We start from the raw sequence: 83,130 nt of genomic DNA, 5'->3' as shown, positions 1-83,130 counted from the left end.
TCATGGGGTTACTCCTTTGCGCTTTCAGCGCTCAATTTGATAAAGATTCGCACCTCTATCAAACCGGGTAACCCCGCTTTTCGCAAGGCCCTACTGTCCGATTAAATCTGAACTACTACATCTCATACTGATATTTCTAATTTTGACCTCTACTTTTGCCCATCCCCCAGAATTGTCGGGTCGCTGAATTATGGTAGCATGGCAATAAGATCATTCCTCGCATATACACGGTTCTTCCTCAGTATTGCAACAAAATCCATTCTTATGGTACACCCCACGACCATCCACACCTTCTTTACACCAGCACCATGTTGCTCCGCCGTCCTTGCATTCCCTGCGATTAGAGGCTCTGGCAAAAGCTGCCATGGATTTGGGGTAACTCCGAGGAACCATCAGCATTCCCATTAAAACGCCCACCAGAACTGAGTAACCGATTGATCTACCAGGGCGGTGTTGCACATAGTCCTTGGAATGCTTAAGGACATTGTCGAGTTGCGCACGCGGACGGGCAAGTATATTTTTTGCTTCTCCTTCTATAGAGGCAATTTTGTTCATAAATTCGTTTATTTTTTCGTTTAAATTGCCATTAGATAAACTTTTATTTTTACATTTATAAATTAAGTTATCGAGATCAGATCTGAGATCGCGAAGTTCTTTCTGCTCCATTGTTTCTGTTCGGTTGCTAGTCATTACCGTACGAGCTAGATCGGCTTGGTTTACTATAGAAGTATTGGTTTTCATGACTTTCTCCTTTAATTTGCGGGCAAAAGAATGTTGGTACAGCCCTAATAGTTCAGTATGTTCGCTGTCACACACAGACCAAAAATTGGCAAGGTTTAATTATTGATTCGTGTCATCCCTCAAAGATTTCGAATTCTTGATCAAAAATGGGAATACTACGACTTAGAACTGCTGTAAGATCTTTTAAAAATTTAAGGTAAGTCGCACAAAAAACGTGCGAGCCGGGATGAACGGCGGTATGCTTACTTCGTTGACTTGAAAATTGGTATTCCTGAAAAAGAAATGCTGATCCAGAAGGTTTCTGCCCTCTAAAGTGACAATACCTCTGCGTCTAGGGAATCGGTAACCAAGGACTGCGTCGAGCAGGACAAAACTGTCATCTACTCTAGTCAATCTAGAGGTCTCCTCCTCCGATTCCTCCCAACGTTCCAACTCTTGCCGAACGTATGTAGTAGTGAAGGTTGCTAATATTCCCGAAGGATGGAAATAATTCAGACTAAACGGTGTTCTTAATGTTTCGATATGTGCAGCTTCGGGGGATTGTTCAACGCGGGTAAACTTCTCAAACCAAGACTCCGCTCTAACAGCCCAGTATGGGTGTGGTAACCAGTAAAGGTAGGTGGTGTAAAGTCGCTCGTGTTGCTTCTCCACCTGATTTAGAGTATTTTGATTAGTGAAGCTTGGAACCTCCAGGTCACGTTTTGATAGCTCAAGGCCGCCATACAAGTTTTTTCCAATACGCGCATCCAAGCCTATGCCCATACGTCGAGCCTTCGTCCCATTGACGTCATCGAAAAGCTGGTTAAATCCAGCGATTTGAGTTGGTTCGAGGGTTTGATTGGCGATTAGAAACGATTTGACGGTTTCAAACCATGCAAGTCGAAGGCGCAAACCTGGAGTGATGTTCCATTGAGCTCCCAATTTTGGGTTAAATTTACTGACTTCAAACCCGACATTATCTCTAAATGAGTCATAACTCAAACCTAACGTTCCACTCAAATTCGGAAGAGCGGTAACGTTTATATACGCGTACCCAATGTTTCGCTCTGTCGGAAAATCCGGCATAGGCGGATTACAGAGTTCTTGGTTGAAAGGCGTTTTTCCGTCTATTCGAGTTGTAGGACATTCCACCCCACGGCTGGGGCGATAGTCAGTATGTCTTTGTTGAGTGACTTGGAACTGGTAGGTCCCAGCACCGGCTACCACATTAAAACGGTTATCTCGTAACAGATACTGAGCTTCAACTTGATATCCCTCATCTTTCGTTTTATCTTCTACAGTGGTGACCCTCCCAGGAAAGAGTAGGTCCGTTCTGCGGTCAGTATACATCGCTGAAGCTATCAGATCCTGCTGGGGCGACAACGAGAAGCGCGCTCCCAAACGTGCCGTATCCTGCTTTAACTCTTTCCGATTATTTCGATCAAACGGCCGGTCAAATTCAAGCAAGATGTCTCCCTGCTGAGTCTCCCGGGTTCGCACCTCCGCCTGTATGTTAAACCTGGGCGTTACTGCGTACTGGAAGAAAGCATTGTAGATGTTGTGCTTCTGATCGTTGTTTTCGCGAAAGCCTTTAGTGTTATAGTGGAATTGGCCAACGCTAACTGAAGCACGGCCATAGAGCGCCGAAAACACAGCTTCGTCCCCTATCGTGCTGTGGCTGCCAAGAATGCCAGATGCTACGAACTGGGGCTTGTTACGCTCAACCAATGGCGCGAACTCGTTAAAACCGGCTACTGCCGGGCCCGTGCTCGTGATGATATTAAGGTCGGCTACGGTAAGGTGAGGCTGAACGGGGTTGACGTTGATCGGTTGCAGGAGTTGGGCCTGAAGCAACTCACTTGCACGGGCAATCTCGTGCCGGGGAACATTACGATAAGCATCCGAAAGAAAGCGGTGCGAGGAATGGTTGCCCGGATCAAAACTCAAAGATTTTGCGGTTTCCATTAGCGCCCGCTTCTCGAACCCCAGATTATCGTAGATTCGCGCCAGACTGGAACCGCGGGCTGCCTGATCCCGATCCAGCAGCAGTTTTGAGCGGTACACAGCCCGGTTGTCATTGAGATTAATGGACTTCTGCAAGTCCCAGAGCGCTTCCACTGGCCGATTCTGAGTCTGTTTCTGGATTGCGTCATAAAACCAGGGCGTGGGGTCATTAGGATCGAGCGCTTTGGCCATATCGAATTGCGATTCGGCCAGGTTGTAGCGTTTCTCCTCGAAATATGCTTTGCCCAGATAGCTTCGGATCAGCGAGTTCATGGGATCGAGCGCCGCGGCAATCTCCATTTCCATACGCCCGGCTTCAACATCGCCCTCGCGCAGTTTCGCCAAGCCAATGCCGAGCCTCGGCATGGGGTCAGCCGAGTCGAGTTCGATGCCTCTGGCGAAAGCTGCTTTCGCTGCCTTGGTATCGATGCGGGTTAAATGAGCGAAGCCCAGCACGGTCTGTGTCTTCGAGAGATTGGGATTGAGGTCGACCGCGCGCTCTGCGGCTTCCAAAGCCTTGTCCAGATACCCAGTCGACATGTGCAGTTCCGACAGCCGTGCCCAGATAAGCGCGTTCTGGGGGTCAAACCCCGCAGCTTTTTGAACGCTCTCAAGCGCTGCCTCGATCTGGAAGTGCGCCTGCTGCGCGTAGGACAGCGCGAGCCGGGCAGTGGATGATTCCTGATCCAGTTCGACTGCCCTGGTCGCCAGGACCAGGGCCTGATCCTTGTCATCCTGCACGACGGCAATGATTGCCTGAAGAGCATAGGCGTCGCTGTTTCCCGGCTCCAGTTCGAGTACCTGCCCGATATCCACCTGCGCTTCATCGACACGGCCAACCGAGAGTAAAAGTCCTGCCCTATAAGTTAAAAAGTGGGGGGAATGTAAAGTTTCTGGCACCTCACCGAGTGCAGTCAGCGCTTCAGGCAGCTTGCCTTGCCTATAGAGTGCAAGCGAAGCGCGCAAGGCTGACTGCGCTGGTTCATCGGGCAGCTTCTCATCCAGACGGTAGCTGATAATGGTGGGGTAATACAGGGTCCATTGAACCGCATCAACTGGACGCAGGACTTCTTCCTTGCGAGGCGCCTCACCTTGAACCACGCTTGCCGCTTCGTTGCTGACGAGGCTGATGCTTCCCTGCTCGTTGCTCGCCGATACCGTGCCTTCATAAATTACGAGTTTGGCGCTACCCTCATCGGTGCCGATAAAGAATTCCGTTCCTTCAATATCAGCTGTGATAAGGCGTGTTTTAACCCTGAAGGGCTTGGGCGTGCGCGTAATGACAAAGAGATTGCCGGTAACCAGTTCCACCAGTGCGGCCCTATCCCGGGCAGGGGCAGCCAGTGTGAGGACAGTTTTCTGATCGAGCCGCAAGGTGCTCTCGTTGCTAAGCCGTAACGCGGCGCGGCTATTCTCTGGAACACGGACTGTATCACCAGGGCAAAGGGCAACATTCAACTTTGCCGGTTGCCAGTTGGCTTCCTTAACCCGACGCAGTTCTACAGCGCCTTGCACGGAAACCATGAGCGCGCTGCTCGGCGTGCAGAGCTCAGCTGCGTGGACGTCTAGGGCCAGGGCGGAAACCGCCACGACTGCGACCCGAAGGGCGGCCGTCATGGGTTTCCAGTTGTGCTGCGATCTTTGTGAATGCATACAATAAAATTCCATGCTTCTTCTTTTGCCGCAGCGAGTTGGATAAAAGGTTTCTTACATGACAGTAAATTTCTCTACGTAGCTATTTTGGAAAAACACGTATCCCCGTATTCAGCCAATCCTGACTTCAACTGAAGCAAGAAAAATGCCATCTTTGCCAAGTGGAATAAATCTCTTATTACCAGTAACTTGAATGATTCACCTTCGCTAAAACGGGTCACGTTTTGCACCTTAATATCAATGTTACAAACACGCAGGAAACCCTTTTAATGCTTTAAATCCTGTACCTGCGTGCATGGGTAAGAAATGACCCCTACCGGGTAAAAATTGCCCCATGTGCTAACCCTGCGTCGCGCGAATTTCTAGGTCCGGATGATAAGCTGGTGACCGGAATGGACGCGTTTAAGGAACTCGTAGACGCCATGCTGCAAGAGAAGCAGTCTTCGTGGCGAAGACACGACAAAAGCTGGGCCTTGATCAGTGCCAGGCGGGAGAGATTTTCGGCGGTGGCGTCAACGCTTTTTCTCGTTATGAGAGCGGAAAAGTGAGAACGCCCGTGTCAGTCATGCAGCTGCTTACGCTGCTCGACCGGCACCCCGAGCTGTTTGAGGAAATCAGGCAAAGGAGATATCGGATCGGGAGGACCCCACGAATTCCGTGAGGAGGCATCCGAAAAGCCAGATATGGTCACATCGTAAGTAATTCACGTTTTCTGCTAAACCGTGAATTACTCGTCGCTGCCAACCCGGCCATATCTGGATGGGTAACTAAGGAGAAAGTGTGGGTGTTCAGATTCAGAATGAGTAGCTCAAAGCGCTAAGGATCGAGAGGGGAACCTGAAGACAGGAGAATCAGTGTTCTACAAAGACTTTGCTTTTATTCATACTATGCTTTTTTAGCAATTTCCCAAACGCGCGACGATCTTTTCCGACAAGGCTCGCAGCTTTTGTGACGTTACCCTGCGCTCTGACCATGGCTTCGGCGAGGTAATACTGTTCAAAAGTTGCTATGGCGCGATTTTTGGCCTCGGTGAAGCTCAAGCCGTTCAACTCGGGGAGGCGGCGGTCAAATCCCGATCGCCGTTCGACTTCGGTGGGCGCGAGCGATGCGATATTTATGACAGATTCGTCGGCGAGAAGATACTCGCGATAGATCAGATTTTCCAGTTCCCGTATATTCCCCGGCCAACTGTATTTATCAAACCATGCGATAGTATTCGGATGTAAAGTTTTGTTGCCACGGTTAAAACGCGCGGAGCATTCGCGCAGGAAGTAATCTGCCAACAGAGCCGCGTCACCTTGGCGCTCACGGAGTGGCGGCAGGGTGAGGTACATGATTTTGAGGCGAAACAGAAGATCGAGCCGGAATTCGCCTTTCTCGGCCAGTTGCCCTAAGTTTCTGTTACTGGCGATGATTATTCTCACGTTTGCAGAGCGCGCCGTCCCGCTTCCCAGCGGAAAGTACTGCTGATCCTGAAAGAATCGGAGCAGGGCAACTTGCGCTTTGGGAGATAACGCATCCACTTCATCCAGGAAGAGCGTGCCGGACTGCGCGTGCGCAATCAGACCTGGGCGTTTCGACTGCGCCCCGGTGTAGGCGCCCCGTTCGTGTCCGAACAGTTCGTTTTCAACGAGGGTGTCCGGGATGGCGCCGCAATTTATCGGCACAAACGGGCCGTCTCGCCTCGTGCTGCTGCCGTGAATTGCCCGTGCGGCCAGTTCTTTTCCTGTGCCTGTTTCGCCTTCGATAAGAACAGGTGCGTCGCAACCTGCAATTTTCTCAATGAGCTGGGTAACTTTTGCGAAGGCAGGGGATTGTCCAATCATGTTCTCTGCACCTGGGAGCGGGAAGATTAATCAATTCTTACGTAAGGGATTCAAAAAAGCCGTGTGGAACTCATCTTTCTGCATGGCTCGTGGTATAAGTATTAAAGGACAAGATTAAATACGCCGGTAGCTGTAAAATCTTACAGGTTAAAGGTACCCAGTCAGTCCGGTGCTTCCTCGCAGCGTTTCCATCGTATTTCCATTGCCAATCATTGCTAATTTTCACGGCTTAACACATATTCACGTGCCCGCCTTCGTTTGATCCATCAATTCAGCTACTTCCTGTAATACCAATGCAAAATTTCTTCGCACTCATCCCGGCGGCAGGTTCAGGCTCGCGCATGGGCGACCAGATGCCCAAGCAATACTTGCCCCTGGCAGGAAAACCCATGATCCGTCATGCGCTGGCAACGTTGTGCAACTCGCCGCGGCTTTCCCGAGTCTTTGTTGTGCTGTCTCCGGGAGATGGAGAGTGGGCGCGCCATGACTGGTCAGAATTTTCAAACAAGCTGTCGATGCTCGAATGCGGGGGAGCTACACGGGCCGAAACCGTACTGAATGGTTTAAAGGCAGCGCAGGAAGAGACGGCGATCGAGGATGATGACTGGGTGCTGGTTCATGATGCTGCACGGCCTTGTTTAGGAGGAAAGCTCCTGGATAAACTGATGGATGAACTGGAAGAGGACGAAGTGGGCGGATTGCTTGCGGTTCCGGTTGCAGACACCTTGAAGCGAAGCGATCCCACTTGCCGGGTTGAACGTACAGAACCGAGGGAAAGTCTTTGGCAGGCCCAAACACCGCAGATGTTCCGGTACCGGACCCTGGTGAACGCTCTGAGCAGGGCCGGAGGTGTAGCCATGACGGACGATGCAGGCGCGATCGAAGCACTGGGTCTGCGCCCAAAACTGGTTCTGAGCGATGCGCGCAACCTGAAAGTTACTTATCCTCAGGATCTCGCACTGGCGGAGTTGATACTGAAAAATCTGTAAATGGCAGTGAAGTGGTGACGGTTGCGGCTTATTAGCCAGTTGTAGTAGTAGATCCAGCCATCGGTGAACAAGATTCGGGCAAAGCCCGACCTGCTACTTCTAGCATCTGTAGAGGGATGGAGGTCGCAAGCTGTAACCCATCATTGAATAATAGGATGATTGCACTTCGCTCCACCCATCCTGCAGCTGAGCAATTTTTATCATAGTAGGTCAGGCTCTGCCTGACGAGTCACGCAAAGCACCGATTACTGTTTCTCATATTTTTCCCGGAATTAAACAAGAAGAGGTGATAGTGGACGGATTCAGAATCGGGCAGGGTTTTGATGTACACCAGCTGGTCGAGGGTCGTAAGCTTATTATCGGCGGAGTGACCATTCCCTACGAGAAAGGTTTGCTGGGGCATTCCGACGCGGATGTACTGCTGCATGCAATATGTGATGCGGTACTGGGAGCTGCGGCATTGGGTGACATCGGCAGGCATTTTTCTGATACTGATCCGCGTTACAGGAATATTGACAGCCGCGTGCTACTGCGGAACGTGGGCAACCTCCTTGCGGAACGCGGGTACAGGGTGGTGAATGTCGATGCCACTATCCTCGCACAGGCGCCTAAAATGGCGGCTCATATACCTTCCATGATCGGAAATATTGCGCAGGACCTGAGCATGCAGCCCGGAGATGTCAACGTCAAGGCCAAGACCGCTGAACGTCTTGGTCCGGTAGGGCGAGGCGAGGGAATAGAGGCGGAAGCGGTATGCCTGATTACCCGAATAAATCAAGCGAATGACTGAGCGAAAAACAATCGGGACGTAAATTGAGTGGAAAGTGACGGGCGGGTGAGCGGGTAGATGAATGGTGACAGATGGCTGAAGAGACCAGGCTTGTCAGGCAAAAAGCAGTACGCCTGTTTTTTGCGATATGGCCCGACAGGGAAGCCTGCATGCAGCTGGTACGGCTGACCGGACGATTAGCATCGTTTTGCGAGGGGCGGAGAACAAAAACGGACAACATTCACCTCACATTGGTTTTCGTAGGGGAGGTGGATGCAGGCCAAATGGCTGCTTTATACAAGGCAGCGGATGAAATCAAGGATTCCGGGGTGCGCGCTTTCGATCTGATTATCGAAAGAATCTGCATGTGGAAGCGCAAGAATATCGTTTATGCGGAAATCAGCGAGATTCCCCAGCCGCTCATCGATCTGGTCGAAGCTTTGCAGAGCAGACTTTCATTGGCGGGATTTTCATTGGAGGAGCGACCTTACAAGCCCCATATCACGCTCATGAGGAATGCATCCTGTAAAACGCTGCCTGAGCTGGCAGAACCGATGGTGTGGCGGGCGCGGGAGTGGGTATTGGTTAAATCGGACCGGACCAGCGACGGTTCGGTTTATACGCCAATCGGTCGCTGGTCTCTGGAAGGATGATCAAACCCTCCTAATAACTGAATATCAAAGATAAATGCAGCTCTCCAGTTGTTTTACCAGGTTTCTTTCATTGGCCCTGGTGTAATCCTTTTCAAAAGTATCGCTTACGAGGTTGCGCACCTGGCTTCCAAGATTGCTATTGATGAGACCGATAAATGGCGCCGATACAACCAGGATCAGGCGTTGATAACTGTTGGTTTTGCGCCCATTCTCCAGTTCCCGGGCTAGCTGCGAGGCGAAAGTCCATGCCTCATGCTGCTTTGGATCGGTGGCAGGTATGTAGGAGCCGCGACCATTCCCGTTACTTCTGTTATGTCCCGGGCGATCGGTAACCAGGTCCACCCGCTTCTCCCTGCTGGCGTCATGCCGGAATTCCCTGAGCTTCTGTAATCCTTTTCTTGGTCCGTAGTTTGCGTAAAGATATGCTGCGCTTGCGTTTGCAACCAGAATCCACGTGATGCTCATGACTCCTCCGTGCGATTAGTGATAAAGTTAAACGAACTGGAGTGTTGCTCAACAATAGACAATGATTTCTCCGCCGAAGTTTCCATACGGGTTGTCATTGTACTGACATTATGCTCGATATTTCTTCGACTTGGCCTTGAAAATTCTCGCTTTCGATACATCCAGCGAATATTGTTCTGTTGCGCTGTTGCTGGAGCGTGACATCCTTGGTGAGGAGGTTCTTGCGGGACAGCGCCACTCCGAACTCGTTTTGCCGATGGTGAGTCGAATACTGGATGAAAGCGGACTGACGCTGGCACAACTGGACGGCATCGCTTTCGGCTCGGGTCCCGGATCCTTCACCGGGTTGCGTATTGCCTGCGGAATAGCGCAGGGACTGGCTTTCGGGGCGGGACTGCCAGTGATCGGAATAGGTACATTGGAAGCATTGGCACAGCAAGCTGGTGGAACACAGGTCATCACCGCGCTGGATGCGCGCATGCACGAGATCTATCATGCTGCTTACAGGAAAGTGCTGGACGAATGGCAAGCCGTGAGCGAGCCCATACTCTGCCTGCCGCAAAATGCGCCTCCGGTGCAGGAGCAGGACTGGACAGGTTGCGGCAGCGGGTTCGATATGTATCCCACAGTGCTGCGCAAACGTTACGAAGGCTACCTCAATCACATCATCAGCGGCGTCCGGTCGGATGCGCGTGCAATGGCGCAACTGGCTGCACCCCGATTCGCGAGGGGACAGGGGCTCGATCCGGCTGATGCCGCTCCGCTCTATATTCGAAACAAGGTGGCCCTGAAGGAAAAGGAGCGATGAGTGCCCAATTGCAGGAAGCGCCCCGAATAAGGCGAATGGTGCCCTCAGACCTCGAAGCGGTAGTGACGATTGAGAGGGAGGTTTTTCTTTTTCCGTGGACTCAGGGCAATTTCAGCGATTCGCTCGACGCAGGCTATCATTGCCGGGTATTGGAGCAGGATGGGCATATTTTTGGATATGGCGTAATGACAATCGGGGCAGAAGAAGCGCATTTGCTGACGCTCAGTATTGCCCCGGAATCGCAAGGAAAGGGTTGGGGTGAAAAATTGCTGCGCCATTTCATCGGGATTGCAAGGGAGCAGCTGGCGCTCACCATGTTTCTGGATGTGCGCGAATCCAACCATGCTGCTGCCCGGCTGTATGAACGTCTCGGATTCAGGCAGATCGGGAAGCGCAAGGATTATTATCCCGCAATGGGCGGGCGCGAAGACTCGCTGGTGATGGAACTGGTGTTGTGATCAGCAACGATAGAAAACGGGTCAGACGCGGCGAGATACTCAAAGAGTTGGGATTGGCGCCGGTATGGCGCGTCAGGGAGCGTACCGAAGACGAAAGCCCAGCTAGGGCGCCAGAATCGGATCAGGTGATGGTAGCGTCGGCTGTTGCGTATCCCGAATTCGAAGAACAGGTAGAACAGGTTTGTGTGCCTTCTGCTGACGCGACAGAGGATGTAGCAGAGAAGCGCCGGGCGACGATTCTGCGGATGGACTGGGATCAGCTTAAAGAGAGTGTGGAAGGCTGTGTGGCCTGCCGGCTATGCAATTCACGTACGCGCACCGTGTTTGGCGTGGGGGATCCGGATGCTGACTGGCTTTACGTGGGTGAAGGACCGGGCGCGCAGGAGGATGCCCTCGGTGAACCCTTCGTGGGGCAGGCAGGCAAGCTGCTGGATAACATGCTGATGGCCATTGGTTTAAATCGAGGTCGTGATGTTTTTATAGCCAACATCGTAAAGTGTCGCCCGCCTGGCAATCGCGAGCCTTCGGACGACGAAGCGCAATGTTGCGAGCCGTACCTCGCGCGGCAAATCGAGTTGATTAAGCCGAAGCTGATTGTCGCGCTTGGCAAAACCGCCGCCAGGAATCTGCTCAATACCGATGCAAGCATAGGCAGTCTGCGTGGCAGATTGCATCAGCATAAAGGTATTCCGGTGATCGTTACCTATCACCCGGCTTATCTGCTGCGCACGCTGGTTGCCAAAGCAAAGGCATGGGAGGACCTCTGTTTCGCCCAAAGCACCATGCAGGCCTTGAAGGCCTCGGAATAAATCCGCGTTTGGGAACAGCAGGCGATACAGTCTCCTGGCATTACTCCTTGGGGGGGCGTTGTGATTCCATATTTGCAGAGGAGTCCATTTTTTGCTTGAAAAGTAGCGCGCGGAGAGCTTCATTTGCGGCTTTGGCCGCCTCCGGGTCGGAATCATCCAGGTGACGGCGAAGCTTCCCTTCGGATTCCGCCGCACCGATGTCCCCCAGCATCGTTAAAACCAGCGGCATGTTTCTGCGGTTTTCCAGCTCGTGCTCCAAAAGAGGGATTGCCTTGCGGCCGCTCTGCACGAGGAACATCCCGGCCAAAGTCCTCACATTTTCGTTTAGCGAACTTAACCCCTCGATCAGCCTCTGTCCGCTGGCGCTCGTACCAAACAGTTTCCAGACCATGTTTGCGCGGTACAAGTCGGCTGCTTTGAGGAGCCATTGCGAGCTTTCCCCCTTGCCATTCAGTGATCCTTCAGATTTTCGTTGGGACGTCATACCGTATCCATATATCCGGCTCGTGAGGTGCGGAATGGTCGAACCAGACAGGTAATACATTTTCTATGATATCCGGATGGGTGAATCGCTGCCCGCCGCGATCCGCCAGAATCACCAGATCCAGTCGCACCCGCACCGATACCACGCGGTTTACGTGTCCGAAGTTGGGCCAGTACTTGTGGGGATGTACTGGACAGGCGAGAAGAACCATTCTGCCGATATCGATTGCCTGGTTTGCCAGCAGGACGACGTTGGCTCCATGGCTATGGGCAAAAAAATCCGGTGATTTAAGTCCCTTGCCTTGCACCCATGCCGTCAGCGTAAGCGCTGCCAAGGCGCGGGCTTGGTCGCTGTATCCGCCGGACCATTCAAATCGGTCCGATCCTGAATAAACGGAGGGGTCTACGGATTGCAGAATATAAGTGTGAAAGTCTCCCCCCGGCTGCCACCAGCTAGCTGTTCTCGCCCAGGTGCCATGGATAATGAGGCTGGTGTGAGCAGGCTCGCCTTCTCCCCCGTAGTCGGTATTTTGTAAAAGGGGCACCAGCGCGGGGTGTTCCGGCAGTATGCGCGCCAGTGCGGTGGCGGCCACATCCCGTATCAATAGTTCCTTGCTTGCTGTGCCTCGGGCAAGAATGGACACAAGGCGCTCCATGTCGCCTTGAAAAGTGGGGTGAGGTATGAAGAATCCGTCAACAGCGTCCAGATACGAGACGGCAGCTGCGACCCGCACCAACTCATCGGAATGATGCAATGAGACCGCTAGAAGCCTGAGAAGCGACTGCGCGTCACGGATCTCGAAAAATTGGACAGTATATTTCGTTTGCAGCTCGGAGATTGGTTTGGCATAAATCGGTTGGCCGATGAGAGTACCGCTTATCGTTCCGGGGGAGAGTGCGTTTTCCTTTTCAATCTCATTGATGAGCTCAGTGAGCAGCAGATTTTCGGGTGACACTTCTATGCCCATCTTTGCCACATCTGGTGGGATGCCGAGCGATTCGAGGTCTTCAGGTGGAACGCTTTCAGGATCCGGCGGGCGTTTCCTGTAGCGAGCCAGGATATGCGTTGGCTTAAACAGTATGCCTGCATAGAGCAGAAAGGCGGCCTGCGATTGGGCAGCAATGTCATTATCCATGCTGAAAGCATCTGGTATTCGGAGCGGCTTATCGACAACTGTGGAATAAGGCATGGTTTCTCCTTCGGGCAGGTGGTTTTTTGTTACACCTATTCGATCACATCGCTTTTAATTCTAGGACAGCCTGCCTCGTTATGCTTCATTCAGGGAAAGCGGTTCGGCGGGGCAGAGTGCCCAATGATGTGGGATGAAAATGACTTCCGCGCGGGAATGATAACGAACTCGTCTCTCGAACTCATTCGATTAGTCCCTCTTGAAATCCGCGCACTCGTCCTTATTTCTTTCCTTATTCATGAGTTCGCCTATACTTATCCATATCGGCATTTTTCCAGGAAGATTTTCATGAACAACGTGCTGCGGTCTCTGATATTGCTTCTGGTGCTCAGCCTGAGTGGTTGTGGATACAATACCTTGCAGTCTACGGATGAGCAGATCAAGGCAAGCTGGGGTGAAGTGCTGAACCAGTATCAACGCCGTGCTGACCTCATCCCCAATCTGGTGAATGTTGTAAAAGGTTTTGCTGCTCAGGAGAAAGAAGTGCTGCTGGGCGTAACCAACGCGCGTTCCAGGGTGGGCAGCATCCAGGCCACGCCCGAGCTTTTCAATGACCCGGAGGCATTTGCGAAGTTTCAGAGTGCCCAAGGGGAATTGTCGAGTGCTCTGTCGCGTTTGCTGGTTGTAGTGGAGAAATACCCGGAACTGAAATCAAATGCCAACTTCCGGGAATTGCAGGCGCAACTGGAAGGCACGGAGAATCGTATTGCCGTGGCCCGTAACCGTTACATCAAGGCGGTTCAGGAATACAACATCGTAGTGCGCTCCTTCCCCACCAACCTTACCGCGATGGTGTTCGGCTACAAGGTGAAGCCCAGCCTCACGGTTGATGACGAGAAAGCGATTTCAACCGCGCCCAAGGTGGATTTCAGCAAGCCCTAGGCGGAAGAGGCGTTTGCTGATCTTGGAGCTTGAAATTGGACTCCACCCATCCTACTCGCGACACCAGCCGGAAATGGCAAGGGCTTACATATGATTCATGCCGGGAAAAAAATCCTCGTATTCATCGCTCTGCTTATTTCAGCCTCCCTGTCGATGGCGGATGCCGCGATTCCGCCTCTCAAAGCCCGTGTTACCGATCTTACCGGTACACTTTCTACAAACGAAGCTACCCAACTTGAGCAGAAGCTCGCCGCATTTGAAGCCAGGAAAGGCAGCCAGGTTGCCGTATTGATCGTTCCCACCACCCAGCCTGAAACCATCGAACAGTATTCAATTCGGGTAGTGGATGCCTGGAAGCTGGGACGCAAGGGTATTGATGACGGTGTTCTGCTGCTGGTTGCAAAGCAGGATAGAACTGTGCGCGTGGAAGTGGGCTATGGTCTGGAGGGCGTGCTTCCGGACGCCGTGGCGAAGCGGATAACCGACGAGATCATCGTGCCGGAATTCAGACAGGGCCGATTTGCGTCAGGCATAAATGCCGGTGTCGATCGAATAATAGGGGTAGTCGAAGGAGAGTCCTTACCGCCACCTCCCGCCCGTTCCGCACACGGCGGCGATTCTTCTGCTGCCGCCGATATTCTGGTGAATAATATTATTTTTGTCTTTATCCTGCTCTTCATTGCGGCCAAGGTATTTCAGTCCATTTTCGGCCGCTTTCTCGGTGCGACGCTGATGAGCGCAGTGGCAGCCATTATCGTCTGGCTGGTATTTGCTTCGATATTACTTGCCTTGATCGCCGCTGCCTTTGCGTTTTTCATCAGCCTGTTCGGCCACGCCGGCAGCGGAATTTACAGAGGAGGGCGCGGCTGGCCGGGTGGCTTTGGTGGTTATGGAGGATGGGGTGGCAGGGGCGGTCCCGGCGGCTTCGGCGGTGGCGGGGGTTTCGGCGGAGGCGGGGGCGGCTTCGGTGGCGGCGGCGCCTCAGGGAGATGGTAGATGGATTTCACGCGAGTACTGCGGCATCTTTTTACAGGACCATTGGCGGTGCGCAAGGCATTTCCCGCTACGGCCCTTACCGCTATCGAACATGCGATCGCACAGTCGGAATTCGGTCATCGGGGAGAAATCCGCTTTGCAGTGGAGGCGGCACTGGATATGCTGCCTCTGGTGAGAGCAACATCGGCACATGATCGGGCTATCGAAGTATTTTCACAGTTGCGCGTGTGGGATACCGAGCATAACAACGGTGTCCTGATTTACCTGCTTCTGGCCGATCACAATGTCGAAATCGTTGCTGACCGGGGCATCGACGCGAAGGTCGGCCATGAAAAGTGGGAAACCATCTGCCGTGAAATGGAAACCCATTTCAGTCAGGGGAAGTTTGAATCCGGGGTCATCAGTGGAATCCAGTCAGTAGGTTGTCATTTGCAGGAGCATTTCCCGGTCGGGCGGGAAAGTGGGGAAAATGAACTGTCCAACAGACCAGTTATCCTGTAGGCATTACGGCCGATAATTCCACAATAGCCTTCGATGTACCCCTAAATTCCCCTAGATTCACTCAGTGCCCCTTGTGTGCGCCAATGAGATGAAGAGAATCCTCGATGCTCTGGTTGTGCAGGTGCCACTGGCGTATCACCGCCATGATCACGGCTACGAACAGGCCGAACAGAATAATCACCGTATACACATGCACGTCAAAGCTCACCAGCAACGCATACAGTCCCAGCATAGTGAGAATACTCAGATTCTCGTTGAAATTCTGGACAGCAATAGAGTGACCGGCGCCCATCAGGATGTGGCCGCGGTGTTGCAGCAGTGCATTCATTGGCACGACAAAAAATCCGGCAAGTCCGCCAATCAGCATGAGAAGCGGAATCGCAATCCACAACTCGCGGGCAAAAATCATTGCCATTACCACAATGCCCATGGCAATGCCCAGAGGAATCACCTTCACGGATTGCCGGAGTGACACTATTCGTGCTGCAAGGACTGCGCCTATGGCAATGCCGACGGCGACTACGCCCTGGAGTTGCGCCGCCTTGCTCAAGGGATAACCGAGGGCAACATCTGCCCATTTCAGCACGATGAATTGCAGCGTTGCACCCGCGCCCCAGAAAAGGGTCGTTACCGCCAGTGAAATCTGCCCCAGCTTGTCTGCCCACAGTAGCCTCATGCAGTGGCCGAATTCATGCACGAGAAACATTGGATTTTTCCTGAGAATGCGGTGATCGACTCCCGTGTTGGGGATATAAAGATTGAAGATGGCAGCAGCAGTATAAAATATGGCGATGAGCAGTATGCTTGCTTCCGGTACAGTGTCCACGCCGGTATCGATCAGGGGAAAATCGAACGACAGCAGGACAGCGGAGATGGCTGGCGAGATCAGCAAGCCGCCCAACACTGTGCCCAGTATGATGGAGGCCACGGTCAAGCCTTCGATCCAGCCATTGGCGATGACGAGTTTTTCGGGCGGCAGCAGTTCAGTCAGTATCCCGTATTTTGCGGGGGAATAGGCGGCCGCGCCAAGCCCGACTACCGCGTAGGCGGCAAGCGCGAAGTACTGGTGCATGGCCAGGAAAAGCAGGCTGCAGCCCACAATCTTGATCGCATTGCTGATGAACATGACGCGGCCCTTGGCCATGGAATCCGCGAAGGCTCCGACGAAAGGCGCGAGGATCACGTAAAAGAGAACAAACACAAACTTGAGCATCGGGGTGAGATAAGCGGGTGCGTGCAACTCCACCAAAAGGGCAATGGCAACAACCAATAGCGCATTGTCGGCTAGCGAAGAAAAAAACTGGGCCGCCATAATGGTATAAAATCCGCGTTTCAAGCGTTTTCTCCTAGAACTTGACCTTCTTTTTAACGATGAGGCGTGGCATTATACAACGGTCGTCGGACCCTCTCCTGATGGAAAATTTCAAACCTTTGATGCTGCCCAAAAAAATACCTGGTCTGGAGCACTCATAACAACTCTCGTTCCCGCAAAATCCCTTCAAAGAAAATCTTCAAGAAAAACTTCCGGATATCCCTGAATTACCATGTCGCGTCCCATTCAAGCGTTGATTGATCCCGCCGCGCTCGAGCACAACCTGGCTATCGTTCGTCGGCATGCGCCGCGTTCACGCGTGATGGCGGTCATCAAGGCGGATGCATACGGTCACGGGTTGTTGCGCGCTGCCGAGGCCCTGGCGGAGGCAGAAGGATTTGCCCTGCTCGAACTGGATGCTGCCGTGCGTTTAAGAGAGGCGGGCTATCGCCAGACGATCCTGTTGCTAGAAGGTTTTTTCGACGTAGACGAACTGCGCTGGATCGAGCAATGCCATTTAAGTACCGTGGTGCATCACCCTGAGCAGCTTGCCATGCTGGAGGCGGTTCGACGGCGTGCAACGCTGGATGTATTTCTGAAGCTCAATAGCGGCATGAACCGGCTCGGATTTACACCCCAGGAATTTCCCGCTGCGCTGGAGCGCCTCAAGGCGAATCCCGCGGTGCGGCAAATCACCCTCATGACCCATTTTGCATGTGCCGACGAATCGGATAGAAACGACAGCATCACAGCGCAACTGCAATGTTTCAACCTGGCTTCGGGAGGGAGAAATATGCCTCGTTCGCTCGCGAATTCTGCCGCCATTCTTCGTTTTCCCGAAGCACATGCTGACTGGGTGCGTCCCGGCATCATGCTTTATGGTTCCTCACCGCTTGCTCACACAACCGCAGAGCAACTGGGTTTGCAACCCGCCATGACTGTATCGAGCAGAATTATCTCCGTGCAAACACTCAGGCCAAGCGACGGCGCGGGTTACGGGTACGCTTTCCGGGCTGACCGATCGATGCGAGTGGGCATTGTTGCAGGGGGCTATGCTGATGGCTATCCCCGCCATGCTCCTACCGGTACCCCGGTGCTTGTAAAGGGAAGACGAACACGGGTTGTGGGACGCATCTCCATGGACATGCTGCATGTGGACCTGAGCGAGATCGAAGATGCGGGCGTAGGCAGCGCGGTAACGCTATGGGGGAGGGGCATGCCGGTTGATGAGGTTGCGCAGGCCGCTGGTACACTGGGCTATGAACTGTTGTGCGCGATCGCGCCGAGAATGCAAAGGGTAACGTAAGCAGGAAGCACTTTGGAAGCGCATTGTCGGGCGGAGCCCGACAATGCGATCGTCGAGCAATGGATCTACTCCATCCCATTCGCGCGTTTGCAGACAGATAGCTCAAAGATGCTTTCAGACACAAAAAAGGCAGCCTTGGCTGCCTTTTTTGTACTCCGGAGCGATGCGCTGCCGGGTAAAGGGAATGGGAGAATAAAGCTTATGGGAAGAAGCTTACTCGACTTTCGCCTTCGAGCGCAGATCGTTGACCGAGGCCGCAAACTGACGCTGCAACACGCGCTGGGCCAGGTTTTGTTTTATTTCCTCGAATGGGGGAATTTTCAGGGGTCGCACATCATCCAGACGGATCACATGCCAACCGAAGGGGGTTTTTACCGGCTGATCGGTGAGTTGGCCCTTGCGCAGCTTGGTCAAAGCCTCGGCAAAAGGTTGAACATAGCTTGCAGCCGGGCTCCAGTCCAGTTCGCCACCCTTGCTCTTGCTGCCCGTATCCAGGGATTTTTCCTCGGCAAGTTTGTCAAACTTTGTGCCTTTTTTTAACTTGGCGATAATGTCTTTGGCTTCTTCTTCTGTAGCCACCAGAATATGATGCGCCTTGTATTCCTTATCCCCCATCTGCGTCTTTACCGTTTCATATTCCTTATGCAGCTCTTCGTCGCTTACCGGGTGGTTCTTTATGTAATCGATCTGGTACGCTCTGACCATCGCTGTCTGGCGAGCCATGTCGAGCTGGGTGACAAAGTCAGGATCCCTGTCCAGTCCCTTCTTCTTCGCTTCCTGGGCGATTACCTCTTCAGTGATGAGATCCTCGCGCAAAGCTTTCCTCGCCTCCGGCGTATCCGGCTGCCCCTGGCCAGCGCGCGCCTTCATTATGAATTCGAGGCGCGATTGAGGAATCGGCGTACCGTTCACCTTTGCCATGGTTGAGCCGGTCTGGGCCTGAACGGCCGTCGCGGCGATCACTCCGGAGATACCCAGTGCCGCAAGTCGAGTAAATTTCATAAAATGCATGAAGGTTCCTTCTCAGTGGATCGAATCAAATTCCTCGGGAGTATACGCTTTTACACTTAAGGCGTGAATATTCTTGTGCATCATCTCGCGCAGGGCATCGTAAACCAGCCGGTGCCGCGCCAGGGCCGACTTGCTGATGAATTGATGTGAGACGATGGTAAGTAAATAGTGGCCACCCCCTGCTTTGGCGCCTTTATGTCCCGCATGGCGTGCGCTTTCGTCCGCAATCCGGATTACTGTAGGCTCCAGAGCAGCGAGCTTCTGCTTCATCAATTCGATAGTGTTCATCCGGCCTCTGGTGAGGTTATGCCGGTAAAACCTTCTTGAATGGCTTCACCATCACTTTTGCATAGACGCCCGAAATGGCGTAGGGATCCGCTTCCGCCCAAGCCTGGGCTGCTTCGAGCGACTCGAATTCGGCTACGATCAGGCTCCCGGAAAATCCTGCCGGCCCGGGATCGGGGCTGTCAATCGCGGGATATGGACCGGCTAAAACAAGGCGCCCGTCTTCCTGCAACGCTTTGAGGCGTTCGAGATGCGCAGGACGCACCGCCATTCTCTTTTCAAGACTGTCGGGCACATCCTCGCCACTTATTGCATATAGCATCATGCCTCTTTATCCTCGTCAGTCACCATGTATTTCCCCAGCATCAATCCCTGCAATACGACAAAAACCAGTATGAAGCCCATAAAGCCGAACAGCTTGAAGTCAACCCAGGTTTCAGTAGAGAAATTGAAGGCGACATAGAGGTTGGCGGCGCCCATAAATGCAAAAAACGCTGCCCAGCTCGCGTTCACCCGGACCCAAACCGCTTCCGGCAGGGTGAGCTGTTCTTTCATCATCGTCCGGATAAAATTTTTCTTGAAAACCGTCTGGGCTATCAACAGTGCGGCCGCGAACAGCCAGTAGAGCACGGATGGTTTCCATTTGATGAATGTTTCATCCTGCAGAATAAGTGTTGCGCTGCCGAAGACGACTATGAGAACCAGACTGACCCACAGCATGGTATCGACTTTGCCATGGCGGAACCATACCCAGCCGATCTGCACAAAAGTGGCGCCAATCGCTACAGCAGTGGCGGCATAGATGCCATAAATCTTGAAAGTGATGAAAAACAGGATTACCGGAAAGAGATCAAAAAGAAATTTCATCGCGATGGAGTTTGAGCGGACACAGTTATTTGAGAGTGCGGGGCGCAATTGGCAAAGCGCATTGCGTCCCATTTACTTCCCTTGCTGCCCGTTTATTCAGTCTTCGAAGCATCTCGATCGAGTTTGAGGGAAGCGGAATTGATGCAGTAGCGCAGTCCGGTCGGAGCAGGGCCATCCTCGAATAGGTGACCGAGGTGCGCGTCACAGCGGGCGCACAACACTTCTACCCGCCGCATGAAATGGCTGTTATCTTCCTGGTTGACGACATTTTCCGATCGGGCAGGCTGCCAGAAAGAAGGCCATCCCGTACCGGAATCGAATTTGGTCTCCGAGTCAAACAAGGGAGCGCCGCAGCAGGCGCAACGATACACGCCCTGATCGTGGCAGTTCCAGTATTCCCCTGTGAACGCCCGCTCTGTCCCTTTTTCGCGGCATACATGATACTGCTGCGGGGTCAGCTGGTTTTTCCATTCCTGCTCGGATTTGACAAGCTTGTCGCTCATGATTCCTCTTCCGGAAAAAATTGATGCTCCTGAATAAGATGATGAACACTCTCAATGCAGATGTATGGGCGCTACTTCACCTTCTTCCGGGAATTCTGCATGCACGATTTCGCCATCCGCATTGGGAAACAGCGGTCCCCCGCATTCTTCGCAGTACTCCATAAGAAAATGCTCTTGCAGCAGAATGGTTTGTGTCACTCCGCATTCCCGCAGCGCTGCCTCGATCTGAGCGACGCTATCTGTATTTTCATCCTCATCCCCTACCAGTCCCCAGATGATGCCGTAGAGCACGTTATCCCGATCCTTGAGGGTGAAGCCAATGCGATATTCCTCCAGCCACTGATCATAGAAAGGCGCGATCACTGCACGCAACCTGTCTGGGGAAATACTCAGAGTGGTTTCCAGAAAATCAACCGTGGCACGCACCGAATAGGGGCGAGCTAGGCGGTCCGCCGCGCGCCATGCTGAAAAGAAGCCATCCGGCATCAGCAGTTCAAACGCACAGCCCTGGAATAGCGGCAGCAGCACTGCGGTACCGTGAGTCTGCCATGCGTGCAGTATCTGCTCTTTGGAGAACTGGAGGGTGGAAACGTTGCTGCCCTTGTGCTCGCCCGCGTCCCCCTGCTGCCAGCGGAACATGGGTTTTCCCTGAGGGACTGCGACCCCGCCGAGGAGATAGCGGGTATCAGAAAGAAACCGTCCCGTTTCAGCAAGCTGCTGTGGGTTCATATGCAAATCGCGTTGTCCTGTCACCGCTGCCGACCAGAGTTTGCGAGCCAGTTCATGTGTAAGATGATAGCCTCTTGGCAATTGATCGGGGCTGAAAAGACAATCTGCAAGCGCAAGCCGGGCATCGTCCGCCAACACCTGCACCTGCAACTGCCCGCGAAGTTCGGAAAGCACGGATTCTGCCATTGGTCCCGAGGGAATCGAAAAACGTGACCAGGTGAGCACCGGTACAGCAAACATTAAAACGTCGTAAGTGTGATCCCCTCGCGTGAATATGCTGCATTCTATTGCAGCTTCGATGGCATACATGAATTCACTGTAGCCTCCAGGATCAGCATCATAAAGCTGATCCAGCGCAGCTTCGAGATTCTGATCGTCCCCCGTACGCAGTTGGGCATGTATTTTTGCCGCAAGGCGATTCTCCCAGAAGGCGTCTTCTACGCGACTGCCGGAGGTGGCAAGTCCCGCTGCCAGGCGCACAAGCTCCTGAACCATGCGCGCAGACTTGGTGCGATGAGGGACGCGAAGTTTTTTCATCAAATTGGCGTCCTAGATGGTTAAAGGATTATTTTAACCTAAATCCTGAATTCCCTGATATTTTGAAGCACTTACTGAGTCGGCGAGCAAGCAGTACAAGCTCATATCGGATCAGATGGTCCGGCAGACAGCAAAGCATGGCATAAAGCAGGCTGCGAAGCATAGCCGGAGGCAGGCGAGTACAGTATTCTTCTCCGTCAGGGAATCGCCTCCTACGCCCTCCTGTGCCCTTTCCGGCCCCCTCCGCAGGGTTGCGGAGGGGGTCACTCGCCATCATCAGTTCCGATACGCTTCCTCAAAACCTTTCACGAACAGGCCCCCACGGAAGGAAGGGACACAAGGTCGCGTCACAGCTACAAGCTCCGGATGCCGGATTGCAATTGCAAAACAGTGTGCATCCCGGTCCGAGATCTATCGTTCGCATCATTTGCGGAATCACCGTTGTGCCATTCATGGAACCCTGCCTGCTCTTGAAATAATTCCCGGTTGTTTTGTAAACTGATGACTCCGCGCTAAATCCTGGTATGTTCATGATTTATCTCCTTTCAACCAGTGCAGCGATATTTCCTAAAGCTCCCCCAATACCGCATGAATTGCCCGTATGGCACCATGTTCCGATCTACAGATACAGATGTCGGTTGCAGCATCACAGTCGCATGTCCATTCCTGCAGCTTTATGCGTTGAGGGATAATTGATCCCTCAACCCGATGCATTGGCCCGGGCAACCGCCGAGCGATAGTATTTGTGCGCCGAAGCGAGGCCTCAGCAGTAAATCCTGGCATATTCATTTCACACCTCCTTCTTTGGAAAATCAACGTTCATAATACGGAGAGATCTTGGTGACGAGGAAAGGAAACTCCTCGGTCACGTCCACGCGCACAAAGTACTTATCGGTAAAATCGGTGTTGCGGTTGGTATAGGAGAAAATGACCTCGACGATGTTGCGTCCGCTGCTTAAAGCGGAGGGGCGCACTTCCACGCCCGTCAGGGAATGATCTTCCGCGAACTCTTCCGCCGCCTTGGCATAAATGGCGGGATAGCGCATGGCAAGGTAGTTCAACGCCCGATGTTCATCCGTAGCGCCTGCGTTATCGGTCATGTGCATGATCCGGTCAAACAACTCCCCGGCAGCGGGATCGAATCGCTCCTTGGCCATTTTCTCCGGTTTCGGGATTGCCTTGATCAATTCATTTCGCCCAAAGGAATAGATCTGATCGAATACCACTACCGGCACCATCAGCCCGTTACACATCTCCGGCGGAGCAATGGGACCGCGCATTCCGATGACCACATCGATATCCTGGGGGGCAGGAGCGGGCCGGATGGCATCAATCAACATACCGACATCAGCAGGATCGCGTGGAACCAGAAGATAGGTTTCCAGTCCCTGTACCGTCAGCACCCAGCATAGTTGCCGCACCAGATACCGGTTCTGCCGCTGGGACAGGACTTCATGGAAGGCCTGCTGATCGGTTTTGCCAGCGGTTTCCGCACGCCCGGTAGCCTGCGCAAATTCTTTTTCCACACTCAGATTAGGAAAGCGCGCCTCCACTCGTCCTATGGCATAAACAAAGGCATTCATGCCGCCATTCGCATTCATGCCTTCGGTTCTACCCGGACTTTGGCTCATGCGAGCTCCGTTACAACCGCAGCCTCCTCCCATCTGGGGAGAGACCATTGCGTTCGAGGCCGAATCAGGCCTTGCCTGAATCGGTTGGCCTGTTGGGCTTTCGACAGGCTCTGCCATCGCAGTTTGTTCGTTCATATTGCTCCTCCCTTAACTTGATAGTGCCAACAGCGTTAAAAAGCTGAAAATCTCCTCTAAAATGACACTTAATTCTCTTATCATGCTCTTACTTCCGGCTGCGGGGTGTAAAAGCGAGCCAGCGATTGAGGGCAGCCGTCCGCCGTTCGCAGCCTCCGCAAGGTTTCATTCGAAAATAAGTGGTGGCGCGCTTGATCGCATCACCGAGCCCGATCTCCTCATCAGTAATGAAACCGGGCAGGCGCACGCGGTGAGCGGCCTGCTTGCCTATATCTGCAACGCTTTCACGTTTAACCGGGTTTTTATCGCTTCCGCCATTTGTATTTCTTTCGCTCCCGTTCCTGCGACCCGGATTTACGTTGATATCATTTTCAGTCATGCTGTTTGTCTCCTCGTATTTACCGCAGACAGTATCTGCCAGGCCGACTCGGCATCCAGCAGGGGTGGAACCACCGAACCCCGCCGCGGGTGATGGAGTTGCATGTGACCGCCTCCGGTTCCCATCATGGTTGCTTGCCGAAAGTTTTGAGGTTGGCGCATGAGGGCGAGCTTGATCTGGGTCGCCGTGGCATCAGGAAACTGTGACCACAGCAGCGCAATGGCGCCGGTGACAAAAGGCACAGCTACACTTGTACCGCCCATAGTGAGGGTTCGTCCCTCAGCGCCAAGGCCGGTGATGTTGTCGCCGGGCGCGCTCAACCCGCGCGTTCCGATCGTGCTGCCGAGATTGGACTCGTTGATCGGATAGCCACGCAAATCGCAAGCCACGACCGGAATAACCCAGCGATGGCGAGTAATGACCGAACTGCCCAGCATGCCCTGGTTGCCTGCTGCAGCAGCAATCAGTACACCGCGGCTCAGCGCCTGGTTGAATGCTTCATCCAGCAGCTTCTCTTCTCTCGTCGAGGGCTGTGCCAAGGCCAGGCTCAGGTTGATAACGCGCGCACCCGCATTGATGCAGTCACAAATCGCCGCTGCCAGTTCTTGCGGAGTGGCACTGGGCATGTGCTCGCGTCCAGCGGTACTTTCACTGAAAATCGGGCGGATAAGGAGCGTACAGTCGGGACAAATGGCAGGCGCAGGAGAAGTGTGCCTGGCCGCGAGGATGCCGGCGATGAAGGTTCCATGCAGGCAGGCGCTGCTATTGGTCCTGGTACAGCTCGCCCCGTTATTTCCGGATATCTCCTGAAGATGTCCGTTTGCCAGATCCGCATGACTGATGGCGACAGGGCCGTCGATGAGTCCGATCCTGATATCGGGACTGCCGCTGGTACGCTGCATCAACCCGGTGAGCTTGACGAGTTCGGTAGGGCGCAACACTTTCTCCTGAATCTAAAGTTATAACCTTCCACGCAGGGCGAAGACAGCTTGAGCCAGGAAAGTACTCACCCACTCTCGCCTGTTTTATGTTTAGCACACCTCATGCCGCAAGCAAGCTCAACCAGATCCCTAAATGCGGGCAGGTTTAGCAGGAATAAAGACCGGGGAAATTTTTATCCGAAGTGGAAGCGAGAAGGGGATTTGGCGGTCTATTGATCCACCCAGAAAATACTATGAATCTCGTCATTCCGGGTCTGATCTGGAATCCAGCAAACCGGAATCCAGCCCAGACCCGTAATGGCATGCTTTGAATGTCACTGGATACCGGCTTCAGCCGGTATGACGTTTGTACTGTTTGCTCGCCGACTCAATAAAAACAGCGACTGCAAACAAGATTCGACAGGTGACAGCGGCTGGATGTTACCCGCACCGGGTACTCGCAGCCATTTGGATCCAAAAATATGGAAACTGCCAGCATTATCTCAAGTTGTCCCTGCGGGATCGGGCACATCTCTTCCGTGGGCGAGATGGTACAGCACCGGTAGTACCAGCAGTGTCAGGGCCGTGGATGACAGAATTCCTCCAATGACCACCGTTGCCAGCGGCCGCTGCACTTCCGCCCCGATACTTGTAGCCAAGGCCATGGGAACAAACCCGAGGGCAGCCACCAGGGCTGTCATCAATACCGGGCGCAATCTCGCGAGTGCTCCTTCCTTGATGGCATCTTCCAGTGACCGGCCTTGCGCGCGCAAGTCCCGTATGAATGACAGCATCACGAGGCCGTTCAGCACGGCGACACCAGACAGAGCAATGAACCCGACCGCGGCGGAAATGGACAGGGGGATGCCCCGCAACCACAATGCCACTATACCGCCACTGAAGGCAAAGGGAACCCCCGTGAACATCAACCACCCGTCCCGAAAATTGCCGAACATGGCATAAAGCAGCATCAGGATCAGCCCAAGCGCCAGGGGAATGGCTATTTGCAACCGCTTCGCCGCAGAAACCAGTTGCTCGAACTGTCCACCCCAGGTAAGCCAATATCCGGAAGGAACGGGCACTTGCTCCACCACCCGTGCTTCCGCTTCTTCGACAAAGGAACCAAGATCCCTACCTCGTACATTTGCGGTAACGACAGCCCGGCGCTTGCCGTTTTCCCGGCTCACCTGGTTGAGTCCCTGGAGAACTTTGATATCGGCGACTTCGCCGAGGGTAACGTAGGTCATGCCGACGGGCGCTTGGGCTTGCGGATTTCCGGTTGGTGTCTGGTTTTGCGGATTCCCGGTTGCCGATCCTCTCACTGGAATTCCGACGGGCAATCGCCGGAGTGCATCCGGATCAGTCCGCAACTGTTCCGGTAGCCGCACCTGCAGCTCGAAGCGGCGATCGCCCTCGAAAATGGTTCCGGCGTTTTTTCCACCAATGGCAACCGCTACTGCATCCTGGATATCCGCGACATTCAATCCGTAACGGGCAAGCTTTACACGGTCAGGCTGAACGGTCAGCACCGGCAAGCCGGTAAGTTGCTCGATTTTTACATCCGCCGCGCCGGGAACGGTTTTGAGTAGATGCTCGACCTGGTCTGCCACCCTGAACAGCGTCTCCATGTCATCACCGAATACCTTTACCGCGACGTCCGCTCGCACACCGGACAACAACTCATTGAATCGCATCTGGATGGGCTGGGTGAATTCATAATTGTTGCCCGGTATCTGGCCTACCGCTTGCTCCAGTGCAGCGATAAGATCTGCCTTCGTGGAATATTGTTTCCGCCATTGCGACTGGGGTTTCAGCATGACGAAGATGTCCGCCACGTTCGGCGGCATGGGATCGGTTGCAATTTCGGCAGTTCCGATCTTGGTGAAAACACGGTCCACCTCGGGAAATGCCTTGATTGATTCCTCCAGTTCATGTTGCATCTCGATGGCCGTGGTCAGGCTGGTGCCGGGGATGCGGATTGCGTGCAGCGCGATATCGCCCTCATTGAGGCTGGGTACGAACTCCGTCCCCATTTTTGTGGTCAGCAGGCCGCTCAACACAACAATCACAACGGCGGTGGTAACGGTGAGGCCCTGGTTCCTCATTACGGCGTCGAGAACCGGCAGGTAGGCTTTCTTCGCCCACGCAACCACCGCGCTTTCCTTTTCTGTCACTTTTCCCGTCAGAAAGAGTGCAATCGCCGCCGGGACAAACGTTATGGAAAGAATCATCGCACCTAGCAGGGCAGTTAATACCGTGTAGGCCATTGGGTGGAACATTTTCCCTTCCACCCCTGAAAGTGTGAAGACCGGAAGATAAACCACCATGATGATGAGCTCGCCATAGATGAGCACACGCCGCGCTTCCCTGGTCGCGTCGAATACCACTGCAAGACGCTCGTTCAATGAGAGTTCCCGCCCGAGCCGTGCCTGCTCATGAGCCAGCCGCCGCATGCTGTTTTCCACGATGACGATCGCGCCGTCCACGATGAGGCCGAAATCGAGCGCCCCCAGGCTCATCAGATTGGCGCTGACCTCATTGGCTACCATTCCGGTAAAGGTGAACAGCATCGAGAGTGGAATCACGAGCGAAGTGATGACGGCCGCACGCAGGTTGCCAAGGAAAAGGAACAGCACGACGATGACCAGTATCGCGCCTTCGAGCAGGTTGGTGGCAACAGTCCTGATCGTCTTGTCCACGAGCGTTGTCCGATCATAGACGGCGATCGCCTCGACACCTTTCGGCAGATTCCGGTTGATTTCGGCAAGTTTTTCTGCGACGGCCTGGGAAACGACACGGCTATTTTCCCCGATCAGCATGTGGGCGGTGCCGATGACAGTCTCCTGCCCATTTTGCGTCGCGGCCCCCGTGCGCAATTCCCGTCCTATCAGGACATCGGCCACATCCTTGATGCGTATGGGAATCCCCAACCGGGATCCAAGGGTGATGTTCCCGATCTCTTTCAGGTTTGCCACCTGTCCCGGCACTCGCACCAAGTACTGTTCGCCGCTTTTCTCGATATATCCGGCGCCGACATTGAGGTTATTGACGCGCAATGCGACGATGACGTCATTCAGTGTCAATCCGAAAGAGATCAGCTTTTCGGGGTAGGGCGCGACATGGAATTGCTTGACGAAACCCCCGACGGCGTTTACTTCCGTGACGCCCGGTACCATGCGCAGCTGCGGGCGGATGATCCAATCCTGGATTTCCCGCAGGTCGGTGATGCTGTATGGCGACCCGTCAGGCTTTTGCGCACCCTCTCTTGCATTGACGGACCACATGAAAATCTCGCCCAGGCCGGTTGAGATCGGTCCCATGGTCGTTTCCACATCAATCGGTAAACGCTCTTTGGCTTCCTGCAGCCTCTGGTCGATCAACTGGCGGGCGAGGTAGATATCCGTGCCGTCCTCAAAAATAACCGTAACCTGCGAGAGGCCGTAGCGGGAAAGCGAACGGGTGTACGCGAGATTGGGGAGTCCCGCCATGATCATCTCGATCGGGAAAGTGACGCGTTGTTCAACCTCGATCGGGGTATACCCGGTTGCCCGTGTATTGATCTGTACCTGCACGTTGGTTATGTCGGGCACGGCGTCGATGGGGAGCTTCTGGTAGCTATGGATTCCCACGACCCCCATCGTCAGCACGGCCATCAGGACCAGCACGCGTCGCTGAATGGAGAGTTCGAGGATGCGCTCAATCATGATGCCGGTGAAACTGATCTATTTGATCAAGAGGGATGGAACCCTTACGTGACCTGCCTGACCCGGATCTAGTGTTCATGGGTAGCCCCCGATTTACCCAGCTCGGCTTTGATCGCAAAGCTGTTGCCTGCCGCGTATTGCTCTCCTGCCTGCAAGCCATCGAGAACCTCGATCATCTTGCCGTCGCTACGCCCCAGTTCCAGCGGCCGCGCTTCGAAATATTCACCATAACGCCCGAATACTACAGTCGAGTCATGAAGTGTCTGGAGCGCGTCGGCAGATACGGCAACAGGTACGGGAATTTCTGCAGCCACCATTTCGGCAGTTACGAACATCCCGGGGCGCCATTTTCCCTCCCTGTTTTGCAGGGCGAGCCGCGCCGTGGCGGTACGGGTCTGGCCGCCGATCAGCGTGGTGATGTAGATAACAACGCCTTCCCCCTCTACATCCGACGCCGTTGCCCTGACGGTTGCCTTTTGCCCAACCTTGACTACATCCAGATCTTTTGGATAAACCGTGATGCCGGCCCACACCGTCGAAACATCGGCAATAACAAAAATATGTTCATCTTCCTTCAGCGTCTGGCCGAGGGCGACAGTCTTGTCGATGATTAGCCCGGATATCGGTGCCCGGACTTCGTAGCGGGCCAGATTGCCGGAAGAAGCCGCTTCCGGCTGTACGCCAAGCGACTGCAGCTTGACCGCAGCCAGGTCCAGTGCAATCTCCGCCTCATTCAGCAGTTCCTGGGCGACGAGGTAGTCCTGCTTGGCGGAGATTTTTTCTTCCCAGAGCTGCCGTTCGCGCTTGTAGGTGGTCTGCGCCAGCGCCAGCCGTTTCCTGGCTACCCGATACTGACTACGCAGTTCTGCCAGCATCTGGCTCTCTATCACCACAAGAATCTCTCCTTTCTGCACCTGCTGGCCGTGGTGGCGCTTCACGGCTGTGACTATTCCCGGCAGGCGGGGTACCACCTGCACGATGGTATGCTCGTTGAAGATGATCTCGCCAGGCAGCTTGAGCATGGGTTTGATGATGGCAGGTCCCGCGGTGCGTATTTCGATGCCGGCGCCTTTCAGCATCTCGTCCGGCATTTCCACCCTGGCCTCGACCTGGTTGTATTCCCAATGGATTGTCTTGCCTTTCCATTGAACGGCAATCACGGCATCAAATGAATGAGGTTCTTTTACTATCTGATCGCTCACCAGGTAATCAGCCTCAGGCGTGAATTTGAATACCTGCGCGGGCGCCCCAAGGCGCGACAGCGTCATGGTGACCTTGGCGGCGGTAGGCGGGAGGGGCTTGCTCTTTTCATATAGATAGAGCCTGAAGCGTGGCGGCACGTTAGCCTCAAAAATAGTTACCTCCAGGCCAAAGCCGTCTGTTCCATCTCCGCTAAAAAGCTTTCCGCCTTTTGGCCCCTCCTGATAGTTCGATGATGCCTTGCCTTCGACCGCAGGTGCTTCATGAGTAGGATAGGCTGCGGAATCCCCGGAGATGGATTGCGAAATCTTGTCGGAGCTGAGTATCAACCCGCCAAGTGCAATTCCTATGGCGATTACGGCAATGATCGGAAACAGTCTCTTCCTGTTATTCACTTCTACTCCTTATCATCCGTAAAATCGGTATAGGCCGGTTCATCGGTGCCCTGTCTGGCAACGCCATCAAGAGGTGCCGCAATCAAACGTTCGATTTCATTGACAAGGCGATGGTAATTGGCGAGCGCACGCACATACAAAACCTGGTTCTGAAACAGGGTGCGCTGTGCGTCGAGCACTTCAAGAAAGCCGAATTTGCCGAGTTCATAACCCTTGTTCGTCACATCGAAAGCACTTCGGGCCGCAGGCAATATCTCCCCGCGCAATATCGATATCTCGTTCTCGGCTGCGGCCAACGATTCGTAGGCCTGTACCAGCTCTGCCTTGAGGAGCAAGTCTGTCGCGGCTTGTTCATCTTGTGCCTTATCCAGGCGTTGATGGGCTTCCCGCAGATTTCCCTGGTTCCGGTCGAATAATTGCAGCGGCATGGAGACGCCTACGACTGCAGTCGTTCCCCCTGATTCCCAATGCTTGATCATGCCGCCCATAAGGGTGATATCGGGAATGCGGCGGGATTGCTCCACTTCGAGCAGCGCCTTGCGATGTTCTATGCCTTTTCTGGCACGATCCGCCATGGGATTCGATAAGACTCGCTCGGTCAATGAGGCTAAACCAGGCAGGACGACCATCGATTCCAGGGCTCCCAGCACCTGCCCAAACTCCGGGGTAGTGTCGCCCCATAGCAGTGCGAGGCGTTTGCGCGCCGCCGCCAGTTCCCGTTGCGCCTGTCCCAGAGCAATTCGTGTAGTGAAAAACGCTACTCCCACTTTAGTCTCTTCTATGGGCGGCACTTTTCCCGCCTGCACCCGGCGCTTGACAGTATCCACCACCTGCTGAGCCAGCCGCTGGCTCTCTTCGGCCAGCCGCAACTGCTCCTGCCCCGCCAGCACCTCTGTAAATACGTTCGCTACCCGTGCGACGAGTTCGAGCCGTTTGGTTTCGAAGTCCTTGCCTGCCAGTGCTTGGCCGAGCGACGCAGCATTTACCCGCGCTGCGCGTTTTCCTCCCAGTTCGATCAATTGACTGATGTGAATGATCAAATCCTGCTGCTCGACATTTTGCTTGATGGCTCTTTGTCCGTTTCCAGCTCCCATGTTTCCGGCATTGTCGACGTTCACCGACAACTGAGGGTTGCGCAACAACCCGGCCTGCAACGTAACCCCCTCCAGGGCGCGCATCTCCTTATCGAAGGAGGCCAGTTCGGGGCTGCGCTGAAGTGTGAGTCGCACGGCATCCCGCAGGGTGAGATTGCTCTTGACTCCAGGGCCAGCAGCATCGGGAAAGCGCGCGTTCTCAACAGCGCGGATGCCCGTAAAAGAGCCGTCAGCACCTGCTGACGGTAAGCAGGTCATCGCAAGGACAAGCATGGCTCCCACGCGCACACACTGTCTGGTGATGAACAACACATGGAAGTTCATGAAGATTTCTCCGCGAGTAATCAAGGGAAACGCATAACTGTAGCTGATACATAAATAGCGGTTTCGCCTGGCCTTCGTCCCCCGTTTGCCCTGAGCCCTTCGGCAGGCTCAAGGCATCACTGAGCCAGATCGAAAGGTCGAAGCTGTTCAGGATCCGCGCTTCAAGGGTTCAGGGGTCGAACAGGGGCTGAGCGGAGGTCGAACGGATGCGCAAGACAGCCTTATCGGGGAATCGGCCGTTCTCGGGTTAAACAAGTACCCGGAACAGTTGCCCGAGGGTGCAGGGGTGCAATATAGAAACCATTTACCCTGTGAAAGGCTTGCCGGATAAACCGGAAGGCGCTTGCGTTAATTCAGGCTGTTAATTCAGGCTAACAGGTCTCGAGTTTGGACCAATGTCACGCTCGGACTGCCCGGCGGCCTGGCTTAAGAGATTCTGCGGGGAGGGTGAAGAGGTGAATCGGGGATGGATTCGGGGATAGTGACGGTAACGAATCCTGTTATGACCTCCTCAGCAGTGGAAGCTGCCACCATGAGGGGTGCTGTCAGGAAAAAGGGCTGATATTGCCCGGCGGCATGCAGGCACAGATGGGTCGCGGCATCCAGATGACCTTTGTCGTCATTCAGGGCATGCTGATGGGCTTCGAGGTGAGCCATCGGATCCAGGGATAGAAGGTGATGAGCATGATCAAGCTCATGCGCAAAGACTTCCCCATTAAATGCCCAGCTCAAGGCGTTTGTCATCATGCTGAAGAACAGCATGAGCATGACGAAATGGATACGGTGCCTGGGCATGATTCTGTTCATGGCATAAGAAAAACGGGAAAAGGAATTCTATACCCTTGAAGCCGGTAGTGCCAATGTTTGTTTCGTTTCGCGCACCTGATTCGGCTGTAGTCCCATACTGCTTCTTCCAGCAATAAAATTCTGCTCCACAATCCAATCTTTCTTCTCATTGTGCTCATACCTTTCCTTGACATTCTCTGCTCATGAACTAGGTTTAATAACACAAAATAAAATGATGGTGTCGAACACAGCTATGCATTGGATGATAAAAAAACAAACAGCGCCAGGGGTATCGTTGAGCGGAGATCAGAACTAGAACTGTATGGTGTCCTGTTCGCTAGAACCAGAAAAATTCTACGAATATCAAAATTCTATGGATATCAAATATAGGAGCAAACCGCCATGCCACTTATCGCCCCCGACTACAACACCGCCTTTACCCGCGATGTTCTCGGACGTTACGACTGCAATACCTTTGACGAAGTGCTCGTTACCATAGATCCAAACACCCGTGCCGCTGCCGGATTGCCTGGCCGAGGCGATCTTCGGCCGTTTGATTTCATCATAATTGGCGGGGGTACATTTGGGGCGGCTATTGCTGAACATCTGTGGTTCCGAAGCACTCAGCGCAGTGAGCGTATTCTCGTGCTCGAGGCTGGTCCTTTCCTCCTACCGGAACACGTGCAGAATCTACCAATGCTCGGCCTCGATACCGCTGGCGCCCGCAAGGATCATTCGCTGCAAGGCGAAGTCTGGGGCCTTGCCTGGAATTCAAGTGATCCTTTCGGTTTTCCTGGGCTTGCTTACTGCCTGGGCGGACGCTCGATTTACTGGGGTGGCTGGTCGCCCCGATTGCTTGACGCAGAAATGCCAAAAGACGTTTGGCCAAAAGGTGTGCTCGACGATTTAACGGCAAAGGTTCTGCCAGATGGCCGAAAGGGTTATTTCCGGCAATCAAGCGATCAGATCGGCGTCACAGAGACGAATGATTTCATTTTTGGCGATCTACACCGAGCGATGCGGCAGCAACTGTTCGGAGGTCTCTCCTCGATCCCTGATGTATATGATCTTGCGTTGCTGCCCGACCATCCCGCAGTCTATTATGGCAACACTCCAGTAACAATCGACGAGCTGGCCAAGCTGCTTGGCATCGATAAATTGCCAAGTCCGCCGCCTTCTATCCAGAAGCTCCGCGATGAAGCAAAACTTGAAGCACCGTTGGCCGTGCAGGGACAAGTGGGCCACGCCGGGTTTTTTCCGTTTAACAAATTCAGCGCTGTTCCGCTGCTCATGAAGGCAGCCCGGGAGGCGGCAACCCAAACCCCATTCGATGGAGTAATAAATCGGCTTGATGACGTAAAAAAACGGCTAATGGTCGTGGAACGCTGCCACGTCACGCAACTCAACACTGTCAATACCGAAGGGGGGCGACGCGTGAGCGAGATCGTTACCGAGCGGGGAGTGCTGCCTGTTTCCCCGGACAGCAAAGTTATCATTGCTCTCGGCACAATCGAGAGCGCTCGCCTCGCGCTAACTTCCTTTGGGACGGATGGAAAAATCGGCAGGAATCTGATAGCCCATTTACGCTCGAATGTCGATTTTCGAGTTCCCCGCGCGGCACTGGCAGCGCTGCCGCCGGCAGTGAAAGCCCTCGAAGCGTCGGCGCTTTTTGTAAAAGGCCGACATGAGTTCAAGAAGGCCGATGGTTCCTCAGATGGCTTTGCGCACTTTCATTTCCAGATTACTGCGTCAGGTCTAGGTGCCAGCGGGGCCAATTCTGAAGCTGAGCTGTTTAAGAAAATCCCGGATATTGACCTGTTCGATGCACACAAGAATGCGACTGACACGCATGTCGTCATTACGATTCGCGGCATCGGTGAGATGGGGCCCAAGAACGACAGTGACTTCGGTAGCTCGGTTACGCTTGATCTTGATCCACAACAAAAAGACGAATTTCAGGCACGGCGAGCATTTGTGACCCTCCAGCCCAACTCTCGCGACTACGAACTGTGGGATGCGATGGATAAGGCGTCGGATGAGGTCGCGAAAGTCTTTGCCAACGGTCAGAAAATCGATGTCATCAAGAACGGAAATGTGATTGTGACGAATATTGATGCGAGTTCACTTGCAACGGTTCTGCCATATAAATTCTCTGATCAGGCCGGTCGCGGCCGCCGCGATGGCCTGGGCACGACACATCATGAAGCCGGAACGTTGCGAATGGGAGAGGATCCGAACAAATCGGTGACCGATCCCGATTGCCGTTTTCATAATGTGACAAACACTTATGTCGCTGGACCCGCACTCTTTCCTACCATCGGTTCACCAAACCCGATGCTCACAGGCATTGCCCTGGTCCGCCGGCTAGGAGATCACTTGATGCCGGAACCGCCGCTCGTGGTATCGGAACCAGGTTTCAGGTATCTATTTGACGGGAGCGATGCGCAGTTCGTGAATTGGGAGATGGCTGGAGGAGGCTCGTTCTCCCGGTTTGGTCGCACGATAATTGCCCAGCAGAATGAAAAAGGCATGGGCTTGCTCTTCTACAAGCCAAAACCCTTTGAGGATTTCACGCTGCGCCTCGATTTTCTTCTTCCTCACCCGCGAGGCAATGACAACGATAACTCGGGTGTCTTCGTTCGGTTCCGCGATCCGCGCCTGCCTGATCCTGCTCCCGATCCGGTTGATCCCGCAGACAATGCCGCTTTCGTTGCGGTTCATACTGGGTTTGAAATCCAGATCGATGAAGAAGCACGTGGTGATAAGCGTTTCGGCGAGCCGGATGGTTCATTTTTTGCGAGAACCGGGGCAATTTATAAAATCAAGTCATTGGGGACCGGCGAAGGACAGCAGAATTACCAAAACAACATCTCCCTTGCGGCACGACAATGGCATCACTACGAAATCGAGGTAAAAAAGCAGGATTACGTGGTTCGGCTCAACGGTCAAGAGGTAACCCGGTTTAAGCGTAGCCTCTCCGATACTGCTAGAGGGAATCCACCCAGCGTTGATCCCAATTCAGGGTATATTGGGCTGCAAACACATACAGGCAACGTAGCTTTTGCAAATGTTCGGATCAATGCATAGAGCAGAGAACTCTATCATTTCGAAGGTTTAAAAGTTCTGTCGGTTGGTTTGGTTGCTGGAGCAAGCGGAAAAAGGAGTTTTCAATGTTCCATCAGTAAAGCTCCGACTGAATTCCCTTGATTTGGCTATTGGGTCTTCTTCGCCGCTTTTTATACCGTCAATGACGCCACATGTTGGGATAACAGCTTTACTCTCCATTGTTCCTTTCGTGAAACGCGAACAGAAATTGTGATTGTAAAATTGAGCCGGAAGCGGGCGGTTGGCCGAAGGCCGTTGACAAGGAGAGTTCAACTGCAACGGCTATTCCCTCGGAAATGGGAATAAAGGCAGCGGCACCTGAAACAATTATCCTCGATCCAGCGGAACATTCACGTGCCTGAAGGACACCAGCAACGCCAGATCATATGCAATCTTCAAAGCTCCACAAGCAATTAAGGGAGCGCTCAGAAGCCCACCGGCCAGCAAGGCACCAGCCAAGCTTGGACTCAGGATTGAGGCGAGGCTGCGGGGTACGGTAGTGAAGCTCGCGGCGGCAGCGCGCTCCGGGGGCGTAACTGCAGCCATCACGTATGTAGTCCGTGTGGGCACATCCATCTGAGATAATGCACTTCGTACCAACAATAGCGTCAGCGCGATTTCTACGTTTGGAGCAATCGCCGCAAAAATGAGACACACGTTCGCAGGGATGTGAGTGAAGACCATCGTGTTAAGCAACCCGATCTTGCGCGCAACTACCGGTGCAGCGAGTTGCGATCCGGCTGATAGAAGCCCTGTGCAGAAGAAGAAGGTTCCTGCCTCTCCCGTTGAGAGTCCAAAGCGCTCAAAAAGCCAGAGTGTGAGTAGCGAATTCACCACCAGTCCACCGGCAAATGCATCAACGCTGAACAACATCGCAAGCTTGAAAACGATACTGCGTGACGGACCCAGCGGCGCTGGTAGTGGCCTGGTAGAGATGTCGCCCGCTGGCAGAGTCCGATAGAGCAGCCAAACCAATCCGCCGAGCAGGCCATATAGCACGAACATTGTGCGCAAACCATCAATCAATGGTAGCCCTGCCCATTGCATCAGCCAGGAGGGGATGCCCGCGGCCAAGGCGCCTACAGCCGCGCTTAGCGAACCAGTAAGCGTGTAACGGGCAAACAGAGTGGTGCGTAGGTTGCCCGTTGCCGCCTGTGCCAGACGAGCATGCTCCAGCGGCAAAAACATGCTCACATCGCCCGAACTCGGATTAAGGGTTCCAACAAATGCGACAACGAGGAGTGGCCAAAATGAAGAGACGCTCGCGAAAGCAAGGCCGGTAGCTGTCATTAACAGGGCAGCAAGCAGCAACAGCCGGCGGCTTGACCATCGGTGGCCGATTACCCCGATCGCCAATGTCGCCAGGGCCGATCCTGCGAGGGTGGCCGTACTTAAATAACCTACGTCCAGCTGGCCAAATCCCAGCGCCAGGAGGTACGCAGGCAGAAGCACGACGACATAACCGTCTGCAAAACCACGCAACGCACGAGCGATCAGTAGTGGAGAAGCAGTTTCGGCTACTCCTACAGGCATGAGCAAGCGGGCAAGCGTGCCGATCCGGCCTGTTTCCGCCGACTTAACCTTCTCTACCTGATCCACGGGCACAAGCCTCCCAGGATTGTGTCACCAGGACTATTCTGGATGGTCAGCTTGTTTATTCAATGCGCTCCTGATGGTTTTGGCCAGGTCCTTCGCATCCCCTTTGCCCCAGTAGTGCATGAATAAATAGTGTGGCTTCTCATGCGTCATGTGTTGATGAATTGCTACAATATTTATGCCGCCTGCTCGCATTGTTCTCAAGACAGTCTGCATTTCATCGGCAAGCATGGCGAAATCTCCATCCACCACCGCCTCGCTATCCGTACCTGCAAACGCCGCCCAGGTGTTTATACCCATTTCTTTTCCCACCGGCACCCCATGCATAGTGGCGGGGCGGCCGATGACAACTTTAAACATGCCATCTTTTGAGCTTCCTTTCATTCCCAGGATTTGTTCCAGAGGCTGAGGGGAAATCTTGTTCTCCTGCGGGATTGTCCTGGGAAACTGCGAAGAGGGTACAGGGTGGGCCGCACGGATTGCAGCGACTTTGTCATAGATCTTTTTAACGCCAGCTGCAAGCTTGGCAGAGCTCCCAATGCCACCGATGTGCATGAAATACACCTTGGGTTCATCAAAGAAAAAATGATTGTGCAAGCCAGTCACTTCCAGTCCCGCCTCGAAAGCCGCGCTTATCACCGGATTGACCTCGTCCTCGAACAGCACGGTGTCGCCCATCATTACAACTTGGCCGTTCTGTGCAGGAGCAAAAGCAGCCCATGAGCCTAAGCCCATGAAAGGTGGCATTGGCCATTTGTCTACTTGTATTTTTACATCTGTGCGGGGTTTGGAAACTTTGAAAACATTTTCTTCTTTTGAGTAGGTTCCTTTGAGCCCTGTCAATCGCTCGATTTCGGCTGTATTCATATTGCCGGAAGCGGCATGCGCTGTTGTCACGAACAGCAGTACCGCGATAGCGAGAGCGAGGAGGCGCAGAGAGGGAACAAAAGAGGGCAGGGCAAGGAAAGGCATAACTATCTCCTTAAGCAATAATGGTGGCAGGTCATGATCAACGTATGTATGTTTGGCTGATTGTTCCAGGCAGTATCAGTTCAAGCATCAAGCCAGCCTTCGCGCTCCCAGGCAAACACTGAATTGTTCACTTTGATTGCGGAACACCACTGCTATATATGCAATATGCTCTACACTTTTTGTAATGTATAAACATCAATATAGATTCCCTTTATGAGTTCCGCAACTACACAATGGCTTCTACTGATTATCAGCCTGCCTACAAATAGCGCAACGGCGCGCATGCGCATCTGGCGGGCGCTGAAATCCCTTGGCTGCGGTTTTTTGCGCGATGGAAGGCTTCGTAGCCGAAGCCAGCGGTTTCGAAGCTGTACTGGCTGGCGTGCGTCAACGCGCAAAGGATGATGACGAGTTGCTAAGTGAGTTCAGCCTTGTTCTTGATGCGCTGTATACGCATTTTTCAAATGATTCACAGTCTTCAGAGATACAGGAATAGGAGAAATGATGACCTCGGCGGTGTCCAGCTAGCTTTGACCAGAGTTTTTCAGAATGGAGAGTTATAGGCGCCTGAATCAATGCATTGACTGCTTGGGGCGTTCTCATTCAGTGGTCATGCCAATGGTGCGCATCAGGATAGTGGGGATGTGAGTGTGCCAGAGGCTTATGGCGATGCCTGTGAGTATGGGCGCCGGTTACAACTTCCGAATGTGCATGCTGGTGGTGGTCGTCATGTATATGCTCATGTTCGTGCTCCAATTCCTCGTGTGTATGCCAGTGCTCGTGTCGCTCGGTCAGATGCAGCCATACGCCGACAGCCATCAACAGCGCTGCTACCACGAACTGAATGGATAGCGATTCTCCCACTAGGGGAATGGCCAGCAGAGCCCCTAAGAATGGTGCTATCGAGAAATATGCGCCTGTACGCGCCGTGCCGAGGTGGCGTAACGCCACTACGAACAACACGAGGCTAAGGCCATAACTGAAAAAGCCCAGGGTGCCGGCAGCCAGCAGAACAAATGGTTGTGGCAGCGTTATGCCCAGCAACCAGGCGATCATAATATTTGTGCCGCCGGCCGTAAGTCCTTTTATCATGGCAATAAATGTGGCGTCTGCCAGAGCCACTTTACGCGTAAGGTTGTTGTCAATTGCCCATCCAAGGCATGCACCGACAATGGCGAGCGCGGGGAGCATTGACTCGAAACTGGCATCGCTTGACCACGTCAGCACTACAGTACCCAGCACGATCAGGATCATGCCGCTGGCAATACGGCGGTCGAAGCTCTCGCGGAACACGAACCAGGCGAGCAATACAGTCAGGACTCCTTCGGCATTCAATAGGAGTGCTGCACTCGAAGCGGGCATGCGAGATAAGCCCCACATTAACAGCACGGGTGCAGTCACACCGCCTGCCAGAATAGCGCAAGCCAGCCATTTGGTTTCCCCATGGCTCAAATGCACTGGGAGAGCTTTTCTAATCAGCCGCAACAGCGCAAGGCCGAGCCCTGAACCGAGATACAACAGTCCGGCTGATAGCCATGGGTTCACCGGGCCGAGCAAAAGTTTGACGACGGGAGTGCCGGTCCCGAACAGAAGTGCAGCCGCCAATGCACTCGGTACTCCTGCGTTATACGGTATGCTCATGCCGTAGCAAGCTTATATCAATGGACTCGTCGAATATGAAGAATCCCATTGCGCTCCTCTTGCACCTCATCCATCACTATTTCATTTGGGTGGTCGTGGCCTCTTATTTTGTTGCTGCGATATTGCCGGTGTTTGGGCTGTGGATTCGTAATGCGGACTTGGGTCGCGTAGAGGTACTTCATCGGAGGTTACTTTTTCCCTTCCTCTCGTGATGCTGGCGGCACTGCTATTTAACGCCGGTTTAGGGATGAAGATCGAGGAAGTGAGGAACCTGCTGAAAACCCCCTTGGTACTGTTGGGCGGGATATTCGGAAATCTGATGGTCCCACTGACTTTCATCATCGCCCTGAACTTTGCAATGAAGCTTTGGCATAACCCGGAAGAGGTCCAGTTGATCCTCGTGGGGCTTGCTTTTGTGGCCGCTATGCCAATTGCTGGTTTCTCAACCGCGTGGACCCAGAATGCCAACGGGAATCTGGCGTTGAGTCTCGGCCTGTCCTGCTCACGACGCTCCTCAGCCCACTGTTATCGCCGCTTGTCCTCCACGCCGTGGCTTTCATGGCCACAGGTGACCACTCAGAAGATTTGCATGAACTCGCTTTTGGGGTAGGCGATCCAAAAGTGGTGCGTGCGGTCGGGCCAGAAGGATTCTTCAGCCGAGATCTATACCTTTCTCTCCTCCTTTGGGTCCCCAGAATACCACCCAGGTTCCAAAATCGCTCGAGAAATTCTCGAACCGGTGCTCAACGTTGGCGGGTACAAAAAGGCAGTCGCCCTCTTTGAATGGATAACGCTCCCCCTCGATCACCAGCTCACCCATTCCCCGATGCACGAAATAGACTTCATCCTGCTCGTGCGGCGTTTGCGGATCATGCCCGATGGGAGCGTAATATTCGACTGACATGGTGCCATGCGCCAGCGCAATGGCAAAACGTTCTCCCATTGGCCATTCCGCGGTTACGGGACCGGGAATGCGGGACAGTACTTCTTCAACGGTGGCTTTGATTTTCAATGAAGACTCCTATCGGAAAAGATCGTGTGTTTATGTCTCGATACGAAATATCGCCTGCCCTCATCCCCTGGCGCTGTGAAAGGCAGAACGCATGCAAGAAATGCTATAAACGTTATTTGTTAGGAAGAGATTCCTCCGGAGTCTCGTCCGATATTTCCTGAAATCTGCCTGACAAAGCAGCTAGAAACTCGCTGCGGGAGGTCAGAAACCGGTAAAGCGGATAGGCAAGAACACCAAAGACTGCACCCAGAAGCAGACCGGCGAACGGAGCTAAAAAGAGAGCGAGCAGCGCTCGCCCGATCCCGCTGCTTTCGAAAGTGAAAAGTGCGTTGAAAGGAGAAAATAGCGTATTGGCGCAACAGAACGACAACGAGTTGAATTTTATAAAGGAGATGAAGTCGAGCTGGACTAAGTATCTCTTCATAGTGTCCTCGCAAGGAAACCCGCGACACAATTGATTGCCCCAGCAGCAATGTGGATTATCAGGGTTATCGGGATTATCGATTGAGAAAAGATAATACACCGGAACGTCTTCCGATATTCCTGCGTGATTAAAGTCGGGGGATTCCTGCGGCGCTCAGACGTGGCATCCGAGCCACCCCTGAGACGCTTCGGTGGGTTCCTGCTGCTGGCGACCTTGCCGCATCGCTCACTTCACAGGCGAACCGGGCGTGTCCCGCCCTTAAAATGTTGATAGCGCCGACAGCATCGGCGTTTTTCTCGAAACCGCATTCCACACACGCGAACCTGGCTTGCGTCTGGCGATTACCGCTGATAAAGGCTTGGAGGCGTTTCAAGGCTTAATGGCTCTGCTTATAAAGAGTGTTGCAGGACGGCTACGCCGTCCGTGCTATCCTTCCCCGCCCTGAAGGACGAGGCTTGCCTCGCATCGAGGTCAGTAAATATCGTACTGTTTCATCAATTTCCCCCAAGGTTCACTGCTGAGCTCCTGGGGCAAAATCCACATCAATGTAACGCTATCGAAGCAATATAATCGCGTTTCGCAGGTTGCGACGCCATCCTGTGGTGAAAAGCAGCTTCGGTAGCTTTCTCTGCCGCCCGCTTGTATTTTTGCACTAGAGCGGCGTGTGACTGTGAATTCTGCTCGTGTCTTCCATACGGGTAGCTTTTGTCCTCGTAATACTGGAGCCGCTTCTCGTGTTCCGCTGCTATTTCCAGGAGTTTCCTGGCTCGGTTTTCATACCGCCTGGCGAGTTCGTCATGGTCGACAAAAGTTCTGATACTTTGTGCGGCCATGCCCACATTGCCATTCCTTGCTTCGAGCATACCGGTCTCGGTGCAAGAGGCCAGCAAGCCCAGCATGGATATGGATGTTAAAAACTTCCTTATTTCTTTTTCCATGATAGGTAGACTCCAATCTCCAATGAAATGGATGAAGTGAAAGCCACTCCATCCTGATGCGTCCATGACATTGGAACATTGTACTCAGTATTACTATAAATAAAATTCACATGTTTTGATTATTATCATAATAATTTCCTTATATATAAGGAACCTTACGTCCCTAACTGCGGTTCTCTCTGGAATATGCCAAAAAATGATATCCCTGCTCACTTTTGCTGTTCGAGCCTTAACGAAGGCAGAGTGTGAGCAAGCAAGGCCGATCTATCACTAGATCTGGCCTGGTGATAGATACACGCTGGCGAAATCTCCTCCAAACCCAACCACCGACCCTACCCCAATAAACAGCACCGTCTCGAGAACACGCAATATATTTCACAACACCTACTTCGCTCGAGAACAAGCATGACATTCATTAACCCTGGCACAATTCCGCCCGAACGAGTCGATAGAAGTTGACCCTCAGCCGTCCGGTGCTAGACTAAAGAGAATAGGTCTTCTTGCTGTGGTATTGCAGCCAGATGCCGAAGCTATTGAGCGTCTGAGTCGGGGAACTCCACGGATTGCTCAGCCGATTCCTCGAATGTTTCTACAGAGAGACCGCTATGGGAGAGCTTATTGTAGCCAAGCCGGAATTGCCTCAGGACGTGATTGCCCTCATACCCATGCGCAATGTAGTGCTGTTCCCGCATGTTCTGACTGCAATCACTGTGGGGCGCGCAAAATCCATTGCTGCGCTGGAGCATGCGCTCGATCCTAAACGACCGCTCGGCATCATCCTGCAAAAAGATCCTGCTGTGGATGAGCCGGGGCGGGATGCGCTGTTTAACGTGGGCACCGTGGTGAATGTTGTCCGGCATCTTGCCTCGCCTGACGGGTTGCGGCATGCCGTCTGCCAGGGATTGAGCCGCTTTTCCATCGAAGAAATGATTGAGGATTATCCGTTTCTCGCCGCCCGTGTGCGGCTTATTATGGAACCCGATGAGGTATCGACGGAGGCTGAGGCCCTTGCGATGCAGTTGCGGGAGCGTACGGTGGAGATACTCTCTCTGCTGCCCGGTGTACCGGCAGAACTGGCTCATGCGCTACAAGCTACTCGCGCACCTTCGCATCTGGCTGATATCGCCGCGAGCCTGCTCGATACCGAAGTTGCAGAGAAGCAGATGCTGCTCGAAACGGTCAGTACGGAGGAGCGGCTGCGCAAGGTGCTTCAGATTTTGTCGCGTCGCATCGAGGTGCTGAGACTATCACAGGAGATTGGTGAGCGTACGAAAGAGCATCTGGAAGACCGTGAACGCAAGTTTCTATTGCGTGAGCAATTGAAGACGATCCAGAAAGAGCTCGGTGAGACGGAGGGGGACGACGAGGAAATAGAGAAGCTGGATGAAGCGATCGCCGAGGCCGGCATGCCGGAAGAGATCGAGGCGCAAGCCAGAAAGGAATTGCAGCGCTTAAAGCGCATGCCTTCAGCTTCCAGTGAATATTCGATGCTGCACACTTACCTTGAATGGATGACGGAGCTGCCCTGGAAGCTCCCGGAGGATGCGCCCATCGACCTCGATGTCGCACGCCAGATTCTCGAACACGATCATTTCGGACTTGAGCGCGTCAAGCAGCGCATTATCGAATTCCTGGCCGTTCAGAAGTTGAAGCCCCAGGGGCGTGCTCCTATCGTGTGTTTTGTCGGTCCGCCTGGGGTGGGAAAGACTTCGCTCGGCCAGAGCATTGCCCGGGCATTGCAGCGGCCGTTCGTGCGCGTGTCATTGGGCGGCGTGCACGACGAGGCGGAAATGCGAGGCCATCGCCGTACCTACATCGGGGCTATGCCGGGCAACATTGTGCAGAGCCTGCGCAAGGCCGGCGCGCGCAACTGTGTAATGATGCTCGATGAGGTTGATAAAATGTCTGCCAGTCTCCACGGTGATCCATCGGCAGCCTTGCTTGAGGTGTTGGACCCCGAACAAAATTCCACGTTTCGGGATAATTACCTGGGTGTGCCCTTCGATCTGAGCCGTGTTGTTTTCATCGCTACGGCGAATGTCATTGATAATGTGCCGCCGCCGGTGCGCGACCGGATGGAGATTATCGACCTTCCGGGCTATACTAGGGAGGAGAAGCTTCAGATCGCGCAGCGTTATCTTGTCGGCCGTCAACGAGAGGCCAACGGGCTGAGCGAGGACCAGTGCGAGATAACGGTGGAAGCGCTCGAAGGCATTATCGCTAATTACACCCGTGAGGCGGGGGTGCGGCAACTCGAACGGGAGATCGGGCGGGTCATGCGCCATGCAGCCATGCGGGTTGCCTCGGATGCGGAGGCCAAGGTGCGCGTGGATGCCGCAGATCTGGATGCTATTCTCGGACCTGCCAAATTCGAGCACGAGACCGGGCTGCTCACCAGTTTGCCAGGTGTTGCGACGGGACTTGCCTGGACGCCTGTAGGCGGCGACATTCTTTTTATTGAAGCAACGCGGGTGAGCGGACGCGGACAACTTATTTTGACCGGGCAGCTTGGCGATGTAATGAAGGAAAGCGCTCAGGCCGCGCTTACGTTGTTGAAAGGTCGGGCAGACAGTCTTCACATTCCCGAATCCGTATTTGAAGGCATCGATGTGCACGTGCACGTGCCGGCAGGTGCTATCCCTAAAGATGGTCCCAGTGCGGGCGTGGCAATGTTTATAGCGCTTGCTTCGCTATTTACCAACCGGCCGGTACACCGGGATGCGGCGATGACGGGGGAGATCAGCCTGCGAGGGATGGTGTTGCCGGTGGGAGGTATCAAGGAGAAGGTGCTTGCCGCCCAGCGTGCGGGCCTGCACAGGGTGCTGCTGCCTGCACGCAACGAGAAAGACCTGCGCGAGGTGCCTGAAACAACGCGTTCCACATTGGAGTTCGTTTTTCTGGAAACAGTGGATGATGCGATTCAAGCATCGCTGGGTCAGCGGGTGCGACGTCAGGAGTCGGAGTTCAAGCTTGTTTGAGTGGATGCTCCCCTCTTTGATGGGTACAAGCCCTCCTGATTCATTCGCCCTTCTTTAATCATTTTACGTCGCTTATCTCTTATCTCTTTTCCCCGTTTTCAGTCCCACATCGAATGTAGTCGCATAACCAACCTCTGCTTCGGTAAGCTTGAGCATCAGTTGTGTTCCGCCCTTGAGATAGATGCTGTCATCTTCATTCCTGGTCCTCTGCTGGTATGAACCCTTTCTCGCATACCCGGCATAGGGGGATTGTGCGTGCACCTTATCGGTAATCGCATCATCGAAATAGAGTTGCGACGTAAATTCACTACCATGCATATATCCAGGCTCGGTACGTATCTTGAAATGAATATGAACAGTTCTGCCAGGATACCAGCCAGGATAAATGGTGATAAAACGCACGCTGCCGTTTCTGTCCGTTACCTGATAGCCGCGAAGGAACTTTTTTCCCACTGTATTGAAATTCCTGTCCTCGACATCAGAATAGATTCCCTGGGCATCGCAATGCCAGATATCGACTATGGCATTGGCAAGCGGCAGGCACCTGTCTGTACCCTCGTTACCTACCGTGAAAACGCGCATTTCAAGTGCAAGCGGAAGGCCCTCTTTTACCGAGCCATCGGAAGGATCGGATCGAACGTCTGAACGGTGCAGGCGCTCATCGACGAAATAGGGGCCTTCCGTTTGCTGAGGTGTTATCACGCATGAAATCATCTTACGGGCTACCTCCCCACTTCCGGCGTTGATGGATGAATTTCGACCCAGCATACTGATTCCGGTTATCCCAAGCAATCCCAGCAGTTTTCGTCGATTCATGCCTGCTCCCCATTTTGTGTTCCTCGATGATGAGGCGCCTGATATGCGATTGTGCCGCCCCAAGCTTGGAGGGTTTGCCCGCTTTTGAAGTTCCTGCTGGAAGGATCAAGCCTGCGATATATCTATGAGTCGGCGAGCAAGCAATACAAACGTCATATCCGCGGAAGCCGGTATCCAGCGATGTTCAAAGCACGCCATTAATTGGTTTCGGCTGGATTCCGGTTTGCTGGATTCAGGGTCAGGCCCGGAATGACGAGATTCCTGGTATTTTCTGGCCGGATCAATAATGCAATATATTACTCGGACGCGGGATTCCCCTGACTAGACGAGAGTTTGTCCAGCAGGTTGTTCTTCACTGACGGCCATTCATGCTGGAGGATCGAATAAACGACAGTATCGCGGATGGAGCCATCGCGCATGATCTGGTGATTGCGCAATATCCCATCTTGCTTCGCGCCCAGGCGTTCAATTGCGGTCCTCGAAACCTGGTTGAAAAAATGTGTTCTGAATTCTACCGCTATCGCTTTCTTTTTCTCAAAGACATGCTGGAGCAATAGCAGTTTGCTTTCCGTGTTCACCCCTGTTTTGCAGACCGATTTCGCATACCAGGTGTAGCCGAGCATGGGGCGCCTGTTTGCTTCATCCACGTTATAGAAACGGGTGGTGCCCACGATTCCGTTTGTTGCATTGAGCCTCACTACAAATGCGATGTTTCCTTTTTCAGCATTTTCAATGGCAGTGATCACATAGTTTTCCATCTGCCCGGGCGAGGGTACATTTGCATACCAGAGCTTCCAGAATTCTCCATCCCTGACCGCATATCGCAAAGGCTCTATGTGATCAGGTGCAAGCGGTTCCAGAGTGACAATCTCACCCTTCAATACGATACGTTCGAGCCAACTCATTTTTTCATGCTGCCTGCTGTTTCCAGTGCTCTTGCCCAGCTTTAAAACATTGGTTTTTTGGTAGCCGAGTTATAGCGGTTCACTCCACTTGTAATTTCCACTTCGGCTTCCATTACCCCTGCCCATCCGGTTATCTTCACCCATTTGCCGGGTTCCAGATCCTTGTAGTGTTCGAAAAAATGGGCAATCTGTGAACGCGTCAGTTCAGACAGGTCAGTGTGAGATTTCACCGCACGGTAGAGGGCGCACAGTTTGTCGATTGGCACGGCCAGAACCTTCGCATCTCCGCCTGCCTCATCGGTCATTTGAAGCATACCCAGCGGCCGGCACCGTACCACCACTCCTGAGATGAGTGGAACCGGTGAAATCACCAGAACATCCACAGGATCGCCATCTTCCGAGAGGGTGTGCGGGATATAACCGTAATTACAGGGATAGTGCATGCATGTCGACATGAAGCGGTCAACGAACATTGCGCCCGTTTCCTTATCCACCTCGTATTTGATGGGGTCGGCATTCATGGGTATTTCTATGATGACATTGAAATCGTTCGGCACGTCGCGGCCAGAGCTGACTCTGTCAAGATTCATTCTTGTTCCTGTTACTGTTGACTGAAAAATCGCTATTATAGCTGTCGGCTCCAGGGATTAACTGCGGATTAAACAATCCATGCGCATGCTGCTCAGCTTGGTCATCATGGTTGCACTCATCTATGTCGTTTTCGCGGCGCTGATATTCTTCGTCCAGCCCAAACTTGTTTATTACCCTGAAATTGGACGTGGCATCACGGAAACCCCCCATCATTCAGGACTTGTTTACGAGTCTGTCGAACTGGAAACTGGCGATGGCGAAAGGCTACATGGCTGGTTTGTCCCGGCACCTGCTGCGAAAGCAACTGTCCTGTTTTTTCACGGGAATGCCGGAAACATTTCACACCGGATTGGCTATTTGTCGATGTTTTACCGGCTTGGATATAGCACCTTCATTTTCGATTATCGCGGCTACGGCGAAAGTAGCGGCAAACCGACAGAGCAGGGGACATACCGGGATGCTGTTGCTGCATGGCGGTACATAACCGAAAAGAAGGCAATTCCGCCTGCTGATGTTGTGTTGTTCGGGGAATCTTTAGGCGGAGCAATCGCTTCCTGGCTGGCGGCCCGCGAAATACCCGGTGTGCTGGTTCTGGCTTCCGCGTTTACCTCGGTCCCTGACATGGGAGCGCAACTGTATCCCTACCTTCCCATCCGGCGGCTTTCCCGTTTCAAATACAACACCCTCGAGCATTTGAAGGATGTGAGCTGTCCCGTATTCGTCGCGCACAGTCCTCAGGATGAAATTGTGCCGTTCAAGCAAGGGCAGGCCCTGTACGAGGCAGCACGCAATCCAAAGCAATTCGTCGAGCTGCAGGGCGGTCACAATGAGGACTTCATTTACACGAGGGAAGACTGGGCAAATGCTTTGGGTAAATTCATAGATGCGAGCCTGGGAAGACGCTGAATATGCTGATATTGGCGCATCGTGGTTACCACGCCGCAGTTGCGGAAAATACGCTCGAAGCTTTTGAAGCAGCGATAATGGCAGGTGTAAACGGTATCGAGACCGATGTACGCATCAGCCGGGACGGCGTGCCGGTGCTGGTCCATGACAGGGTAATGGCAACCGGACAGGCAGTGTCTGATCTTGCTCATCGCGAAATCGAAGGTGTGTTAGGGCATAAAATACCTACCCTGGATGAGGCGCTTGCGCACTTTCCGGACATACTATGGAATATCGAGATCAAAACCCTGGATCGCTTGTCAACGGTATTCGGTGTTCTGGAAAAGTATCAAACCCGCCATCGTATTATCGTCAGCTCCTTCCGGCATGATCTGATTGCAATCTGCGCATCGTCATTAAAACTCAATTGTGGGCTGTTGGTCGCACACAGGCCGCAAACCCTCGATTCTCTGTTGGCTGATTTCGATAGTGATGGCAACGCCAGGATCAACCATCTGGTTTGGGATTACAATGTGCTGGATGAAGCCTTGCTGATGCAGGCTGCCGCGAATGGCTTTCGTAACTTCGTTTATGGTCCGGTAACCCGGGCTGAGCATGAGGAGTGCCGGCAGCTGGGCGTGGGCGGGGTGATTACGGATTATCCATTGCTTATGCAGGGTGTATAAACAGCGGTGCTGCCAACGCCCCAGTTGTTCTCTTATCACACGAAAATTGAGTGATGCGCCGACGTTTTCTGCAAGCCCTTATGGTCGGAGTCACGGCCATGCCATTGAGTAGAACGATTTCAGCGAAGAACAAGGTATTCACCGTCTTCACGTTTGGGGATTCGATTCTCGACTGCGGGCGTTACAACCAATATGGTGTCCATCCGGGGCAGTTGATCGTTCGCAACAATGATTTCCTGTTTCCAGAGTTCAAGGGGGGCGACCTTATGTCTCAGTCATCCTCGATAACTGCACTGCTGGACCACCGTGCGCGTGATGGCGGCGTGGTTGCCAATCTCTCCTGGCAGGCGCGGGGTATCAAGGCAACCGATCCTGCTGTCGCCCTGGTTACAGTAGGTGGCAACGATCTTCTCACTGGTCTTGCTGCGGACCGAGGGGAGGGCATCGCGTGCTTCCAACAGCAGTTGGATGCTTTTCTGCAAGCGCTTCCGGTACGGCCAGTTCTGCTGGGTACAGTTTACGATCCAACTTTCGGCGATGACTCCCGCAATTTTCTCGCCACCGATGCGCGCATTGCCCGACCCAACTTCAATCGCATTAATGCCGTTATTCGGCAGCTTGCTCCGCGTTATGGAGAGCTCGTCGATGTGCACCGCCATTTCCTCGCGGGTGACCCGTCCTGGTTTACAGGTACTATCGAGCCAAGCTTGCGGGGGGCATCAGAGGTGCGTGCTGTGTTTTTGCCTGCAGTGCTAAGAGTATTCCATGCCGGGCAAAATGCTTAGGCTGGAAGGGGATATCAAAAACGATACACGTGGCATGAAAAAGCAAAAAGAAAATGATAGTCCTAAAATAGACAAGACAAGTAACGATTCCTGTAGCAGAACGTGTATCCATCAGGAGGAAACAGATGAGCGAGAAGGCAAAACCCCACATGGTCGGCATGAACCATGTTGCACTGGAGGTCGGCGATATCGAAGAAGCACTGGCTTTTTATGGCCGCATCTTCACCTTTAAATTACGAGGACGAGGGCAGGGTGCCGCATTTATCGATATGGGAGACCAGTTCATTGCACTGATGGAAGGGCGATCGCAAAGCCCGGACGATGACAGGCATTTCGGCCTTGTGGTTGATGACCGCTCAAATGTGCGCGAACTCGCTGAAGCCGCAGGGGCGACAATACTTGAAGGCGGTTTCCTCGACTTCCTCGACCCTTGGGGTAATCGCATTCAGGTAGTCGAGTATCGCGATATACAATTTACGAAAATCCCCGCGGTGCTGAAATACATGGAACTGGATCTGGAGAAGAGCCAGGATGCAAAGGCAGAGCTGCGAAAAAAAGGAATTGAGACGTAAACTTCGATAGCATAGGAGTTCACAGCCGGATGTGCAGGTTCAGCTTATTCCACGGTTCTCCATGAAGACTCTTCGAAAGGGACCGGAAAAGCGCGGGCTAGAGGATGAAGACGATAAGCTGCCAGCGTGGCGGCCCGAATTCGAAACCGTGGATATGTTCTTCGTGCTCCGGCAGTAACTGTCCTTTCTTTGCAACAATTTCCTGGCCGCAGCCTATGCACCGATAGATACCACTTACCGATGCACTGGTACCAGGCGCACGCTTAACGTTGAAGTCAAAATGGTCGCAGCGAATAAGAAAACTGCTATCCTGGTAAACGGCCATAGTGAAACCCGTTAAAAGAGTAATAATATCTGGCACATAGTGGATGAATTTTCAGTTTTATATCAATTTTATTACTTGTCACCCACCTGATTCTGTTCGCTTTAGCACAAATGCGCTTAACACAGCTTAAAGTATCAAAAGATCGATTTTTGTAAGGCGGATTACCAATAAAACCCGAAGCGGGACTAACAGTTCAGGGGCAGGGGGGAATATGGAAGGCGCAGCTAAACCGTTTCACTGGAAATAAAAAAGGCAGCCAAGAGGCTGCCTTTTCAAAGCTCAGTAACCGCCTATCAAGCCGCCGGTTGCTTTTCCGCTTTTTTGCCGTATTTCTGACGGAACTTCTCGACACGCCCGGCAGTATCGACGATTTTTTGTTTACCTGTATAGAACGGATGACAAACCGAACAAACCTCGATATGCAGGGGTTTGCCCATGGTGGAACGGGTTTGAAAAGTGCTACCGCAACTGCAGGTCACGGTGATTTCCTGGTAATCTGGATGAATGTCTGGTTTCATGAAATGATCCTCAGCTTGCAAATGCTCCCCGCACGATATCTACCTGATTTCGGGGAAAGCCGCGTATTATCCTCCACTCGCAAACGGGATGCAACAAGGCATTCCGGGAGCGGGGAGGCATTCAATGGTTAGGCTGAGTAATATTAATTAGACCCGCCGCATTGAATCGAAGAAATCCGCGTTGTTCTTCGTTGCCTTGATCTTGTCGAGCAGAAATTCCATTGCTTCCATGTCATCCATCGGGTAGAGCAGCTTGCGCAGTACCCAGATTTTCTGCAATACATCGGGCTTGATCAGGAGTTCTTCCCGGCGGGTGCCGGAACGGTTGACGTTGATGGCGGGATAAATACGTTTTTCCGCCATGCGCCGGTCAAGATGGATTTCCATGTTGCCGGTGCCCTTGAATTCCTCATAAATCACATCGTCCATGCGCGAACCGGTGTCGACCAGAGCGGTGGCAATAATGGTGAGAGAGCCACCCTCCTCGATATTGCGCGCCGCGCCAAAAAACCGCTTTGGCCGCTGCAGCGCGTTGGCATCCACACCGCCCGTCAGCACCTTGCCGGAAGCAGGTACCACTGTGTTATAGGCGCGCGCGAGCCGGGTGATCGAGTCCAGCAGGATTACCACGTCCTTCTTGTGTTCCACCAGCCGTTTGGCTTTTTCGATGACCATATCTGCCACCTGCACATGACGTACAGCCGGCTCATCGAAAGTGGAAGAAATCACTTCGCCTCTTACCGACCGGATCATTTCGGTCACTTCTTCGGGCCGCTCGTCTATCAGCAGCACCATCAGCATCACATCTGGGCAATTGGCGGCAATAGCGTGGGCGATGTGCTGAAGCATGACGGTCTTGCCCGATTTGGGACTGGCTACCAGGAGGCCCCGCTGTCCTTTGCCGATGGGGGCAATCAGATCGATGATGCGGCTGGTAACGTTTTCTTCGGCTTTGATCTCGCGTTCGAGCTGCAGTCGCTCTGTGGGAAAGAGCGGGGTGAGATTTTCAAACAGTATTTTGTGCTTGGAATTTTCAGGAGGCTCTCCATTGACCTTATCGACCTTGACCAGCGCAAAATAACGCTCCCCATCCTTGGGCGTCCTTATTTCACCCTCTATCGAATCCCCCGTATGAAGGTTGAAGCGTCGTATCTGGCTGGGTGAGACATAAATGTCATCCGGACCGGCGAGATATGAGGTGTCGGGAGAACGCAAGAAGCCGAAACCATCCTGCAGCACTTCCAGAGTGCCTTCGCCGAAAATGCTTTCGCCTTTCCGTGCCTGATTCTTCAATAATGCGAAAATCAGATCCTGTTTCCGTAGCCGGTTGGCGCCGTCAATTTCATTGGCAATTGCCATCTCCACCAGTTCGGTGACGTGGAAGTTTTTGAGGTCGGATAGATGCATGAACGGAATCCGTGGGTGAAGAAGAGGGACGTAAAGAAAGCGTCAGGAAGCGTTGGGAAAACCGATGGAGCCGAACGAGAATTCGAAGCGGCGAACGTAATTGAACCGGAAACTAACCGGAAAGTTTTCGGAATGCGTTAATTATAACTTAACAGTTTTAGATATGACTGTCAATAAAAGCAGTGAGCTGGGATTTCGATAACGCGCCCACTTTGGTGGCTTCAATATTTCCGTTTTTGAAGAGCATGAGGGTAGGGATACCGCGAATACCATATTTGGGGGGCGTAGCCTGGTTTTCGTCAATATTGAGCTTGGCAACCTTGAGGCGGTCACCATATTCTTTGGCTACCTCGTCCAGGATGGGCGCTATCATCTTGCACGGTCCACACCATTCTGCCCAATAGTCAACCAGTACAGGTACTGTCGATTGCAATACTTCGGTCTCAAAATTTCCGTCAGAAATATGGTGGGTATGACTCATGTGCTTTTCCAAATCGCTCAAATGAAATATGTACGGCTGACGTCCAGTTAATTCTGCAAGGGCAGGGATATATTAATGATACTTGCCACATTGTGATACCAGAAGTGGCAGGGACAGATACAAGAATATCAGGAATTATATTTTTGTTGCTTCGTAGGCCAGCAATTTTCGGCGCTCTGTCATTTTTCAGTATCCTAGCGAAAAAAAACGAGAAAGGGAAGTACCAATTTAAGGGAATCTCGATACAAGCAGTCCATTCAACTGGCGGGGGAGCAAAATCGTACAAATTGGCACCGCCCTGCTCACAGCGGAGGCAGCATATTTATTAGAAATCAACCCGATTTTCCCCACGAATCACGCAGGGTGACCGCGCGATTGAATACGGGTTTTCCCGGTTTTGTTTCCTTCAGGTCTGCGACAAAGTAGCCATGACGCTCGAATTGAAAACGTTCTTCCGGTTGCGCTGCCATGAGCGCGGGTTCGACATACGCTGTAAGGACCTTCTTTGAATCCGGATTCAGAAACGCTTTGTAGTCCTGGCCGCCCGTGTCAAGGTGGGCCTGACTGAACAAGCGATCATAAAGTCGTACTTCGGCTGGTTGCGCATGGGCAGCCGAGAGCCAGTGAATGTTGCCCTTGATCTTGCGCTTATCGGCTCCGGGCGTGCCGCTCTTGCTGTCCGGGTCATAGGTGCAATGGATTTCCAGGATTTCGCCATTGGCGCTTTTTACAACATCCACGCATTTTACGATGTAGGCGTACCGCAATCGTACTTCGCCGCCGGGCGACAGGCGGAAATAGCCTTTGGGAGGATTCTCCATGAAGTCGCTGCGCTCGATGTAGATCGTTTTCGTCAGGGGTACGATGCGGCTTCTCCATTCCGGCTTTTGCGGATGATTTGGGGCAAGGCACTCTTCCCCGGCATTCTCCGGATAGTTATCGATAACGACCTTGAGTGGGTCAAGGATAGCCAGGCGCCGCTGCGCGCGCTCATTCATATCTTCGCGCAGGCAGTCTTCCAGGATGCCCATGTCTATCCATGAATCGGCCTTGCTGACGCCGATGCGTTCTGCAAACAGACGGATGGATTCCGGTGTATAGCCACGTCGCCTTACTCCGGCAAGCGTATTCATGCGGGGGTCATCCCATCCATCCACAAAACCTCCGGTAACCAGTTCGATCAGCTTGCGCTTGCTCATGACGGTGTAGGTGAGATTCAAACGCGCAAATTCGATCTGTTGCGGATGACATGGAACGACATCTGCCAATTGATCCAGTACCCAGTCATAGAGGGGACGGTGATCCTCGAATTCCAGCGTGCACAGCGAGTGCGTGATCCTTTCCAGCGCATCGGATATGCAGTGGGTGTAGTCATACATTGGATAAATACACCATTTGTCACCCGTCCGATGATGGCGGACATGGCGAATCCGGTAAATCACGGGATCGCGCAGGTTGATATTGGGGGAAGTCATATCGATTCTGGCGCGCAGAACGTGAGCGCCGTCAGGAAACTCGCCAGCCTTCATGCAGCGAAAGAGGTCAAGATTTTCCTCGATGGAGCGGTCACGATAGGGACTGTTTTGACCTGCCTCCGTAAGCGTGCCTCGCAGCGTGCGGATTTCCTCGGCAGTAAGGCTGTCCACGTAGGCTTTACCCTGCTTGATGAGGTATTCGGCAAACTCGTAGAGCTTGTCAAAGTAGTCCGACGCATAGTGCAGGTGCTCGCCCCATTCGAAGCCGAGCCATCTTACCGCCTCCATTATTGAATCGACATACTCCTGCTCTTCTTTTTCAGGGTTGGTGTCATCGAAGCGCAGATGGCATATTCCGTTATAGTCCCGCGCCAGACCGAAATTGAGGCAAATGCTTTTGGCATGACCGATGTGGAGGTAACCATTGGGTTCAGGCGGAAAGCGCGTTTCAACCCGTCCATCCCATTTGCCGGTGCGATTGTCTTCTTCGATGATATTGCGTATGAAATTGGATGCGGACGATGTTACATCGCCAGGCGTAGCTTTTTCGTTCAAACTGGACCTCTTGAAAGGGAATTCCTGCTCGTCTTTTCCGGGAACTCATGGGCAAACGGGAACGACGGTCCTGCTCTCTCCCGTTCGTTTGTACTTGCCCGGCCGCTCATTATAGTTGAATAACGTATCCAGCCAAATTCGACCAGGTACGCCCACTGATTTTCTTCCTGCATTTCTTCTGCTGTGAGCGAGAATGCGCGTAGCAAAGTTCCATTTCCATTTATTTGCACTACACTGATTACATGAATCCACTCGCCTTTTCCATTCTCCGGCTGCTGAGCGATAATGAATTTCATTCAGGTCCGGCTATTGCCGAAGCCTTGGGGGTTTCCCGCGCCAGCGTATCGAACGCACTCCGCGACGTGGATGAAGCCGGATTGACCATCCATAAAATCAAGGGGCGTGGCTACCGCCTGCTCGACCAGGTGCAATGGCTGGAACGAAATACCATTCTTGACCATCTCGGCGATCAGGCAGACAAGTTCAATCTGGAAATACTCGATACGATCGATTCCACAAACAGCCTTTTACTGCATGAGGCGGACAACCGGTTGAGCCTGGGTGAAGGGCTCATTCATGCGGTAGCAGCCGAGCTGCAAACGAAGGGGCGTGGGCGAAGAGGACGGCAATGGCACTCTGGTCTGGGAGTCGGTCTCGCGTTTTCCGTGCTATGGCGGTTTCAGCAAAGCGCAAGCTTCCTTTCGGGTTTGAGCCTCGCCATAGGAGTTGCAATAGTACGTGCGCTCGAATCCTCGGGGACACAAGGAGCTGTACTCAAATGGCCAAACGATGTCATGTTCAATTTCTGTAAACTGGCAGGCATACTGATAGAACTGCATGGCGATATGCTCGGTCCCACCGTCGCTGTAATCGGCGTAGGCATGAACCTGAAGTTGTCCGACAGCATTCAGGCGCGGATAGACCAGGGCGCAACGGATATTTTTTCCATCAGTGGAGAAATGCCGGATCGCAATAAATTGCTGGCTGAATTGTTGCTGAATATTGCTCGAGTATTGAGAGAATTTGAGCAATCGGGTTTTGCGCCGTTCAAGGAGGAATGGGTTGATCATCATGTATGTGAAGGCAAAGCTGTCACCCTTAAGCTGCCTGACGGGTCGGGCCAGGAGGGGATGGTGCACGGGGTATCGGATAGCGGAGCGTTGTTGCTGCAAACGTCACTGGGTCTTCGCAGTTTCAGCGGCGGCGAGATATCGCTGCGCAGGACAGCATAAATGAAACCGCTTCTGCTGGCGGTGGATTCCGGCAACACACGCGTGAAATGGGGCCTGCACGATGGCCGCAACTGGCTCATGCAGGGGGTCGCGGCGCAGGGCGACAAAGCGCGGCTCGAGCGGGAATGGAGGAATCTGCATGAACCTTCACGGGTAGTGATATCCAATGTCGCCAACATCCAGACCAAGACCAGCCTGTCGGAGCTACTGGCGCGGTGGAAAGCAGAGCCGCAATGGATTACTGCCGCTCCCTATCAATGCGGTGTCCGCAACTATTACTCCAACCCTGCGCAGCTTGGCAGTGATCGCTGGGCGGCGCTCGTGGCAGCGTGGGTGCTGGAACGGCAGGGGTGTCTGGTAGTCGACGCGGGAACTGCCATGACGGTAGATGCTCTTTCCGACACAGGTGAATTTCTCGGGGGAATCATTACCCCTGGCATCGATCTGATGCAGAAGATACCGGTGGAGAACCTTGGATCACTGGAATCGGGGGACGGAAAATTCTGCGATTATCCTGACAGCACCGCCGATGCGCTCTATAGTGGTGCGTTGCACGCGATGGGGGGCGCAATAGAACGCATGGCGGCCTTGCTTGCCGGTACCCTCGGTCGCATGCCTGAGTGCATTCTCAGCGGCGGTGCCGCGCAGCAGTTGCAGCCCCGGCTTAACGTGAACGTAAAAGTAATGGATAATCTCGTTCTGCAAGGCCTGCTGGCCATTGCCCGGGAGACTTCAGAAACAGCTTCGGGAGGAGCCGCGGCTTCCCCGGAAGATTCCATCGGAAATTGATCTGCTTTTGCGTCCCGCGGACGTAGACTGGATATGTCCGTTTTTCAGAACGCAACCTTTTATACTACCGTCAACGAGCTGCGCGACCTGCCTGTGCCTGTTGGGGTCGAGATAGCCTTCGCCGGTCGCTCGAACGCGGGCAAGTCCAGTGCGATCAACGCTCTGGCAAACCGTAATCGTCTCGCTTTCGTCAGTAAAACACCGGGACGCACCCAGCATCTGAATTTTTTCCAGCTGGGAAACGACAGATTCCTGGTGGATCTGCCTGGCTATGGTTATGCCAAAGTGCCAGCGGAAGTCCGTCGGCATTGGGAGCGCCTCCTCGGCACTTACCTTCAGACGAGGCAATCGCTTCGCGGTATGGTGCTTATCATGGATATACGGCATCCTTTAACACCGCTGGATCGGCAAATGCTTGCGTGGTTTGCGCCAACGAAGAAAGCGGTGCATGTGCTGCTTACCAAATCGGACAAGCTTACGAGGCAGCAGGGGCAGAAAGTTCTCAAAACCGTGCTGGGTTTTTTACATGAATCTTATCCACAATGCAGCGTGCAATTGTTTTCCAGCACAAGCAGAGAAGGTGTTGAGGAGGCGTCTGCCTTGCTTGATACATGGTTCGGATCAGGGATCGACCCGGAGACCGAGGTGATCGGAGAAGCTCGCGTGCCGGGAAGCAATAAGGGAAATATGCCGGAAAACACCGAACGCCAGAAATAAAAAACCCCCGGTTAAAGGGGAATAAAACCGGGGGTAAACTACCTTAATAGGGATTAAGGTACCCGCTCAGGGAGGAAAAGCGGGAGACAAATAAACAACGTCTGCCAGTAAGATATAAAATCCACTCACAAGTTCCCGGATTTTTGATTTTTTATCAGATTTTTTCTTTTTTTGCAGAATTATCATGCCAATCATTAATCAATTTCCCCAAAAAAGAATGCGCCGCATGCGCCGCGATGAATTTTCCCGCCGCCTGATACGTGAGAATCAGTTACATGCGGATGACCTGATCTATCCGGTATTCGTGCTGGATGGTGAAAAACGTGAGGAAAAAGTTCCGTCCATGCCCGGCGTTGTGCGACAAAGCCTGGATGTTCTGCTATCCCGTGCCGAAAAATGCCTGGAACTGGGAATCCCGGCCCTGGCTATCTTTCCGGTCATCGACGCGGGGCTGAAAAATGAAACTGCCTCCGAGGCGCTCAATCCCTCTGGCCTGGTACCACGGGTAGTAAGCGCGTTGAAAGCACGCTTTCCCGAACTGGGTATCATTACCGACATCGCCCTCGACCCATACACGAGTCATGGACAGGATGGATTGATCGATGACAGCGGTTATGTGATGAACGAGGAAACGGTGGCCGTTTTGACTCAACAGGCTCTGGTGCATGCAGAGGCGGGCGCTGACGTGGTTGCGCCGTCGGACATGATGGATGGGCGCATAGGCGCAATTCGCACTGCATTGGAGAAGCGGGGCTTCATTCATACCCGTATCCTTGCTTATTCCGCAAAATATGCCTCCAGTTTTTATGGCCCCTTTCGCGATGCGGTGGGCTCGGCTGCCAATCTGGGTGCTGGAAACAAATACACCTATCAGATGGACCCTGCCAACTCAGATGAAGCATTATGGGAAGTGGGGCTGGATCTGGAGGAAGGTGCGGATATGGTCATGATCAAGCCAGGGCTGCCTTATCTCGACATCGTCCGGCGCATCAAGGAGCGCTTTAGAGCGCCCACCTTCGTTTATCAGGTGAGCGGCGAGTATGCGATGCTGAAAGCAGCCGGGCAAAACGGCTGGCTGGATGAAAAGGCCTGTGTGCTTGAAGCGCTGCTTGCCTGCAAGCGCGCAGGCGCCGACGGCATTCTGACATACTACGCCACCGAAGTGGCTGAATGGCTGAGGCAGCGCTGAACGGCTAGAGGAGAGCTGAAACAGGACGAACAGGCAGGAAGCAGGAATCGCACGAATTCTAATTCGACAGAAAGTCGTTTATGATGTCTTCCACCGACCTGATCGTGATATCTATCGGATCCTCCTCTTCGGGAGGGAGTTGCTCCTCCATGAAGTATTCCTCCAGCGTCGCGCCGGCGCCCCTCAGGCCGGTTTCTGGATTGATCCTGGCGGTTGTGATACCACTCGGAGGGGAATAGGAGGCGACCGGTACACCTTTCAACGCCTTGTCCATATAATTCATCCATATGGGGAGTGCCGCCCGACCGCCGGTTTCATTGTCTCCCATCGATTTCGGGTTATCGAAACCGATCCAGGCAATGGCGACCAGATCGGGCTGATATCCGCAGAACCAGGCGTCGACATAATTACTGGTAGTACCGGTTTTACCAGCCAGATCGTTACGGCCCAACTGTTTTGCTCTGGTTGCGGTTCCGCGCTGCACCACATCCCGCATCATGCTGGACATGAGAAAGGCATTGCGTGGATCGATAATCTGCTTGGCGTTTTCACCTGCCAGCAGGGGCTTCGGTTGCTCCACGATATTGCCGTTGACATCCTCTACGCGTTGTATGAGATAGGGGGATATCAGAAATCCGCCGTTGGCGAATGCAGCGTAACCTACCGCCATCTGCATCGGGGTGACTGAACCTGCGCCGAGCGCCATCGCAAGGTAGGCTGGGTGTTGCTTGGGATCAAAACCGAAGCGTGCCACGTAATCCTGCGCGTACTGCACGTCGATTGCCTGCAGAATGCGAATGGATACTAGATTCTTTGACCTCGCCAGTGCTTCACGCATGCGCAACGGCCCCTCATAGCGGTCCCCGAAATTTCGAGGATCCCACTGATCGCTCCCGGTCTCTTCAGCCGTAAACGAAAGCGGAGCATCATTGATGACAGTGGCCGGTGTGAAGCCCTTTTCCAGAGATGCGGAATAAATGAATGGCTTGAAGCTGGAGCCAGGCTGGCGCCATGCCTGAGTAACATGGTTGAACTGGTTGCGGTTGAAATCAAACCCTCCCACCATGGCCCGGATTGCCCCATCGTGGGGATTAATGGCGACCAGTGAAGCCTCTACTTGCGGCAGTTGTGTAATCTCCCAAGCGCCTTTTTCGTTTTTGTGGACACGAATCAGGGATCCGGATCGAATAACCTGCTGGTTGGCAGCAGGTTTGGTAGGCAGAAATTGCTGCGCGAATTTGAGCCCGTCACCCTTGATTTCGATGATCTCGCCGCCTTTGCGGTACGCCTTGACCCGCTTCGGGCTGGCCTCCAGTGCCACTGCAGCAAGAAGGCCATCGCTGTCAGTGACTTCCTGCAAGGCTTCCTCGAGTATTTCTTCTCGCTTCAAGTCCCCCGCCGGCAGCTTTATGACTGCTTCCGGGCCGCGATAACCGTGCCGGTTGTCATAGTCCAGCACGCCTTGGCGTACTGCATTATAAGCGGCTTCCTGGTCGAGAAAACGGATAGTGGTATAGACCTTGTAACCTCTCGTGTACGCATCCTCGTGGTGGCGCTGATACATGGCCTGGCGCGCCATTTCTGCGACGTAATCCGCCCGCAGAGCGTATTCCTGCGATTCCCGCCTGATTTGCAGCGGTTGTTTTTCCGCTTGTTCGAACTCCTCGTTCGGAATGTAGCCCAGATCACGCATGCGCCGGAGCACATATACCTGCCGCGCTCTCGCGCGTTGCGGATTGACGACCGGATTGAAGCGCGAAGGCGCTTTGGGGAGTCCCGCGAGCATCGCGGCTTCCGCCAGATTGATCCTGTTCAGGCTTTTACCGAAGTAAACCTGCGCGGCAGCGGCAAAACCGTACGAACGCTGACCTAGATAAATCTGGTTGAAGTAGAGTTCGAGAATCTGGTCCTTGCTTAAACTGTGTTCGATCTTGAACGCAAGCAGAGCTTCGCTGAATTTACGGTTCAGTGTTTTTTCCTTTGTCAGGAAAAAATTTCGTGCCACCTGCATCGTGATGGTGCTGGCACCCTGACGCAAGCCGCCGGAGGTGAAATTGGAATAAGCAGCACGCAATATACCAGTGTAGTCTACCCCGCCATGCTGATAAAACCGGTCGTCTTCGGCAGCCAGAATTGCCTGCTTCAGTCGCAGCGGAACTGAATCGATTTTGACAACCTGGCGTCGTTCTTCTCCAAACTCGCCGATCAGGATGCCCTCCGCGCTATATACGCGTAACGGTACCTTGGGCCGATAGTCTGTTAAAGCATCGAGCGAGGGTAAGGCACGGATGGTTACCAATGCTGCGAAACCGAAAACCAGGGCACCGATGACACTCAATGCAAAAAGCGCGGCCAAAGGGTAAGCCCACCACCGCCACCGCGCTAGCATGTGAGTAGGTTCTTGCAGAGGAAGGTTAAGACAGGCATGGGCATTCTATAAAAATAACACTACGTTTATGTAAGACACAGCAATCGCTCGGAGAGCGTCGGCAGGGCATTTTGAAAGATTTTTCGGAAAATGCAAGGCCCGCGATCCAGTTTCTTACGAGATGGGGGAAAAAACTGCGGGATTTTTTGTCAGGGCGACCAGTACGATGTAAATAAATACGAATTGGGCTGCGACACATGCGAATATTTTTGCCTTGCGCGTTTTTCCAAATCTTAGCGCCGTCATGCCCAGACCGATATACAGCAGCAGCCCGACGACCTTGGCGCTGAGCCAGGAGTCATGTATCGGATCCTGTTGAATACGGATAGCCAGCGCAACAGCACTCGCAAGCAGTACTGTATCCACTATATGCGGTGTAATTTTTACCCAGCGCCGTTTCAAGCCAGCAGTTCCCTGGATCATCCAGATGCTGCGCAATGAAAACAAAAGATAGCTTATTATAACGCTGCCGACATGGATCATTTTTATTGCTGCATAACTCATGCCTATCCTCCCTGCAGCATCCAGCCGTGGCTGCCGGCCACTGCCCCGGCAACGGTAACGAGACTTAAACTCAGCAATATCCAGTGCATCCGCTGCGCCAGTGCGAAAGCCTTCGCAGGATCGCGTTGAGACATTTTTGCCTTCTGCCTGCGAAATACCAGGGGCTCCACTATAAAGAGCATCAAGGTGAAGATCAGCCACACAGCAACCATGGCGTGCATCCACCAGAAGGGAAGCTCAGTAAAACGGTGCCAGGCATCGAGAACATGAACCATGTAGAAGCCGCTCAGCCCCACGATCAGTGTGGTCCAGCGCGCCTGCGGAGCAAAGCGGTTTTCGATGTGGCTGAAAAATTCCGTCCGCTCGGTTGCGGATTTCATTTTCGCCATAATGGGAAACAGCACCGCTGTCACCATGGCGACACCTCCGATCCACAGCACAACTCCCAGCACATGCAGCACTCTGGCAAATGCGAATTCATTCATCAAGTTTTCCCTTCGGCTATTCCCGAGCTAAGACTTCCTGTGTAAATATTAAGTTCTGGCATTGACTGCATTTGTACGCTTTCGATATCCGTTCTGGTATCCTCGAACTTCATGCCGGAGTTCCGGAAATATGCTGATGAAATATCGAAATCCGCGGCGTAACGTCCGTGTTGCATCAATCCAGCGCCTGTGCACCGAACGCCTCACAGCCTGCAAGGTCGGATTCGCGGCAGCGGGGAAGTTGTTTCGAGAGCTCGCGTAATGCAGTCCGCAGACCTTCTTCCAGGACGGGATGATAAAAGGGCATGCGCAGCATGTCATGCACGGTGAGTGAGCGGCCGATCGCCAGTGCCAGCAGGTGCGCCATGTGCTCCGCATCGGGACTGCACATTTCAGCTCCAAGGAGCCTGCCGCTGACCGATTCGGCGTAAATGCGCAGAATGCCGTCGTTACGTTGCGCCATGCGCGCCCGGCTCTGGCGTTCGAAACGCACCTCTCCTGCCAATGTTCCGCTGGCGAGAGAGGCATGTTTTTTACCGACGATGGCTATGCCAGGATCGGTAAACACGATCGCAAGCGGTGTGCGACGCTCAAAGCGAATGGGAGCAGGGTGGGTGGCATTGATTCCTGCAATGTGGCCCTCGTCCGCTGCCTCGTGCAATAGAGGTCTCATGCCGCTCACATCCCCTGCCATGAAAACCGGCAGGTCTGCTATCTGCATGGTATGGGGATCAACAGGGGGCAGCCCTCTTTCATTCAACTGGATGCCTAGCGTCTCCAGTCCCAGATTCTCGATATTAGGCCTGCGGCCCAGACTGGCAAGAACAGCATCGACCGCGGTTTCCTGTGTCCCGGCACGCACCCGCATATCTCCATCAGCTACCCGGAGATCTGCCTGCTTGCCCAGATGTATCCTGAACTCGTCTGCAAGAAGCTCTGCCGCAACCGCATTGACTTTTGGATCGCTCAAACCGGCGACGGTGTCGCTTTTACTGAATGCCGTTACCTCGATTCCCAGCCGCGCGAGCGCTTGAGCCATTTCCACGCCCACCGCCCCCAGGCCTATGACTGCTACACGATCGGGAAGTGTTTTCTGTTCGAATAACGTGTCAGTCGTCAGGATCTGCCTGTCGAGTGCAAGCCAGGGAGAAGGTACAAACGGTCTGGAACCAGTGGCAATGATAATGTTCCGAGCGCGCAATTCCTGCCCGTTTACCTCGAGCCTTCCTGTTTCAAGAAGGCGCGCACGCCCGGAAATAGCTTGCTCTCCCAGCACTTCCGTCGCCTTCAGCGTACTGGCGACAAAGTCATCCCGCAGTCGGCGCACCCGTCGCAGGACAGCTGCAATATCCGGCGTGAGGCAATCTGCTCCATGGATTCCGAATTCCTCAAAGGATGTGCGGCGATGGAACGCCTTTGCAGCCTCAATCAGTGCCTTGGAAGGCATGCATCCGACACGCGCGCAGACTGTCCCCCAGGGACCATCGTTGATAATGGCGAAATTGTCAGTTCGCTTCTTTACTTCCCTGAGAGCGGCCAATCCTGCGGTACCCGCGCCGATGATAATAACGTCGAAAGTTTCACTCATGAGGATTTCCTCTTCATCAGGAATGTTGGACGAATTTTCATGTTTTCATGAGATGAGGTGTTCCTCCTTGACTTGGCAATCGAACTGCGAGAATCATTTATCCAGGATAGCTCCCCTGGCAGTCAGTTGTTCTGGTGAAGGGAAGGACGTGCTATTCAGCGACGCGTGGTTTAGCAGCTATTGTTTACGCCGGGGAGGTGCTGATTCAACCCGGTCAGCCTCTTTTCCGCTTTCCGGTCCGGTCCGTGCCGCCAGCCACTCGCGGGAAATCTTCTGTGCCTGTGCCAGTTGCTTGCTGCTTAGCGCGCGCATGACTTCATCCCTGGCTGCCATGGCCTGCTGGACGCCGGCGGCGGCCGCAAGATTCAACCATACGTAGCTTTGCACATGGTCCGTAGGGAGACCGTATCCATTGCGATAGATGAGGCCTAGCTCATATTGTGCGGGCCCGTAGCCTTGCTCTGCGGCCAGTTGGAGCCATTTTGCAGCTTCGGCAAAGTCCTGGAGGGCGCCGTTCCCCGTCAGGTACAGCAGCCCGAGCTTATACTGGGAATCCGCGTCTCCGTTAATCGCCGCCTCCTGATATAGCCGAACGGTAAAACTATGATCCTCCACGGGATTTCGCGCAGGAGCGGAAGGGGTGATGCTTCCGGACGACTGGTTGATGTCATGAGTTCTGCGCGTCCCCGGTGCCGGGCCGAGGAGCGCTTCCTGGCTATTCTGCGGTTTGCTGGCCGCGGGGGTAACAGGATTCTCGGTTCCAGTTTCCGCGGCGGGTCCCGCATAGGGATCAGCCATGTTGTGCTCTATGATCAGCCAGACCGTTGTAATCAGCAATGCGCCGATGAACAGCGCTCCCCCCAATGCAAGAAAGGCATTGGAATTTTTCACCCAGAAGCGCTCCTTGCATTGCCGGCAACGTACGGGTCGAAGGAACAGCATCCCCAATGTTCGCTCGCCGGGACGCACGCGCGAATGGTGCGTTCTTTCGCTCCCGCACTTGATGCATTTTGGGTACATGATATCGGGTAGGGTGGCTGTCCTGCTTGAGGAACTCATTGCGGTGTTTGTACCTGTTTTTTTTCCACAAGTCTAAATATTGCCTGTACGGGCGTCAACCACCGAAACCGTGGTATAGCGGAGCTGACTCCGCGGAGTTGTTTTTCCGGAATAGAAAACCGGGCAAGATCGAAGTGCTTCAGCATTTGCAGTCCGACAGCTTTCCGCAACGAAGCCTGAGCCCGGATATTTCACGCATTACGGGATGATGGCGAGGTGTTTTGCGAGCAGATTTGCGTAGCCCGCAGCCTGGACTAGATGCCAGCACCGCCATCGAACACCTCGTTACGTGTCTGCGCCTGGGAAATGACGCTGCCAGGAGGCACACTGCGGGTGAGCCATACATTCCCGCCAATGGTCGAGCCTCGGCCGATAGTGATGCGTCCCAGGATCGTCGCGCCAGCGTAGATGACGACATCATTTTCGACGATAGGATGACGCAAATTGCCTTTTACCAGAGCCCCATGCTCATCCACTGGAAAGCGCTTGGCGCCGAGGGTGACAGCCTGGTACAGGCGCACATGTTCGCCGATGATGGCGGTCTCGCCGATAACCACACCTGTGCCATGGTCTATGAAGAAGAATCCGCCGATTTGCGCACCGGGATGGATTTCGATGCCGGTGGAAGAATGAGCAATTTCAGAAATCATTCTGGCGATCAATGGCGCGCCCAGCCGGTGCAACTCATGCGCCAGCCTGTAATAGGTAATGGCGGTAATTCCGGGATAGCATACCAGAACCTCATCCACGCTTCGTGCAGCCGGGTCTCCTTCATAGGCTGCCTGAATGTCGCTTTCAAGCAAACTGCGTATATGCGGCAGCCTTTGGGCAAAGGCTTGCGTAATTCCCGCTGCCCGCTCTCTTTCAGAATTGCCTGTCGCGTCCGCATCACTAGCAAAGCGCAGTTCACGGCGCACCTGCACCATCAATTCCCGCAGCGTTACATCGAGCGTGTGGCCTACATAATAATCGACGCTTTCATTGGTGAGATCGGGCATTCCCAGACGATTGGGAAACAACACGGCTCCCAGTCCATCCGCAATGCCGACCAGCACCTTGCGGGAAGGAAGCTTGGGGGGCCTGTCGCGTCTCTGCCGGTTTTCCAGGGATTTGAGCCGCAGTGCGCGCAATTCGGACACTACGCCGCCAATTTCCAGCCCTGTTCGTTTCAATCAGAAATATTCCTTCATTTACATTTATTATCACTCAACGTGGCTATTCCTGAGCCTCCTAAGCGTGCCTCCTAAACGTCCTCAAAAAGGTTGGAGCTCAGATAGCGTTCTCCTGAATCCGGCAGAACGACAACAATGGTTTTTCCGGCGCTTTCCGCTCGCCTCGCATGATTTAACGCGGCTGCAACCGCTGCGCCGCATGAAATCCCCGAAATAATGCCTTCTTCGCGTGCAAGGCGACGTGCATAGTGAATCGCATCTTCATTGCTGATCTGCTGTACATCATCCACGAGAGAGAGGTCCAGATTTGCAGGAATGAACCCTGCGCCAATTCCCGGAATTCGGTGAGGTCCGGGTTTCAGCGGTTCACCAGCCCGATGCTGCATGATCACCGGGCTGGCAGCGGGCTCAACGGCGACCGAGATGATGGACTTTTTCTTCGTCCCCTTTATATATCGCGAAACACCGGTAATGGTGCCTCCCGTGCCCACGCCGGCAACAAAAATATCGACTGCCCCGTCGGTATCGTTCCAGATCTCCGGTCCCGTGGTGCGCTCGTGAACGGCAGGGTTGGCCGGGTTGGAAAATTGCTGAAGCAGGAGGTATCGGCCTGGATCGGAAGCAACGATTTCTTCGGCCTTCGCCACCGCGCCTTTCATGCCCCGTGCGCCCTCGGTCAGAACCAGTTTTGCCCCGTAGGCGAGAAGCAGCTTGCGACGTTCCAGACCCATGGTTTCGGGCATGGTCAATGTCAGTGGTATGCCGCGCGCAGCTGCAACAGAAGCAAGGGCGATGCCCGTATTGCCGCTGGTAGGTTCCACCAGTTCTATTCCGGCACAAAGCAGTCCGCGATGCTCCGCGTCTTCGATCATTGCCGCGCCGATACGGCATTTTACAGAATAAGCGGGATTACGGCTTTCGATCTTGGCCAGTACCGTTGCCGGGGCGCCATCCGTGACGCGATTAAGCCGAACCAATGGCGTGCGCCCGATGGTCTGGGAATTATCTTTGAACCAGTGCGGCATTTTCAATGTCAATGCGTCCTTCCATACACGGATTGTCCGGGAGATACTGGAGATTCGAGCATGATCTGCTTCCCGGGAGCCAATTGGCTTATTATTTATTCGGAATTGGAGGTCGATTATAATAGCGGGTTTTATCGCCGGACTGGCTGTTTATCGATGAAGACAATCTCTAAGGCAGCGTGTGAAATTTATTGACCTGCCGGTAGTCGGGCGTGCTCAGGGTATCGTTCGCTTGCCTGGCTCAAAGAGCATTTCCAATCGAATTTTGTTACTTGCTGCGCTGTCGGAGGGGGTAACCGATATATGCGACCTGCTGGCTTCCGATGATACTGCCCGCATGCTCGATGCGCTTTCCACTCTGGGTGTATCCATCCTTCAGATTGGTAAAGACCATTATCGCGTGCAGGGGGTGGGAAGCCAGTTTCCCCTTCGTTTTCCTACAACGGAAGCGGACCTGTTTTTAGGGAACGCAGGGACCGTTTTCCGTCCATTGACAGCCGTGCTGGCGCTTGCTCAAGGGCACTACTGCCTGTCTGGCGTGCCGCGAATGCATGAACGCCCCATTGGCGATCTGGTCGACGCTCTACGTCAAGTGGGCGCGAATATTACCTATCTCGGGAAGGAAGGTTTCCCGCCGCTCCAGATCAAACCCGGGCAGATCCATCCTGGAGAAATGACGGTAAGGGGCAATGTATCGAGCCAGTTCCTTACTGCCCTGTTGATGGTACTGCCTTTCCTGCGAACAGAAATGGATGTATTGCCGACCATCACCGTGACAGGGGAACTGATTTCGCGACCCTACATCGATCTTACCATCGCCTTGATGGCGCGCTTTGGGGTGCAAGTGGAGCGGGAGGACTGGCGACGCTTTACTGTATCCCCAGACCAGCGCTATCGGAGTCCTCGTCAGGTATTCGTCGAGGGTGATGCGTCCTCCGCCTCCTATTTTCTTGCGGCCGGCGCTATCGGGGGAGGGCCCGTACGCATCGAAGGCATAGGACGTGATAGTGTCCAGGGAGATATTCGCTTTGCCGAGGCGCTCGAGCAGATGGGAGCGGATATCAGATTTGGCGATAACTGGATCGAAGCAAGCGCTCCCGGATCCGGTAGCCTGCAAGCAATCGATCTGGACTGCAACCATATTCCGGATGCAGCGATGACGCTTGCAGTGACAGCCTTGTTCGCGCGGGGAAACACCGTTCTCAGGAATATCGCGAGCTGGCGCGTAAAGGAAACTGACCGTATTGCAGCCATGGCGCAGGAATTGCGCAAACTCGGCGCAGAAGTGGAGGAAGGGCACGATTTTCTGCAAATCACGCCGCCCGCCGGGGAACTGATGGCGAATGCGGCTATTGATACCTATGACGATCATCGCATGGCAATGTGCTTTTCTCTCGTGTCTTTTGGCGCGTCTGTTCGAATTAATGATCCCCAGTGTGTCTCAAAGACGTTTCCTGATTATTTCGAAAAATTTGCGGCCATCATCCATGCCGATCCAGCCCAGGGTAAATTCGCCACCCCGGTCGATTCTTTTGATATTTTATGAACGATAAGAATATTCAGGATATTCCCGTCATCGCGATTGACGGTCCTTCTGCTTCCGGCAAGGGCACCGTAGCGCAACGGGTCGCCGCAAAACTCGGCTTTCACTATCTGGACAGCGGCGCGCTGTACCGTCTGGCGGCGCTGGCCGCAATGCGATCGGGAATCGAACTGGGGGATGAGCATGCGCTGAGTGGAGTCGCTGCACATCTGAATGTCGTTTTTGCAGATGCGGAGATACACCTGGACAATGAAAACGTCACGGATGCAATACGTTCGGAAGAATGCGGCAATGCGGCGTCCAGAATAGCCGCTTATCCTCTCGTTCGCGCGGCGCTGCTGGAACGACAGCGCGCATTCTGCCAGATTCCGGGTCTGGTAGCCGACGGGCGCGACATGGGATCGGTCGTGTTTCCCGCTGCCATTCTCAAAGTATTTCTCACGGCGACTGCTGAAACACGTGCTCAGCGGCGTTATAACCAGTTGATGGAAAAAGGGATGGGTGCTAATATTGCCACCCTTTTGCAGGACATACGGGAGCGTGATGCGCGGGATAGCAATCGCAGCATTGCGCCATTGCAATTAGGCACAGGGACACACTTGCTGGATACCACTTCACTCGACATCAACCAGGCGATAGATCGCGTATTGAGTCTGTACGCTGAAATTTCTGCAAAAGGACCCATTTGAGCATGTCGTGTAGAGAGGTTCTATCCGTCAAATCCTATAAGCTTGCCCTCGCTTGGCTTCAAGCGCTCCTGAGTGACAGGAACACGTAAAAAATCCATTTCCCGGACCATTTTGTGTTTTTTCACATTCAATCGCATCGAATGCCGGGTAGCTGGATTCAGGATGAACCAGAGCAGGAAGTGCAGTTGAAGCCGGATATTTCGAATGTCCGGGCAGTTGAAACGTCGGTAATACGTAATACGAGTGCTGCCATATCGTTATGGGCTCTCAAAAAAGAGAACCCTCCAGGGCAGTTATTATTAACCTTAACCCCATGAAAATCTGCCGGTTTTGATGGGACCCCACATCAGGGTTTTTACAATGGCTACTGTTTCCCCCGCTGTCGATTCTTCCGAAAGTTTTGCAGCGTTATTTGAAGAAAGCCTTTCCCGTCAGGAAATGCGTATCGGTGAAGTCATCACCGCCCAGGTCGTCCGGGTCGATTACAACATTGTAGTCGTAAACGCTGGACTCAAATCAGAGAGTTTCATCCCCGTCGAGGAATTCAAGAACGACAAGGGCGAAGTTGAAGCCAAGCCTGGCGATTTCGTCAGCGTCGCCATCGAGGCGCTGGAAGATGGCTATGGTGAAACCCGCCTGTCACGGGACAAAGCGAAGCGCCTTACCGCCTGGCATGATCTGGAAGCTGCGATGGAAAACGGCGCGATCGTATCGGGTATCGTGAGCGGCAAGGTCAAGGGTGGATTGACTGCCATGATCAATGGCATTCGCGCCTTTCTGCCCGGCTCGCTGGTGGATATCCGGCCGGTCAAGGATACGACTCCTTACGAAAACAAGGAGATGGAATTCAAGGTTATCAAACTTGACCGGAAGCGAAACAACGTAGTGGTGTCTCGCCGCGCAGTGCTGGAAGAAACCCAGGGCGCCGACCGCCAGACGTTGCTCGCCAACCTGACCGAAGGTGCCATCGTCAAGGGTATTGTCAAGAATATCACCGATTACGGCGCATTCGTGGATCTGGGAGGTATAGACGGCTTACTGCACATTACCGATCTTGCATGGCGGCGGGTGAAGCATCCCTCCGAGGTCATCAGCGTGGGTGATGAAGTAACCGCGAAAGTCCTTAAATTCGATCAGGAAAAAAACCGCGTCTCGCTGGGCATGAAGCAATTGACGGAAGACCCGTGGGTAGGATTGTCACGACGTTATCCTCCCCATACCCGGCTGTTCGGCAAGGTCAGCAATCTTACTGATTACGGTGCGTTTGTTGAAATCGAGCAAGGCATTGAAGGCCTCGTGCACGTTTCGGAGATGGATTGGACCAACAAGAACGTGTACCCGTCCAAAGTGGTGCAATTGGGCGATGAAGTGGAGGTAATGATTCTTGAGATCGATGAGGAACGGCGGCGCATCTCGCTTGGCATGAAGCAGTGCAAAGTGAATCCGTGGGAAGATTTCGCCATGAATCATCAAAAAGGCGACAAGGTGCGTGGCCAGATCAAATCCATTACGGATTTCGGCGTCTTTATCGGATTGCAAGGCGGGATAGACGGGCTGGTGCATCTTTCCGATCTTTCCTGGAATCAGCCGGGCGAAGAAGCCGTGCGCAATTACAAGAAGGGTGACGAGGTCGAGGCAATGGTATTGTCCATCGATGTGGAGCGCGAGCGTATCTCGCTTGGCATCAAGCAACTGGAAGGCGATCCCTTCAACAGCTTTGTCTCAGTTCACGACAAGAATAGCATTGTCAAAGGTACGGTAAAGTCGATTGATGCGAAGGGCGCCGTGATTTCACTCGAGAATGATGTCGAAGGCTACCTGCGCGCCTCAGAGGTGTCGCGCGACCGGGTTGAGGACATTCGCTCTCATTTGAAGGAAGGTGATGTGGTCGAGGCGATGATTATTAACGTCGATCGCAAGAACCGTGGCATTAATCTTTCCATCAAGGCAAAGGATATGGCAGAGGAATCCGACGCGATGCAGAAGGTGGCAGGTGACGCATCCGCCAGCGCGGGAACCACCAGTCTGGGTGCTTTGCTCAAAGCCAAAATGGATGTTAAGAATACGGAACAATAAAGGGCGTCATGACAAAGTCTGAACTGATCGCGAGGCTTGCAGCTCGCCATCCTCAACTGGGAACAAAAGATGCCGAGCTGGCAGTCAAGGTTATACTTGACGCGATGGCGAAGAGTTTGTCACAAGGACAGCGTATTGAAATTCGCGGATTTGGCAGTTTCGATCTGAACTACCGTCCTCCGCGTGTCGGGCGTAATCCGAAATCGGGAGAAAAAGTCCGGGTACCGGAAAAATACGTCCCTCATTTCAAGGCAGGAAAGGAAATGAGGGAGCGGGTGGATCAGAAAAACTGAAAAACACAAATTGAACGGATGGATATAATGGCGGCATGATTGAAAGATCATGCCGCTTTTTTATGCAGGGGGAACGCGCTCGCCGATTGCGTGCGCGGTGTCGTCCTGGTTTGAGCAATGCTCCTGATGTCAACCCAAGTTCTTTTCCGGAAAAACTGATCATGCGCTATCTGATATGGTTCCTGCGGATTGTGCTGTTTCTCCTCCTGCTGGGCTTTGCCGTGAGAAATGTCGAACCGGTAACGCTTTATTATTACTTCGGTTATGAATGGACGGCACCGCTGGTACTGGTAATATTGTTTTTCTTTGCTCTCGGGGTGGCGCTTGGCGCAGCAGGCTGCCTCGCCATCGTATTCAGGCAAAGACGGCAACTCGCCTCATACCGGAGAAAATATGACGTCCCGGACGCTCATCTGTAAGTCCACTATACCTTCCTGTGATTTCCGTTCCCGATAAATTGCGTATGAATGATCCCCGTATTATCGTCGCCCTGGATTTTCCGGACTCAATGTCCGCACTCAATCTTGTAGCCCGCCTGGATCCCTCGCTATGCCGGCTTAAAGTCGGCAAAGAGCTCTTCACCGCTGCCGGGCCGCAGCTGGTGGAAACGATGATGGGTAAAGGTTTCGAGATCTTCCTCGATCTGAAATTCCACGACATTCCCACAACCGTGGCAAATGCGTGCAGGACAGCCGCAGCCTTGGGAGTGTGGATGATGAACGTGCATGCGCTGGGTGGAAGAAGAATGCTGGCAGCAGCGCGTGAAGCCGTGACGCCGGGAACAGCCAGGCTCATCGCAGTGACGCTGCTGACCAGCATGGATCAGAGCGATCTCGATGAGGTGGGCCTGAAGGGCGAACCGCAGGACGTGGTGCAGCGTCTTGCATCGCTTACACGGGATTGCGGCCTGGATGGAGTCGTATGTTCCGCGCTCGAGGCGTCCAGGCTGAGAAAGGCGATGGGTGCGGATTTCTGTCTGGTCACGCCGGGAATACGGCCAGCCGATAGTTCTCCGGATGAACAGCGGAGGATATCAACCCCTCGTCAGGCGATTGAGAACGGATCGGATTATCTTGTTATTGGCAGACCTATTACCCAGGCGACTGAACCTGTGGAGATGCTGAGCCAGCTGAACAAGGATATCGAAGATATCAGGGATGTCAGTCACTTCGATAATTTCTGAGAGAGATGAAGCCTGTGCCCAGAATCTGTCGAAGGGCTTGCTGATTCAGAAAAAATCGTTATCTATTTCGCCCACAAGTCGGATCTGGCCTCGCGCTTTTTCTTTCGGTTTATCCGGCTACCCTCGAAGTCACCCCAGAGTTTGTTTTTATTTGATTTTGCATGCTTTACCATCCTGGTAGTGGCAGGTTCAAGCCAATTATCAAATTCGGCAGTATTGAGATCGAAGCCCCTGTATGCGTTTTTCATATACTGTTCTCCACGAGAGAAACTGTCGGATAGAGTAGCAATTACTGAACGTTCTAATCGAGCCTGCCGCAAATCGCAAACCGGAACAGATCCATCGGTCCCATCTCTGCGATAAGCGTTAGGGGAATCTTCTACAGTTTGGCTACGCGCCTCTGTTCGCTTTCCCACATAAGTCGGATCGAGCAGGCGCTGACAGTTTTTGCGCTCGCGACAGATTTTTTCTGCCGGGAAGCACGGGTAGCGTTGTACTCCAAATGAAATGGATGAAAGGCTGGCGAGCCGGGCAGAGCGTCTGGCGTGATGAGAAGCTCTTTTTGCGGTTTGCTATATTCCGACGCTACAAAAAGTCGCATTGACCCTTTGTAAAGGTGGGCGTAGAGTTAGATTCAGGGGAATGCTTGGATTCGATTTCACTGATTTCAAGCGTATTCCCTCTCTAACGTGGAGGATATCGTTATGTCCGACTATCATCTCCTCCCGGTGCAGCGTCTCACGGGCGCTGTACGGGTGGCAACGCCAGTCCAGCCTGCACCGGTAACTCTGACATCACCCGCGCTCGTCGTAATGACCGACTTACGGCATATTCCGGCCGCTGTAATCGAGCCGGATGTGACCATGGAGTCGGCTAATGCCTATATGATGCTGCGCGGAATACGATCTCTGCTTGTGTTGAATGGGGACAAGCTTCTCGCAGGCATTATCACAGCGACCGACATTCTTGGGGAAAAACCGCTGCGTTTCATTCAGGAAAGGTGTGTCAAGCACAATGAAATTCTTGTTTCCGACATCATGACCCCTTTGGATCGGCTGGAAGCGATTCACATGTCAGAAATCCAGCATGCAAGAGTCGGAAATATCATCGCCAGCCTGTGTGACACCGGGCGGCAGCATACCCTCGTAATAGAGAATGGGGTGGATGGCGCGCCCACCGTTTGCGGAATTTTTTCCCTGACGCAAATCGAAAAGCAACTCGGGACTATCATTCCTTCAGTGGAAATTGCCAGGACCTTTACCGAAATAGAGGCGGCGCTCGCGGCAGGCTGATGTCTTATTGATTCGGCGAGCAAACAGTACAAACGTCATACCGGCGAAAGCCGGTATGACGTTCAAAGCAGGCCATTATTGGTTTGAGCTGGGTTCCGAGGCACTTAACCGCCGCACGATCCGCGTTCGATGCGCACGCCTACTTTTTTTACACCGCGAATCGCGCTGAGTTTCGCCACGCTTACCTTGATCCACGGTGATTTGAATTCGAGCAGGATGGTCTGGGCGATGTGCTCGGCCAAGGCTTCAAGCAGGGAAAAATGTCTTTCGGAAAGGATCTCCTGAATGCGCTGCACAATAAGGGCATAATCCAGCGCATCCTCGAAATTGTCGGTCTGACAGGCCCGGCTTGCAGGCAATGCGATCTCCAGATCAAGCTGGATCATCTGCGCAACTTTGAGCTCCCACGGGTAAATTCCAATCAGTGTTTTAACTTTGAGTTCGTGCAGGAAGATAATATCCATTGTTAAGCATTAAAGCACCGGCGAGCAACATTGCCGAAGCTGTTTTCAAGTAGAATCAGCAGGGGATTTTATTCTATTTGCAAAAATGACGCTGATAGCTTTGGTTCTGCCAGCATATTTGCTGGGCTCGATTTCCTTTGGCGTGCTGGCGAGCCGGTTCTTTCAACTGCCTGATCCGCGCACGTACGGCTCCGGCAATCCCGGCGCCACGAACGTCCTTCGATCCGGGAAAAAATCCGCAGCGATATTTACATTGCTGGGGGACGCAGGGAAAGGCTGGCTTGCGGTCGTGCTGGCGGAGTATTATGCACCCTTTTTGGGCCTGGGTAACGAGGCAGTTGCGGCAGCGGCCCTGGCGGTTTTTCTGGGCCACCTGTTTCCCATGTTTCTGCATTTCAGGGGTGGGAAGGGAGTGGCGACCGCGCTGGGGATACTGCTGGGATTCAATCCCTGGATGGGATTGCTTGCGGTCACCGTCTGGCTCGCAGTAGCGGTAATCTGGCGTTTTTCATCGCTGGCGGCAATAGCGGCAGCAGGCCTGGCGCCATTCTATGCCTTATTTTTTCTCGGCTTCGAAGCGCGCACCCTTGTTGTTTTCATCATGTCCCTGCTGCTCATCTGGCGGCATAAGTCAAATATCGCCGACCTGATCGCTGGCAGGGAATCGCGTATTGGCAAGCGCAACACCTCTTGAGGGATGCTGCGCAACCCGCCTTCCCGGCTATGTCCGGAGAGCAGAGCAAGTCCGAAAACCGATGGCATCTTGATGGCATCTTATGTGTCCTGGCCAATTTTTTCCTGCATTTCCAGATCCCAGCGAGCGTTTATCGTAAACCTGCCGGGCTTTAAACTCTCGGTTTCTCCAGATTCCAAGCCAGATTCCAGGCGCATCGCCCCTGCAAATGCGATCATCGCGCCGTTGTCGGTGCAGAATTCGAGTTTGGGATAATATACCGTAGCGCCAATCGTTTCCGCCCTGCGGTCGAGATTGCTTCTCAGCTGGCGGTTTGCTCCCACCCCGCCGGCCACCACCAGTTGGGTAAGTCCCGTTTTTGCAAGGGCTGCAAGCGATTTCTCGGTCAGCACTTCGACCGCCGCCTCCTGGAAAGCCTGTGCGATCGCGCCGCGACTCTGCGATGTCATCTCGTGTTTGTTCACCAGTGTCAGCACCGCTGTTTTGAGACCACTGAAGCTGAAATTGAAATCGCCGCTGTGGAGCATGGGACGTGGAAGCTCGAAAGGCAAGGATTGGCCTGTCCGGGAAAATTCATCCGCCAGTCGGGAAAGTGCGGGGCCCCCTGGATAACCCAGTCCGAGCAGCTTGGCTGTCTTGTCGAAGGCTTCTCCTGCCGCATCATCCACAGTTTCGCCAAGCAATCGGTATTGCCCCAGACCGGTCACTTCCATCAACTGCGTATGGCCGCCCGATACGAGCAGCGCTACGAATGGAAAAGCAGGGGCAGGGTCGGAGAGCAGAGGAGATAAAAGATGGCCTTCGAGGTGGTGAATCCCGAGCACGGGAACTTTGAGCGCAAAGCCAAGCGCGGCTGCCACGCTTGCGCCTACGAGCAACGCGCCCGCGAGCCCCGGACCCCGAGTGTATGCGATGGCCTCCAGGTCTTGCAGTGTGAGGCCGGCTTCGGCAAATATCTCCCGGATGAGGGGCAGCAGCCGCCTGATATGGTCGCGGGAGGCGAGTTCCGGAACCACTCCGCCATATTCCCCGTGCATTTCAGTTTGGGAATATAGCGCATGGCTCAGTAGGCCCTGCCGGGTGTGATAAAGCGCGACACCCGTTTCGTCGCAGGAGGTTTCAATTCCGAGTACTAGCAATTGAGGTAGAGAGAATCAGATTCTTTACAGGAGTTTTTTAGGAATTGTTACTTGTTATATAATAGCGGGCTGTCTATATTTAGACGAAGACGAGTCGTCACTTTTTATTGATCAACATTTTCAGGAAAGGAACCACATCTTCATGACCACTATTAAAGTCAAGGAAAACGAGCCCTTTGAAGTCGCAATGCGCCGCTTTAAGCGGACGATAGAGAAAACAGGCCTGCTTACGGAGTTGCGTGCCAGGGAATTTTACGAAAAACCGACCGCTGAGCGCAAGCGGAAGCTGGCAGCAGCAGTAAAACGTACCTACAAGCGCCTGCGCAGCCAGTTGCTTCCACCGAAACTTTACTAGTTCAAGTCAGTCGAAAAATAAAAGTTATCTGTAAATCTCTGTAAATTCTGTTCGGCCGCCGTGAGTCTGAAACAGCAAATAACCGAAGATATGAAAGCCGCGATGCGAGCGGGTGAGGCGCGGCGGCGTGATGCCATCCGGCTGTTGCAGGCTGCGATAAAGCAGCGTGAGGTGGATGAGCGCAAAGAGCTGGATGATGCGGCCGTTGTTGCCGTTATCGAAAAAATGCTCAAGCAGCGCAGAGACTCCATTGTTCAATATGAAGCAGCACACCGGCAGGATCTCGCAGATGCAGAGAAGTATGAAATGGAGGTGCTGCAATCCTACATGCCTCAGGCATTGAGCGATACCGAGGTGGAATGCGCTGTCGCTGAAGCGATTTCCACTGCCGGCGCCAAGGGACAACAGGATATGGGGCGGGTAATGGCGCTGCTCAAGCCCAGGCTTTCCGGGCGGGCGGATATGAGCAAAGTATCTGCTCTGGTCAAGACCAGACTCGCCGTCTGACATATCGCTTGCGGCCTCATTGAGGTAGCGGACTTCAATTGCAGGTACTGCGTGTATCAAAAGTGGGATGTTCTTTTCTCACAAGTGAGTTTCAAGTGAGTTTTCTGCCCGCGCTCCACTCTCCATATGCTTGCCTGATCTGTCATAAATGATTTCACAATCATTCATTCAGGAACTGCTCGACCGGACAGACATTGTCGATGTCATCGAGCGCGACGTGCCCCTCAGGAGAGCAGGCGCGAACTACAGCGCCTGCTGCCCGTTTCATAGTGAAAAAACCCCCTCCTTCACGGTAAGCCCCACCAAGCAGTTTTACCATTGTTTCGGTTGCGGTGCCCACGGTAATGCCATTGGTTTCGTGATGGAGTACGGTGGCATGCACTTCGTGGAGGCTGTGAATGAACTTGCGGCTCGAGTCGGGCTCCAGGTCCCCGTGCAACAAGCTGAAACGGGGCCAGGGTCTCAATCGGATTCTGCACAGGCAAAGCCGGACAGAACAGAGGGAACAGAACATTCCCCGGGTGCGCTGCTTGAGGCAATGAAGGTTGCCGCGCGTTTTTACCGGGAGCAACTCAAGCTTTCGAAAAATGCGATTGACTATCTGAAGCAGCGCGGCCTGACGGGCGCAACCGCTGCGCGTTTTGGTATCGGATATGCCCCCGCAGGCTGGCAGAACCTGCACGCTCCATTCTCCGGGCAACCGGAGAATGTCAGGAAACGCCTGCTGGTACAGGCCGGGTTGATGGTCGAGGGCGATGGGGGCAAGTGTTATGACCGGTTTCGCGATCGCATCATGTTTCCCATCGTCAATCTCAAAGGGATGATTGTCGGATTTGGGGGCAGAGTGCTGGAGAAGGGGGAGCCCAAGTATCTCAATTCCCCGGAAACGCCTTTGTTCCAGAAAGGCCGCGAACTCTACAATCTCTTTGGCGCCCGGCGTGCGATCCGGGAAGCGGGAAAGGTTATCGTAGTGGAGGGCTACATGGATGTAGTGGCTCTTTCCCAGTATGGAATCGAATACGCGGTAGCTACCCTGGGCACTGCCACCACGCCTTACCATATCCAGAAGCTGCTGCGGCAGACCGATAATATCGTCTTTTGCTTTGATGCAGACAGTGCTGGAAAAAAAGCAGCCTGGCGCGCCCTGGAGGACAGCCTCGCACAGCTTGCCGACGGCAAGAGCATCAGTTTTCTTTTTCTGCCAGAGGGGGAGGATCCTGACAGTTACATCCGCAACCATGGCAGGAGCGCCTTCGAAAAACTGCTTGAGCAAACATTGCCCCTATCTGTTTTTCTTTTCAGGGAACTGTCGGCGCGAGCCGACCTCAAAAGTAGCGAGGGCCGTGCCAAGCTGGTGCAGGATGCCAAACCCTTGCTGGGGCGAATTACTGCACCCGGGCTTGCATTGATGCTGGTGAAGCGATTGACGGAGATCAGTGGTCTGAGCGAGCGGGAGTTGGAGGGTATTTTGAAGATCAGACGGGTTACCGCTTTTCCGGTCCACGAAAAGCCTTCCCGTCCGAAGCCTGTTTCTCCCTACGAATGGCTGCTCCAGGTATTGTTGTACCACCCTGTCTATATCCAGAAGCTTGACAGGGAGCTGCTTGCGTATGACCAGAAATATGAGAAAGAAGTAGCAGCGCTGGCGGCACTGGTTGAATTTATCGACGCCCACCCCCACATGGGAGAAGGTACGGCGATACCTTTGATGGTTGTTTATTTTCGCGATAGTCCCCATCGGGCGCTCCTTGAGCAGGCGGCAAGCAAAACACTGGGCTGGGACGGCGAGATCGACCTGGAAGCGGAATTTGCCGGAGCGATGGCGCGATTACATGAGATGAAACGCAAGCAACGCATGGTAGTGCTGCACAATAAATCCCTGAGCGCCCTTACCCTTGAGGAAAGGCAAGAGCTTCAGCGAATGGGGATGCCCTGAAGCAGAACTGCCAGCTGTGGCATGAATGCGAGCATGTTCTGATATAATGGAAAAATTTTACTTTTCAACGAGAAGAACTCGGAAAAGAACGTGATCAAACCCGGGCACAAGTTCAAGCAGCGGTAAAAGCAAAGACGGCTGTGTCTGCCGAAGTTTCGAGTCAATCTGAGGGCGAGGTTCGGATGGCAATCAAGGAATCTGAAGATATGAAGAAGCTGTTGAGAGCGCAGGCGAAAGAAGCAGCAGCAAAAGAACTGACGAAGGTGGATGAAGAAATGTTCGAAAATGACAGTGAAACGGAAACAGATTCAATGGCTAAAGCTCCAGAGCAGGTGATCGAGATTGCGAAGGCAGTGATGGCGGCAAAAGAGCCTGCCCTCGCCAATGGCAAGATCGCAAGATCAAAGGCGGTCAGGGAAGGAAAAAACTCCCAAGCCAGGGATCCGGAAAAAGCCACAGCCTCCCAGGAGCTCGAGGCGCGCCGCCTGCGTCTCAAGAACCTGATCGTGCAGGGCAAGGAGCGCGGCTATCTCACTTACGCCGAAATCAATGATCATCTTCCCGACGACATGCTCGACGCGGAGCAGATCGAGAATATCATCAGCATGATCAACGACGTCGGGATTTCCGTTTATGACGAAGCGCCCGACGCAGAAACGCTGCTCATGTCTGAAACCGCGCCTACCGTGGCCGATGAGGATGTGGTGGAAGAAGCGGAAGCCGCGCTTTCCACCGTGGATTCGGAGTTCGGGCGCACGACCGACCCTGTCCGGATGTATATGCGCGAAATGGGTTCGGTGGAACTGCTGACGCGTGAGAGCGAAATCGAAATCGCAAAACGTATCGAGGACGGCTTGAAGCACATGATCCAGGCGATTTCCGCCTGTCCGACAACCATAGCCGGAATTCTCGAACTCGCCGATAGAGTGTCGAAAGACGAGATGCGTGTCGATGAGCTGGTGGATGGGTTGCTCGATCCCAGCACGGAAGAAATTATCAGCGAAGAGATTTCCGATGAATCCCTGGAACAGGAATTGAACTCGGACGCAGGAGAAGACGACGATGTCACCGCAGTTGCAAATGCCAACCTCCTCAAGCTGAAAAATGACGCGCTGGAGCGTTTTGAAGTGATTCAAAAGGCTTATGACGAGATGCAGAAAGTGCTCGAAAGGAAAGGGTCGGGCAACAAAGCCTATAAAGACATCCAGGAGCAGATTTCATCCGAGCTGATGGCTATCCGTTTCTCTGCCAAAATGGTTGAGCGACTGTGCGATACGCAACGCGCGCTGGTGGATGAAATGCGCGGTTACGAGCGAAAAATAATGGAGCTTTGCGTAAGCAAGGTGGGAATGACGCGTAACCACTTCATCAAGACCTTCCCCGGTAACGAGAGCAACCTGAACTGGGTGGATGAGGAGATTGCGCTCGGAAAGCCCTACAGCGCCGCGCTGGAACGTTATCGCCCCGAGATCGTGGAACAGCAACAGAACCTGCTCGCACTGCAAAAGCAGGTAGGTATTCCCTTGAAGGAACTCAAGGAAATCAACCGTCGCATGTCCACGGGCGAGGCGAAGGCGCGCCGCGCCAAACGTGAAATGACCGAAGCGAATTTGCGACTGGTGATTTCCATCGCCAAAAAATACACCAATCGGGGATTGCAGTTTCTCGATCTCATTCAGGAAGGCAACATCGGCCTGATGAAGGCGGTGGATAAATTCGAATACCGGCGCGGATACAAGTTTTCTACCTACGCAACCTGGTGGATTCGTCAGGCCATCACGCGTTCCATCGCGGATCAGGCGCGTACCATCCGTATCCCGGTGCATATGATCGAAACGATCAACAAGATGAACCGCATTTCCCGCCAGATCCTGCAGGAAACCGGGCAGGAGCCGGAGCCCGCCATCCTCGCGCAGAAAATGGAAATGCCGGAAGAGAAGATTCGTAAAATTCTCAAGATTTCCAAGGAACCGATTTCCATGGAAACCCCGATTGGAGACGACGAAGATTCTCATCTCGGAGACTTCATCGAGGATTCAGCCACCATGGCGCCTGCGGATGCGGCGGTTTATGCCAGCCTGCGCGATGTTACGAAAGATATACTGGATTCGCTGACACCGCGTGAAGCAAAAGTACTGCGCATGCGTTTCGGCATCGAAATGAATACCGACCACACGCTGGAGGAAGTCGGCAAGCAGTTCGATGTGACGCGCGAACGCATCCGCCAGATCGAGGCCAAGGCACTGCGCAAGCTACGCCATCCGTCCCGTTCCGAGCGCCTGCGCAGCTTCCTGGATACTGAAGGCTGATCAGCCTTCAGTATCCAGTTCAATACAATTCCAGGTTAAGAGTTTTAAAGTTGTAAGAGGGTCTGTAGCTCAGTCGGTTAGAGCAGGGGACTCATAATCCCTTGGTCGTTGGTTCGAGTCCAACCAGACCCACCAATAAATATGCGGCCTTCAGTATGGGGGCCGTTTTTATTCTTCTCCTAGGCACACTTTTGGCACACCGGGCCGAGAGAAATCCCTTCTTCACGCCCTTAATCGTGTCACTCGACTGACTGCAGTAAAGTCCCTTTCATCCTGGCCCCTTAGTTGCGTGCACATCACATGTCGTGGGTTATTCACGTACCCGTTCTCTTCATCTCTTCTTTGTTTCTCCTTTTTCCATCTTCGCACCCCCCTGTTCTTTAACTATCTATCGTTCAGCTCGATTCAGCGATTGAGATCATAGGACTTAAATGCTCGCAAGGGAAAATCGTTTATGTCATCGTCACCTGGGCCGTCGTAGTCATCTATATCCATATCGCCTTCCAGATAAACCTGTAACCTTTACTTCATCAGTGTTTAACTAGAATTGGGCACTTGTGTACGCACCTCACTGTACAATCTACGGTGAGTGACGACATGGCTGGGGATTAAATAAAATAGCCGTGGAAGAACAACTTAAAAACGTAAAAGAGGGAGTTTCGGTGATTGTTGAGGTTATCAAGGCCGCAGGTGATAATCCGAAGGTAAAAGAAGCCGGAGGTGAGCTGGGTAAAACGGCCCTTACCCTTACGAAAGCTATCAACAATATATTACTTCCAGTGGCTGCAGTGAACTTTGCTTTCGATAAAGCTAAGGTGTATTTTGCCAACCAGTTCCCGATCGACATAGCACAGAAAGCGGCCGGTATTCCCCAGGAAAAAATCGTTGAACCAAAAGCTTCCATTGCAGGGCCTGCACTTCAAGGTCTTGCCTTCTCTCATGAAGAAAAAGATTTAAAAGAAATGTATTTAAATCTTCTTGTTTCGGCAATGGATGATCGCGCGGGGAACCTAGCACATCCTGCTTTTGTTGAGATAATTAAACAGCTCAGCGCAGAGGAGGCAAAATTACTTCAAACGGTGCTTGCTTCGGATTATTCCTTTCCTATAGCAGAAATTTACTTTACGCGAGATACGGGTAAGTTACACCTCACTGTAAATACACTTTATCGTCACCTGCTTGATTCAAGAGATGAGAAACTACAACCTATCGAGGCCCCATCTTTACCCGCAATGGTAGATAATTGGATACGGCTTGGACTCGTTGATGTTAATTATCAGCGAACGCTCGTTGACGAAGATTACAGTTGGATTGAAAGGCGTCCCGAATTTATCTCTGAGGGTAATAAAGTGTAGTAGTTTAGATTTGATCGGACAGTAGGGCCTTGCGAAAAGCGGGGTTACCCGGTTTGATAGAGGTGCGAATCTTTATCAAATTGAGCGCTGAAAGCGCAAAGGAGTAACCCCATGAG

At 53.3% G+C, this 83,130-nt stretch carries 79 protein-coding genes and 1 tRNA gene; 37 read left to right on the top strand and 43 right to left on the bottom strand.

The genetic code is table 11. The features are described from left to right. Positions 1 to 210: 210 nt before the first annotated feature. Together AC52W5_RS05030 and AC52W5_RS05025 are read right to left on the bottom strand one after the other, a co-directional pair. Positions 211 to 741: a hypothetical protein gene (locus AC52W5_RS05030; protein ID WP_495670207.1), complete on the bottom strand. Its 531-nt coding sequence runs from the start codon at positions 739 to 741 to the stop codon at positions 211 to 213. 183 nt (positions 742 to 924) lie between these two features. Next, positions 925 to 4,341, bottom strand: coding sequence for a TonB-dependent receptor domain-containing protein (locus tag AC52W5_RS05025; RefSeq protein WP_495670206.1), 3,417 nt, complete (start codon positions 4,339 to 4,341; stop codon positions 925 to 927). 481 nt (positions 4,342 to 4,822) lie between these two features. Here AC52W5_RS05025 and AC52W5_RS05020 point away from each other — a divergent pair, with 481 nt between their 5' ends. Next, a complete protein-coding gene (locus tag AC52W5_RS05020) occupies positions 4,823 to 5,038 on the top strand; it encodes a type II TA system antitoxin MqsA family protein (RefSeq protein WP_495670205.1) in 216 nt (71 codons plus the stop codon). A 190-nt stretch (positions 5,039 to 5,228) separates the two neighbouring features. Here AC52W5_RS05020 and AC52W5_RS05015 read toward each other — a convergent pair whose 3' ends face one another. Further along, positions 5,229 to 6,203, bottom strand: a complete 975-nt coding sequence (locus tag AC52W5_RS05015) for a sigma 54-interacting transcriptional regulator (RefSeq protein ID WP_495670204.1) — start codon at positions 6,201 to 6,203, stop codon at positions 5,229 to 5,231. 293 nt (positions 6,204 to 6,496) lie between these two features. Here AC52W5_RS05015 and ispD point away from each other — a divergent pair, with 293 nt between their 5' ends. The 3 genes from ispD (at position 6,497) to thpR (ending at position 8,614) form a co-directional block, all read left to right on the top strand. Further along, the gene (gene ispD / locus AC52W5_RS05010; RefSeq protein WP_495670203.1) at positions 6,497 to 7,192 is read left to right on the top strand and encodes a 2-C-methyl-D-erythritol 4-phosphate cytidylyltransferase; all 696 of its coding nucleotides are present in this window, start codon (positions 6,497 to 6,499) and stop codon (positions 7,190 to 7,192) included. Between the two features lie 292 nt (positions 7,193 to 7,484). After that, positions 7,485 to 7,982 carry a 2-C-methyl-D-erythritol 2,4-cyclodiphosphate synthase gene (gene ispF, locus AC52W5_RS05005; RefSeq protein WP_495670202.1) on the top strand — a complete coding sequence of 166 codons (498 nt, stop codon included), beginning with the start codon at positions 7,485 to 7,487 and terminating at the stop codon, positions 7,980 to 7,982. 71 nt (positions 7,983 to 8,053) lie between these two features. Beyond that, positions 8,054 to 8,614 (top strand): RNA 2',3'-cyclic phosphodiesterase, encoded by a 561-nt coding sequence (thpR, locus tag AC52W5_RS05000; protein WP_495670201.1) that lies wholly within the window; start codon positions 8,054 to 8,056, stop codon positions 8,612 to 8,614. Between the two features lie 24 nt (positions 8,615 to 8,638). Here the strand turns inward: thpR and AC52W5_RS04995 are convergent, their stop codons facing one another. Beyond that, positions 8,639 to 9,079: a host attachment protein gene (locus tag AC52W5_RS04995; RefSeq protein WP_074703856.1), complete on the bottom strand. Its 441-nt coding sequence runs from the start codon at positions 9,077 to 9,079 to the stop codon at positions 8,639 to 8,641. 136 nt (positions 9,080 to 9,215) lie between these two features. Between AC52W5_RS04995 and tsaB the strand changes: the two genes are divergently transcribed. Genes tsaB through AC52W5_RS04980 form a run of 3 tightly spaced genes read left to right on the top strand, consistent with a single transcriptional unit; the run spans position 9,216 to position 11,154 of the window. Next, the gene (tsaB, locus tag AC52W5_RS04990; protein WP_495670200.1) at positions 9,216 to 9,887 is read left to right on the top strand and encodes a tRNA (adenosine(37)-N6)-threonylcarbamoyltransferase complex dimerization subunit type 1 TsaB; all 672 of its coding nucleotides are present in this window, start codon (positions 9,216 to 9,218) and stop codon (positions 9,885 to 9,887) included. Further along, positions 9,884 to 10,345 (top strand): ribosomal protein S18-alanine N-acetyltransferase, encoded by a 462-nt coding sequence (gene rimI, locus AC52W5_RS04985; RefSeq protein WP_074974677.1) that lies wholly within the window; start codon positions 9,884 to 9,886, stop codon positions 10,343 to 10,345. Before tsaB ends, rimI begins: the two co-directional genes overlap by 4 nt. Further along, positions 10,342 to 11,154, top strand: coding sequence for a uracil-DNA glycosylase (locus AC52W5_RS04980; protein ID WP_495670199.1), 813 nt, complete (start codon positions 10,342 to 10,344; stop codon positions 11,152 to 11,154). The genes rimI and AC52W5_RS04980 overlap by 4 nt, the downstream gene beginning before the upstream one ends. Before the next feature lie 40 nt (positions 11,155 to 11,194). Here AC52W5_RS04980 and AC52W5_RS04975 read toward each other — a convergent pair whose 3' ends face one another. Then, the gene (locus tag AC52W5_RS04975; protein WP_495670198.1) at positions 11,195 to 11,638 is read right to left on the bottom strand and encodes a HEAT repeat domain-containing protein; all 444 of its coding nucleotides are present in this window, start codon (positions 11,636 to 11,638) and stop codon (positions 11,195 to 11,197) included. Continuing rightward, positions 11,616 to 12,827, bottom strand: a complete 1,212-nt coding sequence (locus tag AC52W5_RS04970) for a hypothetical protein (RefSeq protein ID WP_495670197.1) — start codon at positions 12,825 to 12,827, stop codon at positions 11,616 to 11,618. Before AC52W5_RS04970 ends, AC52W5_RS04975 begins: the two co-directional genes overlap by 23 nt. A 288-nt stretch (positions 12,828 to 13,115) precedes the next feature. On the opposite strand from AC52W5_RS04970, the gene AC52W5_RS04965 reads away from it, so the two are divergent. The 3 genes from AC52W5_RS04965 to AC52W5_RS04955 all read left to right on the top strand — a co-directional run bounded on the left by AC52W5_RS04965 (position 13,116) and on the right by AC52W5_RS04955 (position 15,206). After that, positions 13,116 to 13,709, top strand: coding sequence for a LemA family protein (locus tag AC52W5_RS04965; RefSeq protein WP_074974761.1), 594 nt, complete (start codon positions 13,116 to 13,118; stop codon positions 13,707 to 13,709). A 90-nt stretch (positions 13,710 to 13,799) separates the two neighbouring features. Further along, on the top strand, positions 13,800 to 14,705 hold the full coding sequence (locus AC52W5_RS04960) for a TPM domain-containing protein (protein ID WP_495670196.1): 906 nt from the start codon (positions 13,800 to 13,802) through the stop codon (positions 14,703 to 14,705). Next, the gene (locus AC52W5_RS04955; protein ID WP_113067668.1) at positions 14,706 to 15,206 is read left to right on the top strand and encodes a TPM domain-containing protein; all 501 of its coding nucleotides are present in this window, start codon (positions 14,706 to 14,708) and stop codon (positions 15,204 to 15,206) included. It abuts the gene before it with no gap. A 61-nt stretch (positions 15,207 to 15,267) separates the two neighbouring features. On the opposite strand, the gene lplT is transcribed toward AC52W5_RS04955, so the two are convergent. Further along, the gene (gene lplT, locus AC52W5_RS04950; protein WP_113067669.1) at positions 15,268 to 16,542 is read right to left on the bottom strand and encodes a lysophospholipid transporter LplT; all 1,275 of its coding nucleotides are present in this window, start codon (positions 16,540 to 16,542) and stop codon (positions 15,268 to 15,270) included. A 208-nt stretch (positions 16,543 to 16,750) separates the two neighbouring features. Here lplT and alr point away from each other — a divergent pair, with 208 nt between their 5' ends. Continuing rightward, entirely contained in the window at positions 16,751 to 17,824 is a 1,074-nt protein-coding gene (alr, locus tag AC52W5_RS04945; RefSeq protein WP_495670195.1) for an alanine racemase, read from the top strand. 213 nt (positions 17,825 to 18,037) lie between these two features. Here alr and AC52W5_RS04940 read toward each other — a convergent pair whose 3' ends face one another. The 13 genes from AC52W5_RS04940 to AC52W5_RS04880 all read right to left on the bottom strand — a co-directional run bounded on the left by AC52W5_RS04940 (position 18,038) and on the right by AC52W5_RS04880 (position 32,333). Further along, positions 18,038 to 18,835, bottom strand: coding sequence for a peptidylprolyl isomerase (locus tag AC52W5_RS04940; RefSeq protein ID WP_074974685.1), 798 nt, complete (start codon positions 18,833 to 18,835; stop codon positions 18,038 to 18,040). A gap of 12 nt (positions 18,836 to 18,847) precedes the next feature. Continuing rightward, positions 18,848 to 19,123 (bottom strand): BolA family protein, encoded by a 276-nt coding sequence (locus tag AC52W5_RS04935; RefSeq protein ID WP_495670194.1) that lies wholly within the window; start codon positions 19,121 to 19,123, stop codon positions 18,848 to 18,850. A gap of 16 nt (positions 19,124 to 19,139) precedes the next feature. Next, on the bottom strand, positions 19,140 to 19,442 hold the full coding sequence (locus tag AC52W5_RS04930) for a YciI family protein (protein ID WP_074974762.1): 303 nt from the start codon (positions 19,440 to 19,442) through the stop codon (positions 19,140 to 19,142). Continuing rightward, positions 19,442 to 19,987, bottom strand: a complete 546-nt coding sequence (locus AC52W5_RS04925) for a septation protein A (protein ID WP_495670209.1) — start codon at positions 19,985 to 19,987, stop codon at positions 19,442 to 19,444. The genes AC52W5_RS04930 and AC52W5_RS04925 overlap by 1 nt, the downstream gene beginning before the upstream one ends. A gap of 92 nt (positions 19,988 to 20,079) precedes the next feature. Continuing rightward, positions 20,080 to 20,490, bottom strand: a complete 411-nt coding sequence (gene msrB, locus AC52W5_RS04920) for a peptide-methionine (R)-S-oxide reductase MsrB (RefSeq protein WP_074974688.1) — start codon at positions 20,488 to 20,490, stop codon at positions 20,080 to 20,082. 51 nt (positions 20,491 to 20,541) lie between these two features. Beyond that, complete coding sequence (locus AC52W5_RS04915; protein ID WP_074974689.1) at positions 20,542 to 21,756, bottom strand: DUF2863 family protein; 1,215 nt, start codon at positions 21,754 to 21,756, stop codon at positions 20,542 to 20,544. An 812-nt stretch (positions 21,757 to 22,568) separates the two neighbouring features. Beyond that, the gene (locus tag AC52W5_RS04910; RefSeq protein ID WP_495670193.1) at positions 22,569 to 23,522 is read right to left on the bottom strand and encodes a cyanobactin maturation protease PatG family protein; all 954 of its coding nucleotides are present in this window, start codon (positions 23,520 to 23,522) and stop codon (positions 22,569 to 22,571) included. 88 nt (positions 23,523 to 23,610) lie between these two features. Further along, the gene (locus tag AC52W5_RS04905; RefSeq protein ID WP_495670192.1) at positions 23,611 to 23,901 is read right to left on the bottom strand and encodes a hypothetical protein; all 291 of its coding nucleotides are present in this window, start codon (positions 23,899 to 23,901) and stop codon (positions 23,611 to 23,613) included. After that, the gene (locus tag AC52W5_RS04900) at positions 23,898 to 24,842 is read right to left on the bottom strand and encodes a S8 family peptidase (protein ID WP_495670191.1); all 945 of its coding nucleotides are present in this window, start codon (positions 24,840 to 24,842) and stop codon (positions 23,898 to 23,900) included. The genes AC52W5_RS04905 and AC52W5_RS04900 overlap by 4 nt, the downstream gene beginning before the upstream one ends. 482 nt (positions 24,843 to 25,324) lie before the next feature. Continuing rightward, positions 25,325 to 28,525: an efflux RND transporter permease subunit gene (locus AC52W5_RS04895; protein WP_495670190.1), complete on the bottom strand. Its 3,201-nt coding sequence runs from the start codon at positions 28,523 to 28,525 to the stop codon at positions 25,325 to 25,327. A 68-nt stretch (positions 28,526 to 28,593) separates the two neighbouring features. Continuing rightward, on the bottom strand, positions 28,594 to 30,120 hold the full coding sequence (locus AC52W5_RS04890) for an efflux RND transporter periplasmic adaptor subunit (RefSeq protein WP_495670189.1): 1,527 nt from the start codon (positions 30,118 to 30,120) through the stop codon (positions 28,594 to 28,596). Between the two features lie 2 nt (positions 30,121 to 30,122). Further along, positions 30,123 to 31,538, bottom strand: coding sequence for a TolC family protein (locus AC52W5_RS04885; protein WP_495670188.1), 1,416 nt, complete (start codon positions 31,536 to 31,538; stop codon positions 30,123 to 30,125). A 426-nt stretch (positions 31,539 to 31,964) separates the two neighbouring features. Beyond that, on the bottom strand, positions 31,965 to 32,333 hold the full coding sequence (locus AC52W5_RS04880; RefSeq protein WP_495670187.1) for a hypothetical protein: 369 nt from the start codon (positions 32,331 to 32,333) through the stop codon (positions 31,965 to 31,967). A 393-nt stretch (positions 32,334 to 32,726) separates the two neighbouring features. On the opposite strand from AC52W5_RS04880, the gene AC52W5_RS04875 reads away from it, so the two are divergent. Further along, positions 32,727 to 35,411, top strand: coding sequence for a 3-keto-alpha-glucoside-1,2-lyase-like domain-containing protein (locus AC52W5_RS04875; RefSeq protein WP_495670186.1), 2,685 nt, complete (start codon positions 32,727 to 32,729; stop codon positions 35,409 to 35,411). A gap of 345 nt (positions 35,412 to 35,756) precedes the next feature. Here AC52W5_RS04875 and AC52W5_RS04870 read toward each other — a convergent pair whose 3' ends face one another. Both AC52W5_RS04870 and AC52W5_RS04865 read right to left on the bottom strand, forming a co-directional pair. After that, a complete protein-coding gene (locus AC52W5_RS04870; RefSeq protein WP_495670185.1) occupies positions 35,757 to 37,028 on the bottom strand; it encodes an MFS transporter in 1,272 nt (423 codons plus the stop codon). A gap of 33 nt (positions 37,029 to 37,061) precedes the next feature. Continuing rightward, positions 37,062 to 37,892 (bottom strand): DUF1259 domain-containing protein, encoded by an 831-nt coding sequence (locus AC52W5_RS04865; protein ID WP_495670184.1) that lies wholly within the window; start codon positions 37,890 to 37,892, stop codon positions 37,062 to 37,064. A gap of 415 nt (positions 37,893 to 38,307) precedes the next feature. Between AC52W5_RS04865 and AC52W5_RS04860 the strand changes: the two genes are divergently transcribed. Next, positions 38,308 to 38,493: a chromate resistance protein ChrB domain-containing protein gene (locus AC52W5_RS04860; RefSeq protein ID WP_495670183.1), complete on the top strand. Its 186-nt coding sequence runs from the start codon at positions 38,308 to 38,310 to the stop codon at positions 38,491 to 38,493. A 107-nt stretch (positions 38,494 to 38,600) separates the two neighbouring features. Here the strand turns inward: AC52W5_RS04860 and AC52W5_RS04855 are convergent, their stop codons facing one another. Then, positions 38,601 to 39,638, bottom strand: coding sequence for a DMT family transporter (locus tag AC52W5_RS04855; protein WP_495670182.1), 1,038 nt, complete (start codon positions 39,636 to 39,638; stop codon positions 38,601 to 38,603). A gap of 211 nt (positions 39,639 to 39,849) precedes the next feature. Here AC52W5_RS04855 and AC52W5_RS04850 point away from each other — a divergent pair, with 211 nt between their 5' ends. After that, complete coding sequence (locus tag AC52W5_RS04850) at positions 39,850 to 40,248, top strand: hypothetical protein (protein WP_495670181.1); 399 nt, start codon at positions 39,850 to 39,852, stop codon at positions 40,246 to 40,248. Between the two features lie 42 nt (positions 40,249 to 40,290). Here AC52W5_RS04850 and AC52W5_RS04845 read toward each other — a convergent pair whose 3' ends face one another. From AC52W5_RS04845 to AC52W5_RS04835, 3 genes are all read right to left on the bottom strand, one after another. Continuing rightward, positions 40,291 to 40,650, bottom strand: coding sequence for a cupin domain-containing protein (locus AC52W5_RS04845; RefSeq protein WP_074974701.1), 360 nt, complete (start codon positions 40,648 to 40,650; stop codon positions 40,291 to 40,293). 112 nt (positions 40,651 to 40,762) lie between these two features. After that, positions 40,763 to 41,074, bottom strand: a complete 312-nt coding sequence (locus AC52W5_RS04840) for a hypothetical protein (protein WP_495670180.1) — start codon at positions 41,072 to 41,074, stop codon at positions 40,763 to 40,765. Between the two features lie 542 nt (positions 41,075 to 41,616). Next, positions 41,617 to 42,012 (bottom strand): hypothetical protein, encoded by a 396-nt coding sequence (locus AC52W5_RS04835; RefSeq protein WP_495670179.1) that lies wholly within the window; start codon positions 42,010 to 42,012, stop codon positions 41,617 to 41,619. Between the two features lie 605 nt (positions 42,013 to 42,617). Here AC52W5_RS04835 and lon point away from each other — a divergent pair. Further along, positions 42,618 to 44,990: an endopeptidase La gene (gene lon / locus AC52W5_RS04830; protein ID WP_495670178.1), complete on the top strand. Its 2,373-nt coding sequence runs from the start codon at positions 42,618 to 42,620 to the stop codon at positions 44,988 to 44,990. 72 nt (positions 44,991 to 45,062) lie between these two features. Here lon and AC52W5_RS04825 read toward each other — a convergent pair whose 3' ends face one another. From AC52W5_RS04825 to ppa, 3 genes are all read right to left on the bottom strand, one after another. Beyond that, complete coding sequence (locus AC52W5_RS04825) at positions 45,063 to 45,806, bottom strand: intradiol ring-cleavage dioxygenase (RefSeq protein ID WP_495670177.1); 744 nt, start codon at positions 45,804 to 45,806, stop codon at positions 45,063 to 45,065. A gap of 296 nt (positions 45,807 to 46,102) precedes the next feature. Beyond that, positions 46,103 to 46,711: a GNAT family N-acetyltransferase gene (locus AC52W5_RS04820; protein WP_495670176.1), complete on the bottom strand. Its 609-nt coding sequence runs from the start codon at positions 46,709 to 46,711 to the stop codon at positions 46,103 to 46,105. Between the two features lie 41 nt (positions 46,712 to 46,752). Then, positions 46,753 to 47,301, bottom strand: coding sequence for an inorganic diphosphatase (ppa, locus tag AC52W5_RS04815; protein WP_074974706.1), 549 nt, complete (start codon positions 47,299 to 47,301; stop codon positions 46,753 to 46,755). 79 nt (positions 47,302 to 47,380) lie between these two features. On the opposite strand from ppa, the gene AC52W5_RS04810 reads away from it, so the two are divergent. From AC52W5_RS04810 to AC52W5_RS04795, 4 genes are all read left to right on the top strand, one after another. Beyond that, positions 47,381 to 48,208, top strand: coding sequence for an alpha/beta hydrolase (locus AC52W5_RS04810; protein ID WP_495670175.1), 828 nt, complete (start codon positions 47,381 to 47,383; stop codon positions 48,206 to 48,208). A gap of 2 nt (positions 48,209 to 48,210) precedes the next feature. Further along, positions 48,211 to 48,873 carry a glycerophosphodiester phosphodiesterase gene (locus tag AC52W5_RS04805; RefSeq protein WP_495670174.1) on the top strand — a complete coding sequence of 221 codons (663 nt, stop codon included), beginning with the start codon at positions 48,211 to 48,213 and terminating at the stop codon, positions 48,871 to 48,873. Between the two features lie 98 nt (positions 48,874 to 48,971). Continuing rightward, the gene (locus tag AC52W5_RS04800; RefSeq protein ID WP_495670173.1) at positions 48,972 to 49,658 is read left to right on the top strand and encodes an SGNH/GDSL hydrolase family protein; all 687 of its coding nucleotides are present in this window, start codon (positions 48,972 to 48,974) and stop codon (positions 49,656 to 49,658) included. A 125-nt stretch (positions 49,659 to 49,783) separates the two neighbouring features. Then, positions 49,784 to 50,230 carry a VOC family protein gene (locus AC52W5_RS04795; protein ID WP_495670172.1) on the top strand — a complete coding sequence of 149 codons (447 nt, stop codon included), beginning with the start codon at positions 49,784 to 49,786 and terminating at the stop codon, positions 50,228 to 50,230. Between the two features lie 97 nt (positions 50,231 to 50,327). Here the strand turns inward: AC52W5_RS04795 and AC52W5_RS04790 are convergent, their stop codons facing one another. The 5 genes from AC52W5_RS04790 to AC52W5_RS04770 form a co-directional block, all read right to left on the bottom strand. Next, positions 50,328 to 50,555: a hypothetical protein gene (locus AC52W5_RS04790; protein ID WP_107761189.1), complete on the bottom strand. Its 228-nt coding sequence runs from the start codon at positions 50,553 to 50,555 to the stop codon at positions 50,328 to 50,330. Positions 50,556 to 50,848: 293 nt separating this feature from the next. Then, positions 50,849 to 51,073: a 50S ribosomal protein L31 gene (rpmE, locus tag AC52W5_RS04785; RefSeq protein ID WP_464539743.1), complete on the bottom strand. Its 225-nt coding sequence runs from the start codon at positions 51,071 to 51,073 to the stop codon at positions 50,849 to 50,851. A 147-nt stretch (positions 51,074 to 51,220) separates the two neighbouring features. Beyond that, positions 51,221 to 52,480 carry a transcription termination factor Rho gene (gene rho, locus AC52W5_RS04780; protein ID WP_495670171.1) on the bottom strand — a complete coding sequence of 420 codons (1,260 nt, stop codon included), beginning with the start codon at positions 52,478 to 52,480 and terminating at the stop codon, positions 51,221 to 51,223. Between the two features lie 157 nt (positions 52,481 to 52,637). Continuing rightward, positions 52,638 to 52,961 (bottom strand): thioredoxin TrxA, encoded by a 324-nt coding sequence (gene trxA, locus AC52W5_RS04775; RefSeq protein WP_011381389.1) that lies wholly within the window; start codon positions 52,959 to 52,961, stop codon positions 52,638 to 52,640. Positions 52,962 to 53,293: 332 nt separating this feature from the next. Beyond that, positions 53,294 to 54,991, bottom strand: coding sequence for a glutamine--tRNA ligase/YqeY domain fusion protein (locus tag AC52W5_RS04770; protein WP_495670170.1), 1,698 nt, complete (start codon positions 54,989 to 54,991; stop codon positions 53,294 to 53,296). Positions 54,992 to 55,233: 242 nt separating this feature from the next. On the opposite strand from AC52W5_RS04770, the gene AC52W5_RS04765 reads away from it, so the two are divergent. The 4 genes from AC52W5_RS04765 (at position 55,234) to hemB (ending at position 58,918) form a co-directional block, all read left to right on the top strand. After that, positions 55,234 to 56,223, top strand: coding sequence for a biotin--[acetyl-CoA-carboxylase] ligase (locus AC52W5_RS04765; protein WP_495670169.1), 990 nt, complete (start codon positions 55,234 to 55,236; stop codon positions 56,221 to 56,223). Continuing rightward, positions 56,224 to 57,012: a type III pantothenate kinase gene (locus AC52W5_RS04760; protein ID WP_495670168.1), complete on the top strand. Its 789-nt coding sequence runs from the start codon at positions 56,224 to 56,226 to the stop codon at positions 57,010 to 57,012. A gap of 33 nt (positions 57,013 to 57,045) precedes the next feature. Further along, positions 57,046 to 57,729: a ribosome biogenesis GTP-binding protein YihA/YsxC gene (gene yihA, locus AC52W5_RS04755; RefSeq protein WP_495670167.1), complete on the top strand. Its 684-nt coding sequence runs from the start codon at positions 57,046 to 57,048 to the stop codon at positions 57,727 to 57,729. A 184-nt stretch (positions 57,730 to 57,913) separates the two neighbouring features. Beyond that, a complete protein-coding gene (gene hemB, locus AC52W5_RS04750; RefSeq protein ID WP_495670166.1) occupies positions 57,914 to 58,918 on the top strand; it encodes a porphobilinogen synthase in 1,005 nt (334 codons plus the stop codon). A 58-nt stretch (positions 58,919 to 58,976) separates the two neighbouring features. On the opposite strand, the gene AC52W5_RS04745 is transcribed toward hemB, so the two are convergent. The 7 genes from AC52W5_RS04745 to cysK form a co-directional block, all read right to left on the bottom strand. Then, positions 58,977 to 61,307: a penicillin-binding protein 1A gene (locus tag AC52W5_RS04745; RefSeq protein WP_495670165.1), complete on the bottom strand. Its 2,331-nt coding sequence runs from the start codon at positions 61,305 to 61,307 to the stop codon at positions 58,977 to 58,979. A 153-nt stretch (positions 61,308 to 61,460) separates the two neighbouring features. Further along, complete coding sequence (locus tag AC52W5_RS04740) at positions 61,461 to 61,850, bottom strand: SirB2 family protein (RefSeq protein ID WP_112891897.1); 390 nt, start codon at positions 61,848 to 61,850, stop codon at positions 61,461 to 61,463. Between the two features lie 2 nt (positions 61,851 to 61,852). After that, positions 61,853 to 62,335, bottom strand: a complete 483-nt coding sequence (locus AC52W5_RS04735; RefSeq protein ID WP_074974718.1) for a hypothetical protein — start codon at positions 62,333 to 62,335, stop codon at positions 61,853 to 61,855. Positions 62,336 to 62,510: 175 nt separating this feature from the next. After that, entirely contained in the window at positions 62,511 to 63,923 is a 1,413-nt protein-coding gene (locus tag AC52W5_RS04730) for a dihydrolipoyl dehydrogenase (protein ID WP_495670164.1), read from the bottom strand. A gap of 177 nt (positions 63,924 to 64,100) precedes the next feature. Continuing rightward, on the bottom strand, positions 64,101 to 64,814 hold the full coding sequence (locus AC52W5_RS04725) for a tetratricopeptide repeat protein (protein ID WP_495670163.1): 714 nt from the start codon (positions 64,812 to 64,814) through the stop codon (positions 64,101 to 64,103). 422 nt (positions 64,815 to 65,236) lie between these two features. Further along, positions 65,237 to 66,154 (bottom strand): serine O-acetyltransferase EpsC, encoded by a 918-nt coding sequence (epsC, locus tag AC52W5_RS04720; RefSeq protein WP_074974721.1) that lies wholly within the window; start codon positions 66,152 to 66,154, stop codon positions 65,237 to 65,239. Positions 66,155 to 66,225: 71 nt separating this feature from the next. Further along, positions 66,226 to 67,179 (bottom strand): cysteine synthase A, encoded by a 954-nt coding sequence (gene cysK, locus AC52W5_RS04715; RefSeq protein ID WP_495670208.1) that lies wholly within the window; start codon positions 67,177 to 67,179, stop codon positions 66,226 to 66,228. Positions 67,180 to 67,360: 181 nt separating this feature from the next. Between cysK and aroA the strand changes: the two genes are divergently transcribed. The 7 genes from aroA to AC52W5_RS04680 all read left to right on the top strand — a co-directional run bounded on the left by aroA (position 67,361) and on the right by AC52W5_RS04680 (position 74,255). Next, positions 67,361 to 68,725, top strand: a complete 1,365-nt coding sequence (gene aroA, locus AC52W5_RS04710) for a 3-phosphoshikimate 1-carboxyvinyltransferase (protein WP_495670162.1) — start codon at positions 67,361 to 67,363, stop codon at positions 68,723 to 68,725. Continuing rightward, a complete protein-coding gene (gene cmk / locus AC52W5_RS04705) occupies positions 68,722 to 69,411 on the top strand; it encodes a (d)CMP kinase (RefSeq protein ID WP_495670161.1) in 690 nt (229 codons plus the stop codon). The genes aroA and cmk overlap by 4 nt, the downstream gene beginning before the upstream one ends. 360 nt (positions 69,412 to 69,771) lie before the next feature. Beyond that, positions 69,772 to 71,487 carry a 30S ribosomal protein S1 gene (gene rpsA, locus AC52W5_RS04700; RefSeq protein ID WP_074974767.1) on the top strand — a complete coding sequence of 572 codons (1,716 nt, stop codon included), beginning with the start codon at positions 69,772 to 69,774 and terminating at the stop codon, positions 71,485 to 71,487. 8 nt (positions 71,488 to 71,495) lie between these two features. Beyond that, a complete protein-coding gene (locus AC52W5_RS04695; protein WP_011381373.1) occupies positions 71,496 to 71,780 on the top strand; it encodes an integration host factor subunit beta in 285 nt (94 codons plus the stop codon). A gap of 35 nt (positions 71,781 to 71,815) precedes the next feature. Further along, positions 71,816 to 72,199, top strand: coding sequence for a LapA family protein (locus AC52W5_RS04690; protein ID WP_495670160.1), 384 nt, complete (start codon positions 71,816 to 71,818; stop codon positions 72,197 to 72,199). 44 nt (positions 72,200 to 72,243) lie between these two features. Further along, entirely contained in the window at positions 72,244 to 72,963 is a 720-nt protein-coding gene (pyrF, locus tag AC52W5_RS04685) for an orotidine-5'-phosphate decarboxylase (protein ID WP_495670159.1), read from the top strand. A 704-nt stretch (positions 72,964 to 73,667) separates the two neighbouring features. Next, entirely contained in the window at positions 73,668 to 74,255 is a 588-nt protein-coding gene (locus tag AC52W5_RS04680; RefSeq protein ID WP_113067532.1) for a CBS domain-containing protein, read from the top strand. Positions 74,256 to 74,359: 104 nt separating this feature from the next. On the opposite strand, the gene folB is transcribed toward AC52W5_RS04680, so the two are convergent. Next, on the bottom strand, positions 74,360 to 74,719 hold the full coding sequence (folB, locus tag AC52W5_RS04675) for a dihydroneopterin aldolase (RefSeq protein WP_495670158.1): 360 nt from the start codon (positions 74,717 to 74,719) through the stop codon (positions 74,360 to 74,362). An 85-nt stretch (positions 74,720 to 74,804) separates the two neighbouring features. Between folB and plsY the strand changes: the two genes are divergently transcribed. Further along, positions 74,805 to 75,413, top strand: coding sequence for a glycerol-3-phosphate 1-O-acyltransferase PlsY (gene plsY, locus AC52W5_RS04670; RefSeq protein WP_495670157.1), 609 nt, complete (start codon positions 74,805 to 74,807; stop codon positions 75,411 to 75,413). An 80-nt stretch (positions 75,414 to 75,493) separates the two neighbouring features. Here the strand turns inward: plsY and tsaD are convergent, their stop codons facing one another. Then, the gene (gene tsaD, locus AC52W5_RS04665) at positions 75,494 to 76,552 is read right to left on the bottom strand and encodes a tRNA (adenosine(37)-N6)-threonylcarbamoyltransferase complex transferase subunit TsaD (protein ID WP_495670156.1); all 1,059 of its coding nucleotides are present in this window, start codon (positions 76,550 to 76,552) and stop codon (positions 75,494 to 75,496) included. A 142-nt stretch (positions 76,553 to 76,694) separates the two neighbouring features. Here tsaD and rpsU point away from each other — a divergent pair, with 142 nt between their 5' ends. The 6 genes from rpsU to AC52W5_RS04635 all read left to right on the top strand — a co-directional run bounded on the left by rpsU (position 76,695) and on the right by AC52W5_RS04635 (position 83,014). Then, positions 76,695 to 76,907 (top strand): 30S ribosomal protein S21, encoded by a 213-nt coding sequence (gene rpsU / locus AC52W5_RS04660; protein ID WP_004179462.1) that lies wholly within the window; start codon positions 76,695 to 76,697, stop codon positions 76,905 to 76,907. A gap of 60 nt (positions 76,908 to 76,967) precedes the next feature. Next, the gene (locus AC52W5_RS04655) at positions 76,968 to 77,414 is read left to right on the top strand and encodes a GatB/YqeY domain-containing protein (protein ID WP_495670155.1); all 447 of its coding nucleotides are present in this window, start codon (positions 76,968 to 76,970) and stop codon (positions 77,412 to 77,414) included. A gap of 148 nt (positions 77,415 to 77,562) precedes the next feature. Continuing rightward, positions 77,563 to 79,350: a DNA primase gene (gene dnaG, locus AC52W5_RS04650; RefSeq protein ID WP_495670154.1), complete on the top strand. Its 1,788-nt coding sequence runs from the start codon at positions 77,563 to 77,565 to the stop codon at positions 79,348 to 79,350. 206 nt (positions 79,351 to 79,556) lie between these two features. Continuing rightward, positions 79,557 to 81,659 carry an RNA polymerase sigma factor RpoD gene (rpoD, locus tag AC52W5_RS04645; protein WP_495670153.1) on the top strand — a complete coding sequence of 701 codons (2,103 nt, stop codon included), beginning with the start codon at positions 79,557 to 79,559 and terminating at the stop codon, positions 81,657 to 81,659. A 58-nt stretch (positions 81,660 to 81,717) separates the two neighbouring features. Further along, positions 81,718 to 81,794: transfer RNA gene (locus tag AC52W5_RS04640), tRNA-Ile, on the top strand. Positions 81,795 to 82,282: 488 nt separating this feature from the next. Next, complete coding sequence (locus AC52W5_RS04635) at positions 82,283 to 83,014, top strand: DUF4393 domain-containing protein (RefSeq protein ID WP_495670152.1); 732 nt, start codon at positions 82,283 to 82,285, stop codon at positions 83,012 to 83,014. Positions 83,015 to 83,130: the final 116 nt, after the last annotated feature.

Source organism: Nitrosospira sp. CT (assembly GCF_059489795.1).
The sequence above is the reverse complement of the archived record's forward strand: the minus strand, read 5'-3'. Positions and strand labels throughout refer to the sequence as shown.

What these genes read in the sequence shown, in the direction of transcription:
- AC52W5_RS05030 (WP_495670207.1), bottom strand. Translation starts at nt 741, where the DNA reads ATGAAAACCAATACTTCTATAGTAAACCAAGCCGATCTAGCTCGTACG.
- AC52W5_RS05025 (WP_495670206.1), bottom strand. Translation starts at nt 4,341, where the DNA reads ATGACGGCCGCCCTTCGGGTCGCAGTCGTGGCGGTTTCCGCCCTGGCC.
- AC52W5_RS05015 (WP_495670204.1), bottom strand. Translation starts at nt 6,203, where the DNA reads ATGATTGGACAATCCCCTGCCTTCGCAAAAGTTACCCAGCTCATTGAG.
- ispD (WP_495670203.1), top strand. Translation starts at nt 6,497, where the DNA reads ATGCAAAATTTCTTCGCACTCATCCCGGCGGCAGGTTCAGGCTCGCGC.
- thpR (WP_495670201.1), top strand. Translation starts at nt 8,054, where the DNA reads ATGGCTGAAGAGACCAGGCTTGTCAGGCAAAAAGCAGTACGCCTGTTT.
- AC52W5_RS04995 (WP_074703856.1), bottom strand. Translation starts at nt 9,079, where the DNA reads ATGAGCATCACGTGGATTCTGGTTGCAAACGCAAGCGCAGCATATCTT.
- rimI (WP_074974677.1), top strand. Translation starts at nt 9,884, where the DNA reads ATGAGTGCCCAATTGCAGGAAGCGCCCCGAATAAGGCGAATGGTGCCC.
- AC52W5_RS04975 (WP_495670198.1), bottom strand. Translation starts at nt 11,638, where the DNA reads ATGACGTCCCAACGAAAATCTGAAGGATCACTGAATGGCAAGGGGGAA.
- AC52W5_RS04970 (WP_495670197.1), bottom strand. Translation starts at nt 12,827, where the DNA reads ATGCCTTATTCCACAGTTGTCGATAAGCCGCTCCGAATACCAGATGCT.
- AC52W5_RS04965 (WP_074974761.1), top strand. Translation starts at nt 13,116, where the DNA reads ATGAACAACGTGCTGCGGTCTCTGATATTGCTTCTGGTGCTCAGCCTG.
- AC52W5_RS04960 (WP_495670196.1), top strand. Translation starts at nt 13,800, where the DNA reads ATGATTCATGCCGGGAAAAAAATCCTCGTATTCATCGCTCTGCTTATT.
- AC52W5_RS04955 (WP_113067668.1), top strand. Translation starts at nt 14,706, where the DNA reads ATGGATTTCACGCGAGTACTGCGGCATCTTTTTACAGGACCATTGGCG.
- alr (WP_495670195.1), top strand. Translation starts at nt 16,751, where the DNA reads ATGTCGCGTCCCATTCAAGCGTTGATTGATCCCGCCGCGCTCGAGCAC.
- AC52W5_RS04940 (WP_074974685.1), bottom strand. Translation starts at nt 18,835, where the DNA reads ATGCATTTTATGAAATTTACTCGACTTGCGGCACTGGGTATCTCCGGA.
- AC52W5_RS04935 (WP_495670194.1), bottom strand. Translation starts at nt 19,123, where the DNA reads ATGAACACTATCGAATTGATGAAGCAGAAGCTCGCTGCTCTGGAGCCT.
- AC52W5_RS04930 (WP_074974762.1), bottom strand. Translation starts at nt 19,442, where the DNA reads ATGCTATATGCAATAAGTGGCGAGGATGTGCCCGACAGTCTTGAAAAG.
- AC52W5_RS04925 (WP_495670209.1), bottom strand. Translation starts at nt 19,987, where the DNA reads ATGAAATTTCTTTTTGATCTCTTTCCGGTAATCCTGTTTTTCATCACT.
- msrB (WP_074974688.1), bottom strand. Translation starts at nt 20,490, where the DNA reads ATGAGCGACAAGCTTGTCAAATCCGAGCAGGAATGGAAAAACCAGCTG.
- AC52W5_RS04915 (WP_074974689.1), bottom strand. Translation starts at nt 21,756, where the DNA reads ATGAAAAAACTTCGCGTCCCTCATCGCACCAAGTCTGCGCGCATGGTT.
- AC52W5_RS04910 (WP_495670193.1), bottom strand. Translation starts at nt 23,522, where the DNA reads ATGAACGAACAAACTGCGATGGCAGAGCCTGTCGAAAGCCCAACAGGC.
- AC52W5_RS04905 (WP_495670192.1), bottom strand. Translation starts at nt 23,901, where the DNA reads ATGACTGAAAATGATATCAACGTAAATCCGGGTCGCAGGAACGGGAGC.
- AC52W5_RS04895 (WP_495670190.1), bottom strand. Translation starts at nt 28,525, where the DNA reads ATGATTGAGCGCATCCTCGAACTCTCCATTCAGCGACGCGTGCTGGTC.
- AC52W5_RS04885 (WP_495670188.1), bottom strand. Translation starts at nt 31,538, where the DNA reads ATGAACTTCCATGTGTTGTTCATCACCAGACAGTGTGTGCGCGTGGGA.
- AC52W5_RS04880 (WP_495670187.1), bottom strand. Translation starts at nt 32,333, where the DNA reads ATGCCCAGGCACCGTATCCATTTCGTCATGCTCATGCTGTTCTTCAGC.
- AC52W5_RS04875 (WP_495670186.1), top strand. Translation starts at nt 32,727, where the DNA reads ATGCCACTTATCGCCCCCGACTACAACACCGCCTTTACCCGCGATGTT.
- AC52W5_RS04865 (WP_495670184.1), bottom strand. Translation starts at nt 37,892, where the DNA reads ATGAATACAGCCGAAATCGAGCGATTGACAGGGCTCAAAGGAACCTAC.
- AC52W5_RS04855 (WP_495670182.1), bottom strand. Translation starts at nt 39,638, where the DNA reads ATGAGCATACCGTATAACGCAGGAGTACCGAGTGCATTGGCGGCTGCA.
- AC52W5_RS04850 (WP_495670181.1), top strand. Translation starts at nt 39,850, where the DNA reads ATGCTGGCGGCACTGCTATTTAACGCCGGTTTAGGGATGAAGATCGAG.
- AC52W5_RS04840 (WP_495670180.1), bottom strand. Translation starts at nt 41,074, where the DNA reads ATGAAGAGATACTTAGTCCAGCTCGACTTCATCTCCTTTATAAAATTC.
- AC52W5_RS04835 (WP_495670179.1), bottom strand. Translation starts at nt 42,012, where the DNA reads ATGGAAAAAGAAATAAGGAAGTTTTTAACATCCATATCCATGCTGGGC.
- lon (WP_495670178.1), top strand. Translation starts at nt 42,618, where the DNA reads ATGGGAGAGCTTATTGTAGCCAAGCCGGAATTGCCTCAGGACGTGATT.
- AC52W5_RS04825 (WP_495670177.1), bottom strand. Translation starts at nt 45,806, where the DNA reads ATGAATCGACGAAAACTGCTGGGATTGCTTGGGATAACCGGAATCAGT.
- AC52W5_RS04820 (WP_495670176.1), bottom strand. Translation starts at nt 46,711, where the DNA reads ATGAGTTGGCTCGAACGTATCGTATTGAAGGGTGAGATTGTCACTCTG.
- ppa (WP_074974706.1), bottom strand. Translation starts at nt 47,301, where the DNA reads ATGAATCTTGACAGAGTCAGCTCTGGCCGCGACGTGCCGAACGATTTC.
- AC52W5_RS04810 (WP_495670175.1), top strand. Translation starts at nt 47,381, where the DNA reads ATGCGCATGCTGCTCAGCTTGGTCATCATGGTTGCACTCATCTATGTC.
- AC52W5_RS04805 (WP_495670174.1), top strand. Translation starts at nt 48,211, where the DNA reads ATGCTGATATTGGCGCATCGTGGTTACCACGCCGCAGTTGCGGAAAAT.
- AC52W5_RS04800 (WP_495670173.1), top strand. Translation starts at nt 48,972, where the DNA reads ATGCCATTGAGTAGAACGATTTCAGCGAAGAACAAGGTATTCACCGTC.
- AC52W5_RS04795 (WP_495670172.1), top strand. Translation starts at nt 49,784, where the DNA reads ATGAGCGAGAAGGCAAAACCCCACATGGTCGGCATGAACCATGTTGCA.
- AC52W5_RS04790 (WP_107761189.1), bottom strand. Translation starts at nt 50,555, where the DNA reads ATGGCCGTTTACCAGGATAGCAGTTTTCTTATTCGCTGCGACCATTTT.
- rpmE (WP_464539743.1), bottom strand. Translation starts at nt 51,073, where the DNA reads ATGAAACCAGACATTCATCCAGATTACCAGGAAATCACCGTGACCTGC.
- rho (WP_495670171.1), bottom strand. Translation starts at nt 52,480, where the DNA reads ATGCATCTATCCGACCTCAAAAACTTCCACGTCACCGAACTGGTGGAG.
- trxA (WP_011381389.1), bottom strand. Translation starts at nt 52,961, where the DNA reads ATGAGTCATACCCACCATATTTCTGACGGAAATTTTGAGACCGAAGTA.
- AC52W5_RS04765 (WP_495670169.1), top strand. Translation starts at nt 55,234, where the DNA reads ATGAATCCACTCGCCTTTTCCATTCTCCGGCTGCTGAGCGATAATGAA.
- AC52W5_RS04760 (WP_495670168.1), top strand. Translation starts at nt 56,224, where the DNA reads ATGAAACCGCTTCTGCTGGCGGTGGATTCCGGCAACACACGCGTGAAA.
- yihA (WP_495670167.1), top strand. Translation starts at nt 57,046, where the DNA reads ATGTCCGTTTTTCAGAACGCAACCTTTTATACTACCGTCAACGAGCTG.
- hemB (WP_495670166.1), top strand. Translation starts at nt 57,914, where the DNA reads ATGCCAATCATTAATCAATTTCCCCAAAAAAGAATGCGCCGCATGCGC.
- AC52W5_RS04745 (WP_495670165.1), bottom strand. Translation starts at nt 61,307, where the DNA reads ATGCTAGCGCGGTGGCGGTGGTGGGCTTACCCTTTGGCCGCGCTTTTT.
- AC52W5_RS04740 (WP_112891897.1), bottom strand. Translation starts at nt 61,850, where the DNA reads ATGAGTTATGCAGCAATAAAAATGATCCATGTCGGCAGCGTTATAATA.
- AC52W5_RS04735 (WP_074974718.1), bottom strand. Translation starts at nt 62,335, where the DNA reads ATGAATGAATTCGCATTTGCCAGAGTGCTGCATGTGCTGGGAGTTGTG.
- AC52W5_RS04730 (WP_495670164.1), bottom strand. Translation starts at nt 63,923, where the DNA reads ATGAGTGAAACTTTCGACGTTATTATCATCGGCGCGGGTACCGCAGGA.
- cysK (WP_495670208.1), bottom strand. Translation starts at nt 67,179, where the DNA reads ATGCCGCACTGGTTCAAAGATAATTCCCAGACCATCGGGCGCACGCCA.
- cmk (WP_495670161.1), top strand. Translation starts at nt 68,722, where the DNA reads ATGAACGATAAGAATATTCAGGATATTCCCGTCATCGCGATTGACGGT.
- rpsA (WP_074974767.1), top strand. Translation starts at nt 69,772, where the DNA reads ATGGCTACTGTTTCCCCCGCTGTCGATTCTTCCGAAAGTTTTGCAGCG.
- AC52W5_RS04695 (WP_011381373.1), top strand. Translation starts at nt 71,496, where the DNA reads ATGACAAAGTCTGAACTGATCGCGAGGCTTGCAGCTCGCCATCCTCAA.
- AC52W5_RS04690 (WP_495670160.1), top strand. Translation starts at nt 71,816, where the DNA reads ATGATTGAAAGATCATGCCGCTTTTTTATGCAGGGGGAACGCGCTCGC.
- pyrF (WP_495670159.1), top strand. Translation starts at nt 72,244, where the DNA reads ATGAATGATCCCCGTATTATCGTCGCCCTGGATTTTCCGGACTCAATG.
- AC52W5_RS04680 (WP_113067532.1), top strand. Translation starts at nt 73,668, where the DNA reads ATGTCCGACTATCATCTCCTCCCGGTGCAGCGTCTCACGGGCGCTGTA.
- folB (WP_495670158.1), bottom strand. Translation starts at nt 74,719, where the DNA reads ATGGATATTATCTTCCTGCACGAACTCAAAGTTAAAACACTGATTGGA.
- plsY (WP_495670157.1), top strand. Translation starts at nt 74,805, where the DNA reads ATGACGCTGATAGCTTTGGTTCTGCCAGCATATTTGCTGGGCTCGATT.
- rpsU (WP_004179462.1), top strand. Translation starts at nt 76,695, where the DNA reads ATGACCACTATTAAAGTCAAGGAAAACGAGCCCTTTGAAGTCGCAATG.
- dnaG (WP_495670154.1), top strand. Translation starts at nt 77,563, where the DNA reads ATGATTTCACAATCATTCATTCAGGAACTGCTCGACCGGACAGACATT.
- rpoD (WP_495670153.1), top strand. Translation starts at nt 79,557, where the DNA reads ATGAAGAAGCTGTTGAGAGCGCAGGCGAAAGAAGCAGCAGCAAAAGAA.